At 68.5% G+C, this 108,819-nt stretch carries 114 protein-coding genes, 1 tRNA gene and 2 riboswitches (2 of these 117 only partly in view); of the genes, 68 read left to right on the top strand and 47 right to left on the bottom strand.

All coding sequences use genetic code 11. From position 1 onward, the window contains the following. Positions 1-355, top strand: the 3' portion of a protein-coding gene (locus CRO50_RS01375; protein ID WP_097144077.1) for a class I SAM-dependent methyltransferase. Its footprint begins 326 nt before the window's first position; 355 of the gene's 681 nt are visible here — the last part of the coding sequence; its start codon lies beyond the left edge, outside the window; its stop codon occupies positions 353-355. On the opposite strand, the gene CRO50_RS01370 is transcribed toward CRO50_RS01375, so the two are convergent. The 7 genes from CRO50_RS01370 to CRO50_RS01340 all read right to left on the bottom strand — a co-directional run bounded on the left by CRO50_RS01370 (position 352) and on the right by CRO50_RS01340 (position 7,896). Continuing rightward, entirely contained in the window at positions 352-1,146 is a 795-nt protein-coding gene (locus CRO50_RS01370; RefSeq protein ID WP_097144076.1) for a GNAT family N-acetyltransferase, read from the bottom strand. The two genes, CRO50_RS01375 and CRO50_RS01370, sit on opposite strands and share 4 nt — an antisense overlap. 107 nt (positions 1,147-1,253) lie before the next feature. Then, on the bottom strand, positions 1,254-2,765 hold the full coding sequence (locus CRO50_RS01365; protein WP_143516833.1) for a hypothetical protein: 1,512 nt from the start codon (positions 2,763-2,765) through the stop codon (positions 1,254-1,256). A gap of 77 nt (positions 2,766-2,842) precedes the next feature. Next, the gene (rpsO, locus tag CRO50_RS01360) at positions 2,843-3,112 is read right to left on the bottom strand and encodes a 30S ribosomal protein S15 (protein ID WP_097144074.1); all 270 of its coding nucleotides are present in this window, start codon (positions 3,110-3,112) and stop codon (positions 2,843-2,845) included. A 236-nt stretch (positions 3,113-3,348) separates the two neighbouring features. Continuing rightward, complete coding sequence (locus CRO50_RS01355) at positions 3,349-4,455, bottom strand: calcium-binding protein (RefSeq protein ID WP_097144073.1); 1,107 nt, start codon at positions 4,453-4,455, stop codon at positions 3,349-3,351. Between the two features lie 126 nt (positions 4,456-4,581). Then, on the bottom strand, positions 4,582-5,121 hold the full coding sequence (locus tag CRO50_RS01350; RefSeq protein ID WP_097144072.1) for a DUF1643 domain-containing protein: 540 nt from the start codon (positions 5,119-5,121) through the stop codon (positions 4,582-4,584). Further along, positions 5,118-6,023 (bottom strand): tRNA pseudouridine(55) synthase TruB, encoded by a 906-nt coding sequence (truB, locus tag CRO50_RS01345; RefSeq protein ID WP_097144071.1) that lies wholly within the window; start codon positions 6,021-6,023, stop codon positions 5,118-5,120. The genes CRO50_RS01350 and truB overlap by 4 nt, the downstream gene beginning before the upstream one ends. 427 nt (positions 6,024-6,450) lie before the next feature. After that, entirely contained in the window at positions 6,451-7,896 is a 1,446-nt protein-coding gene (locus CRO50_RS01340; protein ID WP_232617780.1) for an RsmB/NOP family class I SAM-dependent RNA methyltransferase, read from the bottom strand. 117 nt (positions 7,897-8,013) lie between these two features. Here CRO50_RS01340 and CRO50_RS01335 point away from each other — a divergent pair, with 117 nt between their 5' ends. Then, entirely contained in the window at positions 8,014-8,244 is a 231-nt protein-coding gene (locus tag CRO50_RS01335) for a DUF1674 domain-containing protein (RefSeq protein ID WP_416061094.1), read from the top strand. Positions 8,245-8,306: 62 nt separating this feature from the next. Here the strand turns inward: CRO50_RS01335 and CRO50_RS01330 are convergent, their stop codons facing one another. Together CRO50_RS01330 and dapB are read right to left on the bottom strand one after the other, a co-directional pair. Then, a complete protein-coding gene (locus CRO50_RS01330) occupies positions 8,307-8,645 on the bottom strand; it encodes a dihydrodipicolinate reductase (protein ID WP_143516832.1) in 339 nt (112 codons plus the stop codon). A 202-nt stretch (positions 8,646-8,847) separates the two neighbouring features. Continuing rightward, positions 8,848-9,669 carry a 4-hydroxy-tetrahydrodipicolinate reductase gene (gene dapB, locus CRO50_RS01325; protein ID WP_097144069.1) on the bottom strand — a complete coding sequence of 274 codons (822 nt, stop codon included), beginning with the start codon at positions 9,667-9,669 and terminating at the stop codon, positions 8,848-8,850. 249 nt (positions 9,670-9,918) lie between these two features. On the opposite strand from dapB, the gene rbfA reads away from it, so the two are divergent. From rbfA to CRO50_RS01285, 8 genes are all read left to right on the top strand, one after another. After that, positions 9,919-10,326, top strand: coding sequence for a 30S ribosome-binding factor RbfA (rbfA, locus tag CRO50_RS01320; RefSeq protein WP_097144068.1), 408 nt, complete (start codon positions 9,919-9,921; stop codon positions 10,324-10,326). Positions 10,327-10,365: 39 nt separating this feature from the next. Next, positions 10,366-11,112, top strand: a complete 747-nt coding sequence (locus tag CRO50_RS01315) for a phosphodiester glycosidase family protein (RefSeq protein WP_232617781.1) — start codon at positions 10,366-10,368, stop codon at positions 11,110-11,112. A gap of 302 nt (positions 11,113-11,414) precedes the next feature. Further along, positions 11,415-13,166 carry a heparinase II/III family protein gene (locus CRO50_RS01310; RefSeq protein ID WP_097144066.1) on the top strand — a complete coding sequence of 584 codons (1,752 nt, stop codon included), beginning with the start codon at positions 11,415-11,417 and terminating at the stop codon, positions 13,164-13,166. 21 nt (positions 13,167-13,187) lie between these two features. Next, positions 13,188-14,786, top strand: a complete 1,599-nt coding sequence (purH, locus tag CRO50_RS01305; protein WP_097144065.1) for a bifunctional phosphoribosylaminoimidazolecarboxamide formyltransferase/IMP cyclohydrolase — start codon at positions 13,188-13,190, stop codon at positions 14,784-14,786. 22 nt (positions 14,787-14,808) lie between these two features. Further along, positions 14,809-15,276: a signal peptidase II gene (gene lspA, locus CRO50_RS01300; protein WP_097144064.1), complete on the top strand. Its 468-nt coding sequence runs from the start codon at positions 14,809-14,811 to the stop codon at positions 15,274-15,276. 50 nt (positions 15,277-15,326) lie between these two features. After that, positions 15,327-15,842 (top strand): DUF3035 domain-containing protein, encoded by a 516-nt coding sequence (locus CRO50_RS01295; protein ID WP_097144063.1) that lies wholly within the window; start codon positions 15,327-15,329, stop codon positions 15,840-15,842. A gap of 203 nt (positions 15,843-16,045) precedes the next feature. Continuing rightward, positions 16,046-17,437 (top strand): M16 family metallopeptidase, encoded by a 1,392-nt coding sequence (locus tag CRO50_RS01290; protein WP_097144062.1) that lies wholly within the window; start codon positions 16,046-16,048, stop codon positions 17,435-17,437. Next, the gene (locus CRO50_RS01285; RefSeq protein ID WP_097144061.1) at positions 17,434-18,765 is read left to right on the top strand and encodes a M16 family metallopeptidase; all 1,332 of its coding nucleotides are present in this window, start codon (positions 17,434-17,436) and stop codon (positions 18,763-18,765) included. The genes CRO50_RS01290 and CRO50_RS01285 overlap by 4 nt, the downstream gene beginning before the upstream one ends. Before the next feature lie 283 nt (positions 18,766-19,048). On the opposite strand, the gene CRO50_RS01280 is transcribed toward CRO50_RS01285, so the two are convergent. Further along, positions 19,049-19,459, bottom strand: a complete 411-nt coding sequence (locus CRO50_RS01280) for a MerR family transcriptional regulator (protein WP_097144060.1) — start codon at positions 19,457-19,459, stop codon at positions 19,049-19,051. Between the two features lie 77 nt (positions 19,460-19,536). Between CRO50_RS01280 and CRO50_RS01275 the strand changes: the two genes are divergently transcribed. After that, positions 19,537-20,454 carry a cation diffusion facilitator family transporter gene (locus tag CRO50_RS01275; protein ID WP_097144059.1) on the top strand — a complete coding sequence of 306 codons (918 nt, stop codon included), beginning with the start codon at positions 19,537-19,539 and terminating at the stop codon, positions 20,452-20,454. Here CRO50_RS01275 and CRO50_RS01270 read toward each other — a convergent pair. From CRO50_RS01270 to CRO50_RS01260, 3 genes are all read right to left on the bottom strand, one after another. Further along, on the bottom strand, positions 20,448-21,149 hold the full coding sequence (locus CRO50_RS01270) for a helix-turn-helix transcriptional regulator (RefSeq protein ID WP_097144058.1): 702 nt from the start codon (positions 21,147-21,149) through the stop codon (positions 20,448-20,450). The two genes, CRO50_RS01275 and CRO50_RS01270, sit on opposite strands and share 7 nt — an antisense overlap. A 2-nt stretch (positions 21,150-21,151) precedes the next feature. Beyond that, positions 21,152-21,520, bottom strand: a complete 369-nt coding sequence (locus tag CRO50_RS01265) for a VOC family protein (protein ID WP_097144057.1) — start codon at positions 21,518-21,520, stop codon at positions 21,152-21,154. A gap of 231 nt (positions 21,521-21,751) precedes the next feature. Further along, positions 21,752-22,363, bottom strand: a complete 612-nt coding sequence (locus CRO50_RS01260) for a DUF1285 domain-containing protein (protein WP_097144056.1) — start codon at positions 22,361-22,363, stop codon at positions 21,752-21,754. A gap of 57 nt (positions 22,364-22,420) precedes the next feature. Between CRO50_RS01260 and CRO50_RS01255 the strand changes: the two genes are divergently transcribed. From CRO50_RS01255 to CRO50_RS01240, 4 genes are read left to right on the top strand one after another with little or no spacing between them, the layout of a single operon-like run. Next, a complete protein-coding gene (locus CRO50_RS01255) occupies positions 22,421-23,461 on the top strand; it encodes an AAA family ATPase (RefSeq protein ID WP_097144055.1) in 1,041 nt (346 codons plus the stop codon). Next, the gene (locus tag CRO50_RS01250; protein WP_097144054.1) at positions 23,458-24,330 is read left to right on the top strand and encodes a DUF58 domain-containing protein; all 873 of its coding nucleotides are present in this window, start codon (positions 23,458-23,460) and stop codon (positions 24,328-24,330) included. Before CRO50_RS01255 ends, CRO50_RS01250 begins: the two co-directional genes overlap by 4 nt. A 2-nt stretch (positions 24,331-24,332) precedes the next feature. Next, the gene (locus tag CRO50_RS01245) at positions 24,333-27,104 is read left to right on the top strand and encodes a DUF4159 domain-containing protein (RefSeq protein WP_097144053.1); all 2,772 of its coding nucleotides are present in this window, start codon (positions 24,333-24,335) and stop codon (positions 27,102-27,104) included. A 1-nt stretch (position 27,105) separates the two neighbouring features. Continuing rightward, on the top strand, positions 27,106-29,157 hold the full coding sequence (locus CRO50_RS01240; RefSeq protein WP_097144052.1) for a hypothetical protein: 2,052 nt from the start codon (positions 27,106-27,108) through the stop codon (positions 29,155-29,157). A 68-nt stretch (positions 29,158-29,225) separates the two neighbouring features. Here CRO50_RS01240 and CRO50_RS01235 read toward each other — a convergent pair whose 3' ends face one another. Next, complete coding sequence (locus CRO50_RS01235) at positions 29,226-29,927, bottom strand: DUF599 domain-containing protein (RefSeq protein ID WP_097144051.1); 702 nt, start codon at positions 29,925-29,927, stop codon at positions 29,226-29,228. 113 nt (positions 29,928-30,040) lie between these two features. Between CRO50_RS01235 and CRO50_RS01230 the strand changes: the two genes are divergently transcribed. The 5 genes from CRO50_RS01230 (at position 30,041) to CRO50_RS01210 (ending at position 35,532) form a co-directional block, all read left to right on the top strand. Continuing rightward, positions 30,041-31,495, top strand: a complete 1,455-nt coding sequence (locus tag CRO50_RS01230) for an FAD-linked oxidase C-terminal domain-containing protein (protein WP_097144050.1) — start codon at positions 30,041-30,043, stop codon at positions 31,493-31,495. Positions 31,496-31,533: 38 nt separating this feature from the next. Beyond that, positions 31,534-32,643 (top strand): glycolate oxidase subunit GlcE, encoded by a 1,110-nt coding sequence (gene glcE / locus CRO50_RS01225; RefSeq protein ID WP_097144672.1) that lies wholly within the window; start codon positions 31,534-31,536, stop codon positions 32,641-32,643. Position 32,644: 1 nt separating this feature from the next. Further along, a complete protein-coding gene (gene glcF, locus CRO50_RS01220) occupies positions 32,645-33,979 on the top strand; it encodes a glycolate oxidase subunit GlcF (RefSeq protein WP_097144049.1) in 1,335 nt (444 codons plus the stop codon). Positions 33,980-34,048: 69 nt separating this feature from the next. Continuing rightward, positions 34,049-34,870: a trypsin-like serine peptidase gene (locus tag CRO50_RS01215; protein WP_097144048.1), complete on the top strand. Its 822-nt coding sequence runs from the start codon at positions 34,049-34,051 to the stop codon at positions 34,868-34,870. A gap of 194 nt (positions 34,871-35,064) precedes the next feature. Continuing rightward, positions 35,065-35,532: an Hsp20 family protein gene (locus CRO50_RS01210; protein ID WP_097144047.1), complete on the top strand. Its 468-nt coding sequence runs from the start codon at positions 35,065-35,067 to the stop codon at positions 35,530-35,532. Positions 35,533-35,634: 102 nt separating this feature from the next. Here CRO50_RS01210 and CRO50_RS01205 read toward each other — a convergent pair whose 3' ends face one another. Next, positions 35,635-36,255: a VOC family protein gene (locus CRO50_RS01205; protein WP_097144046.1), complete on the bottom strand. Its 621-nt coding sequence runs from the start codon at positions 36,253-36,255 to the stop codon at positions 35,635-35,637. 186 nt (positions 36,256-36,441) lie between these two features. Further along, entirely contained in the window at positions 36,442-37,623 is a 1,182-nt protein-coding gene (locus tag CRO50_RS01200; RefSeq protein WP_097144045.1) for a MalY/PatB family protein, read from the bottom strand. Between the two features lie 216 nt (positions 37,624-37,839). Between CRO50_RS01200 and CRO50_RS01195 the strand changes: the two genes are divergently transcribed. From CRO50_RS01195 to CRO50_RS01180, 4 genes are read left to right on the top strand one after another with little or no spacing between them, the layout of a single operon-like run. Then, positions 37,840-38,493: a paraquat-inducible protein A gene (locus CRO50_RS01195; protein ID WP_097144044.1), complete on the top strand. Its 654-nt coding sequence runs from the start codon at positions 37,840-37,842 to the stop codon at positions 38,491-38,493. Beyond that, on the top strand, positions 38,490-39,128 hold the full coding sequence (locus tag CRO50_RS01190; protein WP_232617782.1) for a paraquat-inducible protein A: 639 nt from the start codon (positions 38,490-38,492) through the stop codon (positions 39,126-39,128). The genes CRO50_RS01195 and CRO50_RS01190 overlap by 4 nt, the downstream gene beginning before the upstream one ends. Continuing rightward, complete coding sequence (locus CRO50_RS01185; protein ID WP_097144043.1) at positions 39,125-41,221, top strand: MlaD family protein; 2,097 nt, start codon at positions 39,125-39,127, stop codon at positions 41,219-41,221. The genes CRO50_RS01190 and CRO50_RS01185 overlap by 4 nt, the downstream gene beginning before the upstream one ends. 2 nt (positions 41,222-41,223) lie before the next feature. Next, positions 41,224-41,799: a PqiC family protein gene (locus CRO50_RS01180; protein WP_097144042.1), complete on the top strand. Its 576-nt coding sequence runs from the start codon at positions 41,224-41,226 to the stop codon at positions 41,797-41,799. Positions 41,800-41,897: 98 nt separating this feature from the next. Here the strand turns inward: CRO50_RS01180 and CRO50_RS01175 are convergent, their stop codons facing one another. The 4 genes from CRO50_RS01175 to dapE form a co-directional block, all read right to left on the bottom strand. After that, positions 41,898-43,295 carry a lytic murein transglycosylase gene (locus CRO50_RS01175; RefSeq protein ID WP_097144041.1) on the bottom strand — a complete coding sequence of 466 codons (1,398 nt, stop codon included), beginning with the start codon at positions 43,293-43,295 and terminating at the stop codon, positions 41,898-41,900. 119 nt (positions 43,296-43,414) lie between these two features. Further along, positions 43,415-45,727 carry a ribonuclease R gene (gene rnr / locus CRO50_RS01170; RefSeq protein WP_097144040.1) on the bottom strand — a complete coding sequence of 771 codons (2,313 nt, stop codon included), beginning with the start codon at positions 45,725-45,727 and terminating at the stop codon, positions 43,415-43,417. Positions 45,728-45,913: 186 nt separating this feature from the next. Next, complete coding sequence (locus CRO50_RS01165) at positions 45,914-46,339, bottom strand: GNAT family N-acetyltransferase (protein WP_097144039.1); 426 nt, start codon at positions 46,337-46,339, stop codon at positions 45,914-45,916. Further along, positions 46,336-47,490 carry a succinyl-diaminopimelate desuccinylase gene (gene dapE / locus CRO50_RS01160; RefSeq protein ID WP_097144038.1) on the bottom strand — a complete coding sequence of 385 codons (1,155 nt, stop codon included), beginning with the start codon at positions 47,488-47,490 and terminating at the stop codon, positions 46,336-46,338. The genes CRO50_RS01165 and dapE overlap by 4 nt, the downstream gene beginning before the upstream one ends. 289 nt (positions 47,491-47,779) lie before the next feature. Between dapE and CRO50_RS01155 the strand changes: the two genes are divergently transcribed. Continuing rightward, a complete protein-coding gene (locus tag CRO50_RS01155) occupies positions 47,780-48,871 on the top strand; it encodes a Hint domain-containing protein (RefSeq protein ID WP_097144037.1) in 1,092 nt (363 codons plus the stop codon). A gap of 19 nt (positions 48,872-48,890) precedes the next feature. Here CRO50_RS01155 and CRO50_RS01150 read toward each other — a convergent pair whose 3' ends face one another. After that, entirely contained in the window at positions 48,891-49,259 is a 369-nt protein-coding gene (locus CRO50_RS01150; RefSeq protein WP_097144036.1) for a hypothetical protein, read from the bottom strand. A 125-nt stretch (positions 49,260-49,384) separates the two neighbouring features. Here CRO50_RS01150 and CRO50_RS01145 point away from each other — a divergent pair, with 125 nt between their 5' ends. Next, positions 49,385-50,509 carry a DUF2235 domain-containing protein gene (locus tag CRO50_RS01145; protein ID WP_097144035.1) on the top strand — a complete coding sequence of 375 codons (1,125 nt, stop codon included), beginning with the start codon at positions 49,385-49,387 and terminating at the stop codon, positions 50,507-50,509. Between the two features lie 133 nt (positions 50,510-50,642). Here the strand turns inward: CRO50_RS01145 and CRO50_RS01140 are convergent, their stop codons facing one another. Continuing rightward, on the bottom strand, positions 50,643-50,894 hold the full coding sequence (locus CRO50_RS01140) for a GlsB/YeaQ/YmgE family stress response membrane protein (RefSeq protein WP_097144034.1): 252 nt from the start codon (positions 50,892-50,894) through the stop codon (positions 50,643-50,645). A 137-nt stretch (positions 50,895-51,031) separates the two neighbouring features. Then, positions 51,032-51,859, bottom strand: a complete 828-nt coding sequence (gene dapD, locus CRO50_RS01135) for a 2,3,4,5-tetrahydropyridine-2,6-dicarboxylate N-succinyltransferase (RefSeq protein ID WP_097144670.1) — start codon at positions 51,857-51,859, stop codon at positions 51,032-51,034. A gap of 176 nt (positions 51,860-52,035) precedes the next feature. Between dapD and CRO50_RS01130 the strand changes: the two genes are divergently transcribed. From CRO50_RS01130 to CRO50_RS01120, 3 genes are all read left to right on the top strand, one after another. Next, the gene (locus CRO50_RS01130; RefSeq protein WP_097144033.1) at positions 52,036-52,710 is read left to right on the top strand and encodes a hypothetical protein; all 675 of its coding nucleotides are present in this window, start codon (positions 52,036-52,038) and stop codon (positions 52,708-52,710) included. 63 nt (positions 52,711-52,773) lie between these two features. Further along, a complete protein-coding gene (locus CRO50_RS01125) occupies positions 52,774-53,640 on the top strand; it encodes an LOG family protein (RefSeq protein WP_097144032.1) in 867 nt (288 codons plus the stop codon). Next, complete coding sequence (locus CRO50_RS01120) at positions 53,637-54,818, top strand: MFS transporter (RefSeq protein WP_097144031.1); 1,182 nt, start codon at positions 53,637-53,639, stop codon at positions 54,816-54,818. The genes CRO50_RS01125 and CRO50_RS01120 overlap by 4 nt, the downstream gene beginning before the upstream one ends. On the opposite strand, the gene arsJ is transcribed toward CRO50_RS01120, so the two are convergent. From arsJ to CRO50_RS01090, 6 genes are all read right to left on the bottom strand, one after another. Then, a complete protein-coding gene (arsJ, locus tag CRO50_RS01115) occupies positions 54,815-56,083 on the bottom strand; it encodes an organoarsenical effux MFS transporter ArsJ (RefSeq protein ID WP_097144030.1) in 1,269 nt (422 codons plus the stop codon). The two genes, CRO50_RS01120 and arsJ, sit on opposite strands and share 4 nt — an antisense overlap. Further along, positions 56,080-57,078: an ArsJ-associated glyceraldehyde-3-phosphate dehydrogenase gene (locus CRO50_RS01110; protein ID WP_097144029.1), complete on the bottom strand. Its 999-nt coding sequence runs from the start codon at positions 57,076-57,078 to the stop codon at positions 56,080-56,082. The genes arsJ and CRO50_RS01110 overlap by 4 nt, the downstream gene beginning before the upstream one ends. A 6-nt stretch (positions 57,079-57,084) precedes the next feature. Then, the gene (locus CRO50_RS01105) at positions 57,085-57,942 is read right to left on the bottom strand and encodes an arsenate reductase/protein-tyrosine-phosphatase family protein (protein ID WP_097144028.1); all 858 of its coding nucleotides are present in this window, start codon (positions 57,940-57,942) and stop codon (positions 57,085-57,087) included. Positions 57,943-58,051: 109 nt separating this feature from the next. Beyond that, positions 58,052-58,306, bottom strand: coding sequence for a hypothetical protein (locus CRO50_RS01100; protein WP_097144027.1), 255 nt, complete (start codon positions 58,304-58,306; stop codon positions 58,052-58,054). A 218-nt stretch (positions 58,307-58,524) separates the two neighbouring features. Next, complete coding sequence (locus tag CRO50_RS01095) at positions 58,525-59,172, bottom strand: ChrR family anti-sigma-E factor (RefSeq protein WP_097144026.1); 648 nt, start codon at positions 59,170-59,172, stop codon at positions 58,525-58,527. Further along, positions 59,169-59,690, bottom strand: coding sequence for a sigma-70 family RNA polymerase sigma factor (locus tag CRO50_RS01090; RefSeq protein WP_097144669.1), 522 nt, complete (start codon positions 59,688-59,690; stop codon positions 59,169-59,171). Before CRO50_RS01090 ends, CRO50_RS01095 begins: the two co-directional genes overlap by 4 nt. Before the next feature lie 251 nt (positions 59,691-59,941). On the opposite strand from CRO50_RS01090, the gene CRO50_RS01085 reads away from it, so the two are divergent. The 4 genes from CRO50_RS01085 to CRO50_RS01070 all read left to right on the top strand — a co-directional run bounded on the left by CRO50_RS01085 (position 59,942) and on the right by CRO50_RS01070 (position 64,148). Next, positions 59,942-61,222: an NAD(P)/FAD-dependent oxidoreductase gene (locus tag CRO50_RS01085; protein ID WP_097144025.1), complete on the top strand. Its 1,281-nt coding sequence runs from the start codon at positions 59,942-59,944 to the stop codon at positions 61,220-61,222. After that, positions 61,219-61,992, top strand: a complete 774-nt coding sequence (locus tag CRO50_RS01080; RefSeq protein WP_097144024.1) for a DUF1365 domain-containing protein — start codon at positions 61,219-61,221, stop codon at positions 61,990-61,992. Before CRO50_RS01085 ends, CRO50_RS01080 begins: the two co-directional genes overlap by 4 nt. Beyond that, a complete protein-coding gene (locus CRO50_RS01075) occupies positions 61,993-63,156 on the top strand; it encodes an SAM-dependent methyltransferase (protein WP_097144023.1) in 1,164 nt (387 codons plus the stop codon). 251 nt (positions 63,157-63,407) lie between these two features. Beyond that, on the top strand, positions 63,408-64,148 hold the full coding sequence (locus CRO50_RS01070; RefSeq protein WP_097144022.1) for an SDR family NAD(P)-dependent oxidoreductase: 741 nt from the start codon (positions 63,408-63,410) through the stop codon (positions 64,146-64,148). 1 nt (position 64,149) lies between these two features. Here CRO50_RS01070 and CRO50_RS19850 read toward each other — a convergent pair whose 3' ends face one another. The 3 genes from CRO50_RS19850 to cobO form a co-directional block, all read right to left on the bottom strand. Then, the gene (locus tag CRO50_RS19850) at positions 64,150-65,157 is read right to left on the bottom strand and encodes a cupin domain-containing protein (protein WP_143516831.1); all 1,008 of its coding nucleotides are present in this window, start codon (positions 65,155-65,157) and stop codon (positions 64,150-64,152) included. Next, positions 65,157-66,143 (bottom strand): 4-hydroxythreonine-4-phosphate dehydrogenase PdxA, encoded by a 987-nt coding sequence (gene pdxA, locus CRO50_RS19845; RefSeq protein WP_143516830.1) that lies wholly within the window; start codon positions 66,141-66,143, stop codon positions 65,157-65,159. The genes CRO50_RS19850 and pdxA overlap by 1 nt, the downstream gene beginning before the upstream one ends. Positions 66,144-66,215: 72 nt before the next feature. Next, positions 66,216-66,827: a cob(I)yrinic acid a,c-diamide adenosyltransferase gene (gene cobO, locus CRO50_RS01060; protein WP_097144021.1), complete on the bottom strand. Its 612-nt coding sequence runs from the start codon at positions 66,825-66,827 to the stop codon at positions 66,216-66,218. 38 nt (positions 66,828-66,865) lie between these two features. After that, positions 66,866-67,076, top strand: a riboswitch (cobalamin riboswitch). Positions 67,077-67,169: 93 nt separating this feature from the next. On the opposite strand from cobO, the gene CRO50_RS01055 reads away from it, so the two are divergent. From CRO50_RS01055 to cobJ, 7 genes are read left to right on the top strand one after another with little or no spacing between them, the layout of a single operon-like run. Next, complete coding sequence (locus CRO50_RS01055) at positions 67,170-67,589, top strand: DUF1636 family protein (protein WP_097144020.1); 420 nt, start codon at positions 67,170-67,172, stop codon at positions 67,587-67,589. A gap of 15 nt (positions 67,590-67,604) precedes the next feature. Beyond that, positions 67,605-68,660, top strand: coding sequence for a cobalamin biosynthesis protein CobW (gene cobW, locus CRO50_RS01050; protein WP_097144019.1), 1,056 nt, complete (start codon positions 67,605-67,607; stop codon positions 68,658-68,660). 3 nt (positions 68,661-68,663) lie between these two features. Next, complete coding sequence (cobN, locus tag CRO50_RS01045; RefSeq protein ID WP_097144018.1) at positions 68,664-71,954, top strand: cobaltochelatase subunit CobN; 3,291 nt, start codon at positions 68,664-68,666, stop codon at positions 71,952-71,954. Continuing rightward, entirely contained in the window at positions 71,951-73,069 is a 1,119-nt protein-coding gene (locus CRO50_RS01040; RefSeq protein ID WP_179747183.1) for a cobalamin biosynthesis protein CobG, read from the top strand. The genes cobN and CRO50_RS01040 overlap by 4 nt, the downstream gene beginning before the upstream one ends. A gap of 4 nt (positions 73,070-73,073) precedes the next feature. After that, the gene (locus tag CRO50_RS01035) at positions 73,074-73,703 is read left to right on the top strand and encodes a precorrin-8X methylmutase (RefSeq protein WP_097144017.1); all 630 of its coding nucleotides are present in this window, start codon (positions 73,074-73,076) and stop codon (positions 73,701-73,703) included. Then, entirely contained in the window at positions 73,700-74,428 is a 729-nt protein-coding gene (locus tag CRO50_RS01030; protein WP_097144016.1) for a precorrin-2 C(20)-methyltransferase, read from the top strand. The genes CRO50_RS01035 and CRO50_RS01030 overlap by 4 nt, the downstream gene beginning before the upstream one ends. Beyond that, the gene (gene cobJ, locus CRO50_RS01025) at positions 74,425-75,174 is read left to right on the top strand and encodes a precorrin-3B C(17)-methyltransferase (protein WP_097144015.1); all 750 of its coding nucleotides are present in this window, start codon (positions 74,425-74,427) and stop codon (positions 75,172-75,174) included. The genes CRO50_RS01030 and cobJ overlap by 4 nt, the downstream gene beginning before the upstream one ends. Here the strand turns inward: cobJ and CRO50_RS01020 are convergent. After that, positions 75,150-75,911, bottom strand: coding sequence for a cobalt-precorrin-6A reductase (locus CRO50_RS01020; protein ID WP_097144014.1), 762 nt, complete (start codon positions 75,909-75,911; stop codon positions 75,150-75,152). The genes cobJ and CRO50_RS01020 overlap by 25 nt on opposite strands. Between CRO50_RS01020 and cbiE the strand changes: the two genes are divergently transcribed. Genes cbiE through cobF form a run of 6 tightly spaced genes read left to right on the top strand, consistent with a single transcriptional unit; the run spans position 75,910 to position 81,044 of the window. Further along, positions 75,910-77,109 carry a precorrin-6y C5,15-methyltransferase (decarboxylating) subunit CbiE gene (gene cbiE / locus CRO50_RS01015; protein ID WP_097144013.1) on the top strand — a complete coding sequence of 400 codons (1,200 nt, stop codon included), beginning with the start codon at positions 75,910-75,912 and terminating at the stop codon, positions 77,107-77,109. The two genes, CRO50_RS01020 and cbiE, sit on opposite strands and share 2 nt — an antisense overlap. Continuing rightward, on the top strand, positions 77,091-77,474 hold the full coding sequence (locus CRO50_RS01010) for a cobalamin biosynthesis protein (RefSeq protein ID WP_332835701.1): 384 nt from the start codon (positions 77,091-77,093) through the stop codon (positions 77,472-77,474). The genes cbiE and CRO50_RS01010 overlap by 19 nt, the downstream gene beginning before the upstream one ends. Next, positions 77,471-78,274, top strand: a complete 804-nt coding sequence (cobM, locus tag CRO50_RS01005; RefSeq protein WP_097144011.1) for a precorrin-4 C(11)-methyltransferase — start codon at positions 77,471-77,473, stop codon at positions 78,272-78,274. Before CRO50_RS01010 ends, cobM begins: the two co-directional genes overlap by 4 nt. Position 78,275: 1 nt before the next feature. Continuing rightward, positions 78,276-79,583: a cobyrinic acid a,c-diamide synthase CobB gene (locus CRO50_RS01000; RefSeq protein ID WP_097144010.1), complete on the top strand. Its 1,308-nt coding sequence runs from the start codon at positions 78,276-78,278 to the stop codon at positions 79,581-79,583. Further along, positions 79,580-80,320 (top strand): uroporphyrinogen-III C-methyltransferase, encoded by a 741-nt coding sequence (gene cobA, locus CRO50_RS00995; protein WP_097144009.1) that lies wholly within the window; start codon positions 79,580-79,582, stop codon positions 80,318-80,320. The genes CRO50_RS01000 and cobA overlap by 4 nt, the downstream gene beginning before the upstream one ends. Then, positions 80,313-81,044 carry a precorrin-6A synthase (deacetylating) gene (cobF, locus tag CRO50_RS00990; RefSeq protein WP_097144008.1) on the top strand — a complete coding sequence of 244 codons (732 nt, stop codon included), beginning with the start codon at positions 80,313-80,315 and terminating at the stop codon, positions 81,042-81,044. Before cobA ends, cobF begins: the two co-directional genes overlap by 8 nt. Here the strand turns inward: cobF and CRO50_RS00985 are convergent. From CRO50_RS00985 to CRO50_RS00965, 5 genes are read right to left on the bottom strand one after another with little or no spacing between them, the layout of a single operon-like run. Then, a complete protein-coding gene (locus CRO50_RS00985) occupies positions 81,041-81,688 on the bottom strand; it encodes an energy-coupling factor ABC transporter ATP-binding protein (protein ID WP_097144007.1) in 648 nt (215 codons plus the stop codon). The genes cobF and CRO50_RS00985 overlap by 4 nt on opposite strands. Beyond that, positions 81,679-82,467, bottom strand: a complete 789-nt coding sequence (cbiQ, locus tag CRO50_RS00980; protein ID WP_097144006.1) for a cobalt ECF transporter T component CbiQ — start codon at positions 82,465-82,467, stop codon at positions 81,679-81,681. Before cbiQ ends, CRO50_RS00985 begins: the two co-directional genes overlap by 10 nt. Positions 82,468-82,472: 5 nt before the next feature. Continuing rightward, positions 82,473-83,060: a cobalt ABC transporter permease gene (locus CRO50_RS00975; RefSeq protein ID WP_097144005.1), complete on the bottom strand. Its 588-nt coding sequence runs from the start codon at positions 83,058-83,060 to the stop codon at positions 82,473-82,475. Beyond that, positions 83,057-83,674, bottom strand: a complete 618-nt coding sequence (gene cbiM / locus CRO50_RS00970) for a cobalt transporter CbiM (protein WP_097144004.1) — start codon at positions 83,672-83,674, stop codon at positions 83,057-83,059. The genes CRO50_RS00975 and cbiM overlap by 4 nt, the downstream gene beginning before the upstream one ends. Before the next feature lie 14 nt (positions 83,675-83,688). Continuing rightward, entirely contained in the window at positions 83,689-84,474 is a 786-nt protein-coding gene (locus CRO50_RS00965) for a DUF4198 domain-containing protein (RefSeq protein WP_097144003.1), read from the bottom strand. 144 nt (positions 84,475-84,618) lie between these two features. Continuing rightward, positions 84,619-84,793, bottom strand: a riboswitch (cobalamin riboswitch). Positions 84,794-84,943: 150 nt separating this feature from the next. Between CRO50_RS00965 and CRO50_RS00960 the strand changes: the two genes are divergently transcribed. Then, a complete protein-coding gene (locus CRO50_RS00960; protein ID WP_097144002.1) occupies positions 84,944-85,213 on the top strand; it encodes a DksA/TraR family C4-type zinc finger protein in 270 nt (89 codons plus the stop codon). Between the two features lie 88 nt (positions 85,214-85,301). Here CRO50_RS00960 and CRO50_RS00955 read toward each other — a convergent pair. Next, positions 85,302-85,378, bottom strand: a tRNA-Met gene (locus tag CRO50_RS00955). A 145-nt stretch (positions 85,379-85,523) separates the two neighbouring features. Here CRO50_RS00955 and CRO50_RS00950 point away from each other — a divergent pair. From CRO50_RS00950 to CRO50_RS00925, 6 genes are read left to right on the top strand one after another with little or no spacing between them, the layout of a single operon-like run. Continuing rightward, complete coding sequence (locus tag CRO50_RS00950; protein ID WP_097144667.1) at positions 85,524-86,945, top strand: FAD-binding oxidoreductase; 1,422 nt, start codon at positions 85,524-85,526, stop codon at positions 86,943-86,945. A 25-nt stretch (positions 86,946-86,970) separates the two neighbouring features. After that, positions 86,971-87,489, top strand: a complete 519-nt coding sequence (gene def / locus CRO50_RS00945) for a peptide deformylase (RefSeq protein WP_097144001.1) — start codon at positions 86,971-86,973, stop codon at positions 87,487-87,489. Next, complete coding sequence (gene def, locus CRO50_RS00940) at positions 87,489-87,986, top strand: peptide deformylase (RefSeq protein WP_097144000.1); 498 nt, start codon at positions 87,489-87,491, stop codon at positions 87,984-87,986. Before def (CRO50_RS00945) ends, def (CRO50_RS00940) begins: the two co-directional genes overlap by 1 nt. Beyond that, the gene (gene def, locus CRO50_RS00935; RefSeq protein WP_097143999.1) at positions 87,983-88,477 is read left to right on the top strand and encodes a peptide deformylase; all 495 of its coding nucleotides are present in this window, start codon (positions 87,983-87,985) and stop codon (positions 88,475-88,477) included. The genes def (CRO50_RS00940) and def (CRO50_RS00935) overlap by 4 nt, the downstream gene beginning before the upstream one ends. 58 nt (positions 88,478-88,535) lie before the next feature. Beyond that, positions 88,536-89,450 (top strand): methionyl-tRNA formyltransferase, encoded by a 915-nt coding sequence (gene fmt / locus CRO50_RS00930; RefSeq protein ID WP_097143998.1) that lies wholly within the window; start codon positions 88,536-88,538, stop codon positions 89,448-89,450. A gap of 1 nt (position 89,451) precedes the next feature. After that, the gene (locus CRO50_RS00925; protein ID WP_097143997.1) at positions 89,452-90,135 is read left to right on the top strand and encodes a D-lyxose/D-mannose family sugar isomerase; all 684 of its coding nucleotides are present in this window, start codon (positions 89,452-89,454) and stop codon (positions 90,133-90,135) included. A gap of 115 nt (positions 90,136-90,250) precedes the next feature. On the opposite strand, the gene rnhA is transcribed toward CRO50_RS00925, so the two are convergent. The 3 genes from rnhA to CRO50_RS00910 form a co-directional block, all read right to left on the bottom strand. Continuing rightward, positions 90,251-90,703: a ribonuclease HI gene (rnhA, locus tag CRO50_RS00920; RefSeq protein WP_097143996.1), complete on the bottom strand. Its 453-nt coding sequence runs from the start codon at positions 90,701-90,703 to the stop codon at positions 90,251-90,253. 276 nt (positions 90,704-90,979) lie between these two features. Then, on the bottom strand, positions 90,980-91,945 hold the full coding sequence (gene ispH, locus CRO50_RS00915; RefSeq protein ID WP_097143995.1) for a 4-hydroxy-3-methylbut-2-enyl diphosphate reductase: 966 nt from the start codon (positions 91,943-91,945) through the stop codon (positions 90,980-90,982). 181 nt (positions 91,946-92,126) lie between these two features. Further along, a complete protein-coding gene (locus CRO50_RS00910; protein ID WP_097143994.1) occupies positions 92,127-92,699 on the bottom strand; it encodes a LabA-like NYN domain-containing protein in 573 nt (190 codons plus the stop codon). A gap of 111 nt (positions 92,700-92,810) precedes the next feature. Between CRO50_RS00910 and folK the strand changes: the two genes are divergently transcribed. From folK to CRO50_RS00885, 5 genes are all read left to right on the top strand, one after another. Then, positions 92,811-93,401, top strand: a complete 591-nt coding sequence (gene folK, locus CRO50_RS00905) for a 2-amino-4-hydroxy-6-hydroxymethyldihydropteridine diphosphokinase (RefSeq protein WP_097143993.1) — start codon at positions 92,811-92,813, stop codon at positions 93,399-93,401. 107 nt (positions 93,402-93,508) lie between these two features. Next, on the top strand, positions 93,509-93,865 hold the full coding sequence (gene rpoZ, locus CRO50_RS00900; protein WP_097143992.1) for a DNA-directed RNA polymerase subunit omega: 357 nt from the start codon (positions 93,509-93,511) through the stop codon (positions 93,863-93,865). Between the two features lie 83 nt (positions 93,866-93,948). Then, a complete protein-coding gene (locus tag CRO50_RS00895; RefSeq protein ID WP_097144666.1) occupies positions 93,949-96,117 on the top strand; it encodes a RelA/SpoT family protein in 2,169 nt (722 codons plus the stop codon). Further along, on the top strand, positions 96,107-96,775 hold the full coding sequence (locus CRO50_RS00890; protein WP_097143991.1) for a DUF2062 domain-containing protein: 669 nt from the start codon (positions 96,107-96,109) through the stop codon (positions 96,773-96,775). The genes CRO50_RS00895 and CRO50_RS00890 overlap by 11 nt, the downstream gene beginning before the upstream one ends. Before the next feature lie 140 nt (positions 96,776-96,915). Continuing rightward, positions 96,916-97,665 (top strand): pyridoxine 5'-phosphate synthase, encoded by a 750-nt coding sequence (locus CRO50_RS00885; RefSeq protein WP_097143990.1) that lies wholly within the window; start codon positions 96,916-96,918, stop codon positions 97,663-97,665. A 10-nt stretch (positions 97,666-97,675) separates the two neighbouring features. Here CRO50_RS00885 and CRO50_RS00880 read toward each other — a convergent pair whose 3' ends face one another. Then, positions 97,676-98,569 carry a LysR substrate-binding domain-containing protein gene (locus CRO50_RS00880; protein WP_097143989.1) on the bottom strand — a complete coding sequence of 298 codons (894 nt, stop codon included), beginning with the start codon at positions 98,567-98,569 and terminating at the stop codon, positions 97,676-97,678. 100 nt (positions 98,570-98,669) lie between these two features. On the opposite strand from CRO50_RS00880, the gene CRO50_RS00875 reads away from it, so the two are divergent. From CRO50_RS00875 to era, 6 genes are all read left to right on the top strand, one after another. Continuing rightward, on the top strand, positions 98,670-98,867 hold the full coding sequence (locus CRO50_RS00875; protein WP_097143988.1) for a hypothetical protein: 198 nt from the start codon (positions 98,670-98,672) through the stop codon (positions 98,865-98,867). 99 nt (positions 98,868-98,966) lie between these two features. Further along, positions 98,967-99,371: a holo-ACP synthase gene (gene acpS, locus CRO50_RS00870; RefSeq protein ID WP_097143987.1), complete on the top strand. Its 405-nt coding sequence runs from the start codon at positions 98,967-98,969 to the stop codon at positions 99,369-99,371. Positions 99,372-99,679: 308 nt separating this feature from the next. After that, positions 99,680-100,528 (top strand): signal peptidase I, encoded by an 849-nt coding sequence (gene lepB, locus CRO50_RS00865; RefSeq protein ID WP_097143986.1) that lies wholly within the window; start codon positions 99,680-99,682, stop codon positions 100,526-100,528. 101 nt (positions 100,529-100,629) lie between these two features. Continuing rightward, the gene (rnc, locus tag CRO50_RS00860; protein WP_097143985.1) at positions 100,630-101,319 is read left to right on the top strand and encodes a ribonuclease III; all 690 of its coding nucleotides are present in this window, start codon (positions 100,630-100,632) and stop codon (positions 101,317-101,319) included. Further along, positions 101,316-102,191 (top strand): DMT family transporter, encoded by an 876-nt coding sequence (locus tag CRO50_RS00855; RefSeq protein WP_097143984.1) that lies wholly within the window; start codon positions 101,316-101,318, stop codon positions 102,189-102,191. Before rnc ends, CRO50_RS00855 begins: the two co-directional genes overlap by 4 nt. Positions 102,192-102,256: 65 nt before the next feature. Continuing rightward, positions 102,257-103,165: a GTPase Era gene (era, locus tag CRO50_RS00850; protein ID WP_097143983.1), complete on the top strand. Its 909-nt coding sequence runs from the start codon at positions 102,257-102,259 to the stop codon at positions 103,163-103,165. 30 nt (positions 103,166-103,195) lie between these two features. Here the strand turns inward: era and CRO50_RS00845 are convergent, their stop codons facing one another. Continuing rightward, positions 103,196-103,384 carry a hypothetical protein gene (locus CRO50_RS00845; protein ID WP_097143982.1) on the bottom strand — a complete coding sequence of 63 codons (189 nt, stop codon included), beginning with the start codon at positions 103,382-103,384 and terminating at the stop codon, positions 103,196-103,198. A 117-nt stretch (positions 103,385-103,501) separates the two neighbouring features. Here CRO50_RS00845 and CRO50_RS00840 point away from each other — a divergent pair, with 117 nt between their 5' ends. Further along, the gene (locus tag CRO50_RS00840; protein ID WP_097143981.1) at positions 103,502-103,831 is read left to right on the top strand and encodes a DUF1491 family protein; all 330 of its coding nucleotides are present in this window, start codon (positions 103,502-103,504) and stop codon (positions 103,829-103,831) included. On the opposite strand, the gene CRO50_RS00835 is transcribed toward CRO50_RS00840, so the two are convergent. Then, a complete protein-coding gene (locus CRO50_RS00835; protein ID WP_097143980.1) occupies positions 103,832-104,452 on the bottom strand; it encodes a Pr6Pr family membrane protein in 621 nt (206 codons plus the stop codon). A 55-nt stretch (positions 104,453-104,507) separates the two neighbouring features. Here CRO50_RS00835 and recO point away from each other — a divergent pair, with 55 nt between their 5' ends. Further along, the gene (gene recO, locus CRO50_RS00830; RefSeq protein ID WP_097144665.1) at positions 104,508-105,239 is read left to right on the top strand and encodes a DNA repair protein RecO; all 732 of its coding nucleotides are present in this window, start codon (positions 104,508-104,510) and stop codon (positions 105,237-105,239) included. Here recO and CRO50_RS00825 read toward each other — a convergent pair. Both CRO50_RS00825 and CRO50_RS00820 read right to left on the bottom strand, forming a co-directional pair. Further along, positions 105,236-105,769, bottom strand: a complete 534-nt coding sequence (locus tag CRO50_RS00825) for a TetR/AcrR family transcriptional regulator (RefSeq protein ID WP_097143979.1) — start codon at positions 105,767-105,769, stop codon at positions 105,236-105,238. The genes recO and CRO50_RS00825 overlap by 4 nt on opposite strands. 203 nt (positions 105,770-105,972) lie before the next feature. After that, positions 105,973-106,662, bottom strand: coding sequence for a fumarylacetoacetate hydrolase family protein (locus CRO50_RS00820; RefSeq protein WP_097143978.1), 690 nt, complete (start codon positions 106,660-106,662; stop codon positions 105,973-105,975). Positions 106,663-106,762: 100 nt separating this feature from the next. Here CRO50_RS00820 and ade point away from each other — a divergent pair, with 100 nt between their 5' ends. Then, positions 106,763-108,463, top strand: coding sequence for an adenine deaminase (gene ade, locus CRO50_RS00815; RefSeq protein WP_097143977.1), 1,701 nt, complete (start codon positions 106,763-106,765; stop codon positions 108,461-108,463). A 111-nt stretch (positions 108,464-108,574) separates the two neighbouring features. Further along, positions 108,575-108,819: the 5' portion of a 3-hydroxyacyl-CoA dehydrogenase NAD-binding domain-containing protein gene (locus tag CRO50_RS00810; RefSeq protein ID WP_097143976.1), read on the top strand. It continues 1,849 nt past the right edge of the window; 245 of the gene's 2,094 nt are visible here — the first part of the coding sequence; the start codon lies at positions 108,575-108,577; its stop codon lies off the right edge, out of view.

Here is a 108,819-nt window from a genome sequence, read left to right as displayed (position 1 = left end):
TGTCGGGGATGCGGGCTTTGCCTTTCCCGGCGTCGGAGATGTGATCACCCATGCGATCTGCTTCGCGGTCTTTCCCCATATCGAGGCGGCCTTCCTTGACCGGGCGCTGCAGAACCTGACCCGCTTCCCGGCGCTGGAGCTCTTTCTCTTCACCGTCTTCCTCGCCCCCGAGGACCAGGCGGGCGCGGCCTACCGGCAGGCCGACGGCGTGGTCACCCACCCCGCCAAGCCGCCCTATCACCGCACCGAGGCCAGCCTGCACGCGCTGGCCGGGCGTCTGGGCTGGCAGCTGACGCGGGACGACCGCATGCTGCCGCGCGGACAGGTGCTGTTCGCGGCGCGCCGCGCGGGCTAGCGCAGGTAGCGCTCTTCCGACGCGGTGGCGATGCCCGCGACCAGCTCCGGCGCCAGCCGCAGCCCGCAGCCCTCGACCATGCGGCGCGAGGGCTCATTGCCCTCGGAAACCAGCTCGTAGAGCGCGCTGGCGCCCATCCCGGTGACCGCCTGGCGCACCATCATCGCGTTGACCCAGGTGCCTAGCCGCCGTCCGCGGAAGGCCGGGTCCACCGCCACCAGCCCGCCCCAGGCCCATCGGGCGTGAGGGCTGTGGCTGTTGTGGGGGAAGTAGGCATAGGCGCAGGCGGCAATCCGGCCCGTCCCGTCCTGCAGCGCCGACAGGGCCGAAGGGCCCCCGATGGCGCCCGACAGCATGCCGGTCGAGAAGGGCACGATGCCGTTCTCCTGCATCATGTCGCGCAGGGCCGCGAGGAAGGCGCTGTCGCGGCGGCGCTCTTCGGGGACCGGGGTCAGGCCCTCGGGCGGCGGGCCCGACAGCACGCGGTCGCTGGCCAGCTTCAGATCGGCGGCGGTGCCGGTGAAGACGTTCCAGAACTGCATCCGGTAGCCGTGTTCGGCGAGCCCGGCCTCGAAGGCGGGCAGGGCCGCGCGGGAGAGCAGGCGCAGGCCCATCAACCCGTCTTCCTCGAGGATGGCAAAGACCTGATCCCAGCCCAGACGGGCCGGATCGTCGCTGCCGCGGAAGCGGACGGTGTTGCAGGCGCCGGGGGTGGTCATCGCCCAGTCCAGCGCCGCTTCGGCGCGGGTCTCTAGGCGGTTGCGGATCTCTGTCCGTGACGATTGGGTCATGGGCGTTTCTCCTCCGGTTCAGGCAGGATAGCCCGGATCGGCGGCTGGCTGTGTGAAAAACCGGCGTCAGGCAGGGAAAACGCCGGTGCCCTGCGTCCCTTGCGGGATCAGGCCGGGTCGACCGCGCAGGCATGGATCTCGAGCCGGGTGGAGGGCAGCAGGTCCGCCTGGAACCGCGTCAGCGCCGCGCGCAGGGCGTTCTCCTGCGTCGGATCGGTCAGGTAGAAGGCCACGTTGCCATGGGCGGCGGTGACCTGGATGGTGTGCAGATCCGCGATGCGGCACCAGCTGTCGGGGATCTCATCCTTGAACCAGAGCGGGTAGACCATCGCCCAGCCCACCCCGTGCCGAGAGACGATGTCCTGCATCTTCTCGGGCGTGCGCCCGCTCTCTGCCATGCGCCGTGCCTCTTCCGAGCCCAGCCCCCAGAGATCGAGCACGTAGGTGTCGTTCCGGTAGGAGACCCAGCCCAGGTCGTTGAGGGCGACGGGATGCGGGTAGAACTCGGTGGCGAAGCGATGCATCTGCCATTGCTGGTCACGGATGTTCTGCGCCGCGTAGGGAACCTTCCGCGTCGAGTCCTGGTAGTTGTCGCCAAGCGCCAGGCAGATCAGCAGGAAGAACACGGCCGCGGCACGGTTGCCGCGCCGGATCAGCGGTGCGGCCAGCCAGAAGAGGGCGCCCAGCAGGGTGCCGGCGATGTAGATCTCGTAGCGGTCGAACCAGCCGAACTTGCCCAGCACCATATGCGCCGCCCCGGCAAAGAGCGCCAGGAAGCCCACGGTGAGGCGGCTGCGCAGGGCATGACCCGGAAGGAACAGCGCCAGCAGGATCAGCAGCATGCTGATCACCAGCTCCCTGGCCGGTTCGTTGTTGTGGACCCGAGAGGTCGCGTCGATCATCGAGGTCAGCAGCGAGGTCCCCGCGCCGTCCAGCGCCGCGGCCGAGGCCTCGGATTTCACCATGACGGACGAGGGCAGGGGCGGCAGGCCCAGCCGGAGCATCAGGCTGACATGGGCCGCGAAGGCCGCCACGATGGCGGCCAGGCTGGCGATCGCCGCGCCGAAGCGGCGGTAGGACAGCAGCACCACGATCCCGCCCAGCGAGAGGGCCAGCCCCTCGAAGCGCAGCAGCGGTGCCAGCACCAGGCCCGCCAGCATCCAGGCGGGCACCTTCGGCGGCTGGCCCGGCTCCGCGGTCTCGACCATGCGGACCACGCCGGCAAGGATGAGCAGGCTGGCCAGCAGGTGCAGCGGGTGCTCCATCCCGGTGAAGACCAGCCCGTAGCCATTCACCGCCAGGATCATAAGCGGCAGGGTCAGCAGCAGGACGAGCTCGATACGGGGGCGGGTGCGGGCCAGGAGCCCGGCGAGTATCCAGACCGCGCCCAGCATCGGCAGCACGTTCAGCGCCAGCGCGCCCCAGTCCCCGAGCCCGATGGCCAGCGTTGCCGCCAGCAGGAAGGGATAGAGGATCGAGGACGACGGCGAGGCATATTCGCCCGGATTGATCCCGTAGTGCCCGCGCAGCAGGTTCTCGGCCAGCGAGAGGTGGATGTAGGGATCGTCGAGGGTAAAGAAAAGCTCTCCGTCCGTCTGGACGAAGAGCTTGAGGGCCACGAAGGCCATTCCTGCCAGTGCCAGGAGCACCGCAAACGTTCGGAAACGGTATGCGTACCCCCGAGGCATGGCTGCGCTTAGCGGCGCAGGCCCAGGCGCTTGATCAGGTCCTGGTAACGAGCTTCGTCCTTGCCCTTCAGGTAGTCGAGCAGCTTACGACGCTGGGCAACCATCATCAGCAGGCCGCGACGGCCGTGGTTGTCTTTCTTGTGCGTCTTGAAGTGCTCGGTCAGGGTGGCGATGCGCGAGCTGAGGATGGCAACCTGGACTTCGGGCGAGCCGGTGTCGCCTTCCTTGGTGCCGAATTCCTTGATCAGGCGGTTCTTTTCTTCAACAGTGATCGACATCGGGATCTCCTATGATCTGAGGGTTAGGGCGCAAGCCGGGATGTCGTCCAGCAAGGTCCATTGCTCCGCCACGGGTCACCCCGCGGAAGATTGCGCGCTGATACGGGATTCGATTTGCGAAGGAAAGCCTTTTTTGCAAGGCCGTGGCGCGGGTGCCGCAGGTGGCGGACGGTAGACGGGCGGGCGTTCTGTCGGCCCGGCCCCCTGACCCCTGGCCCCTGATACAATGGGCCGGGTCAGGCGGCGAAGGTCAGCGCTTCGCTCTCGGGCAGCAGGGCGATATCCTCGGCGCTGATCGCATCGGGCCCGGCGAGGGTGGCGATGCAGGTGCCATCGGCAAACACGCGGGTGCTGTCCGGGGTGACCTCGAAAGAGATCTCGGGCTCGGGGCCGCCATCGGCAAAGGAGACCAGGAGCACGTCCTCGCCGGCTGCGAAGTCGATGATCCGGGCGGCGTCCTCGTCACTGGCAATCCAGTCGCCAAGGATGATCTCATCCGCGCCGGCACCGCCGGTGACGACATCCCCGGCGCCCGCGATGATCGTGTCATCGCCCGAGCCACCGTTGAGGTAGTCGCCGTCGTCCAGGTCGCCCTCGGGGCCGTCGACCAGACCCGAGATCCAGTCGTCCCCCGAGGCCCCGAAAAGCGTATCCGCCCCCAGCCCGCCCTGCAGCATGTCATGGCCGATCCCGCCCGAGGCCGCGTCATCGCCCGATCCGGCAAAGAGGTTGTCCTCTCCGGCACCGCCATGCAGCAGGTCCGCCCCGGCACCGCCCGACAGGCTGTCGTCGCCCATCATGCCAAGAAGCGTATCCTCGCCCGAACCACCGTAAAGCATGTCCTCGCCCGAGCCGCCGCCAAGGCTGTCGTCTCCGCCCTGGCCCAGCAGGGCGTCATTGCCCTGCATGCCCCAGAGCCTGTCATCGCCGGCGCCGCCGGCCAGGGTGTCGTCACCGGAGTAGGCGCCCAGCTGGTCGTGCCCGCTGCCCCCCTCGAGCAGGTCGTCGCCCGAGGTGCCGACCGTCAGCATGTCCTGCGAGGCAGAGACCTCGGCGGCGAGGCGGGCGAGGGTGGACTCGATCCCGGCGTCCAGATCGGCCTGCGGGTCATCGGGGATGGCATCATCGTCGCGGGTGTCCGGCGCGGCCTCTTCGCCAAGGCCGAGGCGCTCTTCCTCTTCTTCGAGGATCTCGTCCAGGAGGTTGCCGTAGGAGGCGATGTCGTCGCCGCTGGCCTCCAAAGGGTCATCGGTCTCGGCGTCTGCCTCGGGGCTGTCCTCGACCGCGATGAAGGCCGTCGCTCCGACCATCATCATGCCCAGCAATCCCGCCAGAAGATACATGAAGTCCCGACTCCTGTCCGGGGGCAGCCCCGAATCCTTCAATGGCCGCCAGAGCGGCCGATACCCACACCAGCGGCAATTACGCCACGCCGGCCGGGCGAGGTCAATTCCTCCGGAGGGAGATGGTTAATCCCCTGGCTCCGCCCAGGGTTGCGGCTGCGTCGCATAGGCGATGTAGAGCGGATGCCGCGGCTCTCCGTCCCTGGTCAGGCCGAGATGCGCCAGCGGGGCGCCCGAGGCGCGCAGCATGGCGGCCACCTGCGCGCCGCGCCCCATGTGACTGCCGTGCACGCCCCAGCCACAGAGCACGAGGCCCCCCGCGCCGATCCAGCTCAGCGATCCGGTCAGGATGCGGTCGTTCTCTGGGCCGGTGGGGGCGGCGGCCTTCTTCAGGAGCGCCGGCGAGGTCTCGCGCCAGGCGAAGAGGTTGCAGGCACGGAAGCCGCCGTAGCCGAGCGCTCGGGCGCGGCGTTCGCAGCGCTCGATGGTGGGGTCGTTCTGCTCTTCCGTCGCGGTGGAGGGATTGAGCATGATGTAGAGCAGGCGCGGGGCGCGCGCGTCCCAGACCCGGCTCAGCGCGTAGCGGTAGCGCAGGCAGCGGGAATAGAGCGCGGCGCTTTCGGCGTCGCCCTTGCGGAAGGTCTTTTCCAGGACCTCTGCGGTCACAGGTTGAAGACGCGCGAGGGGTGTAGCTCGCCGCCCCGGTAGCTGCCGACCGCGACCGGCTGGCCCTCGAAGGAGGCCCAGCAGTCCTCGCCGTAGTCCAGCCCCTGGGCGATCACCATGCCGGGGTTGCCGTGGCGCAGGCGGGCGGCGCCTTCGGCGGTGGCGCGGACCTCGGGCAGGTCGGCCAGGCCCAGTTCCAGCGGCAGCAGGAATTGCTCCAGCTCCGGCGTGCGCGCCATCTCCTCGATCTGGGCGAAGCTGATGCCCTTGGCGGCCTCGAAGGGGCCGGACCAGGTGCGGCGCAGGTGGTGGACATGGCCGAGACAGCCAAGCGCCCGCCCGAGATCGCGCGCGATGGAGCGCACGTAGCCGCCCTTGCCGCAGACCATCTCGAGACGGATGTGATCGGCGTCGGGGCGGTCGAGCAGCAGCAGGCTCTCGACGAAGAGCGGGCGGGCAGCGATCTCCATTTCCTCGCCGTCGCGGGCACGCTTGTAGGCGCGTTCGCCGTCGATCTTCACCGCCGAGAACTGCGGCGGCACCTGGGAGATATCGCCGACGAAGGCGTGCAGGGCTTCCTTGATCTCGTCATCGGAGGGGCGCAGGTCGGAGGTCGCGATCACCTCGCCTTCGGCATCGTCGGTATTGGTCGCGGCACCGAGGGTGACGGTGAAGTCATAGGCCTTCAGCGCATCGGTGACGAAGGGCACCGTCTTGGTCGCCTCGCCCAGGGCAACGGCAAGGGTGCCGGTGGCCTCGGGGTCGAGGGTGCCCGCATGGCCCGCCTTCTTGGCGTCCAGGGCCCAGCGGACCTTGTTCACGACGGCGTTGGAGGTCAGCCCGGCGGGCTTGTCCACCACCAGCCAGCCGGAGATATCGCGGCCCTTGCGTCTGCGTGCCATGTCGTGCCTCGAATTGCCTTGCGTTGAAGGCCGGTCAGCTATCCTGCCGGGGGTGATCCGTCAAGCGGCAGTGCCGGCACGGGGCCGTCGCCGGGTGGCGACACGTGGAGGGAGGGAGGGGGCCCAGCCTTGCCGCTGCTTGCAGCGCCCCTTGCGTTGGCGGTGTCAGCCGCGCGGCATCGAACCTTTCCTCCAGACGGTGCGCAGGTTCGACAGGGCGCAGGGGGCGCTGCCCCCTCTTGAGCCCTTGCGGGCTCAATTCACCCCCGGAGTATTTCCAGCTTGGTGATGATGCAGGAGGCTGACAGGGGAGGCAGCCTCCGTCTCCGCCGGGGGCGTGCCACGCTCCAGCTGGAAAGTAGGGTGCCTTTCCGGGCATTGTCCCGCCTCATCACAAGGCTGGAAATACTCCCGCCGGAGGCGTCCGTCAGTGCGGCTTGCGCAGCGCTGCCATGTAGAAGCCGTCCATGCCGCCTTCGTCGGGCCAGAGATCGGGGGTGGTGCGGATGCCGCCCTCTTCGGTGATCCAATCGGGCTGGACGCCTTCGAGGGTCGGGCGGACCACCTGCAGCTCGGGGTGGCGATCCAGGGCCTCGTCGATGTGGCATTCGCCCTCGTCGGGGATCAGCGAGCAGGTGCAGAAGATTAGCGTGCCGCCGGGTTTCAGCAGGGTGAGGGCATGCTCCAGCATGGCCTCCTGCAGGGCGATCAGCTCTCCGATCTCGGCGCCGTCGCGGGCCTGGGGCAGGTCGGGGTGGCGGCGGATGGTGCCGGTGGCCGAGCAGGGCGCGTCGAGCAGGATGGCGTCGTAGCTGCCCTCGTGGCTCAGTGCATCGGCGGCGACCAGCCGGGCCTTGAGGCCGGTGCGGGCGAGGTTTTCCTTCAGCCGTACGAGGCGCGTCTCGGAGATGTCCAGCGCGGTGACCTTCGCCCCGGCGGCGGCCAGCTGCAGCGTCTTGCCGCCCGGCGCGGCGCAGAGGTCGAGCACCGACTTGCCGGTCACGTCGCCCAGCAGTTTCGCGGGCAGGGCCGCGGCGGCATCCTGCACCCACCAGGCGCCGTCGTCGTAGCCCGGCAGGGTCGAGACCTGGCCGGGCGAGCCGAGGCGGATCGAGCCCGTGGGCAGCAGCGTGCCGCCCAGCTTCTCGGCCCAGTCGGCGGCCTGGGAGGCATTGCGCGGCGTCAGGTCCAGCGGCGCGCCGGCGGCATGGGCGGTCTCGAAGGCCAGGATGCGTGGGGCGCCATAGGCTTCGACCAGCGGTTCGCGCAGCCAGTCCGGCAGGCGCGGCGCGCGCAGCTTGGGCCATTCGGAGGGCGCCTCGGCGGCGATCTTGCGCAGCACCGCGTTGACCAGGCCCTTGAGATGGCCATGGGCCTGCATCCGCGAGGTCTCGGTCACCCAGTCATGCACCACCCCATGGGCCGCGCCGCCCTCGGCGAGCTCCCATGTGGCCAGGCGCAGGACGTTCTGCACCGGCAGGGGCGGGGTCTTCTTCACGTGTTTGGCCAGCAGGCGGTCGCAGCGTTCGATCTGGCGCAGGCAATCGGTGGCCAGACGCTGGGCGCGGGCGCGCTCGGGCGCGGGCATGGCCAGCAGCCAGGTGGAATCGCGCAATTCCGACAGCAGCCTCGGGGTCTCTCCCAGCACCGCGTTGAGCAGCCGCAGGGCCGCCGCGCGGGCCGAGATCGCCCGGCGCGGGGTCGGGCCGCCCTCGCCGCGTGCGCCGCCGCCAAAGGTCTTGCCCCCGAAGGTCTTGCTGCCATGGCCCTTGCCCGCCTGTCCCGGTCGTCCCTTGCCGCCCCCGCCTGCGGGGCCGGAGGGACGTTTGCCTGCGGGGCGCGGGCCGGAGGGACGGGACGGAGCTTTGGACATGATGAGATCTCGGGTGACGGGCCGGAAGGGGATAATCGGTAAAGCAATCGGGGGTCCGCTTCTTGCAGCGGGATGGGGGCGGCGTATATCATGAAGCGCACCGAAAGGAAGCGTTGCATGAGTGACTCGCCCGAAGCCCACCCCGAAGACATGCCGCAAGTCGACGAGGCCAGCCGCCGCGCTGCCCTGCCGGCCGCGGCGCAACGCGCCCTGGCCGAGGCCGAGGAACGGCGCCGCCAGGCTGCGGCCGAAGCCGCCGCGAGGCCGCGTGAATACGGTGGCCGCGAGGGTCCCGACCCGTCCCGCTACGGCGATTGGGAGAAGAAGGGCATCGCCATCGACTTCTGAGCCTGCCCCTTCCGGGGCGGCCCGCACGGACCCTGTGCGGCCGGACTCTGTCAAGCTGGTGCTCAGTTCTGCAGGAAGAAGTCTACGAAGGTGCCCTGGCCTTCCTGCTCTGTCATGCGCAGCGTGCGCGACAGCAGGGTGACGCTATGGCAATTCAGCGGCAGATTCTGCCCGCCCCAGCTGAGGGTGCGGCAGAAATAGGCGTCTGACCATTCCCATTCACCACGCAGCCGGGCGCCATAGGCGGTGCCGGTGATCCGCCCGTCGGAACGGATATAGAGCGTCATGCCGAGGGTGGTCAGCTTGGCTCCATCCACGAGGTCGAGGAAATCCGCACGGGTCTCGATCGGCAGGAAATCCTCGGCGCCGGCAGGAGCAGGAATGGTTGAAAGAAGCGACATGGCGAGGGCCACGGTCGCGATCGGGGTCGGAAGCGCACTGGACGTCGTCTGACACATGGCCACCTTTTGCCATTCCCGGCGCCGAACCGCAATGACATGACGTCAAGTTGAACGGAGTTGGGGGGCGTCACCGAGGCAATGCCCCGAAACAATTCCCCGAGGCCCGGTCCTTCAGCCTGTTCCTTCAACCCGGTCCTTAGGCTCAGTCCTTCAGGCCCAGCACATCCAGCATGTCGTATTCGCCCGGTCCCTTGCCCTGCCCCCAGAGCGCCGCCTTCAGCGCGCCGCGGGCAAAGACCGAGCGGTCCTCGGCCACGTGGCGCAGCACGATGCGCTCTGCCTCCGAGGCGAAGAGCACGTCATGTTCGCCAACGATGCCGCCGCCGCGAATGGCGGCAAAGCCGATGTCGCCGCGCTTGCGGGCGCCGGTGATGCCGTCGCGGCCACGGTCGGCCACGTCATCGAGCGCCACGCCCCGGCCCTCGGCGGCGGCTTCGCCCAGCATCAGGGCGGTGCCCGAGGGGGCGTCGACCTTGCGGTTGTGGTGGTACTCGATGACCTCGATGTCGAAATCCTCGTCCAGCGCGGCGGCCACCCGTTTTGTCAGCTGAACCAGCAGGTTGACGCCGAGGGACATATTGCCGGCGCGCACCACGGTGGCGTGGCGGGCGGCGGCGGCGATCTTTTCCAGGTCCTCGGGGGCGAGGCCGGTGGTGCCGATGACATGGGTGGCGCGGGCCTGGGCCGCGAGGGCGGCGAATTCCACCGTGGCGGCGGGGGCGGTGAAGTCGATCACCGCCTGGGCCTTGGCGAAGGCCTCGAGCGGGTCATCGGTGACGGTGACGCCCAGGGGCGCGCCGCCCAGGCAGGTGCCGATGTCGCGCCCGACCCAGTCGTGGCCCTGGCGTTCGACCACCCCGGCCAGCCGGGCGGCGTCGCTGTCGAGCACGGTGCGGATCAGCATCTGGCCCATGCGGCCGGAGCCTCCGGTGATCACGATACCGGGAAGGGATTGGTCGGTCATGGGCGTTTGTCCTTGCTGGCGGGCTTGATGGGCGCTTTGGCGCCTTCTAGCGCGGGGCGCGCGGCTTGGCAAAGCTCCGGTGCCGTGGCAGGCTTGGGCAAGGCGCCGAATGCTGTCCGAAGGGGGTTTCCGGGCAGCTCTGGCTTTCAACCCATGGCTTGTGCCGAGGTCGCGCATCCCCTAGATGCCGCTCGATACGTAGCGATGAGAGCAGCCGGAAGCGATCCGGCGCCGGAAAGGCGGCACGAGATGAGCAAGAACAAGTTTCACGACGGACCCGGACCCTCGCAGCGGCAGTTGCGCGTGGGCGAGACGATCCGGCGCGGCCTCTCGGAAGTCCTGCAGCGCGGAGACGTGCATGATCCCGAGCTGAACCGCTTCTCGATCACGGTGGGCGAGGTGCGCTGCTCTCCGGACCTGAAGATCGCCACGGCCTACGTGATGCCGCTCGGCGGCGGTGATGCCGATGAGGCGATCGCCGCGCTGGCCCGCAACCGTGGCGAGCTGCGCCGCCAGATCGGCCGCAAGCTGAACCTGAAGTTCACCCCGGATCTGCGCTTCCGCCCCGATGACACCTTCGACCGGCTCGACGAGACCCGGCGGCTGTTCTCGGACGAGGTGGTGCAGCGTGATGTGACCGGGGGGGATGACGTCTAGCGCATGTGGCGGGCCGGGCTTCTCCTGCTGGGACTGACGATGCTCTGGTTGCCGCGGGCGGCCGGGGCGGTGGAGTGCCGGAACCAGGAATGGCAGGGCAACCGCTATTCGGTCTGCGCCGTCGCGCCCGCGCAAGAGGATCTGCGGCTCTTTCTCTATGATCCGGGCGGCTCGCCCTACGGGGATTTCTCGGCGCTCGAGGCGCGGTTGGCCGCGCGCGGCCAGCGCCTGGCCTTCGCGATGAACGCCGGCATGTACCATGACAGCCGCGCGCCCGTCGGCCATTACGTCGAAGATGGCCAGGAGATCATGCGGGTGATCCCCAATGCCGGGCCGGGCAACTTCGGCCTGCTGCCCAACGGGGTCTTCTGCATCTCGCCGCGCCGCGCGCGGGTGATCGAGACCCTGGATTACCAGGCGCGCCGTGACAGCCTGAATTGCCGCCATGCCAGCCAGTCGGGCCCCATGCTGGTGATCGACGGCAAGCTGCACCCGCGCTTCCTGCCGGAAAGCACGTCGCGCTACATCCGCAACGGCGTCGGCACGACCCGCGACGGGGACCGCGCGGTCTTCGTCATCTCGCGCAACGCGGTGACCCTGCACGAATTTGCCAGTTTCTTCCGCGACGTGCTGGACCTGCCCCAGGCGCTTTACTTCGACGGCAATGTCTCGCGTCTCTATGCGCCGCAGCTGTCGCGGGATGACTGGGGCCGCCCCATGGGGCCCATCGTCGGCGTCGTCGAGGATGGCGCCGCGGAGCAATCGGCCGCGCTCGGCAAACGCTGAGGACGGGGGACCGAGGAGGGGGCTCTGCCCCCATCTCCTTGCGGAGATTCCCCCGCAGTATTTTTGGCCGTCGGATAGATACAAGAGGCCCTTTGCCCATCCTGAGGCTGAAAATACTGCCGCCGGAGGCGGTCTGGCATCTGCCGTGCAAGGGCCGTCTGATCTGTTGCGCGGCACCCGCGCCGCACTCCGTGCTTCGGACATGCTTTCCCCATGACAGGGGGGACCGCAGCCGCTAGAGTTCGGTCAAACGCCGATGAGAGCGTTTGATGGAACAGCTTACGAGCGACAGAGGCAGGTAGATGTCCCGATCCGAGGCCCAGGCCAATGGCGGCGCACGGTTTCTGAACCGTCTGCACGCATGGGCAGCGTCCCGGACCCGGCCTGCCACAGCCTTCACCAGCCAGCCCGAGCCGCGCACCGTGGGCTCCTTCGCCCGTGGGCGGCAGCTGATGGCGGGCAACTTTCTCTTTGCCGGGCAGCTCGTCGAGGCGCCGAAGGTGGCGATCTGGGACGTGCAGATGCCCGACGCCCATTTCAGCGACGAGATCCAGGGGTTCGCCTGGCTCGATGACCTGGCCGCCGTTGGCGATCAGCCGACGCGGCTGCGCGCCCAGGAATGGACCTGGGACTGGATCCGGCGCTACGGCCGTGGCCGTGGTCCCGGCTGGCAGCCGGACCTGGCCGGGCGGCGGCTGATCCGCTGGATCAACCATGCGCTCTTCCTGCTGCGCGCCCAGGAGGCCGAGGCCTCGGAGGCCTATTTCCTCTCGCTGGCGCGCCAGACCATCTACCTGTCGCGGCGCTGGAAGGCCGCGCGGCCCGGCCTGCCGCGATTCGAGGCGCTCTGCGGGCTGATCTACGCCGGCCTTGCCCTGCGCGGCATGGAAAGCCACGTGGAGCCCGCCCGCAAGGCGCTGGAACGGGAAGTGCTGGCGCAGATCGACGCCCAGGGCGGCCTGCCGACCCGCAACCCCGAAGAGCTGCTCGAGGTCTTCACCCTGCTCACCTGGGCTGCCCAGGCCCTGGACGAAAGCGACAAGCGCGTCGGCAAGGAGCACCGCGCCGCCATCGAACGTATCGCCCCCACCCTCAGGACCCTGCGCCATGCGGATGGCTCGCTGGCGCGTTTCCATGGCGGCGGGCGCGGCATGGAGGGGCGGCTGGATCATGCGCTGGCGGCCTCGGGCATCACGCGGGCGCAGCCCGACGGGCTGGCCATGGGCTATGCGCGGCTGTCCTCGGGGCGCTCCTCGGTGATCGTCGACGCCAGCCCGCCGCCGGCGGGCCGGGCCAGCCTGTCCGCCCATGCCTCGACCCTGGCCTTCGAGCTCACCTCGGGGCGCCGTCCCCTGGTGGTCAACTGCGGCTCGGGGCGCAGCTTCGGGCCCGAGTGGCGGCGGGCGGGGCGGGCGACGCCCAGCCATTCGACGCTCTGCCTCGACGGCATGTCCTCGGGGCGGCTGTCGCGGCGCCGGGGGCGGGGCGAAGAGCTGGAGGATGCGCCGCGCAACGTGCCGATCCGCATGACCCATGCCCCCGACGGCATCCGTTTCCAGGGTGGCCATGACGGCTGGCTGAAGACCCACGGGCTGACCCATGCCCGCACGCTGGAGCTGACCTTCGACGGGCGCGCCGTGGCGGGCGAGGACATGCTGCTGTGCCTCGAGGACCGCGACAAGCGCCGCTTCGACAAGGTCATGGACGGCAAGAAGCTGGAGGGCGTGCCCTTCCAGATCCGATTCCACCTGCACCCCGAGATCGAGGCGCAGCTGGACATGGGCGGCAGTGCCGTCAGCCTGGCGCTGAAAAGCGGCGAGGTCTGGGTGTTCCGCCACGACGGCAAGCAGCAGATGGCGCTGGAGCCTTCGGTTTTCCTGGAACGCAACCGGCTGAAGCCGCGTTCGACCCTGCAAATCGTGCTTTCGGGCCTTGCAACAAGCCATGCGACGCGCATGCGCTGGTCTTTTGCCAAGGCACAGGATACTCCCGTCTCAATCCGGGACCTGAACCGCGAAGAGCAGGACCCGGCCTTGCTGAGTGACCTGACCTGAGAAACCCGGACCCAAGCCATCATGACCGACACCCAAGCCCTACACCCCGTCCGCCGCGCGCTGATTTCCGTATCCGACAAGACCGGGCTGGTCGATCTGGCCCGCGCCCTCGCCGAGCGCGGGGTCGAGCTTCTCTCGACCGGCGGCAGCGCCGGGATGCTGCGTGAAGCGGGTCTCGAGGTCCGTGACGTGGCCGATGTGACCGGCTTCCCCGAGATGATGGACGGCCGCGTCAAGACGCTGCATCCCAAGGTCCACGGCGGTCTGCTGGCGCTGCGCGACGACGAGGGCCACGTGGCGGCGATGAACGAGCATGGCATCGGCCCGATCGACCTGCTGATCGTCAACCTCTACCCCTTCGAGGAAACCGTCGCCAAGGGCGCCGACTACGACACCTGCATCGAGAACATCGACATCGGTGGCCCGGCGATGATCCGCGCCGCCGCGAAGAACCACAAGTTCGTCAATGTCGTCGTCGACGTGGATGACTACCAGCCGCTGCTGGAAGAGCTCACGGCTAACGACGGCTCTACCTCCTATGCCTTCCGCCAGAAGCTGGCGCTGACCGCCTATGCCCGCACCGGCGCCTATGACGCCGCCGTCTCGGCCTGGATGACCGGCGCGCTGGAAGAGGCGGCGCCGCGGCGCCGCGCCTTCGCCGGCACCCTGGCCCAGACCCTGCGCTATGGTGAGAACCCGCACCAGTCCGCCGCCTTCTACACCGATGGCTCGGACCGTCCCGGCGTTGCCAATGCCGTGCAGCTGCAGGGCAAGGAGCTGTCCTACAACAACATCAACGACACCGATGCGGCCTTCGAGCTGGTTTCGGAGTTCCTGCCCCAGAACGGTCCGGCCTGCGCGATCATCAAGCATGCCAACCCCTGTGGCGTGGCGCGCGGCCAGACCCTGCGCGAAGCCTACATGAGCGCCTTCGACTGCGACCGCACCTCTGCCTTCGGCGGCATCATCGCCCTGAACCAGAAGCTGGACGCCGAGACCGCCACCGAGATCAGCCAGATCTTCACCGAGGTCATCATCGCCCCCGGCGCCGATGACGCGGCGAAGGAGATCCTGGCGAAGAAGAAGAACCTGCGCCTGCTGCTGACCAACGGCCTGGCCAACCCGGTTGCCGCGGGCCTGGCGGTCAAGCAGGTCTCGGGTGGTTACCTGGTGCAGGACAAGGACAACGGTCACATCGACCTCGACGACCTGAAGGTGGTGACCAAGCGCCAGCCCTCCGAGAAGGAGATGGCCGACATGCTGTTTGCCTGGAAGGTCGCCAAGCACGTGAAGTCCAACGCCATCGTCTACGTCAAGGACGGCGCCACCGTCGGTGTCGGCGCGGGCCAGATGTCCCGCGTGGACAGCTGCCGCATCGCCGCCCGCAAGAGCGTCGACATGGCCGAGGCCATGGGCCTGTCCGAGCCGCTGACCAAGGGTTCGGTCGTCGCCTCCGACGCCTTCTTCCCCTTCGCCGACGGTCTGCTGACCGCCGCCGAGGCGGGCGCTACCGCTGTCATCCAGCCCGGTGGCTCGATGCGCGATGACGAGGTGATCGCGGCGGCGGACGAGGCGGGTCTGGCCATGGTCATGACCGGCATGCGTCACTTCCGTCACTGAACCGGGCAAGGGAACGCGCAGGATGAAGACCGTTTTCTGGGCCGGCTTCTGGGTCTTTCTGGCCGATCAGCTGACCAAGTTCCTGGTGGTCCATGTCATGGACCTGGGTCACCGGATGGAAATCGTGGTGATCGACGGTTTCCTGCGCTTCCGCATGGCCTGGAACGAGGGCATCAACTTCGGCCTCTTCGCGGGGGCCGGAGGCTGGACCCGCTGGATACTCATCGCCCTGGCGCTGCTGATCTGCGCCGGTGTGCTCTGGTGGGTGCGCCGCGAGGTGCCCCGCCGCGCCGGGCTGATCGCCGCGGGCCTGGTGGTGGGCGGAGCGCTTGGCAACGTGGTCGACCGGGTGCTTTACGGGGCGGTGGCGGATTTCGCCAATGTCACCTGCTGCGGCATCGACAACCCCTATGCGTTCAACATCGCCGATGTGGCCATCTTCCTCGGTGCCGCGGCACTGGTCTTCCTTCCGGCAGAGAAAGACACGTGACCTTGGGCGGCCAATCGGCTAAGCCTCGGACAATGCCAAGGAGTACCGCGATGAATCTGGCTCGGGGAGCGATCGTTCTTTCCATCTGTGCGCTGGCCGCTTGCAGCCAGGGCGACGGCAAGCTGCGTTACTTCGCCTCCAGTGGCGGCGGACCCGAGGAATTCGACGTGGTCCCCACCAAGGAGCTGCAGACCCCTGCCAGCTACGCCGAGCTTCCGGCGCCGACGCCGGGTGGCAGCAATCTTGCCGATCCGCGGCCGCTTGGCGATGCCGTGGCCGCGCTCGGAGGCCGTGCCTCCGCGCTCGAGGATCAGGGCGTGGCCTCTGCCGATGGGGCGCTGGTCACCTATGCGGCCCGCGCCGGTGTCGATCCCGCCATCCGCGCCACCCTTGCCGCCGAGGACGAGGACTTCCGACGTCGTCGTGCCCGGTTCGGCAACCTGCGTCCGTTCAAGCTGGACCAGTACTATCGCGCCTACGAGGACCAGGCCATCGACCCGCGTCTCGTCGCCCGCTACTGGACCGGCCGCGGCTATACCGTGCCCAGCTACCCGCCGGCCGACTGACGCCCGCGCGGCCTGAAGCGCCCGCTAGCTGATCTGCCCCGCGCGGTGCCATTAACCGATATTTAGCCAGGATCGGCGCAGCCTTGCGCAGCAGGGCGGTGCGCCGCTCGCAATGCGTCACTTGTGGGTGAAACGCGGTGCTCTCCCTTGCTGTCTGCCTGATGCGGGGTATCTTCCCGGCATTGGAACTGAGAGGAGGGCGCATGCTGAGAAGCTTCGCCGCCGGGGCGCTGACCCTGGCCCTGACCCTATCTTGTCTCGCCACCCGGACCGCAGCGCAGGGCGCCACGGACCAGGTCACGGATTTCACCCTGGATAACGGCATGCAGGTGGTGGTGGTGGAAGACCACCGCGCCCCGGTCGTCGTCCACATGGTCTGGTATCGCGCCGGGGCCGCGGATGAAGAACCCGGCGTTTCGGGGATCGCGCATTTCCTCGAACACCTGATGTTCAAGGCCACCGACAACATGGCCTCGGGCGAGCTTTCCGCGACCGTGGCGGCCAATGGCGGCACCGACAATGCCTTCACCAGCCAGGACCAGACGGCCTACCACCAGCGCGTCGCCGCCGACCGGCTCGAGCTGATGATGCGGATGGAAGCCGACCGCATGCAGAACCTCGCGCTGACCGAGGATGACATCGCCACCGAGCGTGACGTGATCCTGGAAGAGCGCTCTCAGCGCACCGACAGCCAGCCGGGCGCGCTGTTCAACGAACAGATGCGTGCCACCCAGTACCTCAACCATCCCTATGGCATCCCGGTGATCGGCTGGCGCCACGAGATGGAACAGCTGGGCCTTGCCGAGGCGAACGCCTGGTATGACCGCTATTATGCCCCGAACAACGCCATCCTGATCGTCGCCGGCGATGTCGAGCCCGAGCAGGTGAAGATCCTCGCCGAGACCTACTACGGCGTCATTCCCCCCAACCTCGACCTGCCTGACGAGCGGATCCGCCCCGCCGAGCCACCGCAGATCGCCGAGCGCCGCGTGGTCTTCCGCGATGCCCGTGTGGCCCAGCCCTATGTCAACCGAACCTACCTGGCGCCCGAGCGCGACGCCGGTGCGCAGCGCGAGGCCGCGGCGCTGGTGATGCTGGCGCAGCTTCTGGGCGGCGGCACGACCTCCTACCTCTACGAGCACCTGGTGCTCGAGCAGGAGGCGGCGGTCTATGCCGCGGCCTATTATTCGCCCACCTCGCTCGATGATTCGACCTTCGGGGTCTACATCGTGCCGAAACCCGGCACCGATCTCGAGCAGGCCGAGGCCGACCTGGATGCCGCCATCGCGGGCTTCCTGGAAGAGGGCATCGACGAAGAGGCGCTCGAGCGTATCCGCATGCAGATCCGCGCCCAGGACATCTACGAACGCGATGACGTGGCCTCGATGGGCCGTATGTACGGCCGGGCGCTGACCTCGGGCCTGACGATCCAGGACGTGCAGGACTGGCCGCAGATCCTGCAGGAGGTGACACCGGAAGAGATCATGCAGGCGGCCCGCGAGGTGCTGGACCGCAGCCAGGCGGTGACCGGCTGGCTGATGCCCGACCCCGCACCCGCAGCCGCAGACGAGACCGCAGGGGAGGTAAGCCAATGAGCCTGATGCAGAAGTTCCTCGCCCCCGCTTTCGTGCTGCTCTCCGCGCTGCCGCTGCGCGCCGAGATCGCCATCCAGGAGGTCACCAGCCCCGGCGGCCTGACCGCCTGGCTGGTGGAAGAGCATTCGATCCCCTTCGCCGCGCTGGAACTGCGCTTCGAGGGGGGCTCGGCTCTGGATGCCCCCGGCAAGCGCGGCGCGACCAACCTGATGACCGGCCTCCTGGAAGAGGGCTCCGGCAGCGGGGACACGGCGCTCGACAGCCAGGCCTTCGCCCGCGCGGTCGAGGGGCTGGCGGCCTCCTTCGAGTATGACAGCTACTCGGATTCGTTGTCGATCTCGGCCCGCTTCCTTTCCGAGAACCGCGACGAGGCGCTGGCCCTGCTGCGCCAGTCCATCGCCCAGCCCACCTTCCCCGAAGATGCGGTGGAACGGGTGAAGGGGCAGGTGCTGTCGATCATCCGCTCCGACGCCAAGGATCCGCAGGACATCGCCTCGCTGGGCTTTGCCGGGCTGGCCTATGGCGACCACCCCTATGCCACCGCGCTGGAAGGCACCGAGGAAAGCGTCTCTGCGCTGACCCGCGATGACATGATCGAGGCCTGGCGCAACGTGCTGGTGAAGGACCGCCTGTCGATCGCGGTGGTCGGGGACATCACCCCGGAAGAGCTCGGCCCGATGCTGGACCGTCTCCTGGGTGACCTGCCCGAGGGCGGCGCGCCGCTGCCGGGACCCGTGGACCTGGAGCTGACCGGCGGGGTCACCATCCTGCCCTTCGACACCCCCCAGGCCCAGGTGATCTGGGGCCAGGAGGGTCTGGGCATGGAGGATCCCGATTTCTTCGCCGCCTATATCCTCAACACGATCATCGGTGGTTCGGGCTTTGAAAGCCGCCTGATGCAGGAGGTGCGCGAGAAGCGCGGCCTGACCTATGGCGTCTACTCCTGGCTGGCGGATCGTGACTTCGCCGATGTCTGGATGGGCGCCGTGGCCTCGGACAACCGTCGCGTGGCCGAGACCATCCAGGTGGTCCGCGAGGAATGGACGAGGGTCGCCGAAGAGGGCGTGACGGCAGAAGAGCTGGAACAGGCGAAGAAGTACCTGACCGGCGCCTATCCGCTGCGCTTCGACGGCAATGGTCCCATCGCCGGAATCCTGGTGGGCATGCAGCACGACGACTTCCCCATCGACTACCCCGCCACCCGCAACGACAAGGTCAACGCGGTGACGCTGGACGAGATCAACCGGGTGGCGCGTGAACGCCTGCACCCCGAGGATCTGCGCTTCGTGGTGGTCGGTCAGCCCGAGGGGCTGGAAGAGGTGAACTGAGGCGCCACGCCCTCATCCCAGGCGGTTGCGCCTGGGGTGGGGGCGGAAGCCTCCGGCGGCAGTATTTGTGGCCGTCGGATATATGGAATTGGTAGGCGCCAGGGCGTCTCTTGTCGCGCGTGAGACATCCGGCAAACCGCCTGCCGCGATAGTATTTCAGCCTCGGAATGAGCCAGGCGCCTCCTGCATCCATCCGACGGCCAAAAATACTGCGGGGGAGTCGGCGCAGCCGACGGGGGCAGAGCCCCCGACCCCCCCCACGTGTCGCCTGCGGGCGACGGTCCTAGTGGTCCCCCAGGCATTGTCCGTGGTCGCCAAGCGCCTCGATCAGCCCGCAGGGCGCGCCCGGCGCGTGGTCGCAGCTGTGCGACAGGCGCTCCAGTTCCGCTTCCAGCTTCTGCAGCCGGGCGATGCGGGCGCGGATGTCCGACAGGTGGCGGGCGGCGATCTGATGCGCATCGGCGCAGTCGCGGCCCTTGTCGGAAAGCTCCAGCAGGTGGCGGATCGCCTCGAGCGACAGCCCCAGGCCCCGCGCATGCGAGATGAAATGCAGCCGGTCCAGCCCGCGCCCGTCGTAGCGCCGCTGGTTGCCCGAGGAACGTCCGGCGGCGGGCATCAGCCCGATCTCTTCATAGTAGCGGATGGTGGGCACCTTGACCCCGGTGCGGGCTGAGATCGTGCCGATGGAATACATGGAGATTACCTCTTGAACCTCTAGTCACTAGAGGTTCTATCTTGGCCAGCGTCAAGGAAGACCCGAGGAAGCACTCCATGCCGCACGATCATCACCACCACCATCATCACCATGCCGCCGACCTGGCCGGGGACCGCCGGGTCGCCTGGGCCGTGGCGGTGAATATCGCGCTCACCCTGGTGCAGATCGCGGCGGGGATCGTCTCGGGCTCGCTGGCGCTCATTGCCGATGCGATCCACAACCTCTCGGATGCGCTGAGCCTGGTCATCGCCTTCGCAGCCCGCCGCATCGCCCGACGTCCCGCCGATGCGGCGATGACCTTCGGCTATGGTCGGGCCGAGGTCGTGGCAGCCCTGGTCAACTACACCACGCTGATCGTCATCGCCCTGATGCTGGCCGCCGAGGGGGTCCAGAGGCTGTTTGATCCGCAGCAGGTCGAGGGCTGGACCGTGGTTGTCGTGGCGGGGGTGGCGCTGGTGATCGACTCCGTGACCGCGCTGCTGATGCTGCGGTTGCAGAAGGACAGCGTGAACATGCGCGCGGCCTTCCTGCACAACATCGCCGATGCCCTGGGCTCGGTCGCGGTGATCCTCGGCGGGACACTGATCCTGCTCTACGACTGGCGGCTGGTCGATCCCATCGTCACGCTGGGGATCTCGGGCTACATCCTCTGGCATGCCGGGTCCGAGATCGGGCCGGTGATCCGCCTGCTGATGCTGGGCAGTCCCGAAAGCCCCGACGTCGGCGACGTGGCCGCCCGTATCCGTGCCGTGCCGGGCGTCGCCGGGGTGCACCATCTGCACCTCTGGCGCATGCAGGAGAACGAGGCGGCGCTGGAGGCCCACGTCGTGCTCTCGGGGGGACCCGAGGAGGCCGGGCCGGTGCGCGCGGCGATCAAGCAGACCCTAGAGAGCGCCTTTCAGCTGACCCATGTGACGCTGGAGCTCGAGACCCGCGACGAGGCCTGCGCGGATGCTCCGCTGATCGGTCACTGATCCGCGGCGGGGGCACGGCGGCGGCGGTCCTGGGCGTAGAAGGCGGGCAGGGACTTGTCGCGTTCGGGCGGGAAACGCTCTGCGATCTCCAGCTCGGCGATACGGTCCAGCCGGAAGGTGCGGAAGTCGTCGCGCAGCTCGCACCAGGCCACGAGGGTCCAGACCTTGCCCCAGAAGAACAACCCGAGCGGGCGGAGCAGCCGGTCGGTCTGGTCGCCGCTTTCCGACAGGTAGCGGATCTTCAGCCGGTGGCGGGAATGGACGGCGGTTTCCACCAGGTCCAGCCTTTCGCGCAGGGCCTCGGGCATGGATTGCATCGAGATCGCGTGGATCTGCACCGCCTCAAGCCGCTCGCGGGCCTTGGCGGGCAGCACCTCGTCGATCTTCACCAGGGCTTCCTCGGCGGCGCGGGCCATGGTCAGGCCGCCCCAGGCCTTGACCAGCCGGGCGCCGGCGACCAGCGCCACGATCTCTTCCTCGGTGAACATCAGCGGCGGCAGGTCATGGCCGGCGCGCATCACGTAGCCCAGACCTGCCTCGCCCTCGATCGGCACGCCCGAGCCCTGCAGGTCGGCCACGTCGCGGTAAAGGGTGCGGAGCGACACTTCCAGCCGCTCCGCCAGTTCGCGCCCGGTCACCAGCCGTCCGCCGCGCAGGTGCTGCACGATCTGGAACAGGCGATCGGCGCGACGCATGCTCAGGCCGCCTCGAAGAGGCCGATGCGGTTGCCATCGGGGTCACGGATCAGGGCATAGCGGCCGGGCGGGATGGTGATCACGTCGGTCTCGGCCCGTGCGCCCGCCTTCTGCGCCCGCGACAGCGCCGCCTCTACGGTATCGGGCACGGCGAGATGGACGACGTTGCCCGCCCCCATCCCCGAGGGCCCTTCGACGAGGTTGCCGCCCACGCCACCGGAGCCGAAGGCCGCCACCTTGTCGGGGCCCATCTGCATCTGGGTCAGGGTCCAGCCGAAGACCTCTTCGTAGAAGGCGGTGCCGCGGGCCAGGTCGGTGACCGGGATCTCGGTCCAGATGACGGTGGATTTGGTCTGGGTCTCGATGCTCATGACATGTCTCCTTGTCGAGCGTTGCGATACCCGTACCTCGCACAGCCCTGCTGACAGCATTCCGTCAGCAGCTGTCAGGGGCAAGGCAGAAACAGCCGCCGCTGCGCAGGCCGGTGCGGATTGCACCGTCGAGCGGGCGGACGATGGCGGCAAATCCGGGCATCCGCGCGTGCGATGGAGGTGGTCCATGCGCCGCCCCCGACACCGGATGCGCCGCGACCCAGGATGGAATCAGGCGCCCTCTTCGGTCAGCTGATCCGCGGGAATGACCGGGAAGAACTGCCCCGAGGAGCGGATGCCGAACCAATCCTGCCCCTCGTGCGGGGCGGTTTCGCCAAGATCGACAAGGCGATAGAAGCTCTTGCGGTCGATCAGCGCTTCCAGCCGGTCACGGATCAGGATGTAGGGAGAGGGCTCTCCGGTCTCGGGATCCCGGGTGACGCGGATCGGGTGGTCGGGGCCGGCGACGGCACGGTCGGCGACATTGGTGAGGAAGGTCAGCACCTGCTCACCGCTCTCTTCCGAAACCTCGAAATCCACCGCGAGGAAAGGCGCGTCATCGACGGTGATACCGACCTTTTCCACAGGCGTGACAAGGAAATAGCTGTCGCCATCCTTGCGCAGGATGGTCGAGAAAAGGCGCACCAGCTCGGGCCGCCCGATGGGGGTGCCAAGGTAGAACCAGGTCCCGTCACGGGCAATCCGCATGTCCAGGTCACCGCAGAAGGGCGGGTTCCACTTGTGGACAGGCGGAAGTCCGCGCCCCTTGGCGGCGCGTGCAGAGGCAAGAATGCTCTCTGCAGTGACATTCACACTCTTTTGTGACGACGGTGAATTTATCATTAACCAACTCGCGGCTACAGTTTCAGGTATGACTATAGCCAGCGCCGGAGGAAAGTCATGGCCGAGACGGAAATCGAAACAGCAGCCGGGGCCGAAGACCTGATCGCCCGGATCGAGGCGGTCGAGGCCAAGCTGGCCCAGGCGAAGGCCTCGATCACCCGCCGCTTCGTCGGGCAGGAACAGGTCGTGGACCTGACCCTGTCGGCGCTGCTTTGCGGTGGCCATGCGCTGCTGATCGGCCTGCCCGGCCTCGGCAAGACCCGCCTGGTCGAGACGCTGTCGACGGTGATGGGGCTGCATGGCAACCGCATCCAGTTCACCCCCGACCTGATGCCGGCCGATATCCTGGGCTCGGAGGTGCTGGAAACCGCCGAGGACGGCAGCCGCGCCTTCCGCTTTCTGCCCGGCCCGGTCTTCTGCCAGCTGCTGATGGCGGATGAGATCAACCGCGCCTCGCCCCGGACGCAATCGGCGCTGCTGCAGGCGATGCAGGAAAAGCAGGTCACCGTGGCCGGCGAGGACCGCGACCTGGGCCAGCCCTTCCACGTGCTCGCCACCCAGAACCCGATCGAGCAGGAGGGCACCTATCCGCTGCCCGAGGCGCAGCTGGACCGTTTCCTGGTGAAGATCGACGTGCGCTATCCCGACCGCGACACCGAGCGCGATATCCTGCTGTCGACCACCGGCATGGTCGACGAGGCCGCGCATGAGGTCTTCTCGGCGGCCGAGCTGATCGAGGCGCAGAAGTTGCTGCGCCGCATGCCCGTGGGCGAATCGGTGGTCGAGCTGATCCTCGACCTGGTGCGCGCCTGCCGCCCCGACGATCCCTCGGCCCCCGACCGCGTGCGCGAGACCGTCTCCTGGGGTCCCGGACCCCGCGCCGCCCAGGCGCTGATGATGACCACCCGCGCCCGCGCCATGCTGCAGGGCCGCCTTGCCCCCTCGGCCGAGGATGTGCTGGCCATGGCGCAGCCGGTGCTGTCGCACCGCATGGGCCTGAATTTCGCCGCCCGCGCCCGTGGCGACAGCCTGGACGGGCTGATTGCCGAGATCGCCGAAAGCTTCACGGGAACCGGGGCCGCAGGGGCCGCCGCGTGAAGACACCCGCCGCCCTCCGCCACCGGGCCGAGGAAGAGGCCGCCCGCCTTCCCCCGCTTCTGGCGCGGGCAGAGCAACTGGCGGGGACCGTCCTGCTGGGCGACCACGGTCGCAGGCGGGCCGGTCTGGGCGACGACTTCTGGCAATACCGCCCCGTGCAGCCCGGCGACCCTCGCCGGATGATCGACTGGCGCCGCTCGGCGCGGTCCGATGACCGTTTCGTCCGCGAGCGCGAATGGCAGATCGCGCAAAGCGTCATGCTCTGGGTCGACCAGTCGGCCTCAATGGGCTTCGCCTCGGGCAAGGGCCTGCCCGAGAAGGGCGACCGCGCCCGCAATATCGCCCTGGCCACCGCCATCCTGCTGATCCGCGGCGGCGAGCGCGTGGGCCTGACCGGCACCCTCTTGCCGCCCCGGCGCGGCCAGAACCAGGTGCTGCGCCTGGCCGAGTTCTTCAGCCAGCCCGCCGACCAGGACTTCGGCGTGCCCGAGCATCGCGCCATGATCCCCAATGCCCGCGCGCTTTTCGTGTCGGACTTCCTCGGTCCCATCGACGAGCTGACCACCGCCCTGACCAAGGCCGCCGACCGCGGCATCCGCGGCGTGCTGCTGCAGGTCCTCGACCCGGTGGAAGAGGCCTTCCCCTTCCACGGTCGCACCATCTTTGAAAGCATGGGGGGCTCTGTCGCCCATGAGACGCTGAAGGCCTCGGAGCTGAAGGATCGCTACCTCGCCCGCCTGGCCGAGCGGAAAGACCATCTTCGTCAGCTCTGTGCCGCCACCGGCTGGCAATATGGCCAGCACCACACCGATGCCTCGGCCCAGAGCGCGCTGCTTTGGGTCTGGCAGGCACTGGACCGGGGGGTGTAGCGATGATCCTCGGCCCCATAGGTTTCTCGGCCCCCTGGCTTCTGCTGGCACTGATCGCACTGCCGGCGCTCTGGCTGCTGCTGCGCGCCGTGCCGCCGGCGCCGGTGCGCCGCCGCTTCCCCGGTGTGGCGCTGCTCCTGGGGCTGACCGATGACGAAAGCGTCTCGGACCGCACGCCCTGGTGGCTGTTGCTGCTGCGCATGCTGGCCGTGGCGGCGGTGATCCTGGGACTGGCCGGTCCGGTGCTGAACCCCGAGGCCGAGGTGGCCGAAGGCAACCGTGGCCCGCTGCTGGTGCTGCTCGATGGCACCTGGGCCTCTGCCGCCGACTGGCCGCGCCAGGAAGAGGCGCTGGAGGTGCTGCTGGAAGAGGCCGGGCGGCAGGGGCGCTCTGCCGCCGTGGTGCGCCTGACCTCGCCCGAACCGCCGGCCTTCGCCACGCCCGAAACCTGGGTCACCCGCCTGCCGGGCCTCGCCCCGCTGGCCTGGGAGCCCCCCGCGCCCGACAGTGACGCCATGCAACGGCTGATCGCGGGCATCGAGGACCTGGAGGACGGTATCGAAACCGTCTGGATCTCGGATGGGCTGGACCGCCCCGGCCGTGCCGAGCTGCTTTCTGCCGTAGAGGACAGGGGCCGCCTGCGGGTGCTGGAAACCGGCGGCGCGGTGCTTGCCCTCAGGCCCGCGCAATTCGTCGATGGCGCGGTCGAGCTGACCGCGATCCGTGCGGCCCGCGACCTGGACAGCGAACATGTGCTGACCCTGCAGGCCCATGGCCGCGACCCCGGCGGCGTCATGCGGGTGCTCGAGCAGGCCGAACTGCGCTTCGAGCCCGGCGCGGCGCTGGCCCGGCAAGAGCTGGACCTGCCAGCCGAGATCCGCGCCCGGCTGACCCATTTCGCCCTCGCCGGCATCCGCTCCGCCGGCACGGTTGCGCTGACAGATGATGGCCTGCGCCGCCGCGAGGTCGCCCTGATCTCGGGTGGCGGCGCCGAGGAGAGCCTCTCTCTGCTCTCGCCGCTGCACTACCTGCAGAAGGCGCTGGAAACCAACGCCGAGCTGCTGCACGGCGCGCTGACCGATATCCTGCCCGCCAACCCCGACGTGATCGCCCTGGCCGATGTGGCCACCCTGTCCGAAGGCGAGGCCACCGCGCTGCAGGACTGGATCGAGGGCGGCGGCATGCTCTTGCGTTTCGCCGGTCCCCGCCTTGCCGCGAGCGAGATCAGCCGCGCCGAGGAAGATCCGCTGATGCCCGTGCGCCTGCGCGCCGGGGGCCGCTCGGTCGGCGGTGCCATGTCCTGGGGCGAGCCCAAGGCGCTGGCCCCCTTCGACGCTGACAGCCCCTTCGCCGGGCTCTCGGTGCCCGAGGATGTCACCGTGACCTCGCAGGTCATGGCGCAGCCCGACCCGACCCTGGCCTCCCGCGTGATCGCAAGGCTCAGCGATGGCACGCCGCTGGTCACCCGCAAGGAGATCGGCCAGGGGCAGGTGGTTCTCTTCCATGTCACCGCCAATGCGGAATGGTCTTCGCTGCCGCTGTCGGGGCTCTTCGTGCAGATGCTGGAACGGCTGTCGGTCTCGTCCGTGAACCCCCGCCCCGCAGTCGAGGATGTCGAGGGCACCACCTGGCAGCCCGAGCGCGTCGTCGATGCCTTCGGCACGATCTCGAGCGCCGGAACCCTGCCCGGCGTGGATGGCGCCGAGCTGGTGGCGAGCCCGCTCGGCCCGCGCCTGCAACCGGGGCTCTATGCCTCGGAGGATCGGGTGATCGCGCGCAATGTCATGGGGGATGAGACCTCGATTGCGCCCATGCCCTGGCCCGCCGGGGTGACGGTGCAGGGGCTTTCGGCCCCCGCCGAGCGGCCTCTTGGCGGTTACCTGCTGGCCCTGGCGCTGCTGTTGCTGCTGGTCGATATCCTGGCCTCTCTGGCGCTGTCGGGCCGGCTGCGCGGGGCGCGGGCCACGGCCGCGCTGCTGGCGCTGGTGCTGCTGCCGGTGCCACAGGCGAAAGCGCAGGACGATTTCGCCATGATCGCCACCGCAGAGACCGTGCTGGCCCATGTGCTGACCGGCGACGAGGAACTCGACGCGCTGGCGCAGGCCGGGCTGCAGGGGCTTTCGGATACGCTGTACTTCCGCACCTCGATCGAGCCCGCGCCGCCCATGGGGGTGGACCTGGAACAGGACGAGCTCTCGCTCTTTCCCTTCCTCTACTGGCCGATCACGGCGGCGCAGCCGATCCCCTCGGACCTGGCCTATGCCAAGCTGAACCGCTACCTGCGCAGCGGCGGGATGATCCTGTTCGATACGCGCGATGCCAATGTCTCGACCCTGGGGGCCACCACGCCGGAAAGCCGCCGCCTGCAGGAGATCGCCCGGCCCCTCGACATTCCCGCGCTCGAGCCGCTGCCGGAAGACCACGTGCTGACCCGCACCTTCTACCTGCTGCAGGATTTCCCCGGCCGCTACATGGGGGCGCCGGTCTGGGTCGAGGCCGCGCCGCCGGACGCCGAGCAGATCGAGGGCATGCCGTTTCGCAATCTCAACGACGGGGTGACCCCGGTGGTCATCGGCGGCAACGACTGGGCGGGCGCCTGGGCGGTGGATGCCTCGGGCGCGCCGCTGATGCGGATCGGCGCGGGCATGGCCGCCGAGCGCCAGCGCGAGATCGCCTATCGCTTCGGGGTGAACCTGATCATGCATGTGCTGACCGGCAACTACAAATCCGACCAGGTGCATGTGCCGGCGCTGCTCGACCGGCTGGGGAACTGACATGAGCGGACAGATCATCTTCGATCCGCTGCTGCCGCTGATTCCGCTTGCCGTGCTGGCGGTACTCAGCCTCGGCGGGATCGCCTTGGCCGTCTGGCGCGGCCTCGTGGGCTGGGCCTGGCGGGGCGCGGCGGCGGTCGTGGTGCTGGCGGCGCTCGCCGGTCCCTCGCTGCGCCAGGAGGACCGCGCGCCGCTCACCGATATCGTGCTGCTGGTCGAAGACCGTTCGGCCTCGCAACGTCTTGGCGACCGGGCGGCGCAAACCGCAGAGGCGGCGGAGACCCTGGCCGCCCGCATCTCGGCCCGCCCCAACACGGAGCTGCGCCGGATCGAGGTCGGCGATGGCGAGGGCGACAGTGGCACCCTGTTGATGACCGCCCTGACCGAGGCCCTGGCCGAAGAGCCCCGCGCCCGGATCGCCGGCGTGGTGCTGCTCTCTGACGGTCGGGTGCATGACCTCGAGCAGGTCCCCGGCCTGCCCGCGCCGATGCACCTGCTGCTTTCGGGCACGCCCGACGACTGGGACCGTCGGCTGGTGGTGCAGAATGCCCCGGCCTTCGGCATCCTTGGCGAAGAGATCCTGCTGACACTCAGGATCGAGGACGACGGGGCCGTGCCCGCCGCCATGGGCGAATTCGCCGCGCTGGAGATGTCCATCGACGGTGCGGAGCCGCAGCTGCTGCGCCTGCCCGTGGGGCAGGACGCGCAGATCCCGGTGACCCTGCCCCATGGCGGGCGCAATGTGCTGCGCTTCACCACGCCTGCGCAGGACGGCGAGCTGACCGACCGCAACAACTCGGCCATCGTGCAGATGAACGGGGTGCGCGACCGGCTGCGCGTGCTGCTGGTCTCGGGCGAGCCGCATCCGGGCGGGCGCACCTGGCGCAACCTGCTGAAGGCCGACAGCTCGGTCGACCTGGTGCATTTCACCATCCTGAGGCCGCCGTCGAAACAGGACGGGGTGCCGGTGTCGGAACTCTCGCTGATCGCCTTCCCGACCCGAGAGCTGTTCATGGACAAGATCGAGGACTTCGATCTGATCATCTTCGACCGCTACAAGCGGCGCGGCATCCTGCCCTCGCTCTACCTCGACAACATCCGCGCCTATGTCGAGGACGGCGGCGCGGTGCTGATCGCCGCCGGGCCCGACTTCGCCTCGGCCGATTCGCTTTACCGTTCTCCGCTGGCAGAGGTGCTGCCCGGCCGCCCGACCGCCCGCGTGGTGGAAGAGGGCTACCGGCCAGAGGTCACCGACCTGGGCCGCCGACACCCGGTGACGACCGGGCTGGAAGAGGCCTGGGACGGCGACTGGGGCCGCTGGATGCGCCAGGTCGAGCTGACGCCGGAGCGCGGACAGGTCGTCATGTCCGGGGCCGAGGACCGGCCGCTGCTGCTGCTGGATCGCGTGGGTGAGGGGCGCGTGGCGCTTCTGGCCTCGGATCACGCCTGGCTGTGGAACCGTGGCTTCGAGGGCGGCGGCCCGCAGCTGGAGCTGCTGCGCCGGCTGGCCCATTGGATGATGAAGGAACCCGAGCTGGAAGAAGAGGCGCTGACCGCCGAGGCCGAGGGCCAGCAGATGGTGATCACCCGCCGCAGCCTGTCGGAACAGGTGGGCGATGTGGTGGTGACGGCACCGGATGGCAGCCAGACCACGCTGGGGCTGGAAGAGGTCTCTCCGGGGCGGTTCGAGACCACCTATCAGGGCCCCGAGATCGGGCTCTACCGGCTGGCCTCCGGCGATCTGTCGGCGGTGATCGGGCTGGGCCCCGCCGCGCCGCGCGAGTTCGAGGAGACCATCGCCTCGGGCGCGGCGCTGGACCCTGCGGTCGAGGCGACTCGCGGCGGGATTCGCGCGCTCAGCGAGGGGCTGCCGGCCTTCCGCGATGTGCGTCCGGGACGCCCGGCGGCAGGCCGTGGCTGGCTGGGTCTGACCCCGCGCGATGCCTACGAGACCCGCGCGGTGCGCCAGATGCCGCTCTTGCCGCCCTGGCTGGTGCTGCTGGTGGCCTCTGGTCTGATCCTCGCCGGCTGGCTGCGCGAGGGCCGCCGGTAGCGTCAGCCGGTCACCGGCTGCCTGGGGCCTGGCTCTGCCGCGCCGTGCCGTGGACAGCCGCTGCCCGCTCAGTCTTCCTCGACCTGCATCAGCAGCTCGCGCGATTGCGAGGCGAACTCGCGGCGCCAGAGCATGGCGCAGGTGACGACGGTGCCCGCCAGCAGCCCCCAGGGCCCGGCGAACCAGCAGGCGGCGGCGAGGGAGAAGTAGATCGACCTCAGCCCGCGATTGAAGCTGCGCGCGGCGAAGATGTTGATCTGTGCCGCCTTCAGGGCGCGGGGGATGGCCTTGGGGTCGCTCGCCTCGTTGGGCACCGCCCCCATGAGCACGCCGCAATAGCCGAAGAGCCTGCTGGACCAGACGAATTTCAGGAAGGCATTGGCCAGGAAGAGCAGCACCAGGAAGAGCTTGATCTCCCAGTAGACCGCCGGGCTGCGCTCGGCACCCAGGTCGCTTGCGATGCCGCGCAGCTGGTCGGAATTGCCCAGTAGCGCCAGCGCGCCACCGATGGCGATCATCGTCGAGGAGGCGAAGAACGAGACATTGGCGCGCAGCGTGCCCAGGATCTGCGCGTCGAAGATGCGCGGGCTGCGCTCGGTCATCTTGCGCAGCCATTCACGGCGATATTCCCCCATCAGGATCGAGACCGAGGGCTTGGCCTTGCCGGGATGTTCGATCCGCCAGCCGATGAGCAGCCAGGAGGCAAGGATGACCACGACGCCCAAGGCGTCGATCAGGGTGAAGAGAGAGAGGTAATCGCGCAGAATCATGCTCTCTGTTACCCTTCTCGCGTCGGGCTTGCCTACGGGAAAAATTGGTTCTAAAAACTTACCAATCCAGCAAGGTGCCCCGGCGCCGCAGCCATCCACGAGGGAGGACAGCCATGCAGATGCCCGAGCCGGACGCCAGCGTCCTGGCCAGGAAGCCCGCCGTCGTGGCGGCCCTGCGCAAGGTGTTGCCCGCGGGCGCGGTGATCGACGATCCCGCCGAGACCCGTGCCTATGAATGCGATGCGCTGACCGCCTACCGCTGTCCGCCGCTCTGTGCCGTGCTGCCGGCCTCGACCGAAGAGGTGGCGGCGGTGCTGAAGATCTGTCACCGCATGGGGGTGCCGGTGGTGCCGCGCGGGGCCGGAACCTCGCTGGCCGGAGGGGCCCTGCCGACGGCGGATTCGGTGATCCTGGGCGTGGCGCGGATGACGCAGGTTCTTGAGACCGATTATGCCAATCGCTTCATTCGTGTGCAGACCGGGCGCACCAACCTCAGTGTCTCGGGCGCGGTCGAGGCCGAGGGCTTCTTCTATGCCCCCGATCCCTCCAGCCAGCTGGCCTGTGCGATCGCGGGCAATATCGCCATGAACTCTGGCGGGGCGCATTGCCTGAAGTACGGGGTGACGACGAACAACCTGCTGGGGGTGACCATGGTCACCATGGAGGGCGAGGTGGTCGAGCTGGGGGGCGCGCATCTGGATGCCGCCGGGCTGGACCTGATGGGCCTGGTCTGCGGCTCGGAGGGGCAGCTTGGCGTGGTGACCGAGGCGACGCTGCGGATCCTGGCCAAGCCCGAGGGCGCGCGCCCGGTGCTGATCGGCTACGACAGCCTGGAGGTCGCGGGCCAGTGTGTTTCGGACATCATCGAGGCGGGGGTGCTGCCCGTCGCCATCGAGTTCATGGATCGCCCCTGCATCCGCGCCACCGATGCCTTCAGCGGTGCCGGCTATCCCGATTGCGAGGCGCTGCTGATCGTCGAGGTCGAGGGCAGCGAGGCCGAGATCGCCGAGCAGCTGGAGATCATCACCGGCATTGCCCGCAAGCATGACCCGGTGGAGCTGCGCGAAAGCGGCTCGGCCGAGGAAAGCGCGCGGATCTGGCTGGGGCGGAAGTCTGCCTTCGGCGCCATGGGCCAGATCAACGATTACATCTGCCTGGATGGCACGATCCCCGTGTCCTCTCTGCCCGAGGTGCTGCGGCGCATGGGCGATCTGAGCCGGGACTTCGGGCTGGACGTGGCCAATGTCTTTCATGCGGGCGACGGCAACATGCATCCGCTGATCCTGTTCAACGCCAACCAGGAGGGCCAGCTGGCCCTGGCCGAGGGGCTGGGCGCCGAGATCCTCAAGCTCTGCGTCGAGGTTGGCGGCTGCCTGACCGGAGAGCACGGCGTCGGCATCGAGAAGCGCGACCTGATGGAGCACCAGTACCGGCCTGCGGACCTGGAGGCGCAGATGCGCGTCAAGGATGTCTTCGATCCGCAATGGCTGCTGAACCCGGCCAAGGTCTTTCCGCTGTCGGTGTCTGCCGCACGCCGGGAGGGGGGCCTTGCCCCCCATGTCGCCTGAGGCGCCATTCCCCCCAGAGTACTTGGAGCCTGATGATGATGAGACCCGGAACAGAGGCCGAGCTGGCCGAGATCCTGCGCAGCGCGCGCGCACCGCTGGCCGTCAGGGGCGGCGGGACGCGGGGTGTGGCGCCTGCGGGTGCTGTGCTCGAAACCGGCGGGCTGTCGGGGGTGAAGCTATACGAGCCCGGCGCGCTGACGCTGGTGGTGGGGGCGGGAACGCCGCTGGCCGAGGTCGAGGCGCTGCTGGCCGAAAAGGGCCAGCGGCTGGCCTTCGAGCCGATGGATCACCGGGTGCTTCTGGGCGGCGAAGGTGAGCCGACCATCGGCGGGGTCGTCGCGGCCAATGTCTCGGGCCCGCGACGGGTGCAGGTCGGGGCCTGTCGGGACCACCTGCTGGGGGTGCGTTTCGTCGATGGCTCGGGCGAGGTGATCAGCAACGGCGGGAGGGTGATGAAGAATGTCACCGGCTATGACCTGGTGAAGCTGATGGCGGGCAGCTGGGGGACGCTTGGGGTACTCTCAGAAGTCTCGTTGAAGGTGCTGGCGCGGCCGCAGGCCGAGGCGACGCTGGTGCGACGCGGGCAGGGGGCTGCCGAGGCCGTCGCCGATCTGTGTCGCGCCATGGGCACGCCCTATGACGTCTCGGGCGCGGCCTGGCTGGAAGAGGGTGCCGAGCTGCGGCTGCGCGTCGAGGGGCTTGCGGGCTCTGTCGCCTACCGGGCGCAGGCTCTGGGGGCGGCGCTTGGCGGCGGCCTGGAGCTGGTCGAGGGCGCGGAGAGCGCCGCGCTCTGGCGCGAGGTGCGGGACGTGGCGCCCTTTGCCGGGACGGCGGGCGCGGTGTGGCGGATCTCGGTCAAGCCGACGGAGGCTCCGGGGCTGCTGGAGGCACTGGCACCGCACAAGGCGGGCGCCATGCTGGATTGGTCCGGCGGGCTGGTCTGGCTGCTGGCCACTGGCGGTGCGCAGGCGATCCGCGCCGAGGTCGATAAGCTGGGCGGCCATGCCACCCTGGTGCGGGGTGCCGGAGACGCGACCGTGCCGATGTTCCATCCGCGTCCCGCGCCGATTGCCCGGCTGGAAGAGGGGCTGCGCAAGCGGTTCGATCCCAGGGGCATCCTGAATCCCGGCCTGATGGAAGGGGCCTGACATGCAGACGAATTTCACCGAAGAGCAGTTGCAGGACGCAGGAACCGCGACGGCCAACAAGATCCTGCGCGCCTGCGTGCATTGCGGCTTCTGCACCGCCACCTGCCCCACCTACCAGGTGCTGGGCGATGAGCTGGACAGCCCGCGCGGCCGCATCTACCTGATCAAGGACATGCTGGAAAACGAGCGTGTGCCCGATGCGAAGACCGTCAAGCATATCGACCGCTGCCTGTCCTGCCTGGCCTGCATGACAACCTGCCCCTCTGGCGTGCATTACATGCACCTGGTCGACCACGCCCGCTCCTATATCGAAGAGCACTACACCCGCCCCTGGCACGACCGCGCCCTGCGCTGGATGCTGGCGCAGGTGCTGCCCTATCCGGGGCGTTTCCGGCTGGCGATGCTGGGGGCCAAGATCGCGCGGCCCTTCCGGGGGCTGCTGCCCGATCCGCGCCTGCGCGCGATGCTTGAGATGGCGCCGAAACAGATCCCACCGGTCTCGCCCAATGATGCGCCGCAGAGCTTTCCGGCGAAGGGGGCCCGCAAGATGCGCGTGGCCCTGATGACCGGCTGCGCGCAGAAGGCGCTCAACACCGATATCAACGATGCCACCATCCGCCTGCTGCGCCGCCTGGGCGTCGAGGTGGTGGTGGCCAAGGGCGCCGGCTGCTGCGGCGCGCTGACCCACCACATGGGCCGCGAAAAGGACAGCCATGCCGCCGCCGCCGCCAATATCCGCGCCTGGATGGCCGAGGTGCAGGGCGAGGGGCTGGATGCGGTGGTCATCAACACCTCGGGCTGCGGTACGACGGTGAAGGACTATGGGCACATGTTCCGCGAGACCGAGCTGGCAGCAGAGGCCACCCAGGTCTCGGCGTTGGCGATGGATATCACCGAGCTGCTGGCGAAGATCGGCCTGCCCGAGGTGGACCCGGGCCACGAGGCCGCAGGGCTGCGCGTCGCCTATCACGCCGCCTGTTCCCTGCAGCACGGCCAGAAGGTGACCGATCCGCCGAAGGCCCTGCTGAAGGGCGCGGGGTTCCAGGTGCTTCTGCCGGCGGATGCGCATCTATGCTGTGGCTCGGCGGGCACCTACAACCTGATGCAGCCCGAGATCTCGGGCCAGCTGAAAGCGCGCAAGGTGAAGACGCTGGAGGTACTGGAGCCAGAGGTCATCGCGGCGGGCAATATCGGCTGCATGATGCAGATCGGCTCGGGCACCGGGGTGCCGGTGGTGCATTCGGTCGAGCTGCTGGACTGGGCGACCGGCGGGCCGAAGCCGCCTGCGTTGACCGGCGATCCGCTGCCGCAGCCGGTGCCGATCCTGCGCGATTAAATCCCGCACTTGCCGCATTTTGGCCGAAACCGGGTGGCAGATTGCCGGGACGACCCGCCCGGAGATTCCATGCCCTTCCGTCTTTCCGCCCTGCTGCTTCTGCTCACCCTGGCCCTGCCCCTTCAGGCCCAGGATACGCGATTGGAACGGCTGGACACCGGCGATGCCTCGCGCGGCTGGGAAGGCGTCGGGCGGCTGGATATCGGCGGCCTGGCCTTCTGCACCGGGGCGCTGGTGGCACCGAACCTGGTGCTGACGGCGGCGCATTGCCTCTACCAGCGCGACACCGGCGCAAGGATCGACCCCGAGACGATCCAGTTCCTGGCCGGCATGCGCAATGGCCGCGCCTCGGCCTACCGGCAGGTGCGCCGCGCGGTGACCCATCCTGATTACGTCTACGCCGATGCGGTCTCGACCGAGCGGGTGCGCAACGACCTGGCGCTGCTCGAGCTCTACCAGCCCATTCGCAATACCGAGGTCACCCCCTTCCAGACCGACATGCGCCCCACGGCGGGGGACAAGGTGGCGATTGTCTCCTACGCCTTCGACCGCTCAGAGGCGCCCTCCCTGCAAGAGATCTGCGACGTGATCGCGCGGCAGAAGGGCATCCTGGTGACCTCCTGCGACGTGGATTACGGCTCGTCCGGGGCGCCGATCTTCTCGTTCTCCAGCGGCGTGCCGCGAATCGTTTCGGTGGTTTCGGCCAAGGCCGAGGTCGAGGGATCGCGGGTGGCCCTTGGCACCGCGCTGGAAGAACCGCTGGCCGTGCTCAAGGCCGCGCTCGCGGCGGGGCAGGGCTATGGCCTGCCCGAGGCGCCGCGCAGCAGCCGCATCACCGTCGGCGGTGGCCGCCGCGACATCGGGGCAAAGTTCATCCGCCCGCCGGAGTGAGCCCCGCGGCGCGCCCGGAGAGACCCCGCTTCGCTGCCTTTGCGGCCCTGTTGTCGCCCGGATATCCCAGGGTCTTGAAACCGGGTTTTCCGCTCCCCAGATCAATTGCACGGGACGCCAGAAGGGTCCCGCTTCCGGCCCGTCCAAGACGGAGGGCCACTTCAGACGTTATCGCTTCAAGAAGGATGACCAGAATGCGTAATTTCGACTTTGCTCCGCTTTACCGTGCTTCCGTGGGCTTCGATCAGCTCGCCGACATGATGGACCGGGTCCTCTCCAACGAGGTCGCCCAGCCGAGCTATCCGCCCTACAACATCGAAAAGACCGCCGATGATGCCTACCGCATCTCTATCGCCGTGGCCGGGTTCTCGGACGCGGATCTCTCGGTCGAGGTGAAGGACCGTGCGCTCGTCGTCTCTGCCCGCAAGGGTGAAGAGGACAAGGGCCGCAGCTACCTGCATCGCGGCATTGCCACCCGTGCCTTCGAGCGCCGCTTCCAGCTGGCCGATCATGTGCGGGTGACCGGCGCGGCCCATGCCGACGGCATGCTGCACATCGACCTGGTGCGGGAAGTGCCCGAAGCGCTGAAACCTCGCAGGATCGAGATCGCAAGTGGTGGAACTTTCCCCCGGTCTCATGCGATAGAAGCACAGGACGCCTGATTTCCCTCGGGTGGCCATAAGTCACGGGACGTGAAAACGCTGCCCGGACTTACCTCAGTCGGGCGCGATCTCCTGTTCGGAGGTCGCGCCTTTCTGCTTTTTTCACAAGGTGATAGCGCCCTCGGGCCCGGTCAGCGTGGCCGATAGCGCCACCTCTTCCGCCGCGTGCCAGCTGACCCGCGGGTCCTGCAGGATCGGCGCCAGGTCTCGGGCGAGTTGCGGCGCGTCGGGGTGGCGCAGGCGCAGCGCGGTCAGCTCGAACCCCTTCGAGGGCATGGCGCGGGGCGGGATCGCCGCCTCGTCCATTTCCCAGTCGAGGAACGACGGGAAGACACCGCCATGGGGCAGGGCGCCATCCTCGGGCACGGTGATCAGCCAGCTCAGATCGCCGCGCCGCTGGCGGATGGCCGGGCCGTTGACCGCAGGCAGCGCCGGCAGACCGGGCCAGCGCACCAGCCAATGGGCCAGGCGCGGGGTCGCGGGCGGATTATCCAGCCCGAACCAGCGCGGATGCGCGGGGCGCGGCGCGTCGGGGTCCGGGGCGATCACCTCCAGGAAAGAGGCCTGTCCCAGCCGCATCAACCGGTTGTGGGTGCCCATCAGGGGATGCTTGCCGCCGGCGGCAGGCAGGGCCTGGCCCAGCCGTTGCTCAACCCAGGCGACACCCGCGTCCAGGTCGGCGGCGGCGACAACGATGTGATCCAGCTTCGCGCTATCGGTCATGGTCTGGTCCTTTCCGGGGCCGGGCAGGGGGCTCTGCCCCCTCTGGCGCCGTGCCGGCACCATTCACCCCCGCAGTATTTTCAGCCATCGGATGGGATCAAGCGCCCCTTGTGTCTATCCGACGGCCATAAATACTGCGGGGGAATCTCCACAGGAGATGGGGGCAGCGCCCCCTTCCCCCTCTCGTCATTGCAGGTCGGCGAAGGCCTTCTGCATCCGTTCCACCGCCTCGGCCACGCGGGCGCGGGGGGTGGCGAGGTTGAACCGCTGGTAGGTCTCGCCGCCGAGGCCGAAGCTTTCGCCGTAGTTCACCGCGATCCTCGCGTCCTTCTCGATCCGGCGCTGCACCTCGGTGGCCTCCATGCCGGTGCCCGAGAAATCGACCCAGGCCAGGTAGGTGCCTTCCAGCTTCATGGAGGTCACGCCAGGGATGGCGTTGATGCCCTCGTCGAAGAGCTTGCGGTTGCCGTCCAAGTAGTTGCAGAGCGCCTCGACCCAGGCCGCGCCCTCGGGGGAATAGGCGGCGGTGGCCGCATGCAGCGCGAAGGAATTGGGAGAGATCCCGTTGGCCGTCATCACCGTCTCGAAGCGGCGGCGCAGGTCGGGGTCGTGGATGATCACGTTGCCCACGTGGGCACCGGCCAGGTTGAAGGTCTTGGTGGTTGCGGTCATCATCACCAGTCGGTCCGAGATATCGGGGCAGGCCACGGCCATGGGCACATGCCTGGCGCCCGGCAGGATCAGATCCGAATGGATCTCGTCCGACACCACCACCAGGTCATGGCGGATGGCGAAATCGGCCAGCGCGCGCAGTTCTTCCGCGCTCCAGACCCGGCCGCCGGGGTTGTGCGGAGAGCACAGGATCAGCAGCTTCTCGTTGCCGGTCATCTGCGCGTCGTAGGCCGCGAAGTCCATCTCGTAGCGGCCCTCGGTGAGGGCCAGCGGGCATTCCACCACCTTGCGGCCCGCGGCGCGGATGACGCGGGCGAAGGCGTGGTAGACCGGCGTGAAGAGAACCACTCCGTCGCCCGGCTCGGTGAAGGCCTGCAGGCAGAGCCCGGTGCCGTTCACCAGCCCGTGGGTCGAGAAGACGGCGCCGGTGTCGATCTGCCAGCCGTGGCGTTCCTGCATCCACCAGCCGATGGAGGCCCGGTAGGCCGCGTCATCTCCGAAGTAGCCGAAGACCCCGTGGTCGATGTAATCCTGCAGCGCCCTGGTCACGCAGGCGGGCGGGCGGAAGTCCATGTCGGCGACCCACATGGGCAGCCCGTCGTCGGGGGAGACGCCGTAATAGGCCTCCATCCCGTCCCACTTGGCCGAATGGGTGCCGCGGCGGTCGATGATCTCGTCGAAGTCTGGGGTCGTCATGTTCGTCTCCTGCGTCGCGCGGACGCTAACGCAGGGCACGGCGGGTGCAAGGCCTGACGCGCAGAATCCGCGGCGCTGTTGTGCGTAGCTCCGCAGCTCTGCCAGGGAAAGGTTGCCTTTCGCTTGCGCGGCAGGCGGCACAGGGTCCCGTGCTTGCCATTTGACCCCAAAGGTGGTGAGGCTAGATCACCCCTGTATTTCCAGCAGTTTGAGCCGATGCCCGACAGCCCTGCCGCCCCGGTCCCCCGTGACCCGCTTGCCGATCTCATCGCCTGCCCGCGATGCGACGCCGTGCAGCGCGAGGTCGAGCCCGCGCCGGGGCAACGGGCGGTCTGCCTGCGCTGTGACCATGTGCTGATCGCGCCGCGCAAATCGGCGGGCAAGCAGATCATCGCGGTCTGCCTGGCGGTTCTGATCCTGGCCGTCACCGCCACCAGCCTGCCCTTCCTGCGCATCAGCCGCGCCGGGCTGGCCCATGCGAGTTCGATCCTTGATGCGGCGCTGGCCTTCTCCAGCTCGCCGCTCTTTGCCGCGTTGTCGCTCTTGCTGGCGGCGCTCATCGTCTTCATCCCGGCGCTGCGGGCGGTGCTGTCGATCTACGTGCTTCTGCCGCTGGTGCGCGACCGGGCGCCCTTTCCCGGCGCCATCCAGGCCTTCCGCCTGTCCGAGGCCCTGCGGCCCTGGTCCATGGCCGAGGTCTTTGCCATCGGCTGCGCCGTCGCGCTGATCAAGGTCACCGACCTGGCGCGGGTCGAGTTCGGGGCCGCCTTCTGGATCTTCGCCCTGCTGGTGATTCTGGTGCCGGTGCAGGACGGGCTGACCTGCCGCCACTCGGTGTGGAAGAGCCTCGACCGGGAGGTGCGCAGATGAGCTCTGCCAGGGACATGGGCCTTTGCGCCTGTACGCGCTGCGGCCGGGTCTGGCCGCGCACCCAGTCGCGCTGCGCGCGTTGCGGACGGCGGCTGCAAAGCCGTCATCCCATGGCGCTGCAGAACGTCTGGGCCTGGTGGGTGCTGGGGCTGATGTTCTACCTGCCGGCCAATCTCTACCCGATGCTGATCACCCGCACCCTGTCGAGCGAGGCCGAGAACACCATCGTCGGCGGCGCGCTCGAGCTCGCGCGCCATGGCAGCTACGGCATCGCGCTGGTCATCCTACTGGCCTCGGTCGGCATCCCGGTGGCCAAGTTCGTCACCATTGCCGCCCTGGCCTTCGGCGTGCGCCACGGCAGCCGCATGGCGCCGGCGCGCCGCCAGCAGCTGCACGAGGTGGTCGAATACATCGGCCGCTGGTCGATGATCGACGTCTTCGTCGTCGCCATCCTCTCGTCACTGGTGCAACTGGGCGCCGTGGTCGCGGTCCGGCCGGGGCCGGCCAGCTTCTACTTCGCGCTCTCGGTGATCTGCACCATGTTCTCTGCCATGGCCTTCGACAGCCGCCTGATCTGGGACGCCGAGGACGAGATGCCCCGGACCGCCCCCTCGCTGAAAGACCCCGTCACATGACCGACCTGCCCCCCGACATTCCCCAGAGCAAGCTGCAGAGCAACCGGCGGACATGGGCCGAGCGGGTCTCGCTGGTCTGGCTGCTGCCGCTGCTGGCGCTGGCCATCGCGCTTGGCGTGGCCTGGCATTCCTATGCCGACCGGGGGCCGCTGATCGAGGTCTCCTTCGCCAATGCCGAGGGCGTCGCCGCCGGAGAGACCGAGCTGCGCTACCGCGACGTGGCCGTCGGCGTGGTCGAGAAGGTGGGCTTCAGCCATGGGCTGAACAAGGTGCAGGTCTTCATCCGCATCGACAAGGACGTGGCGCCCTTCGTCGACCGGGATTCGCAGTTCTGGATCGTGCGCCCGCAGGTCACCGCGCGCGGCGTGACGGGCCTTGGTACGGTGCTGTCGGGGGTCTACCTCGTAGGCCTCTGGGACAGCGAGCCCAGCCAGACCATGGAGCATTTCGAGGGGCTGGCACAGCCGCCCCTGAACCGTGACGGCCGCGACGGGCTGCGCATCCGCCTGCGCGCCACGTCGCAGGGTGCCCTGACCAGCGATGTGCCCATCGAGTTCCGCGGCATCGAGGTCGGCCACCTGGGCCGCGCCGAGGTCAGCGAGGACGGCTCGACCATCGAGGCCGATGCGATGATCTACGCGCCCCACGACCGGATGATCACCTCTGCGACGCGGTTCTGGGATACCTCGGGTTTCGAGTTCTCGCTGGGGCCCAACGGGGCCAATATCGACTTCTCCTCCGTCGCCTCGCTGCTCTCCGGGGGCGTGGCCTTCAACACCGTCGTCTCGGGCGGGTCGCCTGTCGATCCGGGGACGGTCTTCACCGTCTATGCCGACGAGGGCGCGGCGCGGGCCTCGGCCTTCGGCGAGGGCGAGACGCCGCCGATCAGCGTGACGGCGGTCTTTGAAGAGAACGTCTCGGGCCTGTCCGTGGATGCGCCGGTGACCTATGGCGGGCTGCGCATCGGGCGGGTCGAGGCGATTTCGGGTCTCGTCGATCCGGTGCAATTCGGTGACAGCCGGGTCAGGATGACCACGACGCTGCAGATCCAGCCTGCCCGGCTGGGGCTCGACAAGAACGGGCCGCCGCTGAGCCCGCTCGACTTCTTCGCGGCACGGATCGAGGAAGACGGGCTGCGGGCGCGGCTGGCCACGGCCTCCATCCTGACCGGCGGGCTGAAGGTCGAGCTGGCCGAGATCCCCGGTGCCGCGCCTGCGGCGCTGGACCGGGACGCCGAGCCGAACCCGGTCTTCCCGACCGCGCCGGGGCGGATTTCGGATGTCTCGGCCTCTGCCGAAGGGGTCTTCGAGCGCATCAACAACCTGAAGATCGAAGAGCTGATCGACAGCGCCATCAATACGCTCGACAATATCGGCGGGCTGGCGGGCAGCGAGGATCTGAACGCCGTGCCGGGCGACGTGCGGGCGCTTCTGGGCGATGCGCGCGAGGTCATCGGCTCGGAAGAGCTGCAGGCGCTGCCGGCCCAGGTGGGCGCGATTGCCGACCAGGCCGAGGCGCTGCTGGCCGCGCTCAACACCGAGGAGGCGGCGCGCAAGCTCTCTGAAGCGCTGGACGGGGTCTCTGCCGCGGCCGCGGGCGTCGAGGGCGCGGTTTCCGGTGTGCCCGGCGTGGTCGAGAAGATCGATACCCTGGCCGCCAATGCCGCCGATGTGCCGCTGGATGAGCTGGCCGAAAGCCTGCAGGCGCTGATGGACAGCGCCGATGCGGTGCTGGGCACCGAGGGCGCGAAGGCGCTGCCCGGCCAGATGGGCGAGGCGCTGGAGTCGCTGCGTGCCGTGCTGGACGAGCTGCGCGAGGGCGGCGTGGTGGCCAACCTGAACGAAACCCTGGCCTCTGCCCGCGATGCGGCGGGCTCCATCGAGGGGGCGGCCGAAGGGTTGCCGGCCCTGCTGGAACAGGCGCGGGGCGTGCTCAGTCGCGCCCAGACCACCCTGCGCGGCTATGATACCGAGGCCGGTGTCGGCCGCGAGCTGCGCGATGCCCTGCGCGAAGTGAACCGCGCCGCCTCTGCGCTTGCCGCCCTGGCACGCGAGCTTGAACGCAATCCCAATTCCATCCTCTTCGGGAGATGACCATGCGCCATGTAATCAAAGGCCTGACTGTCGGGGCGCTTGCCCTTCTTGCCCTGGCGGGCTGCGCCAAGGACGAGCGCTTCTATACCGTTCCCCAGGTCGCCTCCGGGGCGCTGGCCTCGCAGCGTATCGGCTTTGCCTCGGTCGAGGTGCTCGAGGTCTCGCTGCCAGATTACGCCGGGCGGCAGCAGATCGCGGTGCGGCAGGCGGATGGCTCCGTCATGGCGGAGGGAGGAGAGCTCTGGGCCGATCTTCCCGCCCGCGGCATGAGCCTTGAGCTGGCACGGATGCTGGCGCGGATTTCCGGTGCCCAGGTGGCCTCGGAGCCCTGGCCCTTTGCCGACCGCGCCCAGGCGCGGCTGGATGTGCGGGTCGAGCAGATGCTGGCCGAGGGCGATGGCACCTTCGTGCTGTCGGGGCAGTACTTCGTGGCGCCTGACAGCGCTGCTGCGGGGCGGTCCGGGCTCTTCGATATCGTGGTTCCGGTGGCAGGCGAAGGCCCCGCCGCGATTGCGGGCGCGCGGGCCCAGGCGGTGGCCGCGCTGGCCGCGCAGATCGCGCGCGAAGGCCTGAGGTAGGGCAGGGGGGGCTTTGCCCCCCGCCTCGGCGGGGGCTCGACGCCCCCGATGAGGCTCCCCCCACAGTATTTGTGGCCATCGGATGGGAGTAAGGGGGCCTAGCGGCGCAGGCGCGTCAGCAGGGCAACCGAGGGGTGCCCGTCGGGCAGCATCCCGGCCCGGCGCTGGTAGGCGCGGATCGCGGCGATGGAGCGGCTGCCCAGGATGCCGTCGATGCCGCCGGTGTCGTAGCCCCGCGCCTGCAGGCGTTGTTGCAGCTCGATCCGCTCATCGCGTTTGAGCATCCGCTCTCCGGCGGGCCAGGGGCGGGTGATGTCGCCGGCACCGGCGATCCTGTCGCCCAGGATGCCGACCGCCAGGGCGTAGGTGTCGGCATTGTTGTAGCGCTTGATCACGTCGAAATTGTCGAAGACCAGGAAGGCCGGGCCCTTGGCCCCCGCCAGCAGCAGCAGCCGCGCCTGGCCGTAGTCGCGCAGCTCGCCCCGCGCCGGGCGCACGCCGAGGCGCGCCCAGGCCGAGGGCATCTTCTCGGGTCCATTGCTCAGCGAATAGTCGAAGCCCTGCGGCAGCACCACCTCGAGGCCCCAGGGCTGCCCGGCCTTCCAGCCGTGCCGCGACAGGTAGTTGGCCGAGGAGGCCAGGCTGTCGGAGGGATCTTCCGCCCAGATGTCGCGCCGCCCGTCGCCGGTGAAGTCGACGGCGTAGCTGAGGTAGGAGGTGGGCATGAACTGGGTGTGACCCGAGGCCCCGGCCCAGCTTCCCTGCATGTTCTCGGGCGTGGAATCGCCGTGTTGCACCACCTTCAGCAGGGCGATCAGCTGCGCCTCGTAGAAACGCCCGCGCCGCCCTTCATAGGCCAGCGTCGCCATGGAAGAGATCAGCGGTGTCTTGCCCCGGTAGGAGCCATAGGCGGTCTCGAGCCCCCAGATCGCCGCGATGTAGCGGCCCGGCACGCCGTAGCTGCGTTCGATCCGCGAGAAGAGCCGCGACTGCTGCCCGTAGGCGCGCCGGCCGTTGCGCACCCGGCTGTCCGAGACCGCGCCCTCCATGTAGTCCTGGATCGACTTGGTGAATTCCGACTGGTTGCGGTCCTTCTTGATGACATCCGGCATGAAGCGGGCGCCGCGGAAGGCGCGGTCGAAGGTGGCAGCCGTGATCCCCTGTGCCATGGCGCGGCCCCGGAAGCCGCGTTTCCAGGCCTCGAAACCGGGGTTGGAGGCCACGGGCTGGGCCTGCGGCGCAGAGGTGGAGGCGGTGCCGAGATCGCGCGGCCGCAGCTGCGGGCGCAGCGAGCTGGACACGGCCAGGGTCACCCCCGGTACCACCACCGCCGCGTTGCGGCTGACGGGAATCGCACGGGTGGCGGGCACACCCTCGGGGACGGGTCGGGCGAGGGGGCGAAGCGAGGTCTGCGGCGCCCCGGCCTGGGCCAGCCCCGCGCCGGGCAGGGCGCAGGCAAGCAGGAAAAGGGCGGCGGCCTTGGAGAATGCGCGCATGGGGTGGATCCGACTGCTCTGTTTTCTTCTTTGCAGACAGTCTAGCCGGAAAGCGGTCACCGCGAAAGCGCCGGACGCGGGGTGGCGTCACGACCGGCGGCAGATCGCGGAGGCGGGCTTTACCGGTTGCGGGTGATCTTGCGTTTGACCTTGTCGGACTTGGCCTTGGCGCGCACCAGCTTGCGCTTGGGGTTGCCCTTCGGCTTGCCCTTGCCCGGTCCCTTGCCGGGGCCGAAGCTCTTGCGCGGGCCGCCGCGTCCGCCGTGGCCACGGCGCGGGCCCGGCGTGACCTTGTCGCCCTGAAGCTCCAGCAGCTCGAGCTCGAGCCCGCCGGTGACCGGCGCGGCCTCGGCCAGGCGCACGGTGACGCGCATGCCCGGTTCGATCAGCATGCCCGATTGAGAGCCCATGAGGGTCATCGCCTCGCGGTCGAAGTGGAAGAACTCCTGCCCGAGAGAGCGGATCGGGATCAGCCCGTCGGCGCCGGTCTCGTCCAGGCGCACGAAGGCGCCGAAGCGCGCCACGCCCGAGATACGGCCGGTGAATTCCTGCCCGATACGCTCGGCCAGGTAGGCGGCGAGGTAGCGGTCGGTGGTGTCGCGTTCGGCCATCATCGAGCGGCGCTCGGTTTCCGAGATATGGGTGGCGGTCTGTTCCAGGTTCTCGATGTCCTGGGCGCTGAGTCCGTCCTTGCCCCAGCGATGCACGTTGATCAGCGCGCGGTGTACCACGAGGTCGGCGTAGCGCCGGATCGGCGAGGTGAAATGCGCGTAGTTCTGCAGCGCCAGGCCGAAGTGGCCGAAGTTCACCGGCGCGTAATAGGCCTGCATCATCGAGCGCAGGGTGGCCATGTTGATCAGTTCGGCCTGATCGGTGCCGGCGGCCTGGTCCAGCAGGCGGTTCAGATGCGCGGTCTGCAGCACCTGCCCCTTGGACAGCTTGTAGCCCGCCGCATCGGCGGTCTCGCGCAGGGAATTCAGCTTCTCGGGCGAGGGTTCCTCGTGGACGCGGAAGAGCAGCGGAGAGCCCTTGGCGATCAGCGTCTCGGCGGCGGCAACATTGGCCAGCACCATGAATTCCTCGATCATCTTGTGGGCGTCGAGGCGTTCGCGGAAGTTGACCGAGGTGACCTCTCCGGCCTCGGAAAGCTCGATCTTGCGCTCGGGCAGATCCAGGTTCAGCGGCTGGCGGGCCTCGCGCGCGGCCTTGAGGGCGGCGTAGGCCTCGTAGAGCGGCTTGATGACCGGCTCCAGCAGGGGGCCGGTCTTGTCGTTGGCGTCGCCGTCGATGGCGGCCTGCACCTCTTCGTAGGCCAGCGAGGCGGCAGAGCGCATCAGGGCCCGGTGGAAGTCGTGGCGCAGCTTCTTGCCGTGGCGGTCCAGCACCATGCGGACGGCCAGGCAGGCGCGCGGCACGCCCTCATGCAGCGAGCAGAGGTCGCCCGACAGCCGGTCGGGCAGCATCGGCACGACGCGGTCGGGGAAGTAGCTGGAATTGCCGCGCCGCTTGGCTTCGCGGTCCAGGGCCGAGCCGGGGGTGACGTAATGGGCCACGTCGGCGATGGCGACCCACAGGATATGGCCGCCGGGGTTCTTGGGATCGGGGTCCGCCTCTGCATAGCAGGCGTCGTCGTGGTCGCGCGCATCGCTGGGGTCGATGGTGACCAGCGGCAGCTCGCGCAGGTCCTCACGGCCCGAGAGGCCCGCGGGTTTCTGGGCATCGGCCTCGGCGATGACCTCGTCGGGGAAGGCATCGGGGATGCCGTGCTGGTGGATGGCAATGAGCGAGACGGCGCGCGGCGCGGTCGGATCGCCCAGGCGGGCGACGATGCGGGCCTTCGGCAGGCCCATGCGGGCGCGCGGCCCGGCCTGCTCGCCTTCGACCAGCTCTCCGTCCTTCGCGCCATGGGTGGCCCCCTCGGGCACCATCCATTCCTTGTCGTTGCCCTTGTCGATGGGCACGATCCGTCCGCCTTCCGATCCGGCGCGGAACACCCCCAGCAGGCGCAGCGGGTTCGAGCCGATCTTGCGGATCAGCCGCGCCTCGTAGGCGTTCTCACCTTCCAGGGGGGTGACGCGGGCCAGGATGCGGTCGCCCGAGCCGAGGGCCGGGTCAGAGGCGCGGGTCACCATGTGCACGGTGGGCTCGGGGCCCTCGCCCTGCCACTCCAGCGGCTTGGCGGTCAGGTCGCCATCGGCGTCCGGCGCATTGACCAGCAGCACCGAGACCGGCGGCAGGCGGTCGGGGTCGCGGTAGGTCTTCTTGCGCTTCTCCAGCACGCCCTCGTCTTCAAGCTCCTTCAGCAGGCGCTTGAGGTCGATGCGGGCGGCGCCCTTGATGCCGAAAGCCTTGGCGATGTCGCGCTTGGCTGTCTGAGTGGGATTTTCCGAGATCCAGTCGAGGATCTCCTGCCGGGAGGGAAGCTGTGCCATGGCCGAGATCTACCACGGGTAGAAGGGCGGGTCATTGCGAAAACGCACGGGTCACGCAGGGGCCGCGACGCGGGGGCCAGGGCCGCTGTCCGCCGGCGTCTTGCAGGCGGGCACGCGCCCGCGGGGGCATCGAGCCCCCTTGGCCGCGGGGGGCGGAGCCCCCGGCGCCCGGCAGCGGCGTTGCGCCTAGTCCCGCAGGACCAGCGCCATCTCGCGGTGCGGCACGCCGCCGTCGTCATAGACCTCGCCGCAGGGGGTGAAACCCAGCGTTTCGTAGAAGCCCATGGCGCGGACCTGGGCCCCCAGCACGATGCGGGTGAAACCCTGCTCTGCAAGCCGGGCGATGCCGGCGCGCACGAGTTCTGCGCCCAGCCCGGTGCCGCGCGCCGATTTCCTGACGCAGATGCGCCCGATGCGGCCTGCGCCCGGCTCCTTCAGCAGGCGGGCGGTGCCGATGGCCGTGCCGTCGCGGGTGGCCAGCAGATGCTCGGCCCCGGCGTCCAGGTCATCCCATTCCTCTTCCGGGGCGAAGCCCTGCTCCTGGATGAAGACCTCTTCGCGCAGGGCGAAACAGGGGGCCGGGTCGGCCACGACCTCGACGTGCAGGCTCATGCGAAGTAATCCGCCAGGATGCGGGCGTAGATGCCCTTGAGCTGGGTGATCTGCTCCACCGGCACGTTCTCGTCGACCTGGTGCATGGTCTCGCCCACCAGGCCGAACTCGACCACCGGGCAGAGATCCTTGACGAAGCGCGCATCCGAGGTGCCGCCGGTGGTCGAGAGCTCGGGCGTCACCCCGGTCTCGGCCTCGACGGCCTTGGCAACCAGGTCGGACAGCTCGCCCGGCGGGGTCAGGAAGGCCTCGCCCGAGACCTTGATCTCGGTCTCAATGACGATATCGAACATGCGGCTGACATCCTGGGCCTCGCGGCGCAGCCACTGGCTGAGGCTGGCGCCGGAATGGAGGTCGTTGAAGCGGATGTTCACCGCGGCGCGGCATTGCGCGGGGATCACGTTGGTCGCCCCGTTGCCGGTGTCGAACTGCACCACGGCCAGCGTCGAGGGATCGAAGTGGTCGGTGCCCTGGTCCAGCTCGTGGCTGGCCAGCCGGTCGATCAGCCGCGCCATGGCGGGCAGCGGGTTCTTGGCGCGGTGCGGATAGGCTGAATGGCCCTGCTTGCCGGTGGCCGTGAACCAGGCGGTCATCGAGCCGCGGCGGCCGATCTTGATCATCTCGCCCATGGTCGCGGGGCAGGTGGGTTCGCCCACCAGGCAATGGCTCATGGTCTCGCCCTCGGACTGCATCCAGTCGAGCAGCGCGGTGGTGCCGTCGATTGCATCGCCTTCCTCATCGCCGGTGATGGCAAGCACCACGGCGCCGTCGGGCGGGGTCTGGCGGACGAAATCCACGGCGGCGGCGGCAAAGGCGGCCACGCCCGATTTCATGTCGGTGGCTCCCCGGCCATACATGCGGCCCTCGCGCACCTCGGCGCCGAAGGGATCGGCGGTCCAGGCGGCCGCGTCGCCCACGGGCACCACGTCGGTATGGCCGTTGAAGCCGAAGGTCCGCGCCGCGCCCTTCTTGCCCCAGCGGGCAAAGAGGTTGCTGACCCCGCCGCGATCCACTCGCGTGCAGTCAAAGCCCGCCCCTTCAAGCAGTGTCTGGAGGTGTTGCAGCGCACCGCCTTCTTCCGGCGTGACAGAGGGGCAGCGGATCAGATCCGCCGTGAGGGCAACGGGATCGACGGGGGTGGGGGCGGACATGGGGTCTCCTTCGTTCTGGCGAATGGCTAGCGCCTTTCCCGCGTGAAGCAAAGAGGGACGTGGCGGGTCCCGGCGCCTCTGCGCGCGGGGGAATACCCCGAAATCAAGGTAAATGTGGGGCAATTCGCGTCCTTGCCCACCATATCGGCTTTACCTGCGCCTCGGGGAATGCGATTCTGTTTTCAAGAACGGCGCCCTGAGGCGCGCCGCGCAAGAGCAGGAGGCCGGTCCTGGCAAGGGCAATCAGGCATAGGAGCGGAAGCGCGCGGGCGCTTCTGCCGGGCTGAGGATGGGGTGGGTCGCCATTTCCTGTCCGGACGCCGGTGCCCTGGCCGCGCGTGGCGCCGCGCCGGCCGGCAGCCTGCTGCGCGCTTCCGGGCCCGCCGAGCTCCTGGGCCGCGGCACCTTGCTGGCCGAGATCGAGACGGCCGATCCGGCCGAACTGACCGCCCTCATCGACATGCCCGTCCGTCATCCGGTCTCGGGGCGGCTGTCGCTCTGGCTGGCGCCGGGCGGCGAGATGGTGCTGGAGCTGGTGCGCGGCAGCAAGCAGCGCCGATGCACGCTGACGGTGCCCGTGACCGAACGGGCCGAGCGTCTGCGGGTGATCTTTTCCTGGGATTGCAGCACCGGCGCCGCGCGGCTGGTGGTCGAACGGCCAGAGCGTGACGCCGCGCCGCTGGCCGCCGCCCTGGCCGATCCGGTGGCGCTGCCGATGGATGGGCTGAGCCGCGCCGTGCTGGCGCCGGGGCCCGAGGTGCTGGATGCCACGGTGGATTTCCTGGCCCTGTCGGATTCGATCGAACCCATCGGGCCGATGCCCGGCCTCGCGGGGGGCACCTGCGTCGACACGCCGGAGGGACGGCGCGCGATCGAGGACCTGCGGCGGGGCGACCTGGTGCTGATACCGGGCGAGGGGGCGGTGCCGGTGCTGGCCGCCGTGCGGCGCAGCCTGCCGGCGCGCGGTCTCTTCCGTCCGGTGCAGCTTTTTGCGCCGCATCACGGGCTCAGCCGCGACGTGCTGGTCGCCGCCGGGCAGCGCGTGGTCACCTCCGGGGCCGAGGTCGAGCACCTCTTCCGCACCAACGCCGTGCTGGTCGCGGCCCGGCACATGATCCCCGACGGCACCGCGATGATGGCCGAGAGCGGCCCGCTGGTGACCCTGCACCAGATCCTGCTGCCGGATCAGCAATTGCTGGGGATCTGCGGCGCGGCGATGGAAAGCCTGCACGTGGGCCGGCTGCGGCGCTCTGCCGCCCTGGTCGAGGCCAGCCTGCTGGCCGGCTACCAGCGCTCTCGCCTGCCGCAGCAGGAGGGCCACGCCCTGCCGGTGCTGCGCGACTACGAGGCGCGGATGCTGGCCAGCCATCGCGCCGCCTGAGCCGCGTTTACCCGGAAGATCAGTTGGGCAGCTGGCCGCCGCGCTCTGCCTCTTCCTCGCTGAAGAAGGGCGTCATCTGCGCCACGATGACCGAGTTTTCCTCGGCAGCGCGGGCCATCAGGTCGCGCTCTTCCTGATCGACCTCGTGGCCCAGCTCGAGACGATCTTCCAGCGTGCCGTAGCCGGTGACATCCAGCGGTGCCAGGTCGGCCTGCTTCAGGATGGCCACGGTTTCCCGCACGGCCTCGGCCTCGTCGACGCCTGAGGCATAGCACATCAGCGCGGCACCGGTGCTGCCCTCGGGCAGACCGTCGTCCTTGGTGCGGCCCACTTCGACCACCAGCGTATAGACCTGCTGGCGCTTCGGCGCCTTCTTCTCTTTGCTCATCGCGGCATCTCCTGTTGCGCGCGGGCCTGCCAGAAAGGCGCGTCTGAGTAAAGAGCGCTATTCCCCACTTCGTCCGGCGGCCCCGGCAGGCTAGGCTGACCGGATGGAGAGCCTGGGGGGGCGACATGGCAAAGAACATCGTGATCCTGTTCGACGGGACCGGCAACCAGATCAAGGAACGGCGTACCAATGTGCTGCGCCTCTACGGCTGTCTCGAGAAATCCGAGGACCAGGTCGTCTGGTACGATCCGGGCGTCGGCACCTTCGGCGCCGAGGGCTCGTGGTCGCGGCTGCGCCAGAAGGCCTCCGAGATCTTCGGCATGGCCACCGGCCTTGGCCTGGATGGCAACGTGAAGGAGGCCTACCGCTTCCTCTGCCAGACCTACGACCACGAGGCCGGCGACCGCATCTGGATCATGGGCTTTTCCCGTGGCGCCTACACGGCGCGGGTGCTGGCGGGGTTTCTGCATGCCTTCGGGATGATGTCTCCGGTGCAGCTCAACCTGCTGGGATACGCCTATCGCGCCTACAAGAACATCGGTCGCCAGCGCGGAGAGGACGCCTTCGCCGAGATCCGGCTACATGATCGCGCGCTGAACCCGCAGAAGGTGCAGATCGCCGGGTTGATGCTGCTGGATACCGTCGCCTCGGTGATCGAGCCGCGCGGGCTGCTGCCGGGCGCGGTGACCTATGCCTATACCTCCAACAACCCCTCGGTGCTGGCGGTGCGCCACGCGGTGGCCATCGACGAGCGCCGCCGGATGTATCGTGCCACGCTCTGGGGCGAGGACTGCGAGGTGCGCAAGCCCTTCACCGAGCCGGGCACGGGCACGCCGCAGGACGTGAAGGAGATGTGGTTTGCCGGGGCGCATGGGGATGTCGGTGGCGGCTACCCCGAAGCGGAAAGCCAGCTGGGCAAGCTGCCCCTGTCCTGGATGATCACCGAATCCCGCAAGCTGGGGCTCAAGTACGTGACCCGGACCGTGAACCGGCTGGTGCTGGGCAGCCACAAGAACACCAAGTACGTCGCGCCGGATGCCACGGCGGATGCCCACGAATCCCTGACGGCGGGTTGGTGGCCCTTCGAGCTGGTGCCGGGCCGCGACCGCGCGGCACCGGGCAAGCGCTTCCTCGGGTTGACCTGGCCGCTGGGGGCCTATCGCAAGATCCCCGAAGGCGCGCAGTTGCATCCCTCGGTGCAGACCCGTCTGAAAGAGCGCAGCAGCTATCGCCCGCCAAACCTGCCCTGAGGCCGTGCTGGCCTTGCCAGGCAGTAGGCCCGAAACCAGAACCGCCCGCAGCCTTCCGGCGCGGGCGGTGTTTCGTCTTAAACTAGGGACCCGAAGCCGGGTCGGGGGCGACGCCCCCGGGTCAGACCATGTGTCAGGCCCTGCGCAGGCCGCGCACGATGGCGATCAGCAGGCAAGCGCCCAGCACGGCGACGATCATCTGTCCGAGGATGCCGCCCAGGGTGCTGCCGACGATGGCATAGAGCAGGAAGTTACCGACGAGGGCACCGATGATGCCCATGACGATGTTCATCAGAAGCCCCATGTTGGAATTCATGATCTTCTCGGCAATCCAGCCCGCCAGGGCACCGAGGATGAGGGCCAGCAGCCAGCCGATACCTTCCATTGTCGTCTCTCCTATCCGTTGGCGGACCTGATGCCCGCTTGCGGATCGAACGCGCGGGGCGGCAAAAAGTTCCGCCCATGCAAAGGGCCCGCCTCCTGGCAGGAGACGGGCCCGATCTGTCACCATGGTTGGCGCGATCAGTCGCGCAGCAGCTCGTTGACGCCGGTCTTCGAGCGGGTGCGCTCGTCCACGCGCTTCACGATCACCGCGCAATAGAGGTTCACGCCGTTCTTCGAGGGCAGCGAGCCCGAGACCACGACCGAGTAGGGCGGCACTTCGCCGTAGGAGACCTCCCCGGTTTCGCGGTCGAAGATCTTGGTGGACTGGCCCAAGTAGACACCCATGCCCAGAACCGAGCCTTCGCGCACGATGACGCCCTCGGCCACTTCGGAGCGGGCCCCGATGAAGCAGTTGTCCTCGATGATGACGGGGCCGGCCTGCAGGGGCTCAAGCACGCCGCCGATGCCGGCACCGCCCGAGATATGCACGTTCTTGCCGATCTGCGCGCAGGAGCCGACGGTGGCCCAGGTGTCGACCATGGTGCCGCTGTCGACATAGGCGCCCAGGTTGACGAAAGAGGGCATCAGCACCACGCCCGGCGCGATGAAGGCCGACTTGCGGACAACGGCGTTCGGCACGGCGCGGAAGCCCGCGGCCTTCCACTGGTTGTCGCCCCAGCCCTTGAACTTGCTGTCGACCTTGTCCCACCAGCCGGAGCCCTGCGGGCCGCCGTCGTGCTGTTCCATGTCCTTGATGCGGAAGCCCAGCAGAACGGCCTTCTTGGCCCACTGGTTGACGACCCAGTTGCCGTCCTCGCCCTTCTCGGCGACGCGCAGCTTGCCCGAGTCGAGCGCGTTCAGCGTGTCCTCGATGGCTTCGCGGGTTTCGCCGGTGGTGGCGGGGGTGATCTGGTCGCGCGCCTCCCAGGCGGCTTCGATGGCAGCTTCGAGCTGGGCGTTGGACATGTCTTCCTCCGGGAAAGTCAGGCGGTAAATACGAGGTTCAGCGCGGTATAGGGCCTTGCCGCCCGCATCGCAATTGCGCGCTGCGACCGGATGGGGGCCATTGGCGAAGGAAATGCCTTGGTCGGAGGGGGTGGTCGGGTATTCTCGGCCCATTCTCTGACGAATGGATTTCTCTCATGCTGGAAAAGCTGATCGAGACCTACAGGTCGTTCTTCAACATCATCGTCTTCGCGGTCGAGACACCCCGGCAGTTCTACCGCCGGCTGGTCGAGGAGATCGGCCTGCCCGAGCTTCTGGGGTTCTACCTGCAGGTCGTTGTGGTGATGCTGGCCTTCAACAGGGTCGTCTTCGACAATGGCGAGCAGGCCGACGGCGGCCAGTTCGACATCTTCGCCATGGCCATCGGGGCGATGGACCTGCTGCTCATGGCGGGCATCGTGGCGGTGGTGTTCTGGGCCCTGCTGCGCCTGACGGGCGGGCAGGAGAGGCTGTCGCACGTGGCGAAGTTCATCGTGGTGATCGAGGTCTTCATGGGGATCGTCACCCTTGTGGTCTCGACCCTGACCACCTACATCGGTTTCGCCCTGACCGACGGCTATGCCTTCATGAGCGATTTCCCGACCGAGGAGCCGCCGCTGATGGGCTGGCTCCATGCCATCGACCATTACGTCGTGCCGATCCTGTTGCTGTCCGCGACGTTGCTGCTGCTCTGGCTGTCCTCGGGGCGGTCGCCGCGTGTCGTGCTGGCGCTGCTGGTGGCCCTTGCGGTGCAGGTGGTGGTGCTGGGGCCGCTGCTGAACATGCTTTGGCTGCAAATCCTCTCGGTTCACTATCCGCCGCCCGCTATCTGACCATCCCCCATGGTGCCTGCCCCCTGCCTGCGCTAGGCATGGCGGGTGATTGAAGGAAAGCACATGACCGACGACACCCGCCATTCCCGTTTCCGCGATGCCGAAAGCGACCGCGCCACCGCCAGCGAAGTGCCGCAGACGGCGCAGACCGTCTCTCCCAGCTACCGGCTGGCCTATGCGGACGAAGAGTTCCTGCTGCGCGACGAGATGCGCTCGGTCCGCTTGCAACTGGAGCTGATGAAGGTCGAGCTGGCGCTGGACGAAGCCGGCATCAACTCGACCGTGGTGCTCTTCGGCGGCGCACGCATCCGGGCGCCCGGCGTGGCGCCCGAGGGGCATCCGATGGCGAAGCTGTCGCGCTACTACTCCGAGGCCGAGCGTTTCGCCGCCCTGGTCACCGAGAAGTCCAAGGCCAGCGGCGGGCGCGACTGGGTGGTCTGCACCGGCGGTGGCCCCGGCGTGATGGAGGCCGGCAACAAGGGCGCTGCCGAGGCGGGCGGCCATTCGGTCGGCCTGTCCATCGTGCTGCCGCACGAGCAGGTGCCCAACGAATACGTCACCCCCGAGCTCTGCTTCAACTTCCACTATTTCGCCGTCCGCAAGATGCACTTCCTGATGCGCGCCCGCGCCATCTGCGTCTTCCCCGGCGGCTTCGGCACCCTGGACGAGACCTTCGAGGCGCTGACCCTGATCCAGACCGGCCGGATGGAGCGTCAGCCCTTCCTGTTCTTCGGACGTGCCTTCTGGGAAGGCGTCATCAACTTCGAGGCGCTGGTCGAGGCGGGCACCATCTCGCCCGAGGACATGGATCTCTTCAAGTTCGTCGAGACCGCCGAAGAGGCCATGGAGGCCATCGACAGCTGGGAAGGCGCCGGCACCAAGCGGGACGAGATTCCGGGCCGCATGGATCTGAAGGACGTGGCCGAGTGATCACCTGGATTCGCGTGGCGGCGCTTTTCGTCACCGGCATGGGGGCGGCGGCGCAGTTCGGCAAGGTCTCTGTCCTCTTCCCCGCCTGGGAGGCCGCCTACCCCGAGGCCGGGGCCGCTGCCGGTTTCCTCGTCTCTCTGGTTTCGCTGATGGGGGTCCTGCTGGGCCTGCTGGCGGGCATGGTGGTGACCCGCGTCGGCTTCCGGCGCACGCTGATCGGCGGGCTGGTGCTGGGCGCGCTGCTGTCGGGCCTTCAGGCCTTCATGCCGCCGCTGCCGGTCATGCTGGCGCTGCGCGGGCTCGAGGGGCTGGCCCATCTGGCCATCGTCGTCGCCGCGCCGACGCTGATGGCCGAGATCACCGACGAGCGCTCGCGTCCCATGGCGATGACCATATGGGGCACCTACTTCGGCGTCACCTTCGCGCTCTACGCCGCCTTCGGGCCCTGGATGCTGGGCGCGGGCGGTGTGCCGCTGGTGCTGGGCAGCCACGCGGGCTTCCTGCTGGTCATGGCGGCGGTGCTGCTGGTGCTGCTGCCCGACGACCGCAAGCTCGCCGATGGCGCCGTGGCCCATCCGGCTGAACGGCTGACGCTGGGGGTGATCGCCCGCCGGCACCGGGCGGCCTATACCTCTGCGTGGATTGCCGCGCCGGGGGTGGGCTGGCTCTTCTATGCCATCAACTTCGTGGCGCTGATGACCGTGCTGCCCTCCTTCCTGCCCGAGGCCACGCGCGACATGCAGATGATCCTGCTGCCGCTGGTCGGGATCATCTCGGCGCTGACGCTGGGCACGCTGGCGCTGAAGCTCTACCGGGCGGTGCCGGTGGCGGTGCTGGGCTTCGTGATGGCGGCGCTGTCGGTGGTGCTTCTGGTGCTCATGCCGGGCACCGTCTGGGTGCCGGCGCTGCTGTTCATCGCCATGGGCTTCATGCAGAGCGGCTCCTTCGCCGCCGTGCCCCAGATCAACGCCGAGGCGGGTGACCGCGCGCTGTCGAACGGGGTGCTGGCGCAGATGGGCAACCTGGGCAACCTGACCGGCACGCCGATCCTGCTGGCGATGACCGGCGCGATGGATTTCGCCGGCCTGGTGCTGTTCTCGGTCACGCTCTACGGGATGGGCGCTTTGGTCCACCTGCTGGCCGCGCGGATGCGGGCCCGCGAGGGCGCGCCGGTCTAGGCGGGCTGGGCCTCGGCGGGGCTGGTCAGACGACCGGCCCCCAGCCAACTGAGCGCCAGCAGCACCGCCGCCGTGCCGAGGCAGGCGGGCAGGCCGCCCAGCTGGTAGCTGAGCCCCGAAAGCAGAGTGCCCAGAAGCCGCCCCGCCGCATTGGCCATGTAGTAGAAGCCCACGTCCATGGTGACCCGCTCTCCGCTGGTGAAGGCCAGGATCAGGTAGGAGTGCAGCGAGGAATTCACCGCGAAGACCGCGCCGAAGACCAGAAGCCCGGTGATCAGCGTGACGGTGAGCCATAGCTGCGGCTCTCCGGCCAGGGCGACCAGCGCCGCCAGCAGGGCGGGCAGGGCGATCAGCGCGCCCACCCAGTGCCGCGCCGCCTGCACCAGCTCACCTTCGGGGCGCGTGCCCGCGCGCAGCAGTTTCGGCGCATAGGCCTGCACGGCACCGTAGAGGATCGTCCAGACAGCCATGAAGGTGCCGATGGTGAAGAAGGCGGCGCGGTTGCCCGCCTCTGACCCATCCGAGAGCACGGCGTAGAAGTAGATCGGGATGCCGACCACGAACCACACGTCGCGCGCGCCGAAGAGGAACACGCGGGCGAAGCTCAGCCAGTTGACGTTTGCATCCTTCGAGAAGACCTCGGAGAACTTGGTGCCTTTCTTGCCACCGGGCAGACCGCCGGGCATGAAAAGGGCCACCCCCGCCAGGATCGCCCCCAGGATCAGGGCCATGCCCAGCACAGAGGCGGTGAAGCCCCAGAGGCCAAGCAGGGCCGCGCCCAGCAGGAAGCCCGCGCCCTTCACCGCGTTCTTCGATCCGGTCAGCACCGCCACCCAGCGGAAGAGACCGCCCTCTCCCGAGGGGGCCAGCAGTTTCACGGCGGATTTCGACGACATCTTCGCCAGGTCCTTGGCCACGCCCGAGGCCCCCTGCACCGCCATCACATAGGCGACCGAGCTCCAGAGCGCCCAGGAGGGATCGAGCCGCGCCAGCGCCAGCAGCGCCAGCACCTGCAACCCAAGCCCCGCGTAGAGCGTCCGCGTCAGCCCGAACCGGGCCGCGATCCAGCCCGCCGAGAGGTTGGTGACGATCCCCGCCAGCTCGTAAAGCAGGAAGAGATAGGCCAGCTGCACCGGCGAGAAACCCAGCGTATGGAAGTGCAACAGCACCAGCATCCTGAGCGCCCCGTCCGAGAGCATGAAGGCCCAATAGGCCGCCGTCACCGCGACATAGGCAGAGAGGCCCTCGGGCCTCTGCGCGGTCACAGGGAATCTCCGACCATTTGGGCTACGTCCACCAGGCGATGGACGTAGCCCCACTCGTTATCATACCAGGCGTAGATCTTTACCTGGGTACCACTCACAACCATGGTCGACGGCGCGTCCACGATCGAAGAGCGCGCGTCATTCAGATAATCGGTCGAGACCAGCGGACGGGTCTCGTAGCCGAGGATGCCTTTCAGGGGCCCTTCGGCGGCGGCTTGCAGCAGGGCGTTGACCTCTTCGGCAGAGGTCTCGCGCGCGACCTCGAAGACGCAGTCGGTCAGCGAGGCATTGAGCAGGGGCACTCGCACCGCGTGGCCGTTGAGGCGGCCCGTCAGCTCGGGGAAGATCTGGGTGATCGCCTTGGCCGAGCCGGTGGTGGTCGGGATCAGCGCATTCAGCGCCGAGCGCGCCCGGCGCAGGTCCTTGGCGGGCCGGTCGACGATGGTCTGGGTGTTGGTCACGTCATGGATCGTGGTGATCGAGCCATGCCTGATGCCCAGCCCCTCGTGGATCACCTTGACCACCGGCGCGAGGCAATTGGTGGTGCAGCTGGCCGCCGTCACGATGTCATGCTCCGCGGGGTCGTAGATGTCGTGGTTCACGCCATAGACGATATTGGCATGCCGCCCGTCCTTGACCGGGGCCGAGACCACCACCTTCTTCACCCCGGCGGCGAAATAGGGGGCCAGCTTGTCGGCCGACTTGAAGACGCCGGTGCAGTCGATGACCACGTCCACGCCGTCCAGGGGCAGATCCTCGATCCGGCTGGTGCCTATGAAGGGCAGGCGGGTGCCGTTCACGGTGACGCTGTCCGCGTCATGGCTGAATTCGGCATCCCAGCGGCCATGGACCGAATCGAATTCCAGCAGATGCGCATGCATCTCGGGGTCGCCCGTGGCGTCGTTGATCCATGCCAGCTTCAGCCCGGCGTCCAGCAGCGGGCGCAGGGCCAGCTTGCCCATGCGGCCGAGGCCATTCAGTGCGTAAGTCGTCATAGGTTCTCAGGCCTCCGCGGCGCTGGTGTCATCAAGAGAGATCTGGTCGACCGCATTCTGCAGAGAGATCCGGTCAAGGCTGTCCACCGGCAGCGCCGCGAAGGCGCGCAACCGGTTCAGAAGGGTGCCATAGGCGGCCTGGAAGGCCAGCGCCTTCTCGGCATCGGTGCCGGTGGCCTTCGCCGGGTCTGGCATGCCCCAGTGGGCGCTGACCGGCTGGCCGTCCCAGGCCGGGCATTCCTCGTTCGCCGCCTGGTCGCAGACGGTGAAGACGAAATCCATCTTCGGCGCATCCGCGCCCTGGAACTCGTCCACGTTCTTCGAGCGCAGGCCCTCGGTGGCGATGCCCTTGTCCTGCAAGAGCTTCACCGCGAAGGGGTTCGGCGTTCCGGCGGGGTGGGTGCCGGCGGAATAGGCGTTGAAGCGGTCTCCGGCCAGGTGGCGCACCAGCGCTTCGGCGAAGATCGAGCGGGCGGAATTCCCGGTGCAGATGAAGAGCACGTTCAGCTTGCGATCGGCCATGGGCGCAGATCCTTCCCTTGAGGGCAGAGGGTCGGAAACACCGCTCAGGCAAAGGCTGGGGCGGTTCCGGCAGCAATCGGAAAACAGGTAGTCGAGCAGGTCGTTCGCCGTGCCGATCTCGGCCCGGTAGAGAAGCGAGGTGCCCTGGCGCTCCTGCCCGATCAGCCCGGACTGCCGAAGCGCCGAGAGATAGACCGACAGGGTGGAGGCCTTCAGCCCCGTCGCCTCGGCGATCTCGCCGGCGGCGACGGGCTGCGGGTAGCGGCGCATCAGCAGGCGCCAGACCAGCAGGCGCTGCGGATGACCGAGGGTGGAGAGGAGAGTGGTGGCATCTTTTTCCATATTTCATGAAATATGGAAATACTGAGATTCGCGCAACGGTTTTCTGCGCTCGAGATCGGACACTGGCGCGGAGGCAGCGGTCACATGGCAGGCAAGGGCAGCAGGAGGCTCAGGCCTTGGCCTTCTCCTCATCCGACTTGATGTCGGGGTCGCTGTAGTCGTTGGGGTCGAAGTCCTCGGGGTCGAAGCCATCGGCATTCTCGTCGATGCCGGTCACATGGGTGGTGCCGGTCTCTTCGTCGTAGACCAGGCCGTAGTTGGCCCGGCCCTCGGACTTGAAACGGCGCAGCTCGTGGTAGCCGGCATAGAGAAAGGCCAGCGCGAAGGGCGTCAGGATGAAGACGGCGATCAGGCGGGCTTCCATGGGGCGCTCCTTTGCGGGGGCCAGAGGCGGGCTTGCGCCGGGCTCCGGCTGCTTCGGATGGTGGTCTTCCCGGCGAGACTACAGCTGACGCAAGGTCTGTCCAGACGGCGATTTCGCCGAAAAGGGATGCCTTGAGGGTCGCTCAGGGGGCGCCGGAAAGGCAAGGGGCCGCCCTCTGTCGGACGGCCCTCGCAGGTTTCTGCCGATGGCACGCGGCCTCAGATCCTGAGGAAGGGCTGCGCCAGGCGCGGCAGCAGCGACAGGAAGCGCAGGCGCGCATCGGTGGCGGCAAGGCAGATGCAATCCATGCCCTCGTCGGCAATCGGCGTATGTTCCAGGCTTTCGTCCGCGACCTCGACATCGCCGGGGCCGAAGCGTCCGGTCTCGTCGTGGAAGGCGCCCTGAAGCACCATGGTCAGCTCGGTCCCGTGGTGGCCGTGGTCGGGCACTGCCATGCCGCCGGGAATGTACAGCAGCCGGACAGAGCTCTTGCCGTCCTCGACCAGGATCTGCTGCTTCACGCCACCACCGGCGGCGCGCCAGCGGGGCGGGGCATGTTTCAGCGCCTCGGCCACGGGGCCGGGGTAGATGCCGAAACGCTTGGGCGCGCCCCGAGAGGCGGCATGGGGGGCCGGGGCCTCGTCCAGCATCGCCAGGGTGCGCTCCAGCAGCGAGCCGTCGACCGCTTCGCCCGGTGCCTCTTCCATGAGCGCGCCGCCGAGGGTCTCGTGGGTCTCAAGCGCAGCCCGGCAGGCGTCGCACATCGAGACATGAGCGGCGACGACCATCTCGAAGGTCGCGGGTAGACGGCCCGCCGCATAGGCGGCCAGCATCTCGTCGGGGATATGATGTGCGATCTGGGTCATTCCGAGCGCAAATCCTTCAGTTCATGGCGCAACCGCTCCAGTCCAAGGCGGATGCGCGACTTGATTGTGCCAAGGGGCAGGCCGGTCTGTTCCCGGATCTCCCCATGGGTGAGGTCGCCCAGGTAGGCGCGGGTGATCACCTCGCGCTGCTCGGGCTTCAGTTTCGCCAGGGCCTGCCGCAGCTTGCCGCTTTCCTCGGCCAGCGCCATCAGCGCGCCGGGGTCGGCTTCGGGCGGGGTCTCTGTCTCGACCTCTTCCGGCAGCGGGCGTCCCGCCTTGCGGGCGATATCCACCTGCCGGTTCCGCGCGATGCGGTAGATCCAGCCAGAGACCTGGGCACGGGCGGGGTCGAATTGCGCCGCCTTGTGCCAGACCGCCAGCATGACATCCTGCACCACGTCCTCGGCCGCAGCCGATCCCATGCCCGACCGCATCAGAACGCCTTTCACCCGCGGTGCGTAGAAGGCAAAGAGACGGGCAAAGGCCTGCCGGTCCCTCTGATCGCGCACCGCCAGCATCCAGCTGGTCTGCTCCGTCAGTTCCTGATCCTGTTCCGCGCTCACCTGTTTCCACCCTCTTTGCCGACCGGAGACACGCAGGGAAGTGCGGACCGGTTTCAGCCGTTCGAGTGTTGCAGGCATGGCGTCTGTGTTCAACATGCCCTGAGTACGGGGCAACTCCCGGAACGGATCAGAAAAAACTGCGCTAAGTTGTGAACCATACGGGCATACGGACCGTACCTACTGTGACCCCAGGAAACGGAGCCACCATGTCCTTTGACGCCCTCTCTCATCGCCCGCAGCGGATCGCCGTCATCGGTGCCGGCATTTCGGGCATGGCCGCCGCCTGGCGGCTGGCGCCTCAGCACCAGGTGACCCTGATCGAAGCGGCGCCCCGGCTGGGCGGCCATGCGCGCACCGTGCTGGCGGGCAGGAACGGCGATCAGCCCGTGGATACCGGCTTCATCGTCTTCAACTACGCCAATTACCCCCACCTCACCTCGATGTTCCGCGACCTCGACGTGCCGGTCGAGCGGTCGGACATGTCCTTCGGGGCGACCATCGACGGTGGGCGCGTGGAATACGGTCTGCAGACCCTCGCCGCGCTCACCGGCCAGCGGCGCAACCTGCTGCGCCCCGGCTTCGGCGCCATGGTCCGCGACATCCTGCGCTTCAACGCCGGCGCCGAGGCCGCCTCGGAGGACCCGAACTTGACCATGGGCGAGCTGATGGAGCAGATGCGCCTGGGTCGCTGGTTCCGCGAATTCTACCTGAAGCCCATCTGTGGCGCGATCTGGTCCACGCCGCCCGGCGGGATCGAGGCCTTCCCGGCCCGCGCCCTCGTCCGTTTCTTCCGCAACCACGCGCTGCTGTCGGCCACGGGCCAGCACCAGTGGTGGACGGTGAAGGGCGGCTCGATCGAATATGTCCGCCGGCTGGAAGCCTCGATGCGGGCGCGGGGCGTGACGATCCGCACCGGCAGCCCGGTGGGCAGCGTGTTGCGCGATGGCCCGACCCCCGAGGTCGTCATGGCGGATGGCGAGCGCCAGAGCTTCGACCAGGTGATCTTCGCCTGCCATTCGGACGAGGCGCTGGCGCTGCTGGCTCGCCCGACGGCGGAAGAGCAGGGCGCGCTTTCGGCAGTGCGTTACCAGGACAACGAGATGGTGCTGCACCGGGATGAAGGGCAGATGCCGCGTCGCCGCGCCTGCTGGTCCTCCTGGGTCTACAAGGCCGAGACGCGCCAGCCGCAGGAGGCCATCGGCGTCACCTACTGGATGAACAAGCTGCAGAACATTCCCGAGAACGACCCGCTCTTCGTCTCGCTGAACCCGGTGGTGCCGGTGCGCGAAGAGACGATCTACGACCAGAAGACCTTCCGCCACCCGGTCTTCGACGGGCCCGCGCTCGAGGCGCAGGGCCGGATCGCGCAGATCCAGGGGCAGAATGGCACCTGGTTCGCCGGTGCCTGGCTGCGCCATGGCTTCCACGAGGACGGTTTCGCCAGCGCCGTGCGGGTCACCCGCGCGCTGGACCCGCAGCCGGTATGACCGCCCCCGCCCGCGCCTTCCGACCGGACCATATCCGCGGCACCACGGTGCATGCCCGTGGCGGCACCATCCGGCACAGCTTCGGCTATGGGGTGGACTACGTGCTGCTTGATCTCGACAGTCCCGAGCGCCCGCGCCTGCTGGCGCGCAACCGCGCGGGGCTGGCCACGATCCACGACCACCAGCACGGCGGCCCGGTGGGCAAGGGAGAGGGGGCCGCCTGGGCCCGCCGCGCCCTGGCCCGGCAGGGCCTCGCACCCGAGCGCTACGACCGCCTGCTGTTGCTCACGCAGCCGGGCTTCTTCGGCGCCCGCTTCAACCCGGTCTCGTTCTGGCTGGCCTACCGGGGCGAAGAGCTGCGGGCGGTGATCGCCGAGGTCACCAATACCTTCGGTGACCGCCACTCCTACCTCTGTGCCCACCCGGACTTCGCCCCGATCCGCCCCGAGGACCGGCTGGACGCCGCCAAGGTCTTTCACGTTTCCCCCTTCCGCGAAATCGACGGAGCCTATAGCTTCAATTTCCATATCGCAGAGGAGCGGATCGCCATCCGCATCCGGCACGTGCAGACGGGGGGGGAGGCCTTGTATGCGACGCTGACCGGCCCGCGCAGGCCGTTGACCAACCGCCGCCTTCTCGGCGCCGCGCTCAGACGCCCCTTCGGCGGTGTCCGGGTGCTGGCGCTGATCTACTGGCAGGCCCTGCGCCTGCGTCTGAAAGGCGCCCGATATCACATCCGCCCCGCCCCGCCCCCTGAGGAGATCAGCTGAATGCCCATGCTTACCAACCGCGTGAAACGCGACTTCCTTGAAAGCTGTGAAGCCATTGCCGAGGGCCAGCTGACCGTGATCACCCCCGAGGGCGAGCGGCATCACTTCGGCACCTCCGGCATCGCCGCCGAGTTCCGCATCAACGACTGGTCTGCCGTGACCTCGGCCCTGGCGCGTGGCGACGTGGGGCTGGGCGAGGCCTATGTCGCCGGGCTCTGGGACACCGACAGCATCGAGCTGCTGACCCGCGTGGCGCTGCTGAACCTCGACCAGTTCGGCCGCTATGCCTACGCCGGCCCGCTGCAGGCGCTGAAGTTCCGCGCCGTGGACCGGCTGCTGCGCGCCAATTCCCGCCGGGGGGCCTCGAAGAACATCCAGGCGCATTACGACGTGGGCAACGAGTTCTTCCAGCTCTGGCTGGACCCGTCGATGACCTATTCCTCGGCCCTCTTCGCGCCCGGTGACGACGACCTGGAGCGCGCCCAGTACCGCAAGTACGACCGCATCCTGGGCCGGGTCGAGGGCGAGAACCTGCTGGAGATCGGCTGTGGCTGGGGCGGCTTCGCCGAACGTGCCGCCGATGACGGGCGCCATGTGACCGGGCTGACGATTTCCCCCAGCCAGAAGGGCTACGCGGATGCGCGGCTGGATGGCCGGGCCGAGATCCAGCTGCGCGACTACCGCGACAGCGCCGGGCGCTACGACGGCATCGTCTCGATCGAGATGATCGAAGCCGTGGGAGAGCGCTACTGGCCGCAGTTCTTCGGCACGCTGAAGGACCGGCTGGCCGAGGGGGGCCGCGCTGTGGTCCAGGCGATCACCGTCTCCGACAGCTATTTCCCCACCTACCGGCAGGGCTCCGACTTCATTCGCCAGCACGCTTTCCCCGGTGGCATGCTGCTCTCTGAAGGGCAGATCCGCGATGTCGCCGCCCGCGCCGGGCTGAAGCTGCAGAACAGCTTCGCCTTCGGTCCCGACTATGCCCGCACCTGCCGCACCTGGCTGGCCCGGATGGAGGCCGAAAGCGCCCGCATCTCGAAGCTGGGCTACGGCGAGGATTTCCTGCGCAGCTGGCGCTACTACCTGGGCATCTGCGCCGCCGCCTTCGAGGTTGGTCAGACCAATGTCCTGCAGGTCGAGCTGGCCCATGCCGAGCGTGGCTGAAAGGCCGTAGAACGGCCCCGGTAGCCCAGGGGTGAGCCCCGAAAATGTCGCGCCATAGCGTCACTTGGCGGTTCTGCGCCTGTCGCGGATCGCCCATGCGCAGGAAGGCGCCTATGGCGGGTCCGGCCGCGGGGAAAGCGCGGGCCTTTCATGGTTTCGGGTGAGACTGTCCTAGGTGACGTGTTGTCGTGTCCCGAGAGCGTCGCTCGGGGTGTTGTTCATGAGGTTCCTGTTTCGAGGAGGTTAAACCGATGTCGCCACGTACCCTTGAGGGAAAGACCTATTGGCTTGTCGGTGCCAGCGAGGGGCTGGGCCGCGAACTAGCGCGCGAGCTGCACCGGATGGGCGTTCACCTGATCCTGTCGGCGCGCAACGAAGAGCGCCTGCAAGAGCTCGCCTCGGAGCTCGAGGGTGCGAAGGTGCTGCCGATGGATGTGACCGACACCGAGTCGGTGCGCGCCGCCATGGCCGAGGCAGGCCATGCCGACGGGATGATCTACTCGGTCGGGCTCTACGAGCCGATGCGGGCCCAGGAGTGGGACCCCGAGATGGTCGAGCGCGTGGCGGATGCCAATTTCATGGGGGCGCTTCGGGTGCTGGGCCGGCTGATGCCGGGCTGGGTCGAGCGGCGCTCGGGGCATATCGTGCTGATCGGTTCGCTGGCCGCGTTCAAGGGGCTTCCGGGGTCGATCGGCTACGGCGCCAGCAAGGCCGCGCTGCGCCACCTGGCCGAGGACATGTACCTAGATCTGCAGGGCACCGGCATCGACGTGCAGGTGGCCAACCCCGGTTTCATCCGCACCCGGCTGGCCGAGAAGAACAGCTTCACCATGACCCAGCTGATGGAGCCCGCCGAGGCCGCCCGTCGTGTCATGACCTTGATCCGCAACCCCGAGCCGCGCCAGATCAGCTTCCCGCGTCCCTTCTCGCTGGTGTTCACGGTGCTGGGGCGCTGGCTGCCCTTCCGGCTTTACGCCAAGCTGGTGTCCTGAGCTATCGCCCGGCCTCTGCGCCGGGCGCCATCAGCAGCACGTCGCAGGGACCGTCCAGCGCCACCGGGCAATGTTCGACCCCATGCGGCACGACGATGAATTCGCCCTCTTCGACCAACTCGTCCCGGTCGCGGAAGCGCATCAGCAGCCGCCCGCGATGGACGAAGAACATCTCGTCCTCTTCGCGGCGGAAGTGCCAGCGCTGCGCGCCCTCGATCCGGGTCAGGCGCACCTGCATCTCGTTCACTTGCCCGGCCAGCAGATCCACCGCACCGGGGTTGCGCCCGAAGGCCTCGTCCAGGTTGGTCTTGGTGACCGGCGAGAGATGATCGTTCAGCCGTGCGACCTCTTCGATGATGGTCGAGAGCTGGCCCTCCAGATCTGGTGCCGCGCCGGGATAGCGCCCGTCCAGCGCCGCCGTGCCGATGGTGAACCCCGCAGCGCCCGAGCCCTTCACCGCCGCGATCCGGTCCGGCGTGTCGATGGAGCCCGCCATGATCACCGGCTTGTCGGTCACCGCGCAGACCGCCTGCATCAGCGCGGGTACGTCGCAGCGCGCCCGGTAGGCCAGCAGGTCCAGCCCGTGCACGCCCTCGCGCGCCGCCAGCAGGCGGGCGCTTTCGGCGATCTCTTCCACGCTGCCTTCCAGCACGCTGGGGTGACCCACGATCTGGCCGGGGAAGGGGCAGTAGTTCAGCCCGCTGCCCGCGATCACCGGCAGCACGTCCTCGACCCGCGTGCCGCCCAGCAGGACGTCGACGCCGATCTCGACCGCCGCACGGGCCGAGGCGATCTCGCTCTCGCGGTCCAGAGAGACGACCTCGAGATAGGAGGTCGCGCCGCCCTCGCGGATGGTGCGGTTCAGCGCCTTCAGGTCCTCGATCGGCAGGCCGATATCCTTGAAACCGATGTGGCGCAGGCCAAGGCGCAGGGCGACTTGCAGATGCGCGGCGGCGTCTTCGACCGTGCGGTCGTTGCGGGTCAGCATGAAGATGAAGCGCAGGCCCATCAGGAGGTCCCCCGTGCCGCTGCGAGGCGCGCGGCGTAATCCATGGCGGTCACAAGGCTCTCCGGGTCGGCGATGCCCCGGCCCGCGATGTCGAAGGCGGTGCCGTGGTCGGGCGAGGTGCGCACGAAGGGCAGGCCGAGGGTGATGTTCACCCCCTTCTCCAGCCCGAGGTATTTCACCGGGATCAGCCCCTGGTCGTGGTATTGCGCCACCACCACGTCGAAGGCGCCCTTGCGGGCCTGCATGAAGACCGTGTCGCCGGGCCATGGCCCCGAGGCGTCGATGCCCTCGGCGCGGGCGGCTTCGATGGCGGGGCGGATGATGGTGATCTCCTCATCGCCGAATAGCCCGCCCTCGCCCGCATGGGGGTTGAGACCCGCCACGGCGACGCGTGGCTTGGCGATGCCAAGCGCCTGGCCGCCCTCGTGCGCCAGCCGGATCGCGGCCATCTGGGCGCCGAAGTCGGCGGCCTCGATGGCATGGCGCAGGGACATGTGGATGGTCACCAGCACGGTGCGGATATCGTCATTGGCCAGCATCATGGCGACGCGGGCGGCTCCGCCGTGATCGGCCAGCATCTCGGTATGGCCGGGATAGCCGATTCCGGCACGGGAAAGCGCCTCCTTGTGAATGGGAGCGGTGACGATACCGGCGATCCGGCCCGCCTTGGCGGCCTCGATCGCGGCGAGGATGGAGTCGTAGGCCGCCTGGCCGGAGGCGGCGCTGATCTCTCCCACCGGGGGCAGGGCGGCCATCGGCGCGGCGTCGATCACCTCGAGCGTTCCGGTGGCCAGCTCCGCCTCGTCGGGGGTGGCGATGACGCGCAGCGCAAGCGCCGGCGCGTAGCGCGCCACGGCATCCTGCATCACCCGCGCCGAGCCATAGACCACCGCCCGCGCCCCGGCGGCGATGCATTTCACCGTGATTTCCGGGCCGATCCCCGAGGCATCGCCCATGGTGATCGCAAGGGGGCTCTTCTGGGTCATCGGGGTCTCCTGTCGTCGGTCAGGCGCAGTATGCGCCCATGGCAGAAGATGAAAAGCGCGAAAGCGCGGGTGTCAGAACTCCACCCCCTGCTGGGCCTTCACCCCGTCGCGGAACGGGTGTTTCAGCAGCGTCATCTCGGTCGCCAGGTCGGCGATTTCCAGCAGCTCCGGCTTGGCGTTGCGGCCCGTGAGGCAGACATGGGTCATCTCGGGCTTCTCATGCAGCAGGAAGTCCACCACCGTGTCGATATCCAGGTAATCGTTGCGCAGGGCGATGTTGATCTCGTCCAGCAGCACGAAGCGGATCTTGGGGTCGAGGATCAGCGCCTTGGCCTTCTCCCATCCCGCTTCGGCGGCGGCGATGTCGCGGGCCCGGTCCTGGGTTTCCCAGGTGAATCCCTCGCCCGAGACGACGAAGGTGCAGAGATCCGAGAAGTGGCTTTCCAGCAGCTTGCGCTCGCCGCTCATCCGGCCGCCCTTGATGAACTGCACCACGGCGCAGGGCATCTCATGGGCGACGCAGCGCAGGATCATCCCGAACCCGGACGAGGACTTGCCCTTGCCGGTGCCGGTATGGACGATGACCAGCCCGCGTTCCTCGGTCCGCTCGGCCATCATGCGGTCGCGTGCGGCCTTGATGCGTTTCATCTTCTCGGTGTGGCGGGTCTCGATGTCGCTGGTCACCTCGGGGTCCTCCGTCTTGACAAATCGGGGCTGAGGGGCGCATCTGGCCCAAAGCTGGTGCCCGTGTAAACGGGTGAAAAGGGAATGCGACAACCCGGCAGGGTCAAGCGCAGCCGCCCCCGCGACCGTGACCGGAGAGGTCCCCGATGCCACTGGCCCTGCGCCGGGAAGGCGGGGCACCGCAGGTCGGGCCAAGAAGGCCCGTCCCAATCCGCAAGCCGGGAGACCTGCCAGCGATCGAGACTCAACCGGACGGGGTGTGCCGGTGTCGGGTCGATGTTCCGGGCCCGGAACATCTTCCTGCCACTGCATGCGACGCCGAAGCGGCGAAAGGCAAGACGCATGGGGCAGAGACCTCTGGAGACGACCGAAAGCGAGCTGCTGGTCTGCATCAAGTGCCGGGGCGTTGCCGCCCATGGTGACGAGGACCCGCGCCGTCCGGGACGTCAGCTTTACGACCAGCTGGTGGAACAGGACCTGCCCGAGGGCACCCGGCTGCGCGCCGTGGAATGCCTGCAGAACTGCGACTACGGCAATACCGTCGCCCTGCGCGGCCCCGGTCGCTGGACCTATGTCTACGGCAACCTGGATGCGGGCCAGCATGCCAATGTGCTGCTCGAGGGGCTGGCGCTTTACCACGGCACCGAGGATGGGCTGATTCCCTGGCGCCAGCGGCCCGAACATTTCAAGCGCAACTGCGTGGCGCGCGTACCCCCGGTGCTCTTCACCGAGCCGCGCCTTGATCCCGAAAACGACAGCTGAGAGGTGGCAGAGGCCATGACCGATATTGCGAAACTTCCCGTCACCATCATCACCGGCTTCCTTGGCTCGGGGAAGACCACGCTGATTTCCCAGCTGATGCAGAACCCGCAGGGCAAGCGCCTTGCGGTGGTGGTCAACGAATTCGGCGACGTCGGCGTCGACGGCGAGATCCTGAAGGGCTGCGCCATCCCCGATTGCCCGGCCGAGAACATCATGGAGCTGGCCAACGGCTGCATCTGCTGCACCGTGGCCGATGACTTCATCCCCACCATCGAGGCCCTGATGGCGCTGGAACCGCGCCCCGATCACATCCTGATCGAGACCTCGGGCCTGGCGCTGCCGAAACCCCTGCTGAAGGCTTTCGACTGGCCCGATATCCGCTCGAAGATCACCGTTGATGGCGTGATCGCGCTGGCCGATGCCGAGGCCGTCGCGGCGGGCCGCTTTGCCCCCAATGTCGCCGCCGTGGATGCGCAGCGCGCCGCCGATGACAGCATCGACCACGAGACGCCCCTCTCGGAGGTCTTCGAGGACCAGATCTCCTGCGCTGACATCGTGCTGCTGACCAAGCCCGACCTCGCCGGCCCCGAGGGCGTGGCGAAGGCGAAAGAGATCATCGCCGCCGAGGCCCCCCGCCCGCTGCCCGTGGTCGAAGTGCCCGAGGGCCGTGTCGATCCCCGCGTGATCCTGGGGCTTGGCGCCGCTGCCGAAGACGACATGGACGCCCGTCCCAGCCACCACGACGGCGTGCCCGAGCATGACCACGATGACTTCGAGCAGATCGTCGTGCCGCTGCCCGAGGTCGAGGACCCCGCCCAGCTGGTCGCCCGGATCGAGGAACTGGCCAAGAGCCAGAACATCCTGCGCGTGAAGGGCTACGCAGCCGTCGCGGGCAAGCCCATGCGTCTGCTGGTGCAGGCCGTCGGTGCCCGCGTGCGTCACCAGTACGACCGCCCGTGGAAACCCAACGAACCGCGCCTCGGCCAGCTGGTCGTGATCGCAGAGCATGACGATATCGACACCACGGCCATCACCTCGGTGCTGGTGCCCGAAGGCTCTCCGGCGCTCTGACCGATGCATGTGGTCTTCCGCGAAAGTCACGGGCTGGAGGAAACCGACACGCCCACCGATCTCGGCCAGGACGCGGCCGAGCTGGTGGTGCTGTCCTATTCCGACAGTGACCTTGGCGCTTTCGCGGCAGGCTGGCACCGGGCGCGCGACGCGGGGGCCGGGCTGCCCTCGTTGCGGCTGGCCAACCTCTCGGCGCTGCGCCATCCGCTTTCGGTCGATACCTACCTGGAACAGACGCTGGAAGGCGCCTCGGGCATCCTGATCCGGCTGATCGGCGGCACCTCCTACTGGGCCTATGGCCTCAGCCAGGTGCAGGAGCTGGCGCGGCGCAAGGGCCTCGCGCTGGCCGTGCTGCCCGCCGATGGCCGCCCCGATCCGGCGCTCGACGAGGTCTCGACCCTGCCGGTCTCGACCCTGCGCCGCCTGTCGCATTTCTGCGAAGAGGGCGGGGCGGTGGCGGCCCAGGCGGCGCTGGCGCAGATGGCGCTGGCGGCGGGCCATTACGCCGGCCCCGTGCCCGGCCTCAAGGAGCTGCCCCAGGTCGGCGCCTGGACGCCCGAGACCGGCGTGCTGCCGCTCGACCGCGCAGCCGAGGCCCTGCCCGCTGACGCTCCCCGCATCCTGATCACCTTCTACCGTGCCTATCTCGCGGCCGCAGACCTGGCCCCGGTCGAAGCGCTTTTCTCGGCCTTCCGCGCAAAGGGCTACGCCTGCCTCGGCCTCTTCGCGCCCTCGCTGAAGGCCCCCGTCGCGGCGGATCCGCTGCGGCAGGCCGTGGCCGCCCTGTCCCCCGCTGCCGTGGTCAACCTGACCGCCTTCTCGGGACGCGGTGCCGAGACCTCTCCGCTGGATGCGGGCGAGGTGCCGGTTTTCCAGGCGGCGCTGGCGACCTCCACCCGCAAGGCCTGGGTCGAGGCGGAACGAGGCCTTTCGCCCGCGGATCTCGCCATGCATGTCGTCCTGCCCGAGGTCGACGGGCGGCTGACCGGCGGCGTGGTCTCGTTCAAGGAGCCGGGCGCGCGCGACCCGGACCTGCAATTCGCCCGCATGGTGCACAGGCCCGAGGCCGAGCGCGTCGCGGCGCTGGTGGCGCGTGTCGATGGCTGGCTGCGGCTGGCGCGGATGCAAGCGGCAGAGCGGCGCGTCACGTTGGTGCTCTCGACCTATCCCGGCAAGGACTGGCAGATGGGCCATGCGGTCGGCCTCGACGCGCCCGAGTCGGCACGGGCGATCCTGCAGGACCTCTTCGCGGCGGGCCATGCCGTCAGCGACCCCGGCGCGGACCTGCCCGAGCGCCTTCTGGCCGCCCGCGAAAGCTGGCCACTGGCCGATTACCGCGCCGCGCTGAAGCGCCTGCCAGAGAGACTGCAACAGGACCTCGCCGAGGCCTGGGGCGCGCCCGAGGATGACCCGGCCTTTGCCGAGGGGGCCTTCCATTTCACCGCGCTGCCCTGCGGCACCGCCCTGCTGGCGCTGCAACCGGAACGCGGTGAAGTCGCCCTGCGCGACGACGATTACCACGACCTCGCCCGTGTCCCGCGCCATGGCTACGTGGCCTTCTACCTCTGGCTTCAGGCACGGACGGACGCGCTGGTGCATATCGGCGCCCATGGCACGCTGGAATGGCTGCCGGGCAAATCCGTGGCCCTGTCCGACGGCTGCTGGCCCGAGGCGCTGACCGGCGCGCTGCCGGTGATCTATCCCTTCATCGTCAACGACCCCGGCGAGGCCGCTCAGGCCAAGCGGCGCATCGGCGCGCTGACCCTTGGCCATATCCCCCCGCCCCTGCGCGAAAGCGGCACCCATCAGCGGCTGGCCCGGCTGGAATCGCTTCTGGACGAGTTCTCCAATGCCGACGGCCTGGACCCCAAGCGCCGCGCCCGGTTGCAGGAGGATATCCGCGACGAGGCCCGCGCCCTGGGCGTCGAGGACGACCTGGGCCTCGATGCCGCCACCAGCGCCGCCGAGGCGCTGACCCGCATCGACCGTTTCGTCTGCGACGTGAAGGAAAGCCAGTTCGGCGACGGTCTGCACATCTGGGGCCGGGACAGCGGCGCGCAGATGTCCTTCGACATCACGGGCGCCGTGGCGGGTGAACGCGCCGCGCTGCCCGCGGCGTTGAACGGCCAGAGGATCGACGGCGGGCCCTCGGGCTCTCCCTACCGGGGCCGGACCGAGGTGCTGCCCACGGGCCGCAACCTCTTCACCACCGACCCCCGCTCGGTCCCCAGCCGGGCCGCCTATGCGCAGGGCGTCAAGCTGGCCGAGGAACTGGTACGCCGCCACCTGCAGGACCACGGCGATTACCCGCGCGGGCTGGTCGTCGATCTCTGGGGCTCTGCCACCATGCGCACCGCCGGCGAGGAATTCGCCATGGCGCTGCATCTCTTGGGCGTGCGTCCCGTCTGGGACAAGGGCAGCGAACGGGTTTCCGGCATCGAGGTGCTGCCCATTGCCGAGCTCGAGCGCCCGCGCCTCGACGTGACCCTGCGGGTCTCGGGCCTGTTCCGCGATGTCTTCCCGACGCTCTCGACCCTCTTCGGGCAGGCCGTGCAGGCGCTGGCCGGGCGCGATGAGGCCGCCGACTGGAACCCCTACGCCGCGACCGCCCCCGGCGCCCGTGTCTATGGCCCCGCGCCGGGTCAGTTCGGGTTGGGCATGGGGGCTGCGCTGGAGGATTACTCAGACGAGGGGCGCCGTGCGGCGGGCGAGGCCTGGCTGGCGGCAAGTTCCTGGGCGCTGGACGGGGCGGAACCGGCGCGGGATGCCGAGGGGCTGCGCGCCCGCGTCGCCCATGCCGATGCCTTCCTGCACCTGCAGGACCTGCCCGAGACCGACCTGCTGCTGGCCGCCGATTATGCCGCCCATGAGGCCGGTTTCGCCGCCGCCCAGAAGATCACGGGCGGCGAGGCGGCGCTCTACCATCTCGACAACACCGACCCCACGCGCCCCCGTGCCCGCGCCCTGGGAGAGGAAATCGCCCGCGTTGTCCTGGCCCGCGCCGCCAACCCCGACTGGATCGCGGGCATGCAGCGCCATGGCTTCCGGGGCGGGGCCGAGATCGCGGCGACGCTGGATCACATGGCCGCCTTCGCGCATCTGGCGGGCGCGGTCTCTCCGCATCTCTTCGATGCCTATTACGACGCGACACTGGGCGATGATCAGGTGACCGAGTTCCTGTCCCAGGCCAACCCCCGCGCGCTTGAGGCCATGCAGGACCGCTTCCGCGCGTTGCTGGACGCCGGTCTCTGGGAGACCCGCCGCAACTCGCTGCGGCAGGAGCTGGGCGCATGAGTGGCCCGGTCGTCAAAGGCTGGTGCCCCGGTGCCTACCGCCCGATGATGTCGGGCGACGGGCTGGTGGTGCGGGTGCGCCCGCGTCTGGCGCGGTTCACCGGCGCGCAGGTGCTGGGCCTCTGCGCGCTGGCGCAGCGCCATGGCAGCGGGGTGCTGGACCTGACCAATCGCGCCAATATACAGATCCGGGGCGTTGCCGAGGCCGACCACGAGCCGCTGTTGCAAGAGCTTGCCGCGCTCTCGCTTCTCGACGTTGATCCGGGTGTGGAGAGCCGCCGCAATATCCTCGTCCAGCCCTTCTGGCAGGCCGGGGACCTGACCGAGCGCCTGACACTTGGCCTGCTCGACCTGCTGCCCGATCTGCCCGCGCTGCCCGCCAAGGTGGGCTTCGCCGTGGACACCGGCCCCGCGCCGCTGCTGTCCGAGGCCTCCGCCGACTTCCGGCTCGAACGTTCCGCCTCTGGCCTGATCCTGCGCGCCGATGGCAGTGCCCTCGGACGGCCCGTGACCGAAGCCGAAGCCCTGCCGGCGCTCGCCGAAATGGCCCGCTGGTTCGACGCCCGCCGCAGCCCGGACCATCGCCGCATGGCGCAGGTGCTGGAAAACCACGCCCTGCCAGAGGGCTGGGCTGTCGAGCCGCCACTGGCCGCCGCCCAGACCCCGCAGCCCGGAACGCATCCCACGGGCGCCCTGCTTGGCGCCGCCTTCGGGCAGATCGACGCCGCCGAGCTCTCGGATCTCATCACCGACGACACCGCCCTGCGTGTCACGCCCTGGCGGCTCTTTCTGCTGGAGGGGGCAGAGCTTCCGACCGCAGGCAGCCTGATCACCACCCCCGGCGATCCGCTGCTGCACGTCGATGCCTGCCCCGGTGCGCCGCTCTGCCCGCAGGCCACCGTGGAAACCCGCGAACTGGCCCGTGCGCTGGCAGGAACCCGAACGGGCAGCCTGCATGTCTCGGGCTGTGCCAAGGGCTGCGCCCGTGCGCGCCCGGCCGAAACCACCCTCGTCGGCCGCGAGGGGACCTTTGACCTTGTGCCGGGCGGCAAGGCCAGCGATCTTCCCCGCCAGACCGGGCTGACCCCCGCCACTCTACTTTCCGGAGCCTTCTGACCTGATGACCTACGTTTACGAAACAGATGGCGCGGCGATCTACGCCGAATCCTTCGCCACCATCCGCGCCGAGGCCGAACTGGCCCGCTTCAACGCGGACGAGGAACAGGTGGCGGTGCGGATGATCCATGCCGCCGGTCTGGTCGGGCTGGAACGCGATATCCGCTTCTCTGACGGCTTCGTCGCGGCCGCACGGACGGCGCTGGAGGCCGGTGCGCCGATCCTCTGCGATGCGCGCATGGTCTCCGAGGGGATCACCCGCTTCCGCCTTCCGGCTGAGAACGAGGTCGTCTGCACCCTGCATGATGCCTCCGTGCCTGCGCTGGCGAAGGAGATGTCCAACACCCGCTCCGCCGCCGCGCTGGAACTGTGGCGGCCGAAGCTGGCCGGTGCCGTGGTGGCCATCGGCAATGCGCCGACCGCGCTCTTCCACCTGCTGAACATGCTGGAAGACCCCGACTGCCCGCGCCCCGCCGCGATCATCGGCTGCCCCGTGGGCTTTGTCGGCGCTGCCGAAAGCAAGGCCGCGCTCTGGGAGGACCAGCCGGTGCCCTGCTGCGTCGTGCAGGGCCGCCTCGGCGGTTCCGCCATCACCGTTGCCGCCGTCAACGCCATCGCGAGCCGCAAGGAATGAGCGCCGGGACCATCTACGGCCTGGGCCTTGGCCCCGGCGATCCCGACCTGATGACCGTGCGCGCGGACCGCCTGCTGCGCGGCGCGAAACACGTGGCTTTCTTCCGCAAGGCGGGCCGCAAGGGGCAGGCGCGCCAGATCGTCAACGGCATGATCCCCGAGGGCGCGACAGAGCACCCGATGGAATACCCGGTGACGACCGAGATCCCCTTCACCGATCCCGCCTACAACCGCATGCTGGCCGAATTCTACGAGGACAGCACCGCGCATCTGCGCGACATCGCGGCGGCGGGCGAGGACGTGGTGGTGCTCTGCGAGGGTGACCCGTTCTTCTACGGCTCCTTCATGCATCTCTACATGCGCCTCGTGGACCAGGTGCCGGTCGAGGTCGTGCCCGCGATCACCGGCATGTCGGCGGCCTGGACGGCGACCGGCTCGCCGATCACCTGGGGCGACGACGTGCTGACGGTGCTGATGGGAACCCTTGGCGAAGAGGACCTGGCCAGCCGCATGGCGATGACCGACGCCATCGTGGTGATGAAGATCGGCCGCAACATCGACAAGGTGCGCCGGGCGCTGCGGACCGCGGGCCGTTACGAGCAGGCCTGGCTGATCGAGTTCGCCGCCATGCCCAACCAGCGCGTCCAGCGCCTGGCCGAGGCGGAAGATGCCGTGACGCCCTATTTCTCGATCATCGTGGTGCATGGACAGGGGCGGCGGCCATGACGGGCTGGCTTGCCATCGCTGGTCTGGGACCGGGGGCCGACAACCTCGTCACGCCCGAAGTGTCGGACGTGCTGGCCGAGGCCACCGATATCGTCGGCTATATCCCCTACGTCGCCCGCGTCGCCGAACGCCCCGGTCTGACGCTGCACGCCTCTGACAACCGGGTCGAGGTCGACCGCGCCACGCATGCGCTGCAGATGGCCGCCGAAGGCAAACGCGTCGTCGTGGTCTCCTCCGGCGATCCCGGCGTCTTTGCCATGGCCGCCGCCGTCTTCGAGGCGATGGAGGCCGATCCCGAGGCCTGGGCCGATCTGGACATCCGCGTCCTGCCCGGCATCACCGCCATGCTGGCCGCCTCGGCCCGTGCCGGGGCTCCCCTGGGCCACGATTTCTGCGCCATCAACCTTTCCGACAACCTCAAGCCCTGGCAGCTGATCGAAAAGCGCCTGCGCCTGGCGGCCGAGGCTGATTTCGCCATGGCCTTCTACAACCCGCGCTCCAAGTCCCGCCCCGAGGGCTTCGCGCGGACCCTGGAGGTTTTGCAGGAGGCCTGCGGCAACGACCGTCCGGTGATCTTCGCCCGCGCGGTCTCGACGCCCGAGGAGGAGCTGCGCGTGGTCCCGCTGAGCCAGTGCCGGCCCGAGATGGCGGACATGCGCACCATGGTCCTCGTCGGTTCGTCCCGCACCCGGATCATTCGCCGCGCGGCGGGCGATATCGTCTATACGCCGAGGTCGGTGACGTGACCCAGCCAGCGCAGCACCTCTTCCGGGCTATGGGCTTCGGCGCGTTCGGGCAGGGCGGGGCGGTCGATCATCACGACCGGCACCCCCAGCCTGCGCGCCGCCCGCAGCTTGGCGACAGAGGCGCTGCCACCGGCGTTCTTCGACACCACCAGTTGCGTGCCATGGCGCTGCATCAGCGCCAGGTCGGCCTCTTCGGTGAAGGGGCCCCGGTCGATCACCGCCTCGGCCTTCGGCAGGGGCAGGGCGCCTTCGGGCGGATCGACGAGGCGCAGAAGGTAATCATGCTGGGGCTGGGCCGCGAATTCGGCCAGGTGCATGCGGCCGACGGCCAGGAAGACACGGGCCGCGGGACGGTCCAGAGCGTCCACCGCGCCAGCCATGTCGGGCACGAGCAGCCAGTCGTCGCCAGCCTCCGCCACCCAGGGCGCACGGGTCAGCGCCAACAGCGGCGTGCCGGTCTCAAGGCAGGCGGCATGGGCATTGCGGCTCATCTGCGCGGCGAAGGGATGGGTGCCGTCCACAACATGGGTGATGCCCTCGGCGCGGATGTAGGCCGCCAGCCCCTCGGCCCCGCCGAAGCCCCCCATGCGCATGGGCAGCGACTGGGGCGCGGGCCGCGCGACGCGACCGGCCAGCGACAGGACCCCGCCGATGCCCGCGGCATCCATCAGCCGCGTCAGCGCGCGGGCCTCGGTGGTGCCGCCGAGAACAAGCACCTTGGCAGGGGAGGACGGCATGTCTGACACTCCGTGGCTGACGATTGTCGGGTTGGGCGAGGATGGCGCGCAGGGCCTTTCTGCGGCAAGCCTTGCCGCCCTGCAAGAGGCCGAGGTGGTGATGGGCCCGCCCCGACACCTCTCGCTGCTGCCCGATCTGGGTGCCGAGCAACTCCCCTGGCCCGTCCCATTCGCCGACGGCATCCCGCAGCTGCTGGCCCTGCGTGGCCGCCGCGTGGTGGTGCTGGCCTCGGGCGATCCCTTCTGGTTCGGGGCCGGTTCCGTGCTGGCGCGCCACCTCGATCCGGGTGAATGGCGCGCGCTGCCCGGTGTCTCTTGTTTCGCGCTGGCCGCCGCCCGGATGGGCTGGCCGCTGGAAAAGACGCTCTGCATCGGGCTGCATGCCGCGCCGCTGGCCCGCCTGCGCCCGCATCTCGCCCCCGGCCTGCGTGCCGTGGTCCTGCTGCGCGATGGCGCGGCGGTGGCGGATCTGGGGGCCTATCTGGCGGACACCGGCTTTGGCGCCAGCCGCGTGACGGTCTGCGAAGCCCTTGGCGGCCCTCGGGAAGCCCTGACCCACAGCCGCGCCGATACGCTGGAGGGGCAGAGCTTTGCCGCCCCCGTCTGTGTCGCCCTTGAGGTTTCCGGAGAGGGTGCCGTGCTGCCGCTGGCCTCGGGCCGTTCCGACAGTTGGTTCGCCAATGACGGCCAGATCACCCGCCGCCCCGTGCGCGCTCTGACCCTTTCCGCCCTTGCGCCGAGGCCCGGAGAGCACCTTTGGGATATCGGCGGGGGCTCTGGCTCCATCGCGCTGGAATGGCTGATGGCGCATCCCTCGCTGACGGCCACCAGCTTCGAGGCGCGCGAGGACCGCGCCGCGCGTATCCGCGAGAATGCCGCGACCCTCGGGCTGGATCGCCTCAGCGTCCTGACCGGCCGCGCGCCCGAGGTGCTGGAGGGCCAGCCCCTGCCGCAGGCGGTCTTCATCGGCGGCGGCCTGTCACCCGAACTGCTGGGGAAGCTGGAGGCCACGCTGCCTGCAGGCACCCGCCTTGTCGCCAATGCGGTGACGCTGGAAAGCGAAGCCCTGCTGGCGCAGAGCCGCGCCCGCTTGGGCGGCGATCTGCTGCGTATCGAACTGGCCGAGGCCGAGGCGCTTGGCTCTCGTCAGGGATGGGCACCGGGCCGTCCCATCGTGCAATGGAGCGTCACCCTGTGATCGTCGCGGGTTTCGGATATCGCGGCACGACAACGCCCGAGGCGCTGACCGAAGCCCTGCGCCTTGCTGCCGGTACGCGCCCCGTCGATGCCATAGCCACCCCTGCCGACAAGGCCGAAACACCGGCCTTTCAGAGCTTCGCCAGAGCCCTCTCTCTGCCCCTGCGCCGCGTCCCGGCGCAGGCGCTGGAAGCCGCTGAAACCCTGACCCAATCGTCGATATCCCTGTCCGCGCGCGGCACCGGCAGCGTGGCCGAGGCCTCTGCCCTGGCCAGCCTCGCCCCCGGCGCGCGCCTCCTGGCCCCCCGCGTGATATCGACCGACCGCAGCGCCACCTGTGCGCTGGCCGAAGGAGACCCCCTATGACCGTCCATTTCGTCGGAGCAGGCCCCGGTGCCCCCGATCTGCTGACCCTGCGCGGCCGCGATATCATCGCTTCCTGCCCGGTCTGCCTCTATGCCGGGTCGCTGGTGCCCGAGGCGATCCTGGGCCATTGCCCCGAAGGCGCAAAGATCATCAACACCGCGCCGATGAACCTCGAGCAGATCATGGACGAGATCCGCAAGGCTCATGCCGCCGGTCACGACGTGGCGCGGCTGCATTCCGGCGACCTGTCGGTCTGGTCGGCCATGGGCGAGCAGATGCGCCGGCTGCGCGAGCTGGGCATCCCGGTCTCGGTCACGCCCGGCGTGCCGGCCTTTGCCGCCGCCGCTGCCGCCCTTGGTGCCGAGCTGACCCTGCCGGGTGTGGCGCAATCGCTGGTGCTGACCCGGACGCCGGGCCGGGCCTCGTCGATGCCCGAGGGCGAGAGCCTGAGCAATTTCGCCGCCACCGGCGCGACGCTGGCCATTCACCTGTCGATCCAGAACATCGCGCAGGTGGTGGCCGACCTGACCCCGGCCTATGGCGCCGAGTGCCCCGTGGCCGTCGTCTTCCGCGCCAGCTGGCCGGATGAGCGGATCATTCGCGGCACGCTCGCCGATATCGAAAGCCAGCTCGACGCGGGCATCACCCGCACCGCGCTGATCCTCGTGGGGCCTGCGCTGGCCGCTGAGGGGTTCAGCGAAAGCTGTCTCTACGCGGTGGATTACGACCGTCGCTACCGGCCCCAGAGTGCCACATCGCAATGGGCCGGCTGGACCCCGGAAGACGAGGTGAAAAGCTGACATGAAAGGCGTTCTGGTATCGGCCCCCTCTTCGGGGACAGGCAAGACCACGGTGATGCTGGGGCTCCTGCGGGCGCTCACCGAGGATGGTCTGACCGTGCAGCCCTACAAGTCGGGCCCCGACTACATTGACCCGGCGTTCCACCGGGCGGCCTCCGGGCGGGCCTCGTTCAACCTCGATACATGGTCGATGGGGGACGGGCTGCTCAGCGCAATCTCGGCCCAGGCGGCGGGGGCGGATATCTGCGTCGCGGAAGGGTCGATGGGGCTCTACGACGGGGTCGCCACGCGCGGGCTGTCGGGCTTCGGCAGCAGCGCCGAGACGGCGCAGCGCATGGGCTGGCCGGTGGTGCTGGTGCTGGACGTGGGCGGGCAGGCGCAATCGGCCGCCGCCACGGCGCTCGGTTTCCGCAATTATGCGCCGGATCTGCCCTTCGCGGGCGTGATCCTGAACCGCGTCGCCTCGCCCCGGCACGAGCGCCTGACCCGGCTGGGGATGGAGCGCGCCGGTCTGCCGGTGCTGGGCTGCCTGCCCCGGCGCGGAGATCTGACCCTGCCGGAACGCCACCTTGGCCTGATCCAGGCGGTGGAACACCCCGATCTGGAGGCCGCCATCGCAGGCTATGCCGCCTTCCTGCGCGAACATGTCGACCTCGACGCGATCCGTGCCGCCGCCGCTGGCCATGCGCTGCCCGAGGCCCGCGCGCTGCCGAAGCCCCCGGCACAGCGCATCGCGCTGGCGCAGGACGCCGCCTTCTCCTTCACCTATCCGCACCTGCTGGAAGGCTGGCGTGCCGCGGGGGCCGAGATCCTGCCCTTCTCGCCGCTCGCCGACGAGGCCCCCGATGCCTCGGCCGATCTGGTCTGGCTGCCGGGCGGCTACCCCGAGCTTCACGCGGGCAAGCTGGCTGCCGCCGAAACCTTCCGCAAGGGGCTGCTTGCGCACGCCGAGACCCGCCCCGTGCATGGCGAATGCGGCGGCTACATGGCCCTTGGCGAAGCGCTGATCGACAAGCAGGGCGAGCGCCACCGGATGGCGGGCCTGCTGGGCCTCGTCACCAGCTACGAGAAGCGGAAGTTCCACCTGGGCTACCGCCGCGCCACGCTGCAGGCGCCGATGCCCGGTGCCCAGCCGGGGCAGGCGCTCAGGGGGCATGAATTCCACTATTCGACCATCCTCGAACAGCCCGACGCGCCGCTGGCGCAGGTGGCCGATGCCGACGGCAACGCGGTGCCCGAGACCGGGTCCCTGCGCGGCCATGTCACCGGCACCTTCTTCCACCTGATCTCGGCGGAGGGCGCGGCATGAGCGGGTTCGTCAGCTTCGTCGGCTCCGGTCCCGGCGATCCCGAGCTTCTGACCCTGAAGGCCGTCGACCGGCTGCAAAAGGCCGATGCGGTGCTCTTCGATGACCTGTCCTCGGGGCCGATCCTGTCCCATGCCCGCGCCGGAGCGGATCTCGTGGGCGTCGGCAAGCGCGCCGGGCGACCCTCGCCGCGGCAGCATCACGTCAGCCGCTTGCTGGTCGACTACGCCCGCACCGGCCAGCACGTGGTGCGGCTGAAGTCGGGCGACTCAGGGTTGTTCGGGCGGCTCGAGGAAGAGCTGGTGGCCCTGCAGGAGGCCGGCATCCCCTACGAGATCATCCCCGGCGTGCCCTCGGCCATCGCGGCGGCGGCGGCCTGTGGTATCCCCCTGACCCGGCGGCTGACCGCGCGGCGGGTGCAGTTCGTCACCGGCCACGATGCCTCGGGCGCGCTGCCCGAGGATATCGACCTGGCGGCGCTGGCCGATGCGGGGGCCTCGACCGTGGTCTTCATGGGCAAGCGCACCTTCCCCAAGCTGGCCGCGACGCTCTTTGCCCATGGGCTGCCGGAGCAGACCCCGGCGATCCTGGCCGAGGCGGTCTCGACCCCAGATCAGAAGCTGCACCGCACCACGGTGGCAGGGCTGGTCGAGCGGCTGAGCGGCGAGCCGGGCAACCAGCCGGCGTTGATCCTCTACGGGCCGCTGGCCGAGATGGGCGTGGGGTTCGAGGATGCGTGAGCTCTGGCTTGTGGGTATCGGCACGGGCAATCCGGGCCACGTCACGCTGGAGGGCCAGCAGGCCCTGCGCGAGGCCGCCGTGGTGCTGATCCCCCGCAAGGGCACCGCGAAAGAGGACCTGGCCGAGTTGCGCCACGCCATCCTGCGCGCCGCCGGGGCCGAGGCCCGCGTGCTGCATTTCGACATGCCCGAGCGTGACCCCTCGCTGCCCTATGCCGCCCGGGTCGATGCCTGGCACGACGAGATCGCGCTTCGCTGGCAGCAGGCGCTGGAAGGCGCGCCCGAGGGGCCGGTGGCGTTGCTGGTCTGGGGCGATCCGGGGCTTTACGATTCCACCCTGCGCATCGCCGCGCGGCTGCCCGAAGCGCCGAAGCTGCGGGTGATCCCCGGCATCACGGCGCTGCAGGCGCTGACCTCTGCCCATGCGATCCCCTTCAACCAGATCAACGGTGCCGTGCAGGTGACCACCGGGCGACGGCTGCGTGACGAGGGCTGGCCCGAGGGGGTCGGCACGCTGTTCGTCATGCTGGATGGCGAATGCAGCTTCCAGAGCCTGCCGCCCGAGGGGCTGCATATCTGGTGGGGTGGCTTCCTTGGCATGCCCGAGCAGATCCTGGACCAGGGCCCGCTGGCAGAGGCCGCGCCGCGCATCGTGGCGGCGCGCGCCGAGGCGCGGGCGCGCCATGGCTGGATCATGGATACCTATCTGCTGCGGCGCGATTAACCCGCCAGCCGTCCCTCGCTCAGTTCTACCTTGGCCGGGGCCAGCGCCTCGCGGAAGACGGGGTCGTGGCTGACCAGCAGCATGGCCTGGGGCAGGGCCTGCAGGATCTCCAGCAGGCGGGCCTCGTTCTTCGGGTCCAGCGCATTGGTGGGCTCGTCGAGCAACAGCACCTCGGGTTCCATCGCCAGCACGGTGGCCAGGGTCACCAGCCGCTTCTCCCCGCCCGAGAGCTTGTGGGTGATCCGGTCGCGCAGGTGGCGCAGGTCTAGGTCCGAAAGCACCTTCTCGACGATCGAGAGCGCCTCGTCTCGGGATTTCCCGAGATTGAGCGGGCCGAAGGCCACGTCCTCGGCCACGGTGGGGCAGAAGAGCTGGTCATCGGGGTCCTGGAAGACCAGTCCGATGCGGCGGCGCACCTCGTGGAAGTCGGCCTCGGCGCGGCGCGACTGGCCGAAGATGGTGACCTCTCCGGCATCGGGGCGGGTGAGACCCAGGATGATGCGCAGCAGGGTCGACTTGCCGGCGCCATTGGGCCCGGTCAGCGACAGCCGCTGCCCCTCGTCGAGCGCGAAGGAGGCTCCGGCCAGCACCGGCGCCTGGCCGGGGTAGGCGAAGTGGATATCGGTCAGCTGGATCAGCGCCATGCGAGTTCGGCTCCGATCAGGGCGGCGCAGGCCAGCACCACGGCTGCGGCGAAGGCATGGTCGCGCGGGGTCAGGGCGAAGTCCTGCAAAAGCACGATCCGCCCCGAGAAGCCCCGGCATTTCATCGCGCCCAGGATGCGCTCGGATCGTTCGATGGCCCGCACCAGCATCATGCCGACCAGGTAGCCGAAGCTGCGGTAGGTGTGCCAGTTGGTGCCGGGGCGGAAGCCGCGCACCTTCATCGCGGCGCGCAGGCGCAAGTATTCCTCGCGCAGGACCTCGATGTAGCGGATGGTGAACATCATCAGGTGGACCAGGGTTTCCGGGCAGCGCAGCCCGTGCAGCGCATGGCCCAGGGTCACCGGCTCCTGGGTGCCGACAAGCACCATCAGCGCCAGGATGACCGCATTGGCGGTCAGGCCGATCTCGATGGCGCGGGCGACGCCCTGCCAGCTGGCCGAGAGGCCCCAGAGGCTGAAGATCGGATCGCCCGGCACGGTGAAGGGCAGCATGGCCAGCATGAAGAAGATGAAGCCGTCCATCATCGCCATGCGGCGCAGCGTGCGGCGCACCGGCAGCCGCGACAGCGCCAGCAGGCAGAGCGCGCAGCCAAGCGCCAGCGCCAGCGCCGGAAGGGTGGAGAGCGCGACCACGACCACGGCAAAGAGCACCGCCAGCACGATGCGCAGGCGCGGGTCGAGCAGGCCGATCAGACCGTGGTCCGGCAGGGCGCCGGGCTCGGCCAGGGTCTTTTCGCTATGGGTCAGGGCATGCGCCATCCCGTTCAGTCCTTCAGCCTGCGACGTGCAGCCAGGTAGAAGCCCAGCCCGAAGAGTCCGACGATATAGCCGATCCCGCCGAGGATGCTCTGCAAATCGTTCCGTTCCCGATAGGCCGCGATCTCGCGCCGCAGCGGACGCAGCTCATCGCGCAGCATTTGGGCAATCTCTGCCTGCTGCGCGGCGCTGAACCCGGCGGCGGAGGCCGGCGCGCCGGTCGGGCCCGTGTCGCCTGCCGGAGTCCCGTCGCCGGCGGGAGCGGCCGGGGTGGTGCCCAGGATGCGGGCGACCTCAGCCGCCTCCATGGTGACATTGGCCACATGGCCCGCGCCCAGGTCGGCGCGGAACCTGTGCGCCACGGGCTCGGTCGGGGTGAAAAGGAAGAAGCCGTCGTCATCGGTCAGCACCCGGCCCAGCAGGGCGCCATCGGGGCCGAAGACCTGGACCTCCTGGCCCACGGCCATGGCCCCGTTGGAAAAGCCGACCTCGCCTTCGATGGCAGAGCCCGAGGGGAAGACCGAGGCAATGACCTTGTGGGCCAGGGCAGGCAGGGGCAGCGCGCAGAGCGCGGCGATCATCAGGGCGCGGATCATGTGCGTATTCCCTTTGCGGCATCGAAGAGCTCGGGTTTGACCTTGCGCGCCAGCAGCACCGCGAAGCCGGTGAGCAGCGCCTCGATCACCATGATCGGCACATGGGCCACCAGGATCAGCTTGGCGGCGGTGAGGAACTCGTCCCCCGTCAGCGCCAGCGAGAGCGCGACCATCACCGTGGTCCCGGCGATGGCTGTCGCGCCCCCCAGCCCGGCCCAGAGCGCACCCTGCAAGGGGCTGCCCCGCGCCATCAGGCGGCCGAAGAGCAGCCAGGCCAGCACCGCGGGCAGCGCGATATTGAGCGTATTGACCCCCAGCACCGTCAGCCCGCCGAAGCCGAAGAAGACCGCCTGCAGCAGCAGGCCGACGAAGAGCGCCGGGAAGGCGGCCCAGCCGAGCATGAGCCCGGCCAGGCCGTTGAGGATCAGGTGGACCGACGAGGGGCCGATCGGCACATGGATCAGCGAGGCGACGAAGAAGCTGGCCGAGAGCACCCCGGCCACCGGGATGCGCTCCAGCTCGAGCGAGCGCAGGCCGCGGGCAATTCCCGCCACCGCGAACAGGGCGCCGCCGATCACCACCGGGTTGCTGAGTGCGCCATCGACGATATGCATCGGCCCGACCCCGCTCAGTCCAGGTCCCAGGCGCGGATCCAGATCACCGCATCCTGGCTGAGTTCCTTGCCCTCGTGCTCGGTCACGGGACCGGCGCCGAGCGCGGCGAAGCCCCAGTAGCCGGCGCGGGGCACGCCGAAGGTGAAGTAGCCGTTGTCGTCCGAGATGGCGACCAGCGCGCCGCCCGGCGGCGTGCCGACCAGCGGAGAGGTCGAGGCGGCGCTCTCCATGTCGGGTTCGGCGGCCATGTATTCGATCTCGATCTCGACGCCCGCGGCGGGCGCTCCCTCGCGCAGGACCTGGCCGGTGAAGCTGCTGCCGGCCAGCACGTTGTAGGGCTTCACCAGGGGCAGGATCTCGGTGGGCAGACCCACGGGCTCCATCCAGTCGGTGGGCAGCTGGTTGCGGTTCAGGAAGGCCTTGGTGAACTGCTGGATATAGAGATCCTCGGATTCCTCGTAGTAGGGCTGCGGCACCGTCACCAGCACGTAGTCGCCCGAGCGCTTGACCGGCACCGAGCCGAGGAAGGCGGCGCCTTCATTGGCGCTTCCGGTGAAGCTGACCGGCTCGAGCCGGTCCAGCAGGTCGGTGCGGGTGCCGTTGTGGATCATGTAGAACTCCTGCGGGAGCTCCAGGTCCATCACGTGGCCATTGTCGAAGGGGTGCCAGAAGATCAGCTTCACCGGCACATCGCCGGGACGCTCGATCATGGTCTGGGTGGTGTATTCCAGCAGGAAGTGCGCCTGCGCTGCCGCAGGCAGAAAGAGGGCGGCAGCCGCCGCGAGAAAACGGGTCTTCATGGGTTGGTCATCCCTGTCCTTAGCGCCTCACCCGGCGCAGTTGCGATGGACGGCGGGATGCAAGAGCAGATGTCGGACGCAGGGCCCGGGCACATGCTCTGACGTTCACCCCGACGCCCGATGGAGACGCCCCTCGGGGCGCCGGTCCGGCAGGTCTCCTGGCTTGCGGGTCTTCGCGTATCGGTCTGCCTTCCCGGATCTCTCCAGTGGCTTTCGTGACCACGCTCTCCGCTCACAGTTGCGGGGGCAGCTGCAGACTGGGCCGGTTGGCCGCACTGCATTCCCTTTTGCTTCCGGGGGGCAAACCCCGGAACCGGACGTGGCACCTGCTTGCCAGAGAAGAGGTCGCGGGGTCAATCGCTCAATTGCGCCGCGCGGGCCGGGCTCGGGCGGTGTCCCGCCGGGCCGCCGCTTTCCAGGGCGGGGGTGTCGCGCTAGGTTTCAGGGGACAACCGGCAGGAGAAGGGCCATGGCAGGCGGATGGGCGCGCGACGGCGCGGTGAGTGAGCAGATCGAAGCCTCGATCAATGACGAGCTGAAGAGGATGCAGGCCCGCAAGGCGCCGCAGGGCGAGAGCCTGACCCATTGCGCCGAATGCGAGGAGCCGATTCCCGAGAAGCGCCGCGTGGCGCTCCCCGGCGTGAAGCTGTGCATCGACTGCCAGATGGAGCGCGACGGCCAGCAAAAGCAACGCGGCGGCATCAACCGGCGCGGCTCGAAGGACAGCCAGCTGAAGTAGCGCGATGGCCGCAATGCCATTGCAGCGGAGCGCGCAAGAGACAGCTCTGCCGGGGCTCGATGCGTCGAATTTTCGAGGGGGGAAGGTTTGGTAGCGGAGGAGGGACTTGAACCCCCGACACGCGGATTATGATTCCGCTGCTCTAACCAACTGAGCTACTCCGCCAAACCGTGGCGCTAGTTAGGCCAGCGGCTTTCAGAGGTCAAGCGCAAATTCCGGGAAAAATCCGCCCGGCCTTCTCCTCTTGTTCGTCGCGCCGGTGGCAGACAATATGGCCGCCGCAAATGGCCGGGTGAAGGGCGCGAAAATCATGATCGACAGGCTGACAGAGATCCTTGGGCCGGGCCACGTCCTGACCGGCGCCGAGGCCGAACCCTATGGCTGGGATTGGAACCACGAACATTTCGAGGCCCCGCTGGCCGTGGTGCGTCCGGGCACGACCGAGGAGGTCTCGGCGGTGATGAAACTGGCCCATGAGACAGGCACCCCGGTGATCCCGCTCGGTGGCCGGACCGGGCTGGCCGGGGGCGGGCAGGGCGAGGGCGCGCTGGTGGTCTCGCTGGAGCGGATGAACCGCATCCGCGAGATCCGCCCCGGTGCCCGCTCTGCGGTGGTCGAGGCGGGCGTGGTCATCGCCAGGCTGCACGAGGCGGTGGAAGAGCAGGGGATGATCTTTCCGCTGACCTTCGGCGCAAGGGGCTCGGCGATGATCGGCGGCGCCTTGGCGACCAATGCGGGGGGCTCCAACGTGCTGCGCTACGGCAATACCCGCGACCTGGTGCTGGGCATCGAGGCGGTGCTGGCCGATGGTACCGTGGTCGATCTGATGCAGGACCTGCACAAGAACAACTCGGGCTATGACCTGCGCCACCTGCTGATCGGATCGGAAGGCACGCTGGCGGTGATCACCGGCGCCGTGCTGCGCCTGCGTCCGCAGCCCAGGGCCTATGCGACGGCCATGGTCGGCATGGCGGCGCTGCCGCCGGCGCTGGACCTGCTGAACCGCCTGCAAGAGGCCACCGGCGGCGCGGTCGAGGCCTTCGAGTACATGCCCGCCAGCTATGTCGACGATTACGCCAGGCTGCGCCCCGGCACCCGCGCCCCCTTCGAGGCGCGGCACGAGGTCAACATCCTGCTGGAAATCGGCGCCCTGAGCCCGCGCGACTGCGTGGCGGGCGAGGACGGGGTGCTGCCGGTGGCCGCCTACCTGGAAGAGGTGCTGGGCCGGATGCTGGAGGATGGCGAGATCGACGATGCGGTCATCGCCGCCTCGGAAGCGCAGCGGCGCGAGATGTGGGCCCTGCGGGAGGCGGCCTCCGAGGTGGCCTCGATGCGGCCCGACCAGATCATCATGGATGTCGCCGTGCCGGTGGACCGGGTGGCTGAGTTCCTGTCCCGTGCCGACGAGATGCTGGAAGGGCTGGCGCCGGGCTCAGCCACCTCGGTGGTGGCGCATCTGGGCGACGGCAATATCCACTACACCATCTTCCCCACCCTGCCGAAATCCGAGAAGGACCGGGTGGTCGAGGCGATCGAGGATATCGTGGCTGATCTGCGCGGCGCCTTCTCGGCCGAGCACGGTGTGGGCACCCACAAGCTGAACACCATGGCCCGGCGCAAGGACCCCGGCGCGCTGGCGGCGATGCGGGCGATCAAGGCCGCGCTTGATCCCAAGGGCATCCTCAACCCCGGAAAGCTGCTGCCCGAGGCCTCGGGCGCAGTTGCGAAGTGACATTGCTTGGCTTAGATCGTCTGCCATGAAACGCCCCATCCTGATCCACCCCGATCCGCGTCTGAAGAAGGTCGCCGCTCCTGTCGAGGATATCTCGGACGAGCTGCGCAAGCTGTCGGACGACATGCTGGAAACCATGTATGACGCGCCCGGCATCGGCCTGGCCGCGCCGCAGATCGGCATCCTGCAAAGGCTGATCGTGCTGGATTGCGTCAAGGAAGAGGGCGAGACCCCGCGCCCGCTGGTCATGTTCAACCCCGAGATCGTCGCGGCCTCGGACGAGACCAGCGTCTACGAAGAGGGCTGCCTGTCGATCCCCGAGCAATACGCCGAGGTGACACGCCCCGCCGAGGTCACCGTGCGCTGGATGGACCGTGACGGCAATGCGCAGGAAGAGAGCTTCGACAAGCTCTGGGCGACCTGCGTGCAGCACGAGATCGACCACCTCGAGGGCAAGCTCTTCATCGACTATGTCTCTCCGATGCGGCGCCAGATGATCACCCGCAAGAGCCAGAAGCTGAAGCGCGAGAGGGCGCGCGGCTGATGGCGGTGATGAAGATCCTGCACTGGCCCGACCCCGTGCTGGCGACCATGGCGGGCCGGATCGACCCCGGTGCCGACCTGCGCGCCCTGGTCGCGGACATGTTCGACACGATGTATGCCGCGCCGGGCCGTGGCCTTGCCGGGCCGCAAGTGGGGGTGCTGAAGCGCCTCTTCGTCATGGATTGCACCTGGAAGGAAGGCGAAAAAACGCCCCGTGCCTGCCTGAACCCCCAGATCACCTGGCGCTCTGATGAACTGGTGACCCGCGAAGAGGGCTGCCTGTCGATCCCCGGCGTTCTGGCCGAGATCGCCCGCCCCGCCGAAGTGGTGATGCGCTGGCATGACGAGAACTGGGTGGAGCACGAAGAGAAGCTTTCGGGCTTCGAGGCCACCTGCGCCCAGCACGAGCTGGATCACCTGGATGGGCGGGTCTACCTGGATTACCTGTCGGACGGGCAGCGCACCGACCTGCTGGCCGCCTACGAGGCCGCGCAATGACCGCGCGGACCTGCCTGCCCTGGCCCGACAAGCGCCTGCGCACCGCCGCCGCCGATGTGCCCGAGATCACCGACGAGGTGCGTGCCATCTGGGCCGACATGGTCGACACCATGGAGGCCATGCCCGGCGTCGGCCTTGCGGCCACGCAGATCGGCGTGATGCAGCGTCTCGCCGTGGTCGATGCCTCGGAAGAGCGCGGAAAGGTGGTTCTGATGGCCAATCCCGAAGTGCTCCATGCCAGCGTGCAGCTGCGCGAGCATGAAGAGGCCAGCCCGAACCTGCCCGGCGTCTCGGCGAAGATCTCGCGTCCCCGCGCGGTGACGGTGCGCTTCCTGAACGCGGATGGAGAGGTCGAGGAAAAGGATTTCGTCAGCCTCTGGGCGACCAGCGTGCAGCACCAGATCGACCACCTTGCGGGGAAGATGTATTTCGACCACCTGAGCAAGATGAAGCGGGACATGCTGCTGCGGAAGGCGAAGAAGCTGCGCTGAGACGCGGCCTCCCGGCGCCGCGCCGGGGCAAGCTATTGGCGAGAGGAAAGGCAGGGCGATGCGCGTTATTTTCATGGGAACGCCCGAGTTCTCGGTGCCGGTGCTGGATGCGCTGGTCGAGGCCGGTCACGAGATCGCCGCGGTCTATTGCCAGCCGCCCCGCCCCGCGGGGCGCGGCAAGAAGGACCGTCCCACCCCCGTCCATGCCCGGGCGCTCGAGCTGGGGCTAGAGGTGCGCCACCCGGTCCGCCTGAAGGGCGAGGACGAGCAGGCGGCCTTCGCCGCGCTCGACGCCGATGTGGCCGTGGTCGTGGCCTATGGCCTGATCCTGCCGCAGCCGGTGCTGGATGCGCCGCGCTTCGGTTGCCTCAATATCCATGCCTCGCTGCTGCCGCGCTGGCGCGGGGCGGCACCGATCCACCGGGCGATCCTGTCGGGCGATGCCGAGACCGGCATCTGCATCATGCAGATGGAAGCCGGGCTGGATACCGGCCCCGTGCTGCTGCGCGAGGCCACGCCGATCGGTGCCGAAGAGCTGACCTCCCAGCTGCATGACCGGCTTTCGGTGATGGGCGCACGGATGATCACCCAGGCGCTGGAGCACCTGCCCGAGCTGACCCCCGAGCCGCAGCCCGAAGAGGGCGTCACCTATGCCGCCAAGATCGACAAGGCCGAGGCGCGGGTGGATTTCACACGTCCGGCCACGGAAGTCGACCGCCAGATCCGGGGTCTTTCGCCCTTTCCGGGTGCCTGGATCGAGCATGACGGCCAGCGGCTGAAACTGCTGGCATCGCGCCTGGCCCCGGTGCAGGGTGCGCCCGGAGAGGTGCTTGAGGCAGAGGGACTTGTGGTGGCCTGCGGCTCTGGCGCCGTGGAGCTGCTGGTGCTGCAACGCGCCGGCAAGGGCGCGCAGGAGGCGGAGGTCTTCCTGCGGGGTCATCCGCTGCCCGCAGGCACGAAATTGGGAGGCTGACATGCTGCGATCCGAGGTCAACGAACTAATCCGCGAAGGCGATGCCTTCTTCCGCCAATACGGCTTCACCCTGCCGCCCTTCGCCTATTGGAGCCCGGAGGAATTCCGCGCCCGCAAGGGCGATGCCTCGCTGATCGTCGAACAGGGCCTGGGCTGGGATGTCACCGACTACGGCGATGGCCACTACGACACGCTGGGGCTCTTCCTCTTCACCGTGCGCAACGGCAATGCGGCGGACCTGGGCAACCCGAAGGGTGGCCGGGTCTATGCCGAGAAGCTGCTGATCTCGGGAGACGAGCAGATCTCTCCGATGCACCGCCACATCGTGAAGACCGAGGACATCATCAACCGCGGCGGGGCGCCGCTGGTGCTGGAGCTCTGGATGGATGGTGCCGATGGCATCGACCGCGAGGCGCCGGTGCGGGTGATGACCGATGGCCTGTGGCGGGAACTGCCCGCCGGTGGCAAGCTGAAGCTGATGCCGGGCGAGAGCGTGACCCTGACGCCTGACATCTGGCACGCCTTCTGGGGCGAGGGTGGTCGGGTCTGCATCGGCGAGGTCTCGACGGTGAACGACGACCGCACGGACAATATCTTCGAGGCGCCCATCGGGCGGTTCTCCAGCATCGAGGAAGACAGCGACCCGCTGCACCTGCTGGTCTCCGACTACGACGCGAAGCTCTGATCGGCCGGGGGTAGGTGGGTTGGCACCCACCCTGCCCAGGCTGCACGGGCCGGGGCAAGGCGTGGGCCGGCACAGGGCCCACAGGGCGGGGGTCACCCCGCCACCCCCTGCGACGCTAGCTCTTGAAGGGTGCCATCCCGGCCCGCGCCAGCTCGTCGGCGCGTTCGTTCTCGGGGTGGCCCGCATGGCCCTTGACCCATTCCCAGGTCACCTGGTGCCGCTTGGCGGCCTCGTCGAGCTGCTGCCAGAGCTCGGCATTCTTCACCGGCTTCTTGGCCGCGGTCTTCCAGCCATTGCGCTTCCAGCCGTGAATCCAGCCGGTCACGCCGTTCTTCACATATTGGCTGTCGGTGACCACGGTGATCGCGGTCGGACGGCCGAGCGCCTCCAGCGCCGAGATCGCGGCCATCAGCTCCATCCGGTTGTTGGTGGTATTGGCCTCGCCGCCCTTGAGCTCGCGCTCCTTCAGCACCTCTTCCCCTTCGCGCGCCTGCATCAGCACGCCCCAGCCTCCCGGTCCGGGATTGCCGGAGCAGGCGCCATCGGTGAAGGCGTAGAACTTGGCCATGGAAACCTCCGTTGAATTGCCGGCGAGACACCATGTGGCAGCCCGAAGGTCAAGGGATACCGCCCTGACTGGCGTTTGCCTTCGGCGAGAGTATTTCAGGCCTGGTGATGATGCGGGACAAGCGCCTTTCCGGGCGGCCGACTTTCGCAATGAGGAGCGTGCCACGCCCATGCAGTAAAGGGAGGCCGCAATTCAGGCGGGACCTGCTGCATCATCACCAGGCTGAAAGTACTCCGGGGGAGTCTCCGAAGGAGACGGGGGCAGAGCCCCCACCCGTCAGGCCGGTTGACGCAGGACGCGGGGGACCTTGAACTCGACGTTCTCTTTCGCCGTCTCGACCAGCTCTTCGGTGACATCGTAGCGGGCCTTCAGCGCGTCGATGACCTCGTTCACCAGCACCTCGGGGGCCGAGGCGCCGGCGGTGATGCCGATCGAGCGGATGCCTTCCAGCGCGCGCCAGTCGATATCGGTGGCGCGCTGCACCAGCTGGGCGTAGCCGCAGCCATTGCGCGAAGCCACTTCCACCAGCCTGCGGGAGTTCGAGGAATTGGGGGCGCCGACCACTAGCATGGCGTCGATCTTGCCTGCCATGGCCTTCACCGATTCCTGGCGGTTGGTGGTGGCGTAGCAGATGTCTTCCTTGTGAGGGCCGACGATGGCCGGGAAGCGCGCCTTCAGCGCGGCGACGATGCCCGCCGTGTCATCGACCGAAAGCGTGGTCTGGGTCACGAAGGCCAGCTGACCGGGGTCGCGGACCTCCAGCGTCGCCACATCGGCCTCGGTCTCGACCAGCAGCACTTCGCCCTCGGGCAGCTGGCCCATGGTGCCGATGGTCTCGGGGTGGCCGGCATGGCCGATCATGACGATCTGCAGCCCTTCCTCGGAGTGCCTTTCGGCCTCGATATGGACCTTGGAGACCAGCGGGCAGGTGGCGTCGACATAGACCATCTCGCGCCGGGCGGCCTCGGCGGGGACGGCCTTCGGCACGCCGTGGGCCGAGAAGATCACCGGGCGGTCCGGGGGGCATTCGTCCAGCTCTTCCACGAAGACCGCGCCCTTGTCGCGCAGCCCGTCGACGACGAACTTGTTGTGGACGATCTCGTGCCGCACGTAGACCGGCGCGCCCCATTTCTCGAGCGCCATCTCGACGATCTTGATCGCGCGATCCACACCGGCGCAGAACCCGCGCGGGGCGGCGAGGTAGAGCGTCAGTGGCGGCTTGGGGGTTCCGGGGGCATTCATCTGGGTCTCGATCCTCGGGCAGCTCCTGCTGTGACAACAGGTAGGGGAGTGTCGGGCCGAGGTCCAGAGCGGCGCGGGGCCGGGCCCTCTCTCTCTGGGGAGGGTGGGGTGGCGGGGCCCGCCGATGCCTCGGGACGGAGACATGGGACAGACGGGCCCGGCCGGGATCAGTTCGAGAAGGTCAGACCGTGGCGCGGCTGACGGTGCGGTCTTCCGCCGGGGTCTCGCGCGGGGGACGGCCAATGACTTCGCGCAGCTCGTCGAGCTCGATGAAGTTGTCGGCCTGGCGGCGCAGTTCATCGGCGATCATCGGCGGCTGGCTGCGGATGGTCGAGACGACAGAAACCCGAACGCCTTGGCGTTGCAGGCTCTCGACCAGCGGGCGGAAGTCGCCATCGCCGGAGAACAGCACGATATGATCGACGCGCGGCGCCAGTTCCATGGCATCGACGGTCAGTTCGATATCCATGTTCCCCTTGACCTTCCGGCGGCCCTGGCTATCGGTGAACTCCTTGGCGGGCTTGGTGACCATGGTGAACCCGTTGTAGTGAAGCCAATCAACAAGCGGCCGGATCGGGGAATACTCGTCATTCTCCAGCAGCGCCGTGTAGTAGAACGCGCGCAGCAGTTTGCCACGGCGCATGAATTCCTGGCGGAGGAGCTTGTAGTCGATGTCGAACCCGAGCGACTTTGCAGCCGCGTACAGGTTGGACCCATCAATGAACAGCGCAAGCCGTTCGTCTTTGTAGAACATCAAAATGCCTTTCCAATTGTACCACCCGGATCCAAACAAGGGAGAGTGAAACCCGATCCGGGTAGATCCTTAAAAATAAATGTTGCGAAAGCATGCATCAAGTGACGGACCATGTCCAAATATCCGAATGACACCTACGTAAGCCACAATTTCCTCGTTGCCCTGGGGGGAAACCTGGAACCTACGCTGCTCCAGACCGCGGAAATCCTGCGTTCGGCCATTTCGGAGCTCTCCGAAGGGCCCGGACGAATCACCTCCGTGAGCCGTTTCTTCCGGTCCCCGGCCTTCCCGGCCGGGGTCGGCCCGGACTATGTCAACGCCGCCCTGGCGATGGAGAGCCCGGAGACGCCGCAGGAATTCCTGGCCCGGTTGCACCGGATCGAGCATCTGCATGGCAGGGAACGGGAAACTCGCTGGGGCGCCCGCGTCCTGGACCTGGATCTGCTGGCCTGCGATGGCCGGGTGCTGCCCGATTCCGAAACCCAGGAAGCCTGGCGCCACTTGCCGCTCGAGCGGCAGATGACCGAGGCGCCCGAGCACCTGATCCTGCCGCATCCGCGCATCCAGGACCGCGCCTTCGTGCTGGTGCCACTCGCCGAGGTTGCGCCGGACTGGGTGCATCCGCTGCTGCATCGCAGCGTCGCCGAGATGTGCGGGGATCTGCCACAGGCCGACCGGGACGCCCTTACCCCCTTGCCGTGACGCGGCGGGCGGGGGAGAATCGACTTGTCAACAAGGGGGAGAGCGCTTAGATACACGCTCTCAACCTCATCTCAACACGCTTGATCCCAAGAGCAGGAGAGTACCAGATGGCCCGCGTTACCGTTGAAGATTGCGTCGACAAGGTTCCGAACCGGTTCGAACTGGTCATGCTTGCCGCACACCGTGCGCGCGAAGTCAGCTCCGGCTCGCAGATCACCGTGGACCGCGACAACGACAAGAACCCCGTCGTCGCCCTGCGCGAGATCGCCGAAGAGACCCAGTCGGCAGAGGAACTGCGTGAGCGTCTGATCGAATCGCATCAGACCCAGATCGAGGTCGATGAGCCCGAAGAGGACAGCATGGCGCTGCTCATGGGGGCAGAGGCCGCTGACAAGCCGGCCGACGACGACATGAGCGAAGAGAAGCTGCTGCGCGCTCTCGTCGAGGCTCAGCGCCAGGACTGAGGCGGACACCCATGACCCCCCGAGATGCCGAAGCGGACCGCGATCCGCGCAAGGAAGAGGGGGGCATGGCCGAGGCTGCCGAAATGATGCCGGTGGACGAGCTCATCGCGCTAGTCACCGCCTACAATCCCAAGTCCAACACCAAGATGCTGCGCCGCGCCTATGACTTCGGGCGCGAGATGCACGAGGGGCAGTTCCGCCGCTCTGGCGAACCCTATTTCACCCATCCCATCGCCGTGGCCATGATCCTGGCCGAGCAGCACCTGGACGATGCCACCATCGTCACCGCCCTGCTGCACGACACGGTCGAGGACACCCGCGCCACCTATGCCCAGCTGGTCGAGCTCTTCGGCAGCGACGTGGCCGAGCTGGTCGATGGCGTGACCAAGCTGACCAACCTGCAGCTCTCCAGCACCGAGACCAAGCAGGCCGAGAACTTCCGCAAGCTCTTCATGGCGATGTCCCGCGACATGCGGGTGATCCTGGTCAAGCTGGCCGACCGCCTGCACAACATGCGCACCATCAAGGCGATGAAGCCCGAGAAGCAGGTGCAGAAGGCCCGCGAGACGATGGATATCTTCGCCCCGCTGGCCGGGCGCATGGGTATGCAGTGGATGCGCGAAGAGCTGGAGGACCTGGCCTTCAAGGTGCTCAACCCCGAGGGCCGTCAGTCGATCCTGCGCCGTTTCGTCTCTCTCAAGGACGATGCGGGCGACGTGATCGAACGCATCACCAAGGACATGCGCAAGGAGCTGGCGGAAGCGGGGGTCGCGGCCGAGGTCAAGGGCCGGGCCAAGAAGCCCTATTCGATCTGGCGCAAGATGGAGGAGAAGAAGCAGAGCTTCTCTCGTCTGTCGGATATCTACGGCTTCCGCATCCTGACCGAGAGCGAAGAGGATTGCTACCGCGCCCTGGGCGTCATCCACCAGCGCTGGAAGTCCATCCCCGGTCGCTTCAAGGATTACATCAGCCAGCCCAAGTCCAACGGCTATCGCTCGATCCACACCACCGTCTCGGGCCGTGACGGCAAGCGGGTCGAGGTGCAGATCCGCACCCGCGCCATGCACGAGGTCGCCGAGGCCGGCGTTGCCGCGCATTGGTCCTACAAGGACGGCGTGAAGGCCGAGAACCCCTTCGCCGTCGATCCGGGCCGCTGGATCGCCGCGCTGACCGAACAGATGGGTGCCGACGAGGATCACGAGGACTTTCTGGAAGCCGTGAAGCTCGAGATGTACTCGGACAAGGTCTTCTGCTTCACCCCCAAGGGCGAAGTTGTGAAGCTGCCCCGTGGCGCGACCCCCATCGACTTCGCCTATGCGATCCACACCCGCATCGGCTCTGCCTGCGTCGGGGCCAAGATCGACGGCATGCGGGTGCCGCTGTGGACGCGGATCAAGAACGGCCAGTCGATCGAGATCATCACTGCCGAGGGGCAGGAGCCCCAGGCCACCTGGCTGGAGATCGCCACCACGGGCCGCGCCAAGGCTGCCATCCGCCGCGCCCTGCGCGAAGTGGACCGCGAGCGCTACGTGAAACTGGGCCGCGAGCTGGCGCGCTCGGGCTTCGAGCACGTGGGCAAGAAGGCCACCGACAAGGTGCTGGAAACCGCCGCCCGCAAGCTGCGCATCGAGGACGGCAAGGACGAGCTTCTGGCCCAGCTGGGCCGGGCCGAGCTGCGCGTGGCGCGGGTGGTCAACGTGCTCTACCCCGAGCTGATGGTGGCCGAGGACGGCGACGCCGTGAAGCGCGAACGCGCCCTGATCGGCCTGGAAAAGGGCCAGAGCTTCAAGCGCGCCACCTGCTGCCGCCCCCTGCCGGGCGAGCGAATCGTCGGCATCACCTGGCGTGGCCGCCCGCTGCAGGTCCATGCCATCGACTGCGAAGCCCTCTCGGCCTACGAGGATCAGCCCGACCGCTGGGTCGACCTGCACTGGCAGACCGGACGACATGCTGCAATTTACGCAGTTACGCTCGATCTGGTGCTGGCGAACGATCCTGGGGTGCTGGGGCGGATTTGCACATTGATCGGCGAGCAGAAGGCCAATATCTCGGACCTTGAGTTCCTCGACCGGAAGCCGGATTTTTACCGGGTGCTGGTAGACGTGGAGCTGCGGGACGCGGAGCATCTGCACAATCTCATCTCGGCGCTCGAGGCCGAGGCGGATGTTGCGTCTGTCTCGCGTCATCGCAAACCCGAGGAGCCGCCAGCGGCACCCTCCCCCGGCCCCGAGGACGACCGACTTGGTCTTTAAACGGCGCGACAGACGGCCATACTGGAGGATCATCTTCGAGTTCTTCTGGCCGCGTGGCGGCTGGACACGGGCTTTTCATTACGTGAAACACCGGCTGCGCCGGCTGCCCGACACGCCCGAGACCATCGCTCGGGGGATTTTCGCCGGGGTCTTCACCACCTTCACGCCGTTCTTCGGCATGCATTTCATGGTCGCCGCGCTGATCGCGCTGATCCTGCGCGGCAATATCCTGGCCGCGCTCTTGGCCACCTTCGTCGGAAATCCGCTGACCTATGTGCCGATCGGCGTGCTCTCTCTGCAGCTGGGGTACTGGATTCTCGGCATGTCGCAGCACGCGGGCCCGCCGCATCACTACGACGGCATCGCCCATGGCTTCGGTGGCAAGTTCCTGGCCGCGGCGGATGACCTGAAGGACAATATCTGGGCGCTCTTCACCGATGTGGATGCCAATTGGCACGGGCTCGTCGCCTTCTACAACGAGATCTTCTTCCCCTACATGATCGGCGGCGTGATCCCCGGCGTGATTGCCGGGCTGGTCGCCTATTACATCTCGGTGCCGCTGATCCGGGCCTACCAGGCCCGCCGCAAGGGCGCGCTGAAGGCCAAGCTGGCGGCGCTGCGCGCCAAGTCCGCCGCCAAGTCCGCCCGCAAGGGCTAGGGACGGGGACCGGGCGCAGGCTGGGGCCTCTTCGCCCATTCCATCCGTTGATATCCCTCAGCAGGGAAATTGGCCGCTTGGGGGGTGGCGAAGCGAGAAGGCTTGCGGCATTGATAGGCGCGTGTTGAAGGAGCCGCGCCATGAGTGAACAGCCGAAACTGCGTCTGGGTGTGAATATCGACCATGTGGCCACCGTGCGGAATGCCCGCGGCGGTGCCTATCCCGATCCGTTGCGCGCGGCGAAACTGGCCGAGGAGGCCGGCGCCGACGGGATTACCGCGCATCTGCGCGAAGACCGCCGCCATATCTCGGATGCCGATATCGAAGCCCTGGCCGAGGCGCTGACCGTGCCGCTCAACTTCGAAATGGCCGCCACGGACGAGATGCAGGCCATCGCGCTGCGTCACAAGCCGCACGCGGTCTGCATCGTGCCCGAGAAGCGCGAAGAGCGCACGACCGAGGGCGGGCTGGAAGTGGCCAGGGACGAGAACCGGCTGGCCCATTTCATCGCGCCGCTGCGCGAGGCGGGCTGCCGGGTGTCGATCTTCATCGCCGCCGACCGCGCCCAGATCGAGGCCGCGCATCGCATCGGCGCCGAGGTGATCGAGCTTCACACCGGCGCCTATTGCGACGCCCATGCCGAGGGCCGTTTCGCCGAACGCGACGCCGAGCTCGAGCGCCTGCGCGAGATGGCCAGCTTCGGCCATTCCCTGGGGCTGGAAGTCCACGCGGGCCACGGGCTGACCTACGAAACCGTGCAGCCCGTCGCCGCCTTCCCCGAGCTGCGCGAGCTGAACATCGGCCACTTCCTGGTCGGAGAGGCGATCTTCCTGGGCCTGCAACCGGCCATCGCCGAAATGCGCCGCCTGATGGACGAGGCCCGGACCTGAGCGCCCGCGCCTAACTCCCCATCCCGGAGCTGGCGAGGCTATCCTTCAGCCAGCTCCGAAACCGTCGCTGCGGCAGCGAGAGCGAGCGGTCCCGCGCCGAGACCAGCCAGTAGCTGAGCCCGGTGGGGTGATAGCGCGGGAAGGGGGCGGCCACCTGGCCGCGTTCCAGCGCGTCATGGCAGAGGGTCTCGAAGGCCAGCAGTACGCCCTCTCCGGCCATGGCCGAATCGAGCCCCAGCGAGGCCTCGTTGAACTCCGGCCCCTCGCCCAGGATCTGCCGCGACAACCCCTCGGGGCCCAGCCAGACATCCCAGTCGAACATCGCCCGCGCGTCGCGAATGATCGGCACATGGGCAAGATCGGCGGGGGTCTGGAGCTTCGCCGCCCAATCGGCAGAGCAGACGGGGATCACCCTCTGCTCCAGCAGGCGCTCGACCGTCAGCCCCTGGTAGCCACCGGGGCCGATGCGGATGGCGAAATCCACGTCTCCGGCATTCGGATCGACTAGCTGGATGGAGCTGTCGAGGCGGACCTTGATCTCGGGGTGGGCGCGGGTGAACTCGGGCAGGCGCCAGATCAGCCAGCGCGCGGCGAAGATCGGCGCCACCGAGATGGTCAGGATATGCGCCCGGTCACGGCGGGTCAGCTCGACCGCGGCGGTCAGCCGCGAGAAACCTTCGCGCAGATGCAGGAAGATCTCTTCGGTGCCCTCGGCGGGGCGCAGGCCTCCGGGGCGGCGGTCGAACAGCGGACGGCCCAGGGCGGATTCGGCCCGCGCGATCTGCTGGCTCACCGCACCGGGGCTGACGCCCAGCTCTTGGGCCGCGGCACGAAGCGAGCCGAGACGGGCCGTGGCCTCGGCGGCGCGCAGGGCGTTCAGGGGGGCGGTTTGCAGTGGGTGCATTTCAGCGTTCCTAAACACGCTTTCAGTTCTTGTGAAGTTTTAAAGGCCGCAGGAGCCACTATATTGGGGATATCTGAAACCCTAGAGAAGGATAAAAACAATGAAAGACCTTTTCAGCAAACTCTTCGGAGGCAGGGCCCCCGCCGCACGGCGCGACGACCCCTTCGCTGATCCGCGGATCGCGGCCATGAACCCGGCGCAACTCGCCGACCTGCCGCTGACCCACCCGATGTCCTCCGTGGCATCCTCCGTTCCGGCCATGGGCCGGCGCGCGTCCCAGGTCGCCTGCGGCGCCTGACCCCTCCCCGCACTTTCCGACAGGCCCCTGCCGGGGGCAGTGTTTCCCAGGCCCGCGTTTCGCGCTAAGGCGGGGAGACCAGCGGAAAGGGGCGCGGAGATGATCATCGGAATCGGAACGGACCTGGCCAATATCGAGCGCATTCAAGGCGTCCTCGATCGCCATGGCGACCGCTTCCGCAATCGTGTCTTCACCGAGATCGAACAGGCCAAGGCATCGCGCCGCAAGGACGAGGCCGGGACCTATGCCAAACGCTGGGCCGCGAAAGAGGCCTGCTCGAAGGCGCTTGGCACCGGGCTTGCCATGGGCATCGCCTGGAAGGACATGGCGGTGACCAACCTCAGGACCGGCCAGCCCGTCATGCATCTGACCGGTTGGGCCGCCGAGCGCCTGGCCGAGCTGACACCCGAGGGCCATGAGGCCATCGTCCATGTCACCCTCACCGACGACCACCCCTGGGCCCAGGCCTTCGTGGTGATCGAGGCGCGTCCGGTCAGGGACTAGGGCAAGCTGCGATGCCGGATGTCTCCGGCGGCATGACGTGTGGCCGTCGGACGGTTGCAAGAGACCCTTGTCCCATCCGATGGCTGAAAATACTGCGGGGGACTCCGCGCAGCGGAGGGGGGCAGAGCCCCCTCCCCGGACCGCCTGTGTTGACCACCCCCCGACCGAGCCTGAGCCCTTTGCAACACGATCCCGATACCGGACGGCGGAAATCCCCGCGCCTCTGTTGACTTGGCATCCGCGCCCCCGCATGTAGCCAAGGCTGCCCGGCGAAGGGGCGCGGTTAACAGGCAGAAGGATCGGGCGTCATGGCGCGGAGCAGCAGCAGCGGCGAAGGCAGCTTCATCTGGGAAACCATCAAGACGATCTTCTGGGCACTGGTGATCGCCGGCGTCTTCCGGTCGCTCTTCTTCCAGCCCTTCTGGATTCCCTCCGGCTCGATGAAGGACACGCTGCTGGTCGGAGACTTCCTCTTCGTCAACAAGATGTCCTACGGCTATTCCTACGCCTCCTGCCCCAACATCAAGATCCGCCGCTTCGGCATCGACCTCGATGCCCGCGACATCTGCGGCTTCCTCGACAATGACAACACCCGCCTGCTGGGCTCCGAGCCCGAGCGCGGCGACGTGGCGGTCTTCCGTCACCCGGTCACCGGTGAGGATTACATCAAGCGCGTCATCGGCCTGCCCGGCGACAAGATCCAGATGATCGACTCGGTGCTGCACATCAACGGCGAGGCCGTGAAGATGGAGCCCGCCGGCATGTTCATCGAGACCTACGCCCCGCAGGGCCCCCAGGGTCGCCTTCCGCGCTGCTTCAACGGTGCGGTGATCGGTGCCGGTGGCGAATGCGAGAAGGAACGCTACCTCGAGACCCTGCCAAATGGTCTGACCCATTCGATCCTCAACATCGGCTATTCCTCGGCCGCCGACGATACCGGCGTCTTCGAGGTGCCCGAGGGCGAGTATTTCATGATGGGCGACAACCGCGACAATTCCACCGACTCGCGCTTCGCCCGCTCGCGCGACGGCGTGGGCTTCGTGCCCTACGAGAACCTGATCGGCCGCGCCGACCGCGTGGTCTTCTCCTCGGGCGGGCGCTCGCTGTTGTTCTTCTGGGACTGGCGCAAGGACCGTTTCCTGGAACCGATCACCTGATCCGACCAGGGGCCGAGCCCACCTGTGCCGCGGCGGTGCCCTTGCACCTGCCGCGGCTTTGCGCTTTCTAGGGCGACATCCGCAGCACCCCCGAGGCAGTCATGAAGATATCCGCAGAGCTGAAGGCCTTTCAGGCGAAGCTGGGCCATGAATTTGCCCGGCCCGAGCTGATGCTGCGCGCCGTCACCCATTCCTCGATGTCCTCGCCGACCCGGCCCGACAACCAGCGGCTGGAATTCCTGGGCGACCGCGTGCTTGGCCTGGTCATGGCCGAGGCGCTGCTGAAGGAGGACCGTGGCGCCTCCGAGGGGCTTCTGGCGCCGCGCTTCAACGCGCTGGTGCGCAAGGAGACCTGCGCCGATATCGCCCGCGAGATCGAGCTGGGCGACGTGCTGAAGCTGGGCCGCTCGGAACAGATGTCGGGCGGACGCCGCAAGCAGGCCCTGCTGGGCGACGCCATGGAGGCGGTGATTGCCGCCGTCTACCTGGATGCCGGTTTCGAGACCGCCCAGGCGATGATCCTGCGGCTCTGGGGCCGCCGCATCGCCGAGGTCGAGGATGACGCCCGCGATGCCAAGACCGCGTTGCAGGAATGGGCCCAGGCCCGCCGCCTGCCGCCGCCCGCCTATGTCGAGACCGACCGCAAGGGGCCGGACCACGCGCCGGTCTTCACCATCTCGGCACGCCTGAAGACGGGGGAAGAGGCCAGCGCCACCGCCGCCTCGAAACGCGCCGCCGAACAGGCCGCCGCGACCGCGCTGCTGGCGCGGCTGGAAGGGAAATCCGCTTGAGCCCCAACGTCAAGGGCAGCCTCTTCATGGTCCTTGCCATGCTGGGCTTCGCCGTCGAGGACGCGCTCTTCAAATCCGTCTCCTCCAGCCTGCCGCCGGGGTTCACCACGCTGCTCTTCGGGATCACCGGCTCGATCCTCTTTGCCGGGCTCTGCCTGGCGCGCGGCGAGGCGCCGCTGACCCGTGACGCCCTGCGCCCCCGCCTGCTGATCCGCTCGGTGATCGAACTGGTGGGCCGGCTCTTCTTCGCCCTGGCGCTGGCCTTCACTCCGCTTTCCTCGACCTCGGCCATCCTGCAGGCGGCGCCGCTGGTGGTCACCTTCGGCGCCGCCCTGCTGCTGGGAGAGAAGGTCGGTCCGCGCCGCTGGACCGCCATGGCCGTGGGATTCGCGGGCGTGCTGCTGATCATCAAACCGACCCCGGATGCCTTCGAGCCCGCCTCGATCTTCGCCCTGCTGGGCATGATCGGCTTTGCCGGCCGCGACCTGGCCACGCGCATGGCGCCGCCCAGCGTCTCGGGCCGCCAGCTTGGCATGCTGGGCTTCCTGGTGATCATCCTCGCGGGGCTGATCTTCATGTCCTTCGACGCCGCCCCGCCACGTCTGCCGCAACCGGACGAGGCGCTGTCGGTGCTGCTGCTGGCGCTGGTCGGGGTCTCGGCCTACACGGCGCTGACCGTGGCCATGCGCTCGGGCGAGGTCTCGGTCGTGGCGCCCTTCCGCTATTCGCGCCTGCTGGTGGCCCTGGGGCTGGCCTATGTCTTCTTCGGAGAGCGCCCGGACCTCTGGACCCTGGCTGGAGGCCTGTTGATCGTCGTATCCGGCAGCTACACGCTGATCCGCTCGGGGCGGGTCGCGGCCAAACGCCAGTAAAGACAGGGCTGGCGCGCTGCGGTAAAAGGCCGTAGAGAGCGCACTTCGCTTCAAGGATGCAGCACATGAGTACCAAGGCCGGTTTCGTCGCCCTGATCGGAGAGCCCAATGCGGGCAAGTCCACCCTGACCAATCGCATGGTCGGGGCAAAGGTCTCGATCGTCACCCACAAGGTGCAGACGACCCGGGCACGTATCCGGGGCGTGGCCCTGGAGGGCGACTCGCAGCTGGTCTTCGTCGACACCCCCGGTCTCTTCAAGCCGCGCCGCCGGCTGGACCGGGCCATGGTTGCCGCCGCCTGGGGTGGCGCTGCCGATGCCGATGTGATCGTCCTGCTGATCGAAGCCCACCGGGGCATCACCGATGGCGTCGAGAAGATCCTCGAGGGCCTGAACGCGCTGCCCAAGGGCCGCCGCGTGGCCTTGGCGATCAACAAGATCGACCGCGTGGAAAGCCAGGTGCTGCTGGCGCTGACCAGCGAGATGAATGAGCGCTACGCCTTCGAGCGCACCTTCATGATCTCGGCCGAGAAGGGCTTTGGCGTGCAGGACCTGCGCGAATGGCTGGCGGGCGAGATGCCCGAGGGCCCCTGGCTCTACCCCGAGGACCAGATTGCCGATCTGCCCATGCGCATGATCGCCGCCGAGATGACCCGCGAGAAGCTGACCCTGCGCCTGCACCAGGAGCTGCCCTACCAGCTGACGGTCGAGACCGAGAACTGGGAAGAGCGCAAGGATGGTTCCGCCCGCATCGACCAGATGATCTACGTCGCCCGCGATGGCCACAAGGGGATCATCCTTGGCAAGAAGGGCGAGACGATCAAGGCGATCTCGAAGCTGGCGCGCGAAGAGCTGGAAGAATTCCTGGGCCGCAAGGTTCACCTCTTCCTGCAGGTGAAGCTGCGTGAGAACTGGCTGGAAGAGGCCGAGCGCTATTCCGAGATGGGCCTGGACTTCAAGGACGGCAATCGCTGAGACCTGCGCCGAGACGGTTGCCGCTAGGCCTCAGGCCTCGCGGCTGGCCTTCTTGCGGGCCCGGCTGCGGGCCACGGCGGACCAGAGGACGCCGAGGATCATCAGCAGCGCTCCGATTGCGTTGAGCCCCGCGCCGGTCACGCCCGAGACGATCCCGGCGAAGAAGGCGACAGTGGCGGCGAGGCCCAGGGCGATCAGGATCAGGGCGGGCAGGGGCATGTGGGCTCCGTCTTTCGGTTCGGTCGGCGGCGGCGGTCTTGCGTCGGTCCCCGGCAGGCTAGGGGTCGAGTTCGGCGAAAGAATGGCACGGATCTGCGTGCTGCAAGGAGGGTTAAGATGCGCCTGACGACGCGTTTCTGGGTCGATGCCTATCTCACACGCCTCAGGCTGCATGAGATCCCTGCCTTCGTGACCTCCCATGGCGATGACAACGCGGGCGCGGTGCTGATCAAGATGAACACACTGGACGGCACGAGCCAGCTCTTCGAGCGGCGCTTTGACCTGATGACCGGGGATCGCCGCTGGATGGTGCTGGCCGAGGGCTCGGAGGTCGAGGTCGACGCGGCTGCGCAGCGTCAGCAGGGCTATGACCCGGATCTCTGGGTGATCGAGGTCGAGGACCGGCAGGGCCGCCACCTTCTGGACGAGCCGGGCCTCTCCGACTGATCAGCGACGGAACAGCCTTGCGACGAGGATCAGCATCAGGCCGCCCAGGAAGAAGGCGCCGCCGATGATGCCCGACCAGACCGCCACGCCATCCCAGCGGACTTCTCCGGGGTCGAGGAAGAAGTAGGGATACTTGCCGTCCGCCTTTCCGCGCAACAGCGCATAGGTGATGTAGATCGTGGGCCAGACCAGCCAGGCGATGGCGGCGCCGACCCGCAGCGGGGTCTTGCGCCCGAAACAGAGCCACCACAGCATGACCGCGATCGGCAGCGCCGTGTGCAGCCCGTGGCTGGCCCAGAAGTCGATGCCGGCAAGCGGTGCGGCCAGCAGCACGTGGTAGATGAGCCCGGTCATCGCCTCCCACAGCGCCAGGCCGCCGATCCACAGCCTGTGAACGCCGCGACCTGTCGCGCTCATCCCGAGGAACGAGAGCAGGGTCAGCAGGGCGGTGAGATTGGTGAAGTAGCGCGCACGGTTCCAGATCACCTCGAGCAGGCTGTCCTCGGGGTGACTGGCGGCGGTGGCCATCACCTGGGCAACCAGCGCGGCGAAGGCCAGCAGGGCGACGAACCGTGCAGAGACCCTGGCAGGCGACGAGAGGGCGTTGCTGCGAAAATCCATGTCTGGAAACTGTGCGATCTTGTCCCCGGTCGCAAGCCCGGTGATGATCGTCGGCATGGAATGGCGCGACGAGGGAATATTGCTGGCGGTGCGTCCGCACGGCGAAAGTGCGGTCATCGCCGAGGTCTTCACCCCCGGCCATGGCCGCCATGCCGGGCTTGTGCGCGGCGGGGCCTCGCGCAAGCTGGCGCCGGTGCTGCAACCGGGGGCGCAGCTGGACATCGCCTGGCGGGCGCGGCTGGAAGATCACCTGGGCAATTTCACCGTCGAACCCATCCGCTCGCGCGCCGCCGTCAGCCTGGGCGACCGGCTGGCGCTGGCGGGGCTTGGCGCGGTCTGCGCGCTCCTGTCCTTCAGCCTGCCCGAGCGCGAGACCCATCCCAGGCTCTACCGTCAGACCGAACAGTTGCTGGACTTGCTGGAGCAGGGCGATCTCTGGCCCCTGGCCTACCTTCGGTGGGAAATGTCGCTGCTCGAGGATACCGGCTTCGGCCTTGACCTGACCGCCTGCGCGGTGACCGGCGCGACCGAGGGGCTGGCCTATGTCTCTCCGCGCACGGGGCGGGCGGTGACGCAGGCGGGGGCGGGGGATTACGCGGATCGCCTGCTGCCCCTGCCGCCCGTTCTGCGCGGCGAGGGCGATGCGCCCGATGCCGAGGTGGTCGCGGCGCTGCGGGTCACCGGGCATTTCCTGGAAAACCACCTGGCGCCCGAATTGGGCACCAAGCCGCTGCCCGAAGCTCGGGCGCGGCTGGTGCGTCTGATTGGCAAGAGGGTGGGGGGCTAGCGCAGCGCCAGAACCAGGTCGACGAGCGTATCGAGGGCTTCCTGGCCCTGGGTCTCGTCGGTGCCGCTGACCTGGGCCATGCCGATCTGGGCAGCATAGAGCAGTCGGGCAATCGAGGGGTTGGTCACGCCAACCTTGACCAGCAGGTCTTCCATCTGAGCCAGGCGGTTGGAGTCGATCTCGGCCAGGGTCTCGGCGGCGGCGGGGTCGGTGCGCGCCCAGGCCCGCATGGCACCTTCGGCGCCGCGATCCTGGCCGAAACCCTCGCGGATGATCTGATGCAGCCGCGTGACAGCCTCCTGGCGGTCGGCCGGCGTTTCGCCGACCTCTGCCGCCTCGCTGCCCCAGAACCGGAGCAAGGCCTGCCGGTAGGCGGGAACATCGGGGAAATGCCAGTAGAACGAGCCCTTGGTGGTCTCGAGATTACGGGCAAGGGCTTCGGCCTTCAAAGCCTCGGGACCCGAGGCAGAGAGGGCGTCCAGACCGGCGCGGAGCCAGTCGTCTGGGGAAAGGCGGGACCGTTTACTCATAAGACAAAGTTAACGGAGGCGCCGCAGCGCAGCAATCAAGACAAAGGGCCGATCACCGGGCGACCGGCGGGGGGATGCCAATTCCACCATAGATTGAGCGAAATGCCGCTTATCTGACCTGAGCGACGCAGAAAAGCGCCCTGCTCCCGAAGAAACAGGGTGCCTCGGGCCCATGCAGGGCAGGGCGTTGACGCGGGGTGAGTCTATTCCGCCTCGGAGAGGGTCAGCTCAACCGGGGCGAGGCCTTCCACCTCGCCGCGCAGCACGGCCCCGGAGGTGACGGCGCCAACACCCTCGGGGGTGCCGGTAAAGATCAGGTCTCCGGGCTGCAGGTGGTAATAGCCCGACAGGTGCGAAAGCAGCGCGGGCACGTCATTCAGCATCTTGTCGAGGGTCGAGCTCTGCCGGGTCTCGCAGTCCACGCTCAGGCTGATCGACTGCGTCCCCAGCGGACCGAAGTCCGAGGCCCTGGTCATCGGGCCGACCACGGCGGTGTTCTCGACGTCCTTGGCGATGTCCCAGGGCAGCCCGCCCTTCTTCGAGATCGCCTGAAGGTCGCGGCGGGTCATGTCGAGGCCCGTGGCATAGCCGTAGACGGCGGCCATGGTCTCTTCGGGGCGGGCCTTGAAGAGCGGCGCGCCGAGGGCCACGACCAGCTCGATCTCGTAGTGAAAATTCTCGGTGCCGGGCGGGTAGGGGATGGTCTCTCCGGTCAGGATCATGTGGGCCGGGGACTTGGTGAAGTAGAAGGGCACCTCGGGGACCGCGTTGCCCATCTCGGCAGCATGGGCGGCGTAGTTACGCCCGACACAGAAGATCCGGCGCACCGGGTAGCCTTCGGTTTCACCGGCCACGGGCACATCGGGAACGGCAGGCAGATCGAACAGAGACATCGGGTCCTCCAGTTGGTTCCGGCGGACCCTAGCCGGGGCGCTGCGGCTGGACAAGCGGCGGGCGATCGGGCCTTCTGAGCCAAAGCCAAGGAGGTGCCCGATGACCCAGCCCAGCCTGTCCGATCTGATTGCCGCCGGCCGTGGCGATGCCCCCGCCGACATCGTCCTGCGCGGCGGTCGCGTCTGGGACATGGTGACCGGGATCGAGATCCCCGGCGACGTGGCCATTCGCGGCAAGTGGATCGTCGGCATCGGTGCCGACTACGAGGGCGCGCAGGTCATCGACGTCACCGGCAAGCTGCTGGTGCCGGGGTTCATCGACACCCACCTGCATATCGAGAGCTCGATGGTGACCCCCTACGAGTTCGACCGCTGCGTGGGCCCGCGCGGTGTCACCACCGCCATCTGTGACCCCCACGAGATCGCCAATGTCATCGGCGTGCCGGGGATCGAGTATTTCCTGGCCTGCGCCAGCCGCACCCTGATGGATATCCGGGTGAACCTCTCGTCCTGCGTCCCCTCCAGCCACATGGAGACCGCCGGCGCCGAGATCGGGGCCGCCGACCTCGCGCCCCTGCGCGACCACCCGCAGGTGACGGGGCTGGCCGAGTTCATGAACTACCCCGGCGTGATCTTCCGCGACCCCGGTTGCCTCGAGAAACTCGAGCTGTTCCGTGGCGGCCATATCGACGGCCATTGCCCGCAGCTGCTTGGCCGCGACCTGAACGCCTATGTCTCTGCCGGTATCCGCACCGAACACGAGGCGACCACCGCCGAAGAGGCGCGCGAGAAGCTGCAGAAGGGGATGCGGGTGCTGATCCGCGAGGGCTCGGTCTCCAAGGACATGGTTGCGCTGCAACCGCTGCTCAACGACATCACCTCGGCCTACATGTGCCTGTGCACCGACGACCGGAACCCGCTGGATATCGGCGAACACGGGCACCTGGACTTCATGATCCGGGAGCTGATCCGCATGGGCTGCTCGCCGCTGGCGGTCTACCGCGCGGCATCCCTGTCTGCCGCCGAGGCTTTCGGGCTGAAGGATCGCGGCCAGGTCGCGCCGGGCAAGCGCGCGGATATCGTGGTGATCGACGATCCGGCGAAGTGCGAGGCCGAAATGGTTCTGGCCGGCGGTGTCGTCGTCGGGGACGCGGCCTTCGCCGCGCGTGAAGTGATCGACCCGGTGGGCCGCAACTCGGTCAAGGCGCCGGTGGTCACGGGGGCCAGCTTCCGCAGCTCTGCCAACCGCGAAGAAACCGACGTGATCGGCATCATGGAAGGCAAGATAATCACCCAGCATCTGCACGAGGTGATTCCCATCGAGAGCGGCGACAAGCGCCCCGACCCCGCGCGCGATCTGGTGAAGATCGCCGTGGTCGAACGGCACGGCAAGAACGGCAATATCGCCACCGGTTTCGTGAAGGGCTTCGGGCTGGAACGCGGCGCCATTGCCTCGACCGTCTGCCACGACCACCACAACATCGCCTGCGTCGGCGCGGATTACGACGACATGGCCCTCGCCGCGACCCGGCTGGGCGAGATCGAAGGCGGCTTCGTCGTGGTCGAGGGCGGCCGCGTGCTGGCAGAGCTGGCCCTGCCTGTCGCGGGCCTGATGAGTCTTGAGCCCTTCGAGGTGGTGCGCGATTCGCTCGTCGATCTGCGCGCCGCCGCCAAGGGGCTGGGCGTGACGCTGGAAGAGCCCTTCCTGCAGCTCGCCTTCCTCGCCCTGCCGGTGATTCCGGCGCTGAAGATCACCGACCGGGGCATGGTCGACGTCACGAAGTTTGAAATCATCTCCTGAGCCGGTTTCGCATAGCGAAAACAAATTCTGCAAAACTTGACCCTCCCCTCCGGAGCGCCTAACGTCGGGCCCGGAGGAGGCGCCGTTGCGCCGAACAAAGGGGAGGGCTCCATGCCGGATGGTGTTGTGGGAGAGGTCGTCACGACCGAGGTCGTGGGCGATGTGGCGCTGGTTTGCATCGACAATCCGCCGGTGAATGCCAGCGGTCACGCGGTGCGTGTCGGGCTGGTCGGGGCCATCGAGGCGCTGAACGCAGAGGCAGGCGTCAAGGCGATCGCCATCTGGTGCGCCGGGCGGACCTTCATGGCGGGTGCGGATATCCGTGAATTCGGCAAGCCCTCGAAAGAGCCGGTGCT

Origin of the sequence: Pseudooceanicola antarcticus, assembly GCF_900215355.1 — a bacterium.
Taxonomy (GTDB): Bacteria; Pseudomonadota; Alphaproteobacteria; order Rhodobacterales; family Rhodobacteraceae; genus Pseudooceanicola; species Pseudooceanicola antarcticus.
Note: the sequence above shows the minus strand (reverse complement) of the source record. Positions and strands in the feature narration are given on the sequence as shown.

Excerpts from the sequence above, each read along its gene's own strand:
- CRO50_RS01370 (WP_097144076.1), bottom strand. The coding sequence starts at position 1,146 with ATGACCCAATCGTCACGGACAGAGATCCGCAACCGCCTAGAGACCCGC.
- rpsO (WP_097144074.1), bottom strand. The coding sequence starts at position 3,112 with ATGTCGATCACTGTTGAAGAAAAGAACCGCCTGATCAAGGAATTCGGC.
- CRO50_RS01355 (WP_097144073.1), bottom strand. The coding sequence starts at position 4,455 with ATGTATCTTCTGGCGGGATTGCTGGGCATGATGATGGTCGGAGCGACG.
- truB (WP_097144071.1), bottom strand. The coding sequence starts at position 6,023 with ATGGCACGCAGACGCAAGGGCCGCGATATCTCCGGCTGGCTGGTGGTG.
- CRO50_RS01340 (WP_232617780.1), bottom strand. The coding sequence starts at position 7,896 with ATGTCCAAAGCTCCGTCCCGTCCCTCCGGCCCGCGCCCCGCAGGCAAA.
- CRO50_RS01335 (WP_416061094.1), top strand. The coding sequence starts at position 8,014 with ATGAGTGACTCGCCCGAAGCCCACCCCGAAGACATGCCGCAAGTCGAC.
- CRO50_RS01330 (WP_143516832.1), bottom strand. The coding sequence starts at position 8,645 with ATGTCGCTTCTTTCAACCATTCCTGCTCCTGCCGGCGCCGAGGATTTC.
- dapB (WP_097144069.1), bottom strand. The coding sequence starts at position 9,669 with ATGACCGACCAATCCCTTCCCGGTATCGTGATCACCGGAGGCTCCGGC.
- rbfA (WP_097144068.1), top strand. The coding sequence starts at position 9,919 with ATGAGCAAGAACAAGTTTCACGACGGACCCGGACCCTCGCAGCGGCAG.
- CRO50_RS01315 (WP_232617781.1), top strand. The coding sequence starts at position 10,366 with ATGCTCTGGTTGCCGCGGGCGGCCGGGGCGGTGGAGTGCCGGAACCAG.
- CRO50_RS01310 (WP_097144066.1), top strand. The coding sequence starts at position 11,415 with ATGTCCCGATCCGAGGCCCAGGCCAATGGCGGCGCACGGTTTCTGAAC.
- purH (WP_097144065.1), top strand. The coding sequence starts at position 13,188 with ATGACCGACACCCAAGCCCTACACCCCGTCCGCCGCGCGCTGATTTCC.
- lspA (WP_097144064.1), top strand. The coding sequence starts at position 14,809 with ATGAAGACCGTTTTCTGGGCCGGCTTCTGGGTCTTTCTGGCCGATCAG.
- CRO50_RS01295 (WP_097144063.1), top strand. The coding sequence starts at position 15,327 with ATGAATCTGGCTCGGGGAGCGATCGTTCTTTCCATCTGTGCGCTGGCC.
- CRO50_RS01290 (WP_097144062.1), top strand. The coding sequence starts at position 16,046 with ATGCTGAGAAGCTTCGCCGCCGGGGCGCTGACCCTGGCCCTGACCCTA.
- CRO50_RS01285 (WP_097144061.1), top strand. The coding sequence starts at position 17,434 with ATGAGCCTGATGCAGAAGTTCCTCGCCCCCGCTTTCGTGCTGCTCTCC.
- CRO50_RS01280 (WP_097144060.1), bottom strand. The coding sequence starts at position 19,459 with ATGTATTCCATCGGCACGATCTCAGCCCGCACCGGGGTCAAGGTGCCC.
- CRO50_RS01275 (WP_097144059.1), top strand. The coding sequence starts at position 19,537 with ATGCCGCACGATCATCACCACCACCATCATCACCATGCCGCCGACCTG.
- CRO50_RS01270 (WP_097144058.1), bottom strand. The coding sequence starts at position 21,149 with ATGCGTCGCGCCGATCGCCTGTTCCAGATCGTGCAGCACCTGCGCGGC.
- CRO50_RS01265 (WP_097144057.1), bottom strand. The coding sequence starts at position 21,520 with ATGAGCATCGAGACCCAGACCAAATCCACCGTCATCTGGACCGAGATC.
- CRO50_RS01260 (WP_097144056.1), bottom strand. The coding sequence starts at position 22,363 with ATGATAAATTCACCGTCGTCACAAAAGAGTGTGAATGTCACTGCAGAG.
- CRO50_RS01255 (WP_097144055.1), top strand. The coding sequence starts at position 22,421 with ATGGCCGAGACGGAAATCGAAACAGCAGCCGGGGCCGAAGACCTGATC.
- CRO50_RS01245 (WP_097144053.1), top strand. The coding sequence starts at position 24,333 with ATGATCCTCGGCCCCATAGGTTTCTCGGCCCCCTGGCTTCTGCTGGCA.
- CRO50_RS01240 (WP_097144052.1), top strand. The coding sequence starts at position 27,106 with ATGAGCGGACAGATCATCTTCGATCCGCTGCTGCCGCTGATTCCGCTT.
- CRO50_RS01235 (WP_097144051.1), bottom strand. The coding sequence starts at position 29,927 with ATGATTCTGCGCGATTACCTCTCTCTCTTCACCCTGATCGACGCCTTG.
- CRO50_RS01230 (WP_097144050.1), top strand. The coding sequence starts at position 30,041 with ATGCAGATGCCCGAGCCGGACGCCAGCGTCCTGGCCAGGAAGCCCGCC.
- glcE (WP_097144672.1), top strand. The coding sequence starts at position 31,534 with ATGAGACCCGGAACAGAGGCCGAGCTGGCCGAGATCCTGCGCAGCGCG.
- glcF (WP_097144049.1), top strand. The coding sequence starts at position 32,645 with ATGCAGACGAATTTCACCGAAGAGCAGTTGCAGGACGCAGGAACCGCG.
- CRO50_RS01215 (WP_097144048.1), top strand. The coding sequence starts at position 34,049 with ATGCCCTTCCGTCTTTCCGCCCTGCTGCTTCTGCTCACCCTGGCCCTG.
- CRO50_RS01210 (WP_097144047.1), top strand. The coding sequence starts at position 35,065 with ATGCGTAATTTCGACTTTGCTCCGCTTTACCGTGCTTCCGTGGGCTTC.
- CRO50_RS01205 (WP_097144046.1), bottom strand. The coding sequence starts at position 36,255 with ATGACCGATAGCGCGAAGCTGGATCACATCGTTGTCGCCGCCGCCGAC.
- CRO50_RS01200 (WP_097144045.1), bottom strand. The coding sequence starts at position 37,623 with ATGACGACCCCAGACTTCGACGAGATCATCGACCGCCGCGGCACCCAT.
- CRO50_RS01195 (WP_097144044.1), top strand. The coding sequence starts at position 37,840 with ATGCCCGACAGCCCTGCCGCCCCGGTCCCCCGTGACCCGCTTGCCGAT.
- CRO50_RS01190 (WP_232617782.1), top strand. The coding sequence starts at position 38,490 with ATGAGCTCTGCCAGGGACATGGGCCTTTGCGCCTGTACGCGCTGCGGC.
- CRO50_RS01185 (WP_097144043.1), top strand. The coding sequence starts at position 39,125 with ATGACCGACCTGCCCCCCGACATTCCCCAGAGCAAGCTGCAGAGCAAC.
- CRO50_RS01180 (WP_097144042.1), top strand. The coding sequence starts at position 41,224 with ATGCGCCATGTAATCAAAGGCCTGACTGTCGGGGCGCTTGCCCTTCTT.
- CRO50_RS01175 (WP_097144041.1), bottom strand. The coding sequence starts at position 43,295 with ATGCGCGCATTCTCCAAGGCCGCCGCCCTTTTCCTGCTTGCCTGCGCC.
- rnr (WP_097144040.1), bottom strand. The coding sequence starts at position 45,727 with ATGGCACAGCTTCCCTCCCGGCAGGAGATCCTCGACTGGATCTCGGAA.
- CRO50_RS01165 (WP_097144039.1), bottom strand. The coding sequence starts at position 46,339 with ATGAGCCTGCACGTCGAGGTCGTGGCCGACCCGGCCCCCTGTTTCGCC.
- dapE (WP_097144038.1), bottom strand. The coding sequence starts at position 47,490 with ATGTCCGCCCCCACCCCCGTCGATCCCGTTGCCCTCACGGCGGATCTG.
- CRO50_RS01155 (WP_097144037.1), top strand. The coding sequence starts at position 47,780 with ATGGGGTGGGTCGCCATTTCCTGTCCGGACGCCGGTGCCCTGGCCGCG.
- CRO50_RS01150 (WP_097144036.1), bottom strand. The coding sequence starts at position 49,259 with ATGAGCAAAGAGAAGAAGGCGCCGAAGCGCCAGCAGGTCTATACGCTG.
- CRO50_RS01145 (WP_097144035.1), top strand. The coding sequence starts at position 49,385 with ATGGCAAAGAACATCGTGATCCTGTTCGACGGGACCGGCAACCAGATC.
- CRO50_RS01140 (WP_097144034.1), bottom strand. The coding sequence starts at position 50,894 with ATGGAAGGTATCGGCTGGCTGCTGGCCCTCATCCTCGGTGCCCTGGCG.
- dapD (WP_097144670.1), bottom strand. The coding sequence starts at position 51,859 with ATGTCCAACGCCCAGCTCGAAGCTGCCATCGAAGCCGCCTGGGAGGCG.
- CRO50_RS01130 (WP_097144033.1), top strand. The coding sequence starts at position 52,036 with ATGCTGGAAAAGCTGATCGAGACCTACAGGTCGTTCTTCAACATCATC.
- CRO50_RS01125 (WP_097144032.1), top strand. The coding sequence starts at position 52,774 with ATGACCGACGACACCCGCCATTCCCGTTTCCGCGATGCCGAAAGCGAC.
- CRO50_RS01110 (WP_097144029.1), bottom strand. The coding sequence starts at position 57,078 with ATGACGACTTACGCACTGAATGGCCTCGGCCGCATGGGCAAGCTGGCC.
- CRO50_RS01105 (WP_097144028.1), bottom strand. The coding sequence starts at position 57,942 with ATGGAAAAAGATGCCACCACTCTCCTCTCCACCCTCGGTCATCCGCAG.
- CRO50_RS01100 (WP_097144027.1), bottom strand. The coding sequence starts at position 58,306 with ATGGAAGCCCGCCTGATCGCCGTCTTCATCCTGACGCCCTTCGCGCTG.
- CRO50_RS01095 (WP_097144026.1), bottom strand. The coding sequence starts at position 59,172 with ATGACCCAGATCGCACATCATATCCCCGACGAGATGCTGGCCGCCTAT.
- CRO50_RS01090 (WP_097144669.1), bottom strand. The coding sequence starts at position 59,690 with ATGCTGGCGGTGCGCGATCAGAGGGACCGGCAGGCCTTTGCCCGTCTC.
- CRO50_RS01085 (WP_097144025.1), top strand. The coding sequence starts at position 59,942 with ATGTCCTTTGACGCCCTCTCTCATCGCCCGCAGCGGATCGCCGTCATC.
- CRO50_RS01080 (WP_097144024.1), top strand. The coding sequence starts at position 61,219 with ATGACCGCCCCCGCCCGCGCCTTCCGACCGGACCATATCCGCGGCACC.
- CRO50_RS01075 (WP_097144023.1), top strand. The coding sequence starts at position 61,993 with ATGCCCATGCTTACCAACCGCGTGAAACGCGACTTCCTTGAAAGCTGT.
- CRO50_RS01070 (WP_097144022.1), top strand. The coding sequence starts at position 63,408 with ATGTCGCCACGTACCCTTGAGGGAAAGACCTATTGGCTTGTCGGTGCC.
- CRO50_RS19850 (WP_143516831.1), bottom strand. The coding sequence starts at position 65,157 with ATGGGCCTGCGCTTCATCTTCATGCTGACCCGCAACGACCGCACGGTC.
- pdxA (WP_143516830.1), bottom strand. The coding sequence starts at position 66,143 with ATGACCCAGAAGAGCCCCCTTGCGATCACCATGGGCGATGCCTCGGGG.
- CRO50_RS01055 (WP_097144020.1), top strand. The coding sequence starts at position 67,170 with ATGGGGCAGAGACCTCTGGAGACGACCGAAAGCGAGCTGCTGGTCTGC.
- cobW (WP_097144019.1), top strand. The coding sequence starts at position 67,605 with ATGACCGATATTGCGAAACTTCCCGTCACCATCATCACCGGCTTCCTT.
- cobN (WP_097144018.1), top strand. The coding sequence starts at position 68,664 with ATGCATGTGGTCTTCCGCGAAAGTCACGGGCTGGAGGAAACCGACACG.
- CRO50_RS01040 (WP_179747183.1), top strand. The coding sequence starts at position 71,951 with ATGAGTGGCCCGGTCGTCAAAGGCTGGTGCCCCGGTGCCTACCGCCCG.
- CRO50_RS01035 (WP_097144017.1), top strand. The coding sequence starts at position 73,074 with ATGACCTACGTTTACGAAACAGATGGCGCGGCGATCTACGCCGAATCC.
- CRO50_RS01030 (WP_097144016.1), top strand. The coding sequence starts at position 73,700 with ATGAGCGCCGGGACCATCTACGGCCTGGGCCTTGGCCCCGGCGATCCC.
- cobJ (WP_097144015.1), top strand. The coding sequence starts at position 74,425 with ATGACGGGCTGGCTTGCCATCGCTGGTCTGGGACCGGGGGCCGACAAC.
- cbiE (WP_097144013.1), top strand. The coding sequence starts at position 75,910 with ATGTCTGACACTCCGTGGCTGACGATTGTCGGGTTGGGCGAGGATGGC.
- CRO50_RS01020 (WP_097144014.1), bottom strand. The coding sequence starts at position 75,911 with ATGCCGTCCTCCCCTGCCAAGGTGCTTGTTCTCGGCGGCACCACCGAG.
- CRO50_RS01010 (WP_332835701.1), top strand. The coding sequence starts at position 77,091 with ATGGAGCGTCACCCTGTGATCGTCGCGGGTTTCGGATATCGCGGCACG.
- cobM (WP_097144011.1), top strand. The coding sequence starts at position 77,471 with ATGACCGTCCATTTCGTCGGAGCAGGCCCCGGTGCCCCCGATCTGCTG.
- CRO50_RS01000 (WP_097144010.1), top strand. The coding sequence starts at position 78,276 with ATGAAAGGCGTTCTGGTATCGGCCCCCTCTTCGGGGACAGGCAAGACC.
- cobA (WP_097144009.1), top strand. The coding sequence starts at position 79,580 with ATGAGCGGGTTCGTCAGCTTCGTCGGCTCCGGTCCCGGCGATCCCGAG.
- cobF (WP_097144008.1), top strand. The coding sequence starts at position 80,313 with ATGCGTGAGCTCTGGCTTGTGGGTATCGGCACGGGCAATCCGGGCCAC.
- CRO50_RS00985 (WP_097144007.1), bottom strand. The coding sequence starts at position 81,688 with ATGGCGCTGATCCAGCTGACCGATATCCACTTCGCCTACCCCGGCCAG.
- cbiQ (WP_097144006.1), bottom strand. The coding sequence starts at position 82,467 with ATGGCGCATGCCCTGACCCATAGCGAAAAGACCCTGGCCGAGCCCGGC.
- CRO50_RS00975 (WP_097144005.1), bottom strand. The coding sequence starts at position 83,060 with ATGATCCGCGCCCTGATGATCGCCGCGCTCTGCGCGCTGCCCCTGCCT.
- cbiM (WP_097144004.1), bottom strand. The coding sequence starts at position 83,674 with ATGCATATCGTCGATGGCGCACTCAGCAACCCGGTGGTGATCGGCGGC.
- CRO50_RS00965 (WP_097144003.1), bottom strand. The coding sequence starts at position 84,474 with ATGAAGACCCGTTTTCTCGCGGCGGCTGCCGCCCTCTTTCTGCCTGCG.
- CRO50_RS00960 (WP_097144002.1), top strand. The coding sequence starts at position 84,944 with ATGGCAGGCGGATGGGCGCGCGACGGCGCGGTGAGTGAGCAGATCGAA.
- CRO50_RS00950 (WP_097144667.1), top strand. The coding sequence starts at position 85,524 with ATGATCGACAGGCTGACAGAGATCCTTGGGCCGGGCCACGTCCTGACC.
- def (WP_097144001.1), top strand. The coding sequence starts at position 86,971 with ATGAAACGCCCCATCCTGATCCACCCCGATCCGCGTCTGAAGAAGGTC.
- def (WP_097144000.1), top strand. The coding sequence starts at position 87,489 with ATGGCGGTGATGAAGATCCTGCACTGGCCCGACCCCGTGCTGGCGACC.
- def (WP_097143999.1), top strand. The coding sequence starts at position 87,983 with ATGACCGCGCGGACCTGCCTGCCCTGGCCCGACAAGCGCCTGCGCACC.
- fmt (WP_097143998.1), top strand. The coding sequence starts at position 88,536 with ATGCGCGTTATTTTCATGGGAACGCCCGAGTTCTCGGTGCCGGTGCTG.
- CRO50_RS00925 (WP_097143997.1), top strand. The coding sequence starts at position 89,452 with ATGCTGCGATCCGAGGTCAACGAACTAATCCGCGAAGGCGATGCCTTC.
- rnhA (WP_097143996.1), bottom strand. The coding sequence starts at position 90,703 with ATGGCCAAGTTCTACGCCTTCACCGATGGCGCCTGCTCCGGCAATCCC.
- ispH (WP_097143995.1), bottom strand. The coding sequence starts at position 91,945 with ATGAATGCCCCCGGAACCCCCAAGCCGCCACTGACGCTCTACCTCGCC.
- CRO50_RS00910 (WP_097143994.1), bottom strand. The coding sequence starts at position 92,699 with ATGTTCTACAAAGACGAACGGCTTGCGCTGTTCATTGATGGGTCCAAC.
- folK (WP_097143993.1), top strand. The coding sequence starts at position 92,811 with ATGTCCAAATATCCGAATGACACCTACGTAAGCCACAATTTCCTCGTT.
- rpoZ (WP_097143992.1), top strand. The coding sequence starts at position 93,509 with ATGGCCCGCGTTACCGTTGAAGATTGCGTCGACAAGGTTCCGAACCGG.
- CRO50_RS00895 (WP_097144666.1), top strand. The coding sequence starts at position 93,949 with ATGATGCCGGTGGACGAGCTCATCGCGCTAGTCACCGCCTACAATCCC.
- CRO50_RS00885 (WP_097143990.1), top strand. The coding sequence starts at position 96,916 with ATGAGTGAACAGCCGAAACTGCGTCTGGGTGTGAATATCGACCATGTG.
- CRO50_RS00880 (WP_097143989.1), bottom strand. The coding sequence starts at position 98,569 with ATGCACCCACTGCAAACCGCCCCCCTGAACGCCCTGCGCGCCGCCGAG.
- CRO50_RS00875 (WP_097143988.1), top strand. The coding sequence starts at position 98,670 with ATGAAAGACCTTTTCAGCAAACTCTTCGGAGGCAGGGCCCCCGCCGCA.
- acpS (WP_097143987.1), top strand. The coding sequence starts at position 98,967 with ATGATCATCGGAATCGGAACGGACCTGGCCAATATCGAGCGCATTCAA.
- lepB (WP_097143986.1), top strand. The coding sequence starts at position 99,680 with ATGGCGCGGAGCAGCAGCAGCGGCGAAGGCAGCTTCATCTGGGAAACC.
- rnc (WP_097143985.1), top strand. The coding sequence starts at position 100,630 with ATGAAGATATCCGCAGAGCTGAAGGCCTTTCAGGCGAAGCTGGGCCAT.
- era (WP_097143983.1), top strand. The coding sequence starts at position 102,257 with ATGAGTACCAAGGCCGGTTTCGTCGCCCTGATCGGAGAGCCCAATGCG.
- CRO50_RS00845 (WP_097143982.1), bottom strand. The coding sequence starts at position 103,384 with ATGCCCCTGCCCGCCCTGATCCTGATCGCCCTGGGCCTCGCCGCCACT.
- CRO50_RS00840 (WP_097143981.1), top strand. The coding sequence starts at position 103,502 with ATGCGCCTGACGACGCGTTTCTGGGTCGATGCCTATCTCACACGCCTC.
- CRO50_RS00835 (WP_097143980.1), bottom strand. The coding sequence starts at position 104,452 with ATGGATTTTCGCAGCAACGCCCTCTCGTCGCCTGCCAGGGTCTCTGCA.
- recO (WP_097144665.1), top strand. The coding sequence starts at position 104,508 with ATGGAATGGCGCGACGAGGGAATATTGCTGGCGGTGCGTCCGCACGGC.
- CRO50_RS00825 (WP_097143979.1), bottom strand. The coding sequence starts at position 105,769 with ATGAGTAAACGGTCCCGCCTTTCCCCAGACGACTGGCTCCGCGCCGGT.
- CRO50_RS00820 (WP_097143978.1), bottom strand. The coding sequence starts at position 106,662 with ATGTCTCTGTTCGATCTGCCTGCCGTTCCCGATGTGCCCGTGGCCGGT.
- ade (WP_097143977.1), top strand. The coding sequence starts at position 106,763 with ATGACCCAGCCCAGCCTGTCCGATCTGATTGCCGCCGGCCGTGGCGAT.